Annotated in this window: 103 protein-coding genes (1 of these 103 only partly in view); 46 read left to right on the top strand and 57 right to left on the bottom strand. The window is 61.4% G+C overall.

Features of this window, described 5'->3' with window-relative positions; translation table 11 throughout:
- Nucleotides 1-615: the 3' portion of a CHAD domain-containing protein gene (locus AC3WMV_RS13210; RefSeq protein ID WP_103368335.1), read on the top strand. Its footprint begins 153 nt before the window's first position; only the last 615 of its 768 coding nucleotides appear in the window; the start codon falls outside the window, past its left edge; it ends in the stop codon at nucleotides 613-615.
- Nucleotides 616-841: 226 nt separating this feature from the next.
- Nucleotides 842-1,636 (top strand): acyl-CoA thioesterase, encoded by a 795-nt coding sequence (locus AC3WMV_RS13205; protein ID WP_103368370.1) that lies wholly within the window; start codon nucleotides 842-844, stop codon nucleotides 1,634-1,636.
- A gap of 5 nt (nucleotides 1,637-1,641) precedes the next feature.
- Here the strand turns inward: AC3WMV_RS13205 and AC3WMV_RS13200 are convergent, their stop codons facing one another.
- From AC3WMV_RS13200 to AC3WMV_RS13190, 3 genes are all read right to left on the bottom strand, one after another.
- The gene (locus tag AC3WMV_RS13200) at nucleotides 1,642-2,007 is read right to left on the bottom strand and encodes an Mpo1-like protein (RefSeq protein ID WP_027612458.1); all 366 of its coding nucleotides are present in this window, start codon (nucleotides 2,005-2,007) and stop codon (nucleotides 1,642-1,644) included.
- 213 nt (nucleotides 2,008-2,220) lie between these two features.
- Complete coding sequence (locus AC3WMV_RS13195; protein ID WP_103368334.1) at nucleotides 2,221-3,702, bottom strand: methyl-accepting chemotaxis protein; 1,482 nt, start codon at nucleotides 3,700-3,702, stop codon at nucleotides 2,221-2,223.
- 214 nt (nucleotides 3,703-3,916) lie between these two features.
- The gene (locus AC3WMV_RS13190) at nucleotides 3,917-4,723 is read right to left on the bottom strand and encodes a TatD family hydrolase (protein ID WP_097088317.1); all 807 of its coding nucleotides are present in this window, start codon (nucleotides 4,721-4,723) and stop codon (nucleotides 3,917-3,919) included.
- A gap of 235 nt (nucleotides 4,724-4,958) precedes the next feature.
- On the opposite strand from AC3WMV_RS13190, the gene AC3WMV_RS13185 reads away from it, so the two are divergent.
- The 3 genes from AC3WMV_RS13185 to AC3WMV_RS13175 all read left to right on the top strand — a co-directional run bounded on the left by AC3WMV_RS13185 (nucleotide 4,959) and on the right by AC3WMV_RS13175 (nucleotide 7,480).
- Nucleotides 4,959-6,380: an MltF family protein gene (locus AC3WMV_RS13185; RefSeq protein ID WP_103368333.1), complete on the top strand. Its 1,422-nt coding sequence runs from the start codon at nucleotides 4,959-4,961 to the stop codon at nucleotides 6,378-6,380.
- 108 nt (nucleotides 6,381-6,488) lie between these two features.
- Nucleotides 6,489-6,923: a DoxX family protein gene (locus AC3WMV_RS13180; RefSeq protein WP_007964771.1), complete on the top strand. Its 435-nt coding sequence runs from the start codon at nucleotides 6,489-6,491 to the stop codon at nucleotides 6,921-6,923.
- A gap of 248 nt (nucleotides 6,924-7,171) precedes the next feature.
- Nucleotides 7,172-7,480: a hypothetical protein gene (locus AC3WMV_RS13175; RefSeq protein WP_003226820.1), complete on the top strand. Its 309-nt coding sequence runs from the start codon at nucleotides 7,172-7,174 to the stop codon at nucleotides 7,478-7,480.
- Nucleotides 7,481-7,485: 5 nt separating this feature from the next.
- Here the strand turns inward: AC3WMV_RS13175 and greB are convergent, their stop codons facing one another.
- From greB to AC3WMV_RS13160, 3 genes are read right to left on the bottom strand one after another with little or no spacing between them, the layout of a single operon-like run.
- Entirely contained in the window at nucleotides 7,486-7,983 is a 498-nt protein-coding gene (gene greB, locus AC3WMV_RS13170; RefSeq protein ID WP_016770885.1) for a transcription elongation factor GreB, read from the bottom strand.
- A 34-nt stretch (nucleotides 7,984-8,017) separates the two neighbouring features.
- Nucleotides 8,018-10,522, bottom strand: a complete 2,505-nt coding sequence (locus AC3WMV_RS13165) for an ABC transporter permease (protein ID WP_103368332.1) — start codon at nucleotides 10,520-10,522, stop codon at nucleotides 8,018-8,020.
- Nucleotides 10,522-11,205 carry an ABC transporter ATP-binding protein gene (locus AC3WMV_RS13160; protein ID WP_007964778.1) on the bottom strand — a complete coding sequence of 228 codons (684 nt, stop codon included), beginning with the start codon at nucleotides 11,203-11,205 and terminating at the stop codon, nucleotides 10,522-10,524. The genes AC3WMV_RS13165 and AC3WMV_RS13160 overlap by 1 nt, the downstream gene beginning before the upstream one ends.
- Before the next feature lie 10 nt (nucleotides 11,206-11,215).
- Here AC3WMV_RS13160 and AC3WMV_RS13155 point away from each other — a divergent pair, with 10 nt between their 5' ends.
- From AC3WMV_RS13155 to AC3WMV_RS13145, 3 genes are all read left to right on the top strand, one after another.
- Nucleotides 11,216-11,821: an arylesterase gene (locus AC3WMV_RS13155; protein ID WP_007964780.1), complete on the top strand. Its 606-nt coding sequence runs from the start codon at nucleotides 11,216-11,218 to the stop codon at nucleotides 11,819-11,821.
- 57 nt (nucleotides 11,822-11,878) lie between these two features.
- On the top strand, nucleotides 11,879-12,172 hold the full coding sequence (locus tag AC3WMV_RS13150; protein ID WP_003226812.1) for a hypothetical protein: 294 nt from the start codon (nucleotides 11,879-11,881) through the stop codon (nucleotides 12,170-12,172).
- A gap of 136 nt (nucleotides 12,173-12,308) precedes the next feature.
- On the top strand, nucleotides 12,309-13,280 hold the full coding sequence (locus AC3WMV_RS13145; protein ID WP_027613458.1) for a L,D-transpeptidase family protein: 972 nt from the start codon (nucleotides 12,309-12,311) through the stop codon (nucleotides 13,278-13,280).
- 122 nt (nucleotides 13,281-13,402) lie between these two features.
- On the opposite strand, the gene oprI is transcribed toward AC3WMV_RS13145, so the two are convergent.
- On the bottom strand, nucleotides 13,403-13,654 hold the full coding sequence (gene oprI, locus AC3WMV_RS13140; RefSeq protein ID WP_025113130.1) for an outer membrane lipoprotei OprI: 252 nt from the start codon (nucleotides 13,652-13,654) through the stop codon (nucleotides 13,403-13,405).
- Nucleotides 13,655-14,289: 635 nt separating this feature from the next.
- Between oprI and AC3WMV_RS13135 the strand changes: the two genes are divergently transcribed.
- Nucleotides 14,290-14,571, top strand: coding sequence for a GNAT family N-acetyltransferase (locus AC3WMV_RS13135; protein ID WP_003226804.1), 282 nt, complete (start codon nucleotides 14,290-14,292; stop codon nucleotides 14,569-14,571).
- A gap of 60 nt (nucleotides 14,572-14,631) precedes the next feature.
- Here the strand turns inward: AC3WMV_RS13135 and AC3WMV_RS13130 are convergent, their stop codons facing one another.
- Together AC3WMV_RS13130 and AC3WMV_RS13125 are read right to left on the bottom strand one after the other, a co-directional pair.
- A complete protein-coding gene (locus tag AC3WMV_RS13130; protein ID WP_027613457.1) occupies nucleotides 14,632-15,708 on the bottom strand; it encodes a 3-deoxy-7-phosphoheptulonate synthase in 1,077 nt (358 codons plus the stop codon).
- Nucleotides 15,709-15,837: 129 nt separating this feature from the next.
- Nucleotides 15,838-16,281, bottom strand: a complete 444-nt coding sequence (locus AC3WMV_RS13125; protein WP_003226800.1) for a PilZ domain-containing protein — start codon at nucleotides 16,279-16,281, stop codon at nucleotides 15,838-15,840.
- Here AC3WMV_RS13125 and AC3WMV_RS13120 point away from each other — a divergent pair.
- The 5 genes from AC3WMV_RS13120 to cysB all read left to right on the top strand — a co-directional run bounded on the left by AC3WMV_RS13120 (nucleotide 16,280) and on the right by cysB (nucleotide 20,247).
- On the top strand, nucleotides 16,280-16,666 hold the full coding sequence (locus AC3WMV_RS13120; protein ID WP_027613456.1) for a thioredoxin family protein: 387 nt from the start codon (nucleotides 16,280-16,282) through the stop codon (nucleotides 16,664-16,666). The genes AC3WMV_RS13125 and AC3WMV_RS13120 overlap by 2 nt on opposite strands.
- Nucleotides 16,667-17,623 carry a putative 2-dehydropantoate 2-reductase gene (locus tag AC3WMV_RS13115; RefSeq protein ID WP_103368331.1) on the top strand — a complete coding sequence of 319 codons (957 nt, stop codon included), beginning with the start codon at nucleotides 16,667-16,669 and terminating at the stop codon, nucleotides 17,621-17,623.
- A gap of 28 nt (nucleotides 17,624-17,651) precedes the next feature.
- Nucleotides 17,652-18,557: a 5'-nucleotidase gene (locus AC3WMV_RS13110; protein WP_027613454.1), complete on the top strand. Its 906-nt coding sequence runs from the start codon at nucleotides 17,652-17,654 to the stop codon at nucleotides 18,555-18,557.
- A gap of 98 nt (nucleotides 18,558-18,655) precedes the next feature.
- Nucleotides 18,656-19,159, top strand: coding sequence for a universal stress protein (locus tag AC3WMV_RS13105; RefSeq protein WP_027613453.1), 504 nt, complete (start codon nucleotides 18,656-18,658; stop codon nucleotides 19,157-19,159).
- A gap of 113 nt (nucleotides 19,160-19,272) precedes the next feature.
- The gene (gene cysB / locus AC3WMV_RS13100; protein ID WP_007908591.1) at nucleotides 19,273-20,247 is read left to right on the top strand and encodes an HTH-type transcriptional regulator CysB; all 975 of its coding nucleotides are present in this window, start codon (nucleotides 19,273-19,275) and stop codon (nucleotides 20,245-20,247) included.
- Between the two features lie 9 nt (nucleotides 20,248-20,256).
- On the opposite strand, the gene AC3WMV_RS13095 is transcribed toward cysB, so the two are convergent.
- Together AC3WMV_RS13095 and AC3WMV_RS13090 are read right to left on the bottom strand one after the other, a co-directional pair.
- Entirely contained in the window at nucleotides 20,257-20,739 is a 483-nt protein-coding gene (locus tag AC3WMV_RS13095) for a GreA/GreB family elongation factor (RefSeq protein WP_003226791.1), read from the bottom strand.
- Nucleotides 20,740-20,741: 2 nt separating this feature from the next.
- On the bottom strand, nucleotides 20,742-21,152 hold the full coding sequence (locus tag AC3WMV_RS13090) for a hypothetical protein (protein ID WP_103368330.1): 411 nt from the start codon (nucleotides 21,150-21,152) through the stop codon (nucleotides 20,742-20,744).
- A gap of 124 nt (nucleotides 21,153-21,276) precedes the next feature.
- Between AC3WMV_RS13090 and earP the strand changes: the two genes are divergently transcribed.
- Nucleotides 21,277-22,419 carry an elongation factor P maturation arginine rhamnosyltransferase EarP gene (gene earP / locus AC3WMV_RS13085; RefSeq protein WP_103368329.1) on the top strand — a complete coding sequence of 381 codons (1,143 nt, stop codon included), beginning with the start codon at nucleotides 21,277-21,279 and terminating at the stop codon, nucleotides 22,417-22,419.
- 48 nt (nucleotides 22,420-22,467) lie between these two features.
- Entirely contained in the window at nucleotides 22,468-23,037 is a 570-nt protein-coding gene (locus tag AC3WMV_RS13080) for an elongation factor P (RefSeq protein ID WP_003226785.1), read from the top strand.
- 184 nt (nucleotides 23,038-23,221) lie between these two features.
- Here AC3WMV_RS13080 and AC3WMV_RS13075 read toward each other — a convergent pair whose 3' ends face one another.
- The 4 genes from AC3WMV_RS13075 to AC3WMV_RS13060 form a co-directional block, all read right to left on the bottom strand.
- Nucleotides 23,222-24,232 (bottom strand): alpha/beta hydrolase, encoded by a 1,011-nt coding sequence (locus AC3WMV_RS13075; protein WP_095137300.1) that lies wholly within the window; start codon nucleotides 24,230-24,232, stop codon nucleotides 23,222-23,224.
- Between the two features lie 34 nt (nucleotides 24,233-24,266).
- Entirely contained in the window at nucleotides 24,267-24,686 is a 420-nt protein-coding gene (locus AC3WMV_RS13070) for an organic hydroperoxide resistance protein (protein ID WP_052964019.1), read from the bottom strand.
- Nucleotides 24,687-25,006: 320 nt separating this feature from the next.
- Nucleotides 25,007-25,462: a MarR family winged helix-turn-helix transcriptional regulator gene (locus tag AC3WMV_RS13065; protein WP_103368328.1), complete on the bottom strand. Its 456-nt coding sequence runs from the start codon at nucleotides 25,460-25,462 to the stop codon at nucleotides 25,007-25,009.
- A 73-nt stretch (nucleotides 25,463-25,535) separates the two neighbouring features.
- On the bottom strand, nucleotides 25,536-26,492 hold the full coding sequence (locus tag AC3WMV_RS13060) for a LysR family transcriptional regulator (RefSeq protein WP_096794959.1): 957 nt from the start codon (nucleotides 26,490-26,492) through the stop codon (nucleotides 25,536-25,538).
- A gap of 110 nt (nucleotides 26,493-26,602) precedes the next feature.
- On the opposite strand from AC3WMV_RS13060, the gene AC3WMV_RS13055 reads away from it, so the two are divergent.
- On the top strand, nucleotides 26,603-27,352 hold the full coding sequence (locus tag AC3WMV_RS13055) for a sulfite exporter TauE/SafE family protein (RefSeq protein WP_178085247.1): 750 nt from the start codon (nucleotides 26,603-26,605) through the stop codon (nucleotides 27,350-27,352).
- On the opposite strand, the gene AC3WMV_RS13050 is transcribed toward AC3WMV_RS13055, so the two are convergent.
- Nucleotides 27,342-28,196 carry a LysR substrate-binding domain-containing protein gene (locus tag AC3WMV_RS13050; protein WP_025113145.1) on the bottom strand — a complete coding sequence of 285 codons (855 nt, stop codon included), beginning with the start codon at nucleotides 28,194-28,196 and terminating at the stop codon, nucleotides 27,342-27,344. The genes AC3WMV_RS13055 and AC3WMV_RS13050 overlap by 11 nt on opposite strands.
- A gap of 96 nt (nucleotides 28,197-28,292) precedes the next feature.
- On the opposite strand from AC3WMV_RS13050, the gene AC3WMV_RS13045 reads away from it, so the two are divergent.
- Both AC3WMV_RS13045 and AC3WMV_RS13040 read left to right on the top strand, forming a co-directional pair.
- Nucleotides 28,293-28,514: a DUF1127 domain-containing protein gene (locus AC3WMV_RS13045; RefSeq protein WP_097088306.1), complete on the top strand. Its 222-nt coding sequence runs from the start codon at nucleotides 28,293-28,295 to the stop codon at nucleotides 28,512-28,514.
- A gap of 64 nt (nucleotides 28,515-28,578) precedes the next feature.
- Nucleotides 28,579-29,805, top strand: coding sequence for a winged helix-turn-helix domain-containing protein (locus tag AC3WMV_RS13040; protein ID WP_096794960.1), 1,227 nt, complete (start codon nucleotides 28,579-28,581; stop codon nucleotides 29,803-29,805).
- A gap of 117 nt (nucleotides 29,806-29,922) precedes the next feature.
- Here the strand turns inward: AC3WMV_RS13040 and AC3WMV_RS13035 are convergent, their stop codons facing one another.
- Nucleotides 29,923-31,269, bottom strand: coding sequence for a class II 3-deoxy-7-phosphoheptulonate synthase (locus AC3WMV_RS13035; RefSeq protein ID WP_007964815.1), 1,347 nt, complete (start codon nucleotides 31,267-31,269; stop codon nucleotides 29,923-29,925).
- Nucleotides 31,270-31,422: 153 nt separating this feature from the next.
- Here AC3WMV_RS13035 and AC3WMV_RS13030 point away from each other — a divergent pair, with 153 nt between their 5' ends.
- The gene (locus AC3WMV_RS13030) at nucleotides 31,423-32,178 is read left to right on the top strand and encodes a spermidine synthase (RefSeq protein WP_027613441.1); all 756 of its coding nucleotides are present in this window, start codon (nucleotides 31,423-31,425) and stop codon (nucleotides 32,176-32,178) included.
- Nucleotides 32,179-32,286: 108 nt separating this feature from the next.
- Here the strand turns inward: AC3WMV_RS13030 and AC3WMV_RS13025 are convergent, their stop codons facing one another.
- Nucleotides 32,287-33,078, bottom strand: a complete 792-nt coding sequence (locus AC3WMV_RS13025; protein WP_103368369.1) for a crotonase/enoyl-CoA hydratase family protein — start codon at nucleotides 33,076-33,078, stop codon at nucleotides 32,287-32,289.
- Nucleotides 33,079-33,499: 421 nt separating this feature from the next.
- On the opposite strand from AC3WMV_RS13025, the gene AC3WMV_RS13020 reads away from it, so the two are divergent.
- Nucleotides 33,500-35,173: a DEAD/DEAH box helicase gene (locus AC3WMV_RS13020; RefSeq protein ID WP_027613439.1), complete on the top strand. Its 1,674-nt coding sequence runs from the start codon at nucleotides 33,500-33,502 to the stop codon at nucleotides 35,171-35,173.
- Nucleotides 35,174-35,289: 116 nt separating this feature from the next.
- On the opposite strand, the gene AC3WMV_RS13015 is transcribed toward AC3WMV_RS13020, so the two are convergent.
- On the bottom strand, nucleotides 35,290-36,057 hold the full coding sequence (locus AC3WMV_RS13015; RefSeq protein ID WP_103368460.1) for a DODA-type extradiol aromatic ring-opening family dioxygenase: 768 nt from the start codon (nucleotides 36,055-36,057) through the stop codon (nucleotides 35,290-35,292).
- Between the two features lie 104 nt (nucleotides 36,058-36,161).
- On the opposite strand from AC3WMV_RS13015, the gene AC3WMV_RS13010 reads away from it, so the two are divergent.
- Complete coding sequence (locus tag AC3WMV_RS13010; protein ID WP_103368461.1) at nucleotides 36,162-36,818, top strand: thiopurine S-methyltransferase; 657 nt, start codon at nucleotides 36,162-36,164, stop codon at nucleotides 36,816-36,818.
- 199 nt (nucleotides 36,819-37,017) lie between these two features.
- Here AC3WMV_RS13010 and htpX read toward each other — a convergent pair whose 3' ends face one another.
- Both htpX and AC3WMV_RS13000 read right to left on the bottom strand, forming a co-directional pair.
- A complete protein-coding gene (gene htpX, locus AC3WMV_RS13005; protein ID WP_007964827.1) occupies nucleotides 37,018-37,905 on the bottom strand; it encodes a protease HtpX in 888 nt (295 codons plus the stop codon).
- A gap of 304 nt (nucleotides 37,906-38,209) precedes the next feature.
- Nucleotides 38,210-39,421, bottom strand: a complete 1,212-nt coding sequence (locus tag AC3WMV_RS13000; RefSeq protein WP_003226761.1) for a pyridoxal phosphate-dependent aminotransferase — start codon at nucleotides 39,419-39,421, stop codon at nucleotides 38,210-38,212.
- Nucleotides 39,422-39,644: 223 nt separating this feature from the next.
- Between AC3WMV_RS13000 and msrB the strand changes: the two genes are divergently transcribed.
- The 3 genes from msrB (at nucleotide 39,645) to AC3WMV_RS12985 (ending at nucleotide 41,085) form a co-directional block, all read left to right on the top strand.
- Nucleotides 39,645-40,040, top strand: a complete 396-nt coding sequence (gene msrB, locus AC3WMV_RS12995) for a peptide-methionine (R)-S-oxide reductase MsrB (protein ID WP_103368503.1) — start codon at nucleotides 39,645-39,647, stop codon at nucleotides 40,038-40,040.
- Nucleotides 40,041-40,141: 101 nt separating this feature from the next.
- Complete coding sequence (locus tag AC3WMV_RS12990; protein WP_027613435.1) at nucleotides 40,142-40,627, top strand: glutathione peroxidase; 486 nt, start codon at nucleotides 40,142-40,144, stop codon at nucleotides 40,625-40,627.
- On the top strand, nucleotides 40,624-41,085 hold the full coding sequence (locus AC3WMV_RS12985) for a MarR family winged helix-turn-helix transcriptional regulator (protein WP_027613434.1): 462 nt from the start codon (nucleotides 40,624-40,626) through the stop codon (nucleotides 41,083-41,085). The genes AC3WMV_RS12990 and AC3WMV_RS12985 overlap by 4 nt, the downstream gene beginning before the upstream one ends.
- Here the strand turns inward: AC3WMV_RS12985 and AC3WMV_RS12980 are convergent.
- Complete coding sequence (locus AC3WMV_RS12980; RefSeq protein WP_097088295.1) at nucleotides 41,069-43,390, bottom strand: hybrid sensor histidine kinase/response regulator; 2,322 nt, start codon at nucleotides 43,388-43,390, stop codon at nucleotides 41,069-41,071. The two genes, AC3WMV_RS12985 and AC3WMV_RS12980, sit on opposite strands and share 17 nt — an antisense overlap.
- 165 nt (nucleotides 43,391-43,555) lie before the next feature.
- On the opposite strand from AC3WMV_RS12980, the gene AC3WMV_RS12975 reads away from it, so the two are divergent.
- Together AC3WMV_RS12975 and AC3WMV_RS12970 are read left to right on the top strand one after the other, a co-directional pair.
- Entirely contained in the window at nucleotides 43,556-44,446 is an 891-nt protein-coding gene (locus AC3WMV_RS12975; RefSeq protein ID WP_096794965.1) for an ATP-binding protein, read from the top strand.
- Nucleotides 44,443-44,925, top strand: a complete 483-nt coding sequence (locus AC3WMV_RS12970) for a GAF domain-containing protein (protein ID WP_027613431.1) — start codon at nucleotides 44,443-44,445, stop codon at nucleotides 44,923-44,925. Before AC3WMV_RS12975 ends, AC3WMV_RS12970 begins: the two co-directional genes overlap by 4 nt.
- Here the strand turns inward: AC3WMV_RS12970 and AC3WMV_RS12965 are convergent, their stop codons facing one another.
- The 8 genes from AC3WMV_RS12965 to AC3WMV_RS12930 form a co-directional block, all read right to left on the bottom strand.
- A complete protein-coding gene (locus AC3WMV_RS12965; RefSeq protein WP_103368462.1) occupies nucleotides 44,926-47,871 on the bottom strand; it encodes an HD domain-containing phosphohydrolase in 2,946 nt (981 codons plus the stop codon). It abuts the gene before it with no gap.
- Between the two features lie 48 nt (nucleotides 47,872-47,919).
- Nucleotides 47,920-51,561: a transporter substrate-binding domain-containing protein gene (locus tag AC3WMV_RS12960; RefSeq protein WP_103368463.1), complete on the bottom strand. Its 3,642-nt coding sequence runs from the start codon at nucleotides 51,559-51,561 to the stop codon at nucleotides 47,920-47,922.
- An 8-nt stretch (nucleotides 51,562-51,569) separates the two neighbouring features.
- A complete protein-coding gene (locus AC3WMV_RS12955; protein ID WP_027613428.1) occupies nucleotides 51,570-52,196 on the bottom strand; it encodes a response regulator transcription factor in 627 nt (208 codons plus the stop codon).
- A 349-nt stretch (nucleotides 52,197-52,545) separates the two neighbouring features.
- Nucleotides 52,546-53,874 carry a deoxyguanosinetriphosphate triphosphohydrolase gene (locus tag AC3WMV_RS12950; protein WP_003226741.1) on the bottom strand — a complete coding sequence of 443 codons (1,329 nt, stop codon included), beginning with the start codon at nucleotides 53,872-53,874 and terminating at the stop codon, nucleotides 52,546-52,548.
- A 76-nt stretch (nucleotides 53,875-53,950) separates the two neighbouring features.
- A complete protein-coding gene (locus AC3WMV_RS12945) occupies nucleotides 53,951-55,114 on the bottom strand; it encodes an EAL domain-containing protein (RefSeq protein WP_096794968.1) in 1,164 nt (387 codons plus the stop codon).
- 124 nt (nucleotides 55,115-55,238) lie between these two features.
- Nucleotides 55,239-55,577, bottom strand: coding sequence for a hypothetical protein (locus tag AC3WMV_RS12940; protein WP_027613426.1), 339 nt, complete (start codon nucleotides 55,575-55,577; stop codon nucleotides 55,239-55,241).
- Nucleotides 55,574-55,960, bottom strand: coding sequence for a phage holin family protein (locus tag AC3WMV_RS12935; RefSeq protein ID WP_103368464.1), 387 nt, complete (start codon nucleotides 55,958-55,960; stop codon nucleotides 55,574-55,576). The genes AC3WMV_RS12940 and AC3WMV_RS12935 overlap by 4 nt, the downstream gene beginning before the upstream one ends.
- A 2-nt stretch (nucleotides 55,961-55,962) precedes the next feature.
- On the bottom strand, nucleotides 55,963-56,277 hold the full coding sequence (locus AC3WMV_RS12930; RefSeq protein ID WP_003226733.1) for an ElaB/YgaM/YqjD family protein: 315 nt from the start codon (nucleotides 56,275-56,277) through the stop codon (nucleotides 55,963-55,965).
- A 305-nt stretch (nucleotides 56,278-56,582) separates the two neighbouring features.
- Between AC3WMV_RS12930 and AC3WMV_RS12925 the strand changes: the two genes are divergently transcribed.
- On the top strand, nucleotides 56,583-57,791 hold the full coding sequence (locus AC3WMV_RS12925) for an ammonium transporter (protein ID WP_103368465.1): 1,209 nt from the start codon (nucleotides 56,583-56,585) through the stop codon (nucleotides 57,789-57,791).
- Here AC3WMV_RS12925 and AC3WMV_RS12920 read toward each other — a convergent pair.
- Nucleotides 57,788-59,500, bottom strand: coding sequence for a cation:proton antiporter (locus tag AC3WMV_RS12920; protein WP_103368466.1), 1,713 nt, complete (start codon nucleotides 59,498-59,500; stop codon nucleotides 57,788-57,790). The two genes, AC3WMV_RS12925 and AC3WMV_RS12920, sit on opposite strands and share 4 nt — an antisense overlap.
- A 201-nt stretch (nucleotides 59,501-59,701) precedes the next feature.
- Between AC3WMV_RS12920 and AC3WMV_RS12915 the strand changes: the two genes are divergently transcribed.
- The 3 genes from AC3WMV_RS12915 (at nucleotide 59,702) to AC3WMV_RS12905 (ending at nucleotide 61,395) form a co-directional block, all read left to right on the top strand.
- Entirely contained in the window at nucleotides 59,702-59,938 is a 237-nt protein-coding gene (locus AC3WMV_RS12915) for a glutaredoxin family protein (RefSeq protein ID WP_103368467.1), read from the top strand.
- Nucleotides 59,939-60,105: 167 nt separating this feature from the next.
- A complete protein-coding gene (locus tag AC3WMV_RS12910; RefSeq protein WP_003226726.1) occupies nucleotides 60,106-60,423 on the top strand; it encodes a transcriptional regulator in 318 nt (105 codons plus the stop codon).
- Between the two features lie 81 nt (nucleotides 60,424-60,504).
- Nucleotides 60,505-61,395, top strand: coding sequence for a pseudouridine synthase (locus AC3WMV_RS12905; protein ID WP_103368468.1), 891 nt, complete (start codon nucleotides 60,505-60,507; stop codon nucleotides 61,393-61,395).
- Nucleotides 61,396-61,471: 76 nt separating this feature from the next.
- Here AC3WMV_RS12905 and AC3WMV_RS12900 read toward each other — a convergent pair whose 3' ends face one another.
- Entirely contained in the window at nucleotides 61,472-61,693 is a 222-nt protein-coding gene (locus AC3WMV_RS12900) for a YgdI/YgdR family lipoprotein (protein ID WP_003226722.1), read from the bottom strand.
- Between the two features lie 78 nt (nucleotides 61,694-61,771).
- Complete coding sequence (mobA, locus tag AC3WMV_RS12895; RefSeq protein ID WP_097088285.1) at nucleotides 61,772-62,374, bottom strand: molybdenum cofactor guanylyltransferase MobA; 603 nt, start codon at nucleotides 62,372-62,374, stop codon at nucleotides 61,772-61,774.
- A gap of 82 nt (nucleotides 62,375-62,456) precedes the next feature.
- Here mobA and moaB point away from each other — a divergent pair, with 82 nt between their 5' ends.
- Nucleotides 62,457-62,996, top strand: a complete 540-nt coding sequence (gene moaB / locus AC3WMV_RS12890; RefSeq protein WP_003226719.1) for a molybdenum cofactor biosynthesis protein B — start codon at nucleotides 62,457-62,459, stop codon at nucleotides 62,994-62,996.
- A complete protein-coding gene (locus AC3WMV_RS12885) occupies nucleotides 62,980-64,206 on the top strand; it encodes a molybdopterin molybdotransferase MoeA (protein WP_103368469.1) in 1,227 nt (408 codons plus the stop codon). Before moaB ends, AC3WMV_RS12885 begins: the two co-directional genes overlap by 17 nt.
- Nucleotides 64,207-64,263: 57 nt before the next feature.
- Here the strand turns inward: AC3WMV_RS12885 and AC3WMV_RS12880 are convergent, their stop codons facing one another.
- Nucleotides 64,264-64,572, bottom strand: a complete 309-nt coding sequence (locus AC3WMV_RS12880; protein WP_171061883.1) for a hypothetical protein — start codon at nucleotides 64,570-64,572, stop codon at nucleotides 64,264-64,266.
- Between the two features lie 318 nt (nucleotides 64,573-64,890).
- On the opposite strand from AC3WMV_RS12880, the gene yegS reads away from it, so the two are divergent.
- Complete coding sequence (gene yegS, locus AC3WMV_RS12875; protein WP_103368470.1) at nucleotides 64,891-65,808, top strand: lipid kinase YegS; 918 nt, start codon at nucleotides 64,891-64,893, stop codon at nucleotides 65,806-65,808.
- Here the strand turns inward: yegS and AC3WMV_RS12870 are convergent.
- The 3 genes from AC3WMV_RS12870 to AC3WMV_RS12860 form a co-directional block, all read right to left on the bottom strand.
- Nucleotides 65,792-66,451 (bottom strand): response regulator, encoded by a 660-nt coding sequence (locus tag AC3WMV_RS12870; protein ID WP_007969079.1) that lies wholly within the window; start codon nucleotides 66,449-66,451, stop codon nucleotides 65,792-65,794. The genes yegS and AC3WMV_RS12870 overlap by 17 nt on opposite strands.
- On the bottom strand, nucleotides 66,448-67,341 hold the full coding sequence (locus tag AC3WMV_RS12865; RefSeq protein WP_027613415.1) for a sensor histidine kinase: 894 nt from the start codon (nucleotides 67,339-67,341) through the stop codon (nucleotides 66,448-66,450). The genes AC3WMV_RS12870 and AC3WMV_RS12865 overlap by 4 nt, the downstream gene beginning before the upstream one ends.
- A gap of 491 nt (nucleotides 67,342-67,832) precedes the next feature.
- Entirely contained in the window at nucleotides 67,833-68,303 is a 471-nt protein-coding gene (locus tag AC3WMV_RS12860; protein ID WP_027613414.1) for a hypothetical protein, read from the bottom strand.
- Nucleotides 68,304-68,758: 455 nt separating this feature from the next.
- Between AC3WMV_RS12860 and AC3WMV_RS12855 the strand changes: the two genes are divergently transcribed.
- Nucleotides 68,759-69,694 (top strand): chemotaxis protein CheV, encoded by a 936-nt coding sequence (locus tag AC3WMV_RS12855; RefSeq protein WP_003226705.1) that lies wholly within the window; start codon nucleotides 68,759-68,761, stop codon nucleotides 69,692-69,694.
- A gap of 198 nt (nucleotides 69,695-69,892) precedes the next feature.
- A complete protein-coding gene (locus AC3WMV_RS12850; protein ID WP_103368471.1) occupies nucleotides 69,893-70,699 on the top strand; it encodes an MOSC domain-containing protein in 807 nt (268 codons plus the stop codon).
- Nucleotides 70,700-70,770: 71 nt separating this feature from the next.
- On the opposite strand, the gene ppnP is transcribed toward AC3WMV_RS12850, so the two are convergent.
- The 8 genes from ppnP to AC3WMV_RS12810 all read right to left on the bottom strand — a co-directional run bounded on the left by ppnP (nucleotide 70,771) and on the right by AC3WMV_RS12810 (nucleotide 80,129).
- The gene (ppnP, locus tag AC3WMV_RS12845) at nucleotides 70,771-71,055 is read right to left on the bottom strand and encodes a pyrimidine/purine nucleoside phosphorylase (RefSeq protein ID WP_097088279.1); all 285 of its coding nucleotides are present in this window, start codon (nucleotides 71,053-71,055) and stop codon (nucleotides 70,771-70,773) included.
- Between the two features lie 114 nt (nucleotides 71,056-71,169).
- Nucleotides 71,170-71,712 (bottom strand): 3'-5' exonuclease, encoded by a 543-nt coding sequence (locus AC3WMV_RS12840; RefSeq protein WP_103368472.1) that lies wholly within the window; start codon nucleotides 71,710-71,712, stop codon nucleotides 71,170-71,172.
- A gap of 70 nt (nucleotides 71,713-71,782) precedes the next feature.
- Nucleotides 71,783-73,744 carry an acetyl/propionyl/methylcrotonyl-CoA carboxylase subunit alpha gene (locus AC3WMV_RS12835; protein ID WP_103368473.1) on the bottom strand — a complete coding sequence of 654 codons (1,962 nt, stop codon included), beginning with the start codon at nucleotides 73,742-73,744 and terminating at the stop codon, nucleotides 71,783-71,785.
- A gap of 110 nt (nucleotides 73,745-73,854) precedes the next feature.
- Nucleotides 73,855-74,652, bottom strand: coding sequence for an enoyl-CoA hydratase/isomerase family protein (locus AC3WMV_RS12830; RefSeq protein ID WP_103368474.1), 798 nt, complete (start codon nucleotides 74,650-74,652; stop codon nucleotides 73,855-73,857).
- Nucleotides 74,649-75,806 carry a citronellyl-CoA dehydrogenase gene (gene atuD / locus AC3WMV_RS12825; protein WP_103368475.1) on the bottom strand — a complete coding sequence of 386 codons (1,158 nt, stop codon included), beginning with the start codon at nucleotides 75,804-75,806 and terminating at the stop codon, nucleotides 74,649-74,651. The genes AC3WMV_RS12830 and atuD overlap by 4 nt, the downstream gene beginning before the upstream one ends.
- A 30-nt stretch (nucleotides 75,807-75,836) precedes the next feature.
- Nucleotides 75,837-77,453: a geranyl-CoA carboxylase subunit beta gene (gene atuC, locus AC3WMV_RS12820; protein WP_103368476.1), complete on the bottom strand. Its 1,617-nt coding sequence runs from the start codon at nucleotides 77,451-77,453 to the stop codon at nucleotides 75,837-75,839.
- 3 nt (nucleotides 77,454-77,456) lie between these two features.
- Entirely contained in the window at nucleotides 77,457-78,326 is an 870-nt protein-coding gene (locus tag AC3WMV_RS12815; protein WP_103368477.1) for an SDR family oxidoreductase, read from the bottom strand.
- Nucleotides 78,327-78,338: 12 nt separating this feature from the next.
- Entirely contained in the window at nucleotides 78,339-80,129 is a 1,791-nt protein-coding gene (locus AC3WMV_RS12810) for an acyclic terpene utilization AtuA family protein (RefSeq protein WP_103368478.1), read from the bottom strand.
- A 183-nt stretch (nucleotides 80,130-80,312) separates the two neighbouring features.
- On the opposite strand from AC3WMV_RS12810, the gene AC3WMV_RS12805 reads away from it, so the two are divergent.
- The 3 genes from AC3WMV_RS12805 (at nucleotide 80,313) to AC3WMV_RS12795 (ending at nucleotide 82,919) form a co-directional block, all read left to right on the top strand.
- The gene (locus tag AC3WMV_RS12805) at nucleotides 80,313-80,936 is read left to right on the top strand and encodes a TetR/AcrR family transcriptional regulator (RefSeq protein ID WP_027613405.1); all 624 of its coding nucleotides are present in this window, start codon (nucleotides 80,313-80,315) and stop codon (nucleotides 80,934-80,936) included.
- Nucleotides 80,937-81,028: 92 nt separating this feature from the next.
- Nucleotides 81,029-81,826, top strand: a complete 798-nt coding sequence (locus AC3WMV_RS12800) for a substrate-binding periplasmic protein (RefSeq protein WP_027613404.1) — start codon at nucleotides 81,029-81,031, stop codon at nucleotides 81,824-81,826.
- Nucleotides 81,827-81,905: 79 nt separating this feature from the next.
- Nucleotides 81,906-82,919: a GNAT family N-acetyltransferase gene (locus AC3WMV_RS12795; RefSeq protein WP_103368479.1), complete on the top strand. Its 1,014-nt coding sequence runs from the start codon at nucleotides 81,906-81,908 to the stop codon at nucleotides 82,917-82,919.
- A gap of 134 nt (nucleotides 82,920-83,053) precedes the next feature.
- On the opposite strand, the gene AC3WMV_RS12790 is transcribed toward AC3WMV_RS12795, so the two are convergent.
- Nucleotides 83,054-83,608: an RNA polymerase factor sigma-70 gene (locus AC3WMV_RS12790; protein ID WP_027613402.1), complete on the bottom strand. Its 555-nt coding sequence runs from the start codon at nucleotides 83,606-83,608 to the stop codon at nucleotides 83,054-83,056.
- Nucleotides 83,609-83,978: 370 nt separating this feature from the next.
- Here AC3WMV_RS12790 and AC3WMV_RS12785 point away from each other — a divergent pair, with 370 nt between their 5' ends.
- Nucleotides 83,979-96,977 (top strand): non-ribosomal peptide synthetase, encoded by a 12,999-nt coding sequence (locus AC3WMV_RS12785; protein ID WP_103368481.1) that lies wholly within the window; start codon nucleotides 83,979-83,981, stop codon nucleotides 96,975-96,977.
- A gap of 192 nt (nucleotides 96,978-97,169) precedes the next feature.
- Nucleotides 97,170-97,985, top strand: a complete 816-nt coding sequence (locus tag AC3WMV_RS12780) for an alpha/beta fold hydrolase (protein ID WP_103368482.1) — start codon at nucleotides 97,170-97,172, stop codon at nucleotides 97,983-97,985.
- 113 nt (nucleotides 97,986-98,098) lie between these two features.
- Here AC3WMV_RS12780 and dsbG read toward each other — a convergent pair whose 3' ends face one another.
- Genes dsbG through dsbD form a run of 3 tightly spaced genes read right to left on the bottom strand, consistent with a single transcriptional unit; the run spans nucleotide 98,099 to nucleotide 101,448 of the window.
- Complete coding sequence (gene dsbG, locus AC3WMV_RS12775; RefSeq protein WP_027613399.1) at nucleotides 98,099-98,869, bottom strand: thiol:disulfide interchange protein DsbG; 771 nt, start codon at nucleotides 98,867-98,869, stop codon at nucleotides 98,099-98,101.
- The gene (locus tag AC3WMV_RS12770) at nucleotides 98,845-99,714 is read right to left on the bottom strand and encodes a TlpA disulfide reductase family protein (RefSeq protein ID WP_003226672.1); all 870 of its coding nucleotides are present in this window, start codon (nucleotides 99,712-99,714) and stop codon (nucleotides 98,845-98,847) included. The genes dsbG and AC3WMV_RS12770 overlap by 25 nt, the downstream gene beginning before the upstream one ends.
- Nucleotides 99,715-101,448, bottom strand: coding sequence for a protein-disulfide reductase DsbD (gene dsbD, locus AC3WMV_RS12765; protein WP_103368483.1), 1,734 nt, complete (start codon nucleotides 101,446-101,448; stop codon nucleotides 99,715-99,717). It abuts the gene before it with no gap.
- Between the two features lie 153 nt (nucleotides 101,449-101,601).
- Between dsbD and AC3WMV_RS12760 the strand changes: the two genes are divergently transcribed.
- The 5 genes from AC3WMV_RS12760 (at nucleotide 101,602) to AC3WMV_RS12740 (ending at nucleotide 106,171) form a co-directional block, all read left to right on the top strand.
- Entirely contained in the window at nucleotides 101,602-102,282 is a 681-nt protein-coding gene (locus tag AC3WMV_RS12760) for a response regulator (RefSeq protein ID WP_103368484.1), read from the top strand.
- Nucleotides 102,282-103,604 (top strand): ATP-binding protein, encoded by a 1,323-nt coding sequence (locus AC3WMV_RS12755; RefSeq protein WP_049827920.1) that lies wholly within the window; start codon nucleotides 102,282-102,284, stop codon nucleotides 103,602-103,604. Before AC3WMV_RS12760 ends, AC3WMV_RS12755 begins: the two co-directional genes overlap by 1 nt.
- Before the next feature lie 217 nt (nucleotides 103,605-103,821).
- The gene (locus AC3WMV_RS12750) at nucleotides 103,822-104,307 is read left to right on the top strand and encodes a GNAT family N-acetyltransferase (protein ID WP_097088262.1); all 486 of its coding nucleotides are present in this window, start codon (nucleotides 103,822-103,824) and stop codon (nucleotides 104,305-104,307) included.
- A 143-nt stretch (nucleotides 104,308-104,450) separates the two neighbouring features.
- Nucleotides 104,451-105,863, top strand: coding sequence for an aspartate aminotransferase family protein (locus tag AC3WMV_RS12745; protein ID WP_103368485.1), 1,413 nt, complete (start codon nucleotides 104,451-104,453; stop codon nucleotides 105,861-105,863).
- Between the two features lie 83 nt (nucleotides 105,864-105,946).
- On the top strand, nucleotides 105,947-106,171 hold the full coding sequence (locus AC3WMV_RS12740; RefSeq protein WP_003226665.1) for an MbtH family protein: 225 nt from the start codon (nucleotides 105,947-105,949) through the stop codon (nucleotides 106,169-106,171).
- Nucleotides 106,172-106,357: 186 nt separating this feature from the next.
- Here AC3WMV_RS12740 and AC3WMV_RS12735 read toward each other — a convergent pair whose 3' ends face one another.
- From AC3WMV_RS12735 to AC3WMV_RS12700, 8 genes are read right to left on the bottom strand one after another with little or no spacing between them, the layout of a single operon-like run.
- Nucleotides 106,358-107,263 (bottom strand): metal ABC transporter substrate-binding protein, encoded by a 906-nt coding sequence (locus AC3WMV_RS12735; RefSeq protein WP_103368486.1) that lies wholly within the window; start codon nucleotides 107,261-107,263, stop codon nucleotides 106,358-106,360.
- The gene (locus AC3WMV_RS12730; RefSeq protein WP_003226663.1) at nucleotides 107,264-108,163 is read right to left on the bottom strand and encodes a metal ABC transporter permease; all 900 of its coding nucleotides are present in this window, start codon (nucleotides 108,161-108,163) and stop codon (nucleotides 107,264-107,266) included.
- On the bottom strand, nucleotides 108,163-109,011 hold the full coding sequence (locus AC3WMV_RS12725) for a metal ABC transporter ATP-binding protein (protein WP_027613392.1): 849 nt from the start codon (nucleotides 109,009-109,011) through the stop codon (nucleotides 108,163-108,165). Before AC3WMV_RS12725 ends, AC3WMV_RS12730 begins: the two co-directional genes overlap by 1 nt.
- The gene (locus AC3WMV_RS12720; RefSeq protein WP_103368487.1) at nucleotides 109,008-109,937 is read right to left on the bottom strand and encodes a metal ABC transporter substrate-binding protein; all 930 of its coding nucleotides are present in this window, start codon (nucleotides 109,935-109,937) and stop codon (nucleotides 109,008-109,010) included. Before AC3WMV_RS12720 ends, AC3WMV_RS12725 begins: the two co-directional genes overlap by 4 nt.
- A 35-nt stretch (nucleotides 109,938-109,972) precedes the next feature.
- The gene (locus AC3WMV_RS12715; protein ID WP_027613390.1) at nucleotides 109,973-110,548 is read right to left on the bottom strand and encodes a DUF6162 family protein; all 576 of its coding nucleotides are present in this window, start codon (nucleotides 110,546-110,548) and stop codon (nucleotides 109,973-109,975) included.
- Nucleotides 110,545-110,886 (bottom strand): hypothetical protein, encoded by a 342-nt coding sequence (locus AC3WMV_RS12710; RefSeq protein ID WP_103368488.1) that lies wholly within the window; start codon nucleotides 110,884-110,886, stop codon nucleotides 110,545-110,547. Before AC3WMV_RS12710 ends, AC3WMV_RS12715 begins: the two co-directional genes overlap by 4 nt.
- Nucleotides 110,883-111,425: a PA2404 family protein gene (locus AC3WMV_RS12705; RefSeq protein ID WP_027613388.1), complete on the bottom strand. Its 543-nt coding sequence runs from the start codon at nucleotides 111,423-111,425 to the stop codon at nucleotides 110,883-110,885. Before AC3WMV_RS12705 ends, AC3WMV_RS12710 begins: the two co-directional genes overlap by 4 nt.
- On the bottom strand, nucleotides 111,422-112,612 hold the full coding sequence (locus AC3WMV_RS12700; protein ID WP_103368489.1) for a PepSY-associated TM helix domain-containing protein: 1,191 nt from the start codon (nucleotides 112,610-112,612) through the stop codon (nucleotides 111,422-111,424). The genes AC3WMV_RS12705 and AC3WMV_RS12700 overlap by 4 nt, the downstream gene beginning before the upstream one ends.
- Nucleotides 112,613-112,871: the final 259 nt, after the last annotated feature.

Genomic DNA, 112,871 nt, shown 5'->3' with positions numbered 1-112,871 from the left:
TTGCGTGGTTTGCCCGGAGTCGAGCAACTGGAGGGCGCGGCGTCGGCAGTTGGTCAATTGACCACACCGTGGCGTGATCGCGAGGTGTTGGCGGCGTATCTGCTCAAGCATGATCAACCGCAAGCGGCGCAGCGGCGCATGGCGCAAATGGACGAAGCCTATCCAACATTGGCGGCGAGCGCCGAAGTGGCTTCGCTGCTGATTATCCTCGATGCCTTCCCGCGATTCCTGCGTGCTTCCGAGCGCCAGGGCCTGCTCAAGGGCCTGGGCAAACGCATCGAAAAACGCCTGCACAAACAATGGAAGAAACTCGACGAGGCGCTGCACGATCCGGCCCACGACCGCCATCGTCTGCGCTTGCTGATCAAGCGCGTGCGTTATGGCATCGAAGCCTATCCGGAACTCGATCGCCTGCCTGAGCCGGCGCTGCCGCGGTTGAAGTCGGCGCAGGGCGCGTTGGGTGACTGGCACGATTGCTGGCAGTGGCTGGCGCGGGCCGAACTGGAAAGCGATCTGCAACCCTGCGTCGCGACGTGGCAGGCAGGCCTGATCAAGGCTGAAGCCAAGGCGGATCGGGTGCTGGATAAACTCAGTTCAAGCTGCTTCAAATCCTGAATCCACTCAGATCCCCTGTGGGAGCGGGCTTGCTCGCGAAAGCGGTGTGTCAGTCACAGATGTGTCTACTGATACACCGCTTTCGCGAGCAAGCCCGCTCCCACATTCGAATATCTTCCTGACCTTAAGGCCTTTCTGTCAGTCCATTTGACCGGAATAGACGCTGCGGCGCTCTGCCATGCTGGTTAAGATCGCTGCATCCCTTTTTTCGCTTGCCGAGGTTGTCATGCGCTTTTCCGATCTGATCGAGGCGGTCCGTCGCCAGCCAGAAGTGACCATTCCCGCCGAGTGGGGTCAGGGGCGAGCCAGTTTTGGTGGCCTGGTGGCGGCGCTGCAATACGAGACCATGCGCGCGAATGTGCCGGCGGATCGCCCGGTGCGTTCGTTGGCGATCACTTTTGTCGGCCCGGTCGAGCCGGAAATTCCGGTGCGTTTCGAAGTTGACGTGTTGCGCGAAGGTAAAGCGGTCAGCCAGGTGCTGGGCCGGGCTGTGCAGAACGGTCAGGTGGTGACAATTGTGCAGGGCAGCTTCGGCGCTTCGCGACCTTCGGAAGTGGCCGTTGCCGCCTATCCGGCAGCCGAAATGAAACACTGGGACGAATGCCAGGAGTTGCCGTACATCAAGGGCGTGACCCCGGAATTCATGCGGCATCTGGCGATGCGCTGGAGTGTCGGCGGCATGCCGTTCACCGGCAACACATCGCGGCAGATGGGCGGCTGGGTACGTTTGCGTGGGGACGTCAAGGAAGAACCGGTCAATGAGGCGCATCTGCTGGCGCTGGTGGATGCGTGGCCACCGGCCTTGTTGCCGTACCTGAAGAAACCGGCACCGGGCAGTACGCTGACCTGGACCATCGAATTCGTTCAGCCGTTACGCGAGTTGAGCACCTTGGACTGGTGCAAATATCTGGCAGACATCGAATACGCCGCCGACGGCTACGGCCATGTCGCCGCCAAGCTGTGGAGCGCGGAGGGAGAGTTGATTGCCATGAGTCGGCAGACCGTGACGATTTTTGCCTGAGTCACTCAGTGCCGACGGTGGCGCTCACGCCAGGCGCGCCACCAGCCGCCACTGAGGAAGAACCGCGGAAAGGTCAGAAACTGCTCGACCAGCAAGCGCGACACGGCATCTTTACGATCACTGAACGGCTCGGAGGCTTGCGCCTCCAGGCTGTGGCCGTGGCGCTGCAGACCCAGCGCCGCGACGATACCGATCACACCGATGGCGATACTGGCCAGACTCAAGCTGAACACGCCGGACACGATCAACAGAAATGCAACGATGAACAGCGGCACGGCAATCAGGTGCAACACCAGATTGGTCGGATGCTGGTGATTGTTCGGGTACGCGCGCCATTGCCACGCTGGAAGATTGGGGTGACGTTTGCCCATGTTGACTACTCCTCGATCCATGTTGAACACATGCTTGAAGAATAGGCCGGGGCGGGTGGGGCGGCGAATCAAGGTTGGCTATGGCGGTGATAGGTGCAATGGCTGGATTCGATGGTGTTGCAATTGACGCCATCGCGAGCAGGCTCACTCCTACAAAGGATCTGCTGCGCACACAAATCCCCTGTAGGAGTGAGCCTGCTCGCGATGAGTCCCTTAAAGTTTGAGTTGACCGATGGCCTTGCTCAATTCCCCGGCCAACGTCGCCAACTCATTGCTGGTGGTCGCCGAATCCACGGTCTGCTGCACGGTGTTTTCGGTCACATCACGAATGCTCACCACCGCCCGATTCATCTCTTCCGCCACTTGGCTTTGTTGCTCCGCCGCCACCGCAATCTGCGTGTTGCTCTCGCGCATCTGCGCCACGGCGCCAGTGATTTCCGCCAGTGCTTCGCCGGCCTCCTGCGCCTGCTGCACGCAGTCGTCGGCCTTGTACGAACTCTCCTGCATGAAGTCCACCGCATCGCGCGTGCCGGCCTGCAGTGCCGAGACCATGGTGGTGATTTCATCGGTGGAGGTCTGCACACGCTTGGCGAGGTTGCGCACCTCATCAGCGACCACCGCAAAACCGCGGCCCATCTCGCCGGCACGCGCTGCTTCGATGGCGGCGTTGAGCGCCAGCAGGTTGGTCTGCTCGGCGATGCTGTGAATCACACTGACCACGCCGTTGATCTTCTGACTGTCCTCGGCCAGACGCTGGATCATCTCGGCGGTCTGCTGCACACCGCTGGAGAGTCCGGCAATCGATTGCTGCACGCGGCTGACCACTTGCTGGCCACTGCCGGCCAGACCATCGGCGGTCTGCGACAGGTCGCGGGTGGCGCCGGCGTGCTGGGCGATGTGGTAAACCGTGGCGGTCATTTCATTGATCGCGGTGGCGGCCTGATCGGTCTCGCTCTGTTGACCGAGCATGCCGTGGCGCACTTCGTTCATGCTCGCCGCCAGACGTGCGGCGCCGACGTCGAGTTGCCGCGCGGTGTTGGCAACGGTGGTGACCACCCGCTGATAACCGGCCTGCATCGCGTTGAACGCATTAGCCATTTGTCCGACTTCGTCCTTGCAGGCCAGCGGCACGCGGGCCGAGAGGTCACCACTCTTCTCTACATGCAGCATCACGTCTTTCAAGGTGTTGAGCTGACTGAGCAGGAAGCGGATCAGCAGTTGCGAGGCGCCGAGCATGGCCAGCATCAGGATGAACACCGCCACGGCGTAGTTGGCAAAACGTTCACTGAACACTTGCGCCAGACTTGGGCCATAGGCGATGACCGCGACTTGCTCGCCGTCGCCACGACTGAACACTTCAGCGCCCAGCAGCGGGTTGTTGCCGAACAGCGGCAGATGATTGATCTCGTTCCAGCCGTTGCTATCGCTGATCTCCAGCAGCGGTTGATCATTAAGGCGCGGCGCTTCCCCGCGTTTGAAGGTCAGTACCTGATCGGCCTTGGGCAGCGCCTGCCCAGCCGGCCAGGCCTTGAGCAATTGTGCCTGGGCTTGCGCGGAGGTTTTCGACGCGTGACTGCGGGCCTGCTGCTCAAGTTGCACGGCGTACAGCACCAGCAGCAGGGTGGTGACGAAGGCGACCGCATTGACCGCCCAGAATTTGTATTTCAGCGAGATATTGCTAAGCCAGGCACCCATGGAGGTCTTCTCTGATAGCGGAAACAGTTTTGGCAAGGTGCCATCATTGTGCCGCTATGAAGATCTGCGGATCTTGATATGGGTCAACAGGTTCTACGCTGAGCCCCTTTGTCGGAGCGGGCTTGCTCGCGAAGGCGGTGGTTCAGTTAATTAACAATGACTGACACACCGCCTTCGCGAGCAAGCCCGCTCCCACAATGGGATTTGAGGTGTATCAGGGCAGGGCGGGGAGGTTGAAGAACGCGCGGGCACACGCCGTTGTGTGCGCAGCCAGATCTTCCTCGGTCTCGCCCCGATGCAGCGCCACTTCGCGCAGCACCTCGGTCAGATACGCCGGTTCATTGCGGCCGTTCTTCGGCTTTGGGCGCAAGGTGCGAGGTAGCAGGTACGGCGCGTCGCTTTCGAGCATCAGTCGTCCGCGCTTGATCTCCTTGACCAGCGGGTGCAGGTGTGTGCCCCGGCGCTCGTCGCAGATCCAGCCGGTGATGCCGATGTGCAGGTCCAGATCGAGGTAACTGAACAGGGCTTTTTGCTCGCCGGTAAAGCAGTGCACCACGGCGGCGGGCAGTTGATCGCGGAAGTCCCTGAGGATTTCCAGCAGACGCTGACTGGCATCCCGCTCATGCAGGAACACCGGCAATTGCAGTTCTACCGCCAGCGCCAGATGTTCTTCGAGGACTTTTTCCTGTTGCGGGCGCGGCGAGAAATCACGGTTGAAATCCAGTCCGCATTCACCCACGGCGACCACGTTTGGCTCTTGCAGCAGACTGCGCAAACGGCGCGCGCTGTCAGCGTTCCAGTCACTGGCCGAATGCGGGTGAATGCCAGCGGTGGCAAACAGCCGCTGGCCGCTTTGATCCAGTTGCCGGCAGAGCTCCAGCGCCTGTTCGCTACCCTCGACGCTGGTGCCGGTCAGCACCAGTTGGCAGACCCCTGCAGCGTAGGCGCGGTCGAGCACGGCCTGATGTTTTTCGGCGAAACTGGGGTTGGTCAGGTTGACGCCGATATCGATGAGTTGCATGGTTCTACCTCGGGCCGAAGGCCGGAAAGCATACCAGAGCTGTAGATTTATAAGAAAAGCCAAGAACTACAACGAGTTATAGCTGTCTTTTGATGCCGTGACGTAGCCCGGGTTGGCAGAAAAGCCATCACTGTGCCAGTCTCTCGCACTTTGCCAGCGCTCCAGGCGCTCTGTTTTCGTCGGTGATTTCGACCGTTTAGCGGTGAAATCGCCCCGTATTTTTTCCGGAGAGTGGATGCATCGTCCCTCGGTTTTGCTCCTGTTGTGCGCGTCACTGCTGCTGCCGATAACGGCGGTTGCGCGCTTGCCCGGGCCACAGCAAGCCGTACCGGCCGCCAAGGTTCGTGACCTGGCGGAAATTCGCAGCAGTCGCGTGTTGCGCGTGCTGGTCAACCAGAGCCGCAACAGTTCCGGTGAAGTCCAGGGCCAGGCCATCGGCGTCGAATACCATCGCCTGCGCGCCTTCGAGCAATACCTCAATGGCCACGCCCGCGATGGTCAGGAAATTACCCTCAAGATCATTCCCAAAGCCAAGGATCAGCTGCTCGGCGCGTTGCAGCGTGGTGAAGGAGATCTGGTCGCGCCCGGCGAGCTGCTTGATCTGCAACCCGGCCACGCGGTGGCCAGCAGCGAGCCGATCGCCAGCAACGTGCCGCTGGTGCTCGTCGGCATCAAGGGCGAGCGCCGTTACACCAAGGTCGAGCAGCTTTCCGGCAAAACCCTGGCCTTGCCCACCGGCAGCGCGGCGGGGGAGGCGGTCAGCCAGCTCAATCAGAAACTGGCGTTGCACAAACTGGCGCCGATCAAGATCGAATGGGTCGATCCGACGCTGGCCGTTGAAGACGTGCTGGAGATGGTGCAGGGCGGGATTTTCCACCTGACCGTCGTCGAGCAACCGATCGCCGAGCGTTGGGGCAAGATCCTGCCCAAGCTGCGTTTCGACCGGCAATTGATGATCAGCGAACCGGGTGAGGAATACTGGTTCGTGCGCCGTGATGCCTCGATGCTGCGGGCGAGCATCGATCGTTTCCTGGTCGGCTACAGGAAGCCGGCGAACGAGGATGCAGAGTTTCTGCGGATTTATCGACGGCTCTATCAAGTGCATTATCCGTTGGCCAAGGCTGACCGCCAGCGTCTGGAGAAACTGCGCCCGACCCTGCAAAAACACGCTGACGCGCAAAGCATGGACTGGCTGAACCTGGCGGCGCTGGCCTTCAAGGAGTCAGCCCTGCAACCCAGCGCCCGCAGTGGCAGTGGTCCGACCGGGTTGATGCAGATCACCCCGTCCGCAGCGCAGCGAGTCGGTGTGAACAACATCCAGAATCTCGATGCGAATGTGCAGGCCGGGGCCAAGTACCTGGCGATGATTCGCCGCAAGTTTTTCAACAGTCCGAAACTCAATGAGCGCGAGCGCATGGCCTTCACCCTGGCGGCCTACAACATCGGCCCGGAGCGGGTGCAGGGCATGCGTGCCGAGGCACGGCGGCGCGGGCTGAATCCGAACCAGTGGTTCTTTCAGGTCGAGCGCATCGCCATGGAGCAGGTGGGCATGGGCCCCGTCAGCTATGTTAATAGCGTGAACAAGTATTACTTGGCGTTCGACCGGGAGCGGGAGTCGCTGGAGCCCCGGGGACAGAAAGTCGCTTCACGGAAATGATCTAATAATTTGATTGTTATGGCGGAATAATTGCGCTTTTAACATGAATTTAACTGATTAATATAGCGGCCAATCCCAACACACTTATCGCAAAACAAGGAATGCCCCATGAGCTCTCTGATCAACAAGGTTCTGTTCACTCGCGCCGGTTACGGCCTGACCATTCTGCGTATCGCGGTCGGCGTGATCTTCGCCGCCCACGGTTCGCAAAAACTGTTTGGTCTGTTCGGTGGTTACGGTCTGGCGGGCACCGCGCAATACATGGACAGCATCGGTCTGCACCCGGGTTACCTGATGGCCACGCTGGCCGGCGGTACCGAGTTCTTCGCCGGTCTGGCGCTGATCATCGGCCTGCTGGTGCGCCCGGCGGCGCTGGGTCTGACCTTCCTGTCGCTGGTGGCGATCTTTACCGTACACATCAGCAACGGTCTGTTCATGGCCAACAACGGTTACGAGTTCGCCCTGGCGCTGCTCGGTGGCAGCCTCGCGGTGATGATCGAAGGCGCCGGCAAGCTGTCGGTGGATCGCGCCATCGCCGGTTGAGCGCTCTGGCTCAAGCAAAAGGCCCGCATTGTGCGGGCCTTTTTTGTTGCGGCCGATTCTTGACACTCATCGGTCACGTTATCTAGGATGTTGCTCATGCGCCGATTTAAACAGCTACTTGCGGGGCGCCAGGTGACTCAGACAGTTGCCGTCAGAAGCCGGAACAGGGCTTCGAAATACCGCTAAAGCGCTGGTTCGGTGTTGCCTCTCACCTGCCATGCAGACTTTTGAGGCAGAGACACGACACGATGAATGCACTACGCCCTCCAGCACGTCCCGCGCCGATCACGGCACATATCACCCAGCGCAACCCGAAAATCCTGCTTGGCGGCAAACATCAGCCAACGCTGTTGCGTTATCTCGATGGCTGGCCACGTCGCAGCGGCGGTCCTGCCGCGTTCCTGATCCAGTTCGTTGAAGATGGCGAGTCGCTGGCGCGGTTTGCCAGTGACAGTTTTGACCTGGCGGTGATTCAGGCACCGAGCGCTGAAGACGCGCCGGAAATGATCAAGCAACTGACCCGCGTTGCGCGGCAGGGTTTGATCACCCGCCGCTGAAACGCTCAGGGATATTCGATCGCCACGATATAGACAAACTGCTCACCGGTTGGCGTCTGTACCCGGACTTCGGCGTCCAGCGCCTTGCCGATCAAGGCGCGGGCCAGTGGTGAGTCGATGCTGATCAGACCCAGTTTCAGATCCAGTTCATCCGGGCCGACGATGCGGTAGCGTGATTGCTTGCCGTCTTCGTCCTCGATGGTGACCCAGGCGCCGAAGTAGACCTTGTTCGGATCGCTGGGTTTTTCGCTGACGACCTTCAGTGCTTCGAGACGCTTGGTGAGAAATCGCACGCGGCTGTCGATCTCGCGCAGCATTTTCTTGCCGTAGGTGTACTCGGCGTTTTCCGAACGATCACCCTGCGCCGCTGCTTCGCTGACCGCTTGCGTCACCTGCGGGCGGCGCACATGCCACAGCTCATGGAATTCGGCGCGCATCCGCGCTTCACCTTCAGGGGTGATCAGCGCGGTGCCGGCGGTGCGGGGAGGGCGATAACGGCTCATGGCAACTTCTTGTGGTGACGAAGGCTGGAGTCTATCAACCCTCGCGCAAGACTGTCAGCGGACTCGCATTCAATGCCCGACGCGTGCCGAACACCCCGGCACCGCCAATCAGCGCGGCGCCAATCAACGGCAGCATCAGCAACCATGGATGCGGATGCCATGGCAGATCGAAGGCAAAGCGATACAACACCAGACTCACCACTTCCGAACCGATGGCCGCGAGCAGGCCGCTGACCGCCCCGAGCAAGCCGAACTCGATGCGCCGCGCCTTGATCAGCAACTGCCGTTGCGCGCCCAGCGCACGCAGCAGCGCACCTTGGCGAATGCGTTCATCCAGGGTTGCCTGCAAGCCGGAGAACAGCACCGCCATCCCCGCCGCCAACACAAACAACAACACGTATTCCACCGCCAGGGTGACCTGGGCGAGGATGCTGCGCAGCTGTTCGAGCAGGGCTTCGACCTGAAGGATGGTCACCGCCGGGAATGCCCGTGACAGCTCGACGATCTGCTGATCGTGACCGGGTGCCAGATAGAAACTGGTCAGGTAAGTCGCCGGCAGATCCTTCAGGGTGCCGGGCTGGAAGATCATGAAGAAGTTCGGCTGGAAGTTATCCCAGTTGATCTCGCGCAGGCTGGTGACTTTCGCTTCACGATTGACCCCGCCGACGCTGAACACCATGTGATCGCCGAGTTTGAGCTTGAGGCTTTCGGCGACTTTACCTTCAACCGACACGCCCGGTACGTCGTCCGAGGGTTGCCCGGTCCACCACGTACCGGCGGTGAGCTTGTTACCGGCCGGCAGGTCGGCGGCCCAGGTCAGGCTCAAGTCACGTTGCACGGCACGGTCGCCGGCCGAATCCTTGCTGACGATCTGCTGCACCGGTTCGCCGTTGATGCTGATCAGCCGTCCCGGCACCACCGGGTACAGCGGCGCCGCCTGCGCGGACACCTTGATCAAGTGATCGGTGAAGGCCTGTTTGTCCGCCGGCAGGATGTTCAGGGCGAAGTAGTTGGGGGCGTTTTTCGGCAACTGGTTTTGCCAGGTGTCGAGCAGCTCGCCACGCAGCAGGGCGATCAGCGCCATCGACAGCAGGATCAAACCGAACGCCAGCGCTTGCCCGGCCGCCGCCAGCGGATGACGCAGCAGCTGCCCCAGGCCGAGACGCCACGGCAGCGGCGCGCGGGCGAGCATTCGGCGCAGGCTGTTGAGCAACAACAGCAGCAAGCCACCCAGCACCAGCGCAGCGACCACGCCACCGCCAAGCAGGGCGAAGGTCAGCAGCAGATCCAGACTCAGGCGCCACATGATCAGGCCCAGTGCACCCAGCGCCGCGCCATAGACCATCCAGGTGCTCGACGGAATCGGCAGCATGTCGCGGCGCAGTACCCGCAGCGGTGGCACCCGACCCAGCGCGGCAAGTGGCGGCAGGGCAAACCCGGCGAGCGCTACCAGCCCGGTGCCGATCCCGGCGAGCGCCGGAAACAGGCCGCCCGGTGGCACATCGGCAGGCAGTAGATCATGTAATAGAGCGAACAGGCCCAGTTGCGCCAGCCAGCCGAGCACTGCGCCGCTGAGGGCAGCGAACAGGCCGAGTACGGTCAGTTGAATGCTGAACAGCAACATGGTTTCCCGACGCGACAAACCAAGGCAGCGCAGCAAGGCACTGGCATCGAAGCGGCGACTGGCGAAGCGGTTGGCCGACAGCGCCACGGCCACGCCGGCCAACAGCACCGCGACCAGACTGGCCATGTTCAGGTAGCGCTCGGCCTTGCCCAGCGCGCCGCCGATCTGCCGGTTACCGTCGCGCGCATCCTGAATGCGCTGATTGGCGGCCAGACCGGGTTTGAGCAGTTGTCGGTAGGTTTCCAGCGCCTGCGGTTCGCCGCGCCACAACTCGCGATAACTCACGCGGCTGCCGGGCTGGACCACACCAGTGGCGGCGAGGTCCTCGAGGTTGATCATCACCCGAGGCGTGAGGCTGTAGAAGTTGCCGGCGCGATCCGGCTCGTAAGTCAGCACGCGGGTCAGCTTCAGGGTTTTCATGCCGACGTCGATGCTGTCGCCGATCTTCAGATCCAGCGCAGTCAGCAGACGAGCTTCAACCCACGCTTCACCGGGTTGCGGCTCGCCGCCCGAGGTTTCAGCGGCAAACGGGGCCGGGGCACTTTTCAGCTCGCCGCGCAGCGGGTAGGCGCGGTCGACGGCTTTGATGCTCGATAACTGAATGCCATTGTCGGTGGCAATGACGCTGGAAAACTCCACCACCTGCGCATGATTCAAGCGCAGCTCAGTGCCGCTGCGAATCTGTTCGTCGCGGGCCGGCGAGCTGCCCTCAAGCACCAGGTCGGCGCCAAGGAACTCGGTGGCGCGCAGCATCATCGCACCGTTGAGGCGGGCGCCGAAGTAGCCGATGGCGGTGCTCGCCGCCACTGCGACGACCAGGGCAAAGAACAGCACGCGCAATTCCCCGGCGCGGGCATCGCGCATGAGTTGACGTAGGGCGAGACTGAACAGACGCAACAGCGGCAGACGTGCCATCAAGGCTCCAGAGGGGCAACCAGCAGCCCGGCTTCAAGTCGGATCAGGCGCCGGCAGCGATGGGCCAGGCGTTCGTCGTGGGTCACCAGCACGAGGGTGGTGCCGCGTTCCTTGTTCAGTTCGAACAGCAAGTCGCTGATGCGCTCGCCGGTGTGGCTGTCGAGGTTGCCGGTGGGTTCGTCGGCGAACAGCACGTCCGGCTCGGCAGCGAAAGCCCGGGCAATCGCCACGCGCTGTTGTTCGCCGCCGGAGAGCTGGCGCGGCGAGTGTGTCAGGCGCTGGCCGAGACCGACTCGTTGCAGCAGTTCGGTGGCGCGTTCGCGGGCGTCTTTGCGGCCATCGAGTTCCAGCGGCAGCATGACGTTTTCCAGGGCGTTGAGGCTGTCGAGCAACTGGAAGGATTGAAAGACGAAACCCACGTGTTCAGCACGGATGCGCGCGCGCTGGTCTTCGTCGAGATTGCTCAGGCCTTGCCCCGCGAGGATGACTTCGCCGCTGCTTGGCAGGTCGAGGCCGGCGAGCAGGCCGAGCAGGGTGGATTTGCCGGAACCGGACGCGCCGACGATGGCCAGGCTGTCGCCCTGGTTCAGTTCCAGGCTGAGTTCGTGCAGGATAGTCAGTTCACCTTCCGCGCTGGGAACCACTTTGCTGAGGTTCTTCGCGGTGAGAATGCTTGCGCCCATGGAGAATCCGATGCGTGTTTGGTTTTTGAGTGCTGGCCTGGCCTTGATGTGCATGGCCCAGAACGCAGCGGCGGGTACTGTCCTGATCGTTGGCGATAGTATCAGCGCCGGTTTCGGACTGGATACCCGCCTGGGGTGGGTATCGCTGCTCGAGCAACGGCTCAAGCAGGAGGGTTTTGACGACAAAGTGGTCAATGCCTCGATCAGCGGCGACACCAGTGCCGGAGGCCAGGCGCGCCTGCCGGCGCTGCTTGCAGAGCACAAGCCGGAACTGGTGATCCTCGAGCTTGGGGGCAATGATGGCCTGCGCGGAATGCCGCCAACGCAATTGCAACAAAACCTTGCGGCGATGATCGACAGCTCGCGCCAGAGTGGCGCCAAGGTGTTGCTGCTGGGCATGCAATTGCCGCCCAACTACGGCAAGCGTTACACCGATGCCTTTGCCGAGGTCTACGGCAAACTTGCGGACGATAAAAAAATCCCGCTGGTGCCGTTTTTCCTCGACGGCGTGGGTGGGCATCCCGAGCTGATGCAGGCCGATGGTCTGCACCCGGCCGCCGGGGCTCAGGGCAAGTTGCTGGAAAATGTCTGGCCGACGCTAAAACCGCTGTTATGAGGCTTTTCTAGTGGCAGGCTTTCGGCTAATGTGGCGCCCCCTTATTTGGAGCCCCCGATGCCGCGTCCTGCCTGGTCCCTGTTTGCCTACCAACTGATCGAGCCTGACGAACAGCTGGATCTGTTCGCCTGCCAGGAAGTGCGGGTGCATCTGGTGACCCGTCAGCTCGAACTCGGTGGCTCGGCAGACCGCACGTTGTGTGGCAGTCTGCTTCCAGCCCAACCGCGTTGGTCGAGTGTGGATCGTCGGGTGTTTCAGGATCAGCGTCTGTGTTCGTTGTGCCGGGCGATTCTCGAGTCGCAGAAGCGCGGCACCTCGCCGATCTGGCCTGAGTTGCGTTTCGAACTCTAGGATCAACAGATCGCAGCCTGCGACAGCTCCTACATGAAGACTTCTGGCTGGCCATCGGCGCATCTCCCCGAATTCCCGAGGTGCGGTGTACAATCGCGCTCTTATACCCTTGTTGATCATGCGAAGGATTTTCCGGATGTTGCCGCGCTTTCCTGCCGTCACCCGCTGCCTGTCACTTGCCGCCCTGTGTGTGGCCGGTCCCGTTGCTGCATTGGAGTTTCCCCTGCCACCACCCGGTGAGGACATCATCGGCCAGGTGCAGGTGATCAAGGCCAAATACGAAGACACCTTCGCTGACCTGGGCACCAAGTACGACCTGGGTTATTCGGAAATGGTCGCGGCCAACCCGGGCGTCGATGCCTGGCTGCCGGGCGCCGGTACCGAAATCGTCCTGCCGACCCGGTTCATTCTGCCGCCGGGTCCACGCGAAGGCATCGTGATCAACCTCGCCGAGTACCGCCTCTACTACTACCCGAAAGGCCGGAACGTGGTGTACACCTTCCCGCTGGGGATTGGGCGTGAAGGTTGGGGCTCGCCAATCGCACACACCTCGATCACTGCCAAGACGCCGAACCCGACCTGGACCCCTCCGGCGTCGATCAAGGCCGAGCACGCCGCCGACGGTGATCCGCTGCCGAACGTGGTACCGGCCGGCCCGGACAACCCGCTGGGGCCGTTCAAGTTCACCCTGGGCACTCCGGGCTACCTGATCCACGGTTCGAACAAGAAGTTCGGCATCGGCATGCGCACCAGCCACGGCTGCTTCCGCATGTTCAACAACAACGTGCTGGAAATGGCGGCCATGGTGCCGGTCGGCACTTCGGTGCGCATTCTCAACGATGCGTACAAGTTCGGCAGCAGTGGCGGCAAGGTCTATCTGGAAGCGCACACACCCATCGATGACAAGGGCAACCCGTCGGTGGTCGACAAGCACACTGCAGTGATCAATGCGATGCTCAAGCGCGAAGATGTCACCAACAACCTGCGCGTGAACTGGGATGTCGTGCGTGATGTGGTAGCGGCCGAAGATGGCCTGCCAACTGAAATCGGCACACCGAATACCTCGGCGCCGATGGTCTCGAACACCCCGATCGACCTGCAGCAGTAAGTCGATCAAAACCCGCAGGCGCGTGCAGCGTCGGCGGGTTTTTTATTGCCCGGGGGAAAGTACCGGCAATAAAAAAGCCGACCCAAAAAATGGGTCGGCTTGATAACAATCCCGAGGGATTATTACTTGCGGCTAGCTTTGTCCAGCATACGCAGAGCACGCTCGTTAGCTTCGTCAGCAGTCTGTTGTGCTTTTTGAGCAGCAGCCAGAGCTTCATCAGCTTTACGGTATGCTTCGTCTGCACGAGCTTGAGCGCGAGCAGCTGCGTCTTCAGTAGCGGTCAGACGTGCTTCGGTTTCTTTCGATGCGCTGCTGCAACCGGTAGCCAGAACTGCGGCCAGAGCCAGAGCAGAGAATTTCAGAACGTTGTTCATCGTGTTCCCCTTCAAGGACTTTCAATTAAGTGGCTTTCTCCTCCGATTGAGGAAATAGCCGGCGTACATACTACCCATTACTTGTAGTAAGTAAACTGACGGAGCGCAAGAAGCAAAAAAAATTGTAGGCGTTGATTCTTTTTCGAGCAACTTTTAACCGGGCTGTATAAAAAATATCCAGCTGCAGGCCCCGGCCTGAGCGTGTTAATGAGAAAAAGTTCCCGTTGTCCGGTGCTGTTTCTGCGTCTTGCACCAAGTCTGCCTAGATGAATTCGTCTACACTTTTGTTCCGATTTTGCATGACACCTCACATATCTTTGTCGCTCTTGAGGTGACTTTAAAGAAGAGGCTGCGTCTTAAGTCTCGACATCCGGCAATGTTCAGGCGAGTGCCTGGGGAAGATCGTCCCCGCGCCTGCCACTACGCCCATCGGAGTCACCCGTTCAACGAGCATGATGACGAGCGCACCTTGAGCATTTTCGCCAATGGTGCCTACTATTTATGACGTGCTCGATTGCGCGAGACCGGTGTGGTTTTTCTCGGTGTCCATCAGGCACGGGGTGGCGTAGATGTTCCTTCGCCGGAAAAACATCGGTAAGGTAGGGGTCAGAATTCGAGACCCGCGAGGAGTAGTGATGAGCGAGGCGTTGTCCATCCACCATGACCAGGCTGGTCATCAGTTCGAGACCAATGTGGACGGTCATCGTGCCTACCTGACCTATATGGATCTGGGGAAACAGACCCTGGATATCTATCGCACCTTCGTGCCCAACGCCTTGCGCGGCCGTGGCATTGCCGCCGCGCTGACCGAAAGCGCGCTGCAGTACGCCGAAGAAATGGGCTACACGGTGATCCCGTCGTGCTCCTACGTCGAGCGCTACATGGAACGTCATCAGCGCCGCGCCGCCAAGATCTGAATCGCACACACGAAAACGCCGGGCAATGCCCGGCGTTTTTTTATGCCCGTGAAACGCTGATCAGCTGCGCTGACGTTTCGGCAGAACATCCTTGAGCTTGGCGTGCATGCCGCGCAGGGTGTTCTCGGTGGCGGACCAGTCGATGCAGGCATCGGTGATCGACACGCCGTATTGCAGGTCGGCGAGGTCTTTCGGGATGGCCTGGCAGCCCCAGTTCAGATGACTCTCGACCATCAGGCCGATGATCGACTGGTTGCCTTCGAGGATCTGGTTGGCGACGTTCTCCATCACCAGTGGTTGCAGGGCCGGGTCCTTGTTGGAGTTGGCGTGGCTGCAATCAACCATGATGTTCGGTTTGATCTTCGCCTTGTTCAGCGCCTGTTCGCACAGGGCGACGCTGACCGAATCGTAGTTCGGCTTGCCGTTGCCGCCCCGCAGCACCACGTGACCGTAGGCGTTGCCCTTGGTGGTGACGATCGACACGCCACCTTCCTGGTTGATCCCCAGGAAACGGTGCGGGCTGGACACCGACTGCAGGGCGTTGATCGCCACGGTCAGGCCGCCGTCAGTGCCGTTCTTGAAGCCGACAGCCGAGGACAGGCCGGAAGCCATTTCACGGTGGGTCTGGGATTCGGTAGTGCGTGCGCCGATGGCCGACCAGCTGATCAGGTCCTGCAGATACTGCGGGGAGATCGGGTCGAGGGCTTCGGTGGCGGTCGGCAGGCCTTTCTCGGCCAGGTCCAGCAGCAACTGGCGACCGATGTGCAGACCGTCTTGAATCTTGAACGAGTCATCCAGGTACGGATCGTTGATCAGGCCTTTCCAGCCAACGGTGGTTCGTGGCTTCTCGAAATACACGCGCATGACCAGATACAGGGTGTCGGAGACTTCCTCCGCCAGCACCTTGAGGCGATCGGCGTATTCGTGGGCAGCCTTGATATCGTGGATCGAGCACGGGCCGATCACTACGAACAGACGGTGGTCGGTGCCATCAAGAATGTTGCGAATGACTTCGCGGCCCTTGGTGACGGTGCGCAGCGCAGCATCGCTTAGAGGGATATCACGCTTGAGCTGATCGGGAGTGATCAGGGTCTCGTTAGAGGCGACGTTTAGGTCGTTGATCGGTAAATCAGCCATCGTTTACTCGTCAGGTCACGGGTGCCGGCCGCCAGCGATCCCCGCGCGGCGGAGCACAGCAGATTTAAGCGCGTCGGGGAGCCGAACCTTAGCGCGTCAGACGCGGCTCGACAATGGGCAAACGCCGCTTTAATCCAGCACTGGCTGGGCAAAAGCCTTGCGCACGCTGTCGTGGGAGAACTCGTCGGCGTGTTGTTCGACCCATTGCAGGGCCAGCGCCTGAATATCCTGCAGATCGTCGTGGGCCTCGTTCATGCGGCAATAACGTTCGATCTGGCACACCTGTTCGCCCATCCGGGCACTGAACAGCGTCTGCTCATCGGTGAACGCGATCCCCACCAGATAGCCCTTTTTGCGCCGCAGACACCACGCGACATAGCCCGGATAACAGATCTCGGCGTTGAGTGTCGGCATGCGCACCTGCAGCGCCGTGCCGTGGCGCCAGGCGCGGTGATAATTGCAAGCGATCCCGCCGAGGCTGATAGTGTGCAGCTGTTGCCTGGAAATACACTCGGGCTTGAGCAAGGTTAATTCAACCGGCACTTCGTCCGGATGAGGAATGAAACGTCCCATGAGCACAGACTCCCTGTGTCGGCCATTTGACATTGTTTCCCCCAGTATAGTGGTCGAATCCGAGCTGACCGATTTCGACGCCGACCAGCGGCTGCTGGCGATGAGCGGCGTTTCGCTGGTGATTTTCACCAGCGTCGGCTGTTCCAGCTGCCGCTATGCCAGAGAGGTGTTGCCCGGGTTCGAGCTGGCGGTGGATCGCCTGTGCTGGATCGATGCCGGCAACAACGGCGGGTTGGTGGAGCGCTATCAGGTCTTTCATTTGCCGGCGCTGTTTGTGGTACGCGACGGCGAGTTCTTTGGGGCATTGCACACGCGTCTGACCGCCGTTGCGCTGAACGCGGCAGTGGCGCAGGCGCTGGGTCGAATTGCAGAGGAGTTGCCATAGATGGTGGGAGCAGCCAGCAAACCGGTGATCGGGATTATCGGCACCGGGGCCATTGGCGGGTTTTACGGTCTGATGCTGGCGCGGGCCGGTTTCGATGTGCACTTTTTACTGCGCAGTGAATTCTCGGCGGTGGCCGAACGTGGTTTGCAGGTGGACAGTGCCGTGCATGGCACCCTGACGCTGAACCTGGTGCAGGCGTATGCGAAGGCTGAGGATATGCCGGATTGCGACTGGTTGCTGGTCGGCGCCAAGACCACCAGCAGCGCGGGTCTGGCCCCGGCGATCATTGCTGCGGCCAGGCCCGGCGCGAAAGTGCTGGTGCTGCAGAACGGTCTGGACGTCGAAGACAGCTTGCGCGAGTTGCTGCCCGATTCCCTGCATCTGCTCGGTGGTCTGTGCCTGATCTGCGTGCATCGCGAAGGGCCGGGACACATCACCCATCAGGCCTTGGGTGCGGTGAATGTCGGCTATCACAGTGGCCCGGCGGCGGATGAAGCGGCGCGCATGGCGCTGGTCGAGGAGGGTGCCGGTCTGTTCCGCGCCGCTGGCATCGATTCGCAGGCGATGCCCAATCTGCAACAGGCGCGCTGGCAGAAACTGGTGTGGAATATTCCCTACAACGGTCTCTCGGTGTTGCTCGGCGCCGGCACCACGCCGCTGATGGCCGACGCGGATAGTCGCGCGCTGATCCAGGCGTTGATGGCCGAAGTGGTGCAGGGCGCCAGGGCCTGCGGTCACGACGTTCCGCCCGGTTACGCCGAGTACCTGTTCATGATGACCGAGAAAATGCCCGACTATTGGCCGAGCATGTACCACGATTTCCTGCATAAACGGCCGCTTGAACTGGAGGCGATTTATGCCCGGCCACTGGCCGCAGCCAAAGCGGCAGGCTGTGAGTTGCCACGGATCGAAGCGCTGTATCGCACATTGAGTTTTATCGACCGACGCAACACTTGAGTCGGTTTTCGGGGGAGTGGGGGAAGGCATGGCCAAGAACATCGATGACAAACTGGTGCTGGCGATTTCGTCTCGCGCCTTGTTCGACCTGAGCGAGAGTCACAAGGTCTACCTGGCGAGCGGCGTCGAAGCCTATCGGCAATATCAGATTGAACACGAAGACGAAATTCTCGCGCCCGGCGATGCGTTCCCGCTGGTGGAAAAACTCCTGAGCCTCAACAGTCGCCTCGATCGCGCCCGGGTCGAGGTGATTCTGGTTTCGCGCAACAGTGCCGACACCGGCCTGCGCGCGTTCAACTCGATCGATCATTATGGGCTGGACATCTCGCGGGCGGCCTTCGTCGGCGGGCGCAGTCCGTATCCCTATCTCAAAGCGTTTGGCTGTGACTTGTTTCTGTCCACCCACGCCGAGGATGTGCGCGCCGCGCTGGACGCCGGGTTTGCCGCGGCGACGATTCTTTCCGGCGGCGCCAGTCGCGCGGCCAGTGATGAGTTGCGCATCGCCTTCGACGGCGACGCGGTGTTGTTCTCCGACGAATCCGAGCGCGTTTATCAGGCCGGCGGGCTGCTGGCGTTTCAGGCCAAAGAACGCGAGTCGGCGCGCGAGCCATTGCGCGGTGGGCCTTTCAAGGGCTTTCTGGCGGCACTTAATGCGCTGCAACGCGAGTTCCCCGAAGACGACTGCCCGATCCGCACGGCGCTGGTCACCGCGCGTTCGGCACCGGCCCATGAGCGGGTGATCCGCACCTTGCGCGAGTGGGACATCCGCCTCGACGAGTCGCTGTTTCTCGGCGGGCTGACCAAATCGGCGTTTCTCGAAGCCTTCGCTGCCGATGTGTTCTTCGACGATCAGACCGGCCACTGCGAGGCGGCCCGCGAAGTGGTCGCCACCGGACACGTACCGCATGGCATCAGTAACGAACCGTCGATCTAAAGCCCCAGTGCTTCAAGACGTTGCGTCGCACGTCGTACTCGCCAAGGCACTGCTAAGCTGAATCAAATCTCCGCCATGTTGGCACGCGAGGAGGTCATATGATTCGTTCGATGCTGTATGCCACTGACCTCGGTCTGTACGCACCTTTAGTGATGCAGCATGCCCTGGCGCTGGCGCGGACATTCAATGCCGACTTGTATGTGGTGCATGCAGTGGAACCCATGGGGCTGTTTGCCGAGTCGGTGTTGCAGAGTTATCTCGACGAACAGGCATTGAACGAATTTCACAGTCAGGGTCTGAAAACTGTCATCGCCAATATCGAGCAACGGGTGCTGGACAGTTTTCGCGAAGAGCTGGGCGACGAGGGCGAGCAGGATCTGCAGCGGATTTGCGCGGTTCGGGTAGTGCAGGGCGATCCGGCGCAGGTGATTCTCGACCAGGTGCAGAAACTCTCTGTGGATTTGCTGATCGTAGGCACTCACAGCCACGGCGTAGGGGCGGAAACGCCTTTGGGGCGCACGGCGACTCGGGTCCTGCAATTGGCCAAGGTGCCGGTTTATCTGGTGCCATTGGTGGAGCGCCGGCGCCGGGGGGATCGCTGAAGCGGGAATAATGGCCTTTTGATAAAAAAGTTCTAGATTTATTCATAAAACCATTAATATAGTTATATACCGTCGCTGATGCCCGTGGCGTCTACCTGCTTTGAGGGATACATATGAAGCTTCAACAATTGCGCTACATCTGGGAAGTGGCGCACCACGACCTCAACGTTTCCGCTACCGCCCAAAGCCTTTACACCTCGCAACCGGGTATCAGTAAACAGATCCGCCTGCTGGAAGACGAACTTGGCGTTGAAGTGTTTGCCCGCAGTGGCAAGCACCTGACCCGCGTCACCCCGGCCGGCGAGCGCATCATCACCACCGCAGGCGAAATCCTGCGCAAGGTCGAAAGCATCAAGCAGATTGCCCAGGAATTCTCCAACGAGAAAAAAGGCACCCTGTCGATCGCTACCACCCACACCCAGGCGCGTTATGCATTGCCGCCGGTGATCAGCAATTTCATCAAACAATACCCGGACGTGGCGCTGCACATGCACCAGGGTTCGCCAATGCAGATCGCCGAGATGGCCGCTGACGGCACCGTCGATTTCGCCATCGCCACCGAAGCGCTGGAGCTGTTCGGTGATCTGGTGATGATGCCGTGCTATCGCTGGAACCGCTGCGTGGTCGTGCCCCAGGGCCACCCGCTGACCAAGCTGCCGAAGCTGACCCTCGAAGCGCTGGCCGAATACCCGATCGTGACTTACGTGTTCGGTTTCACCGGCCGTTCGAAACTCGACGAAGCCTTCAGTCATCGTGGCCTGACGCCGAAAGTGGTGTTCACCGCGGCTGACGCCGACGTGATCAAAACCTACGTGCGTCTGGGCCTGGGTGTGGGCATCGTTGCCAAAATGGCGGTCGACACCAAGCTCGATAACGACCTGGTGGTGCTGGATGCCAGCGAGCTGTTCGAGTCGAGCATCACCAAGATCGGTTTCCGTCGCGGTACTTTCCTGCGAGGTTTCATGTGCGACTTCATCGAGAAGTTCGCCCCGCACCTGACCCGCGAAGTGATGGCCAAAGCCATCCAGTGCCACAACAAGCAGGAACTGGAAGAGCTGTTCGACGGCGTCGAACTGCCGGTGCACTAAGACCCTGCCTCAAAGCACCTCGGTGACAGCAAACTGTTGCCGGGTGCCCGCCACCAGGATCTCCACTTCATCGCCCTCGAACTTGCCCAGCAGGCTTTTGCCCAGCGGCGAGCGCGGGGTGATGACGGTAATCGGCTGACCCACCACATCGACTTTCAGGCCCGCCGCATCCGGGGCCAGAAACAGCCATTGCTCGCGCCCCTTTTCGTCCTCCAGACCGAGCAGGGCGCCGATCTCGATGCCGCGATTTTCGTCATAGGCACGCAGTGTCAGGTTCTGGCACAGCGCCAGTGACTGGCGGATTTCCTCGACCCGTTTCGCCTGACCCGCCGCCAGATAGGAAGCCTCAAGCCCTAGCGTGTCGTATTTGTTCTCGGCGATGTTCTCTTCGTGGGTCGCGGTTTCGTAAGCGGTCTGCGCGGCGCGTTCGGCGATGTCGAGGTCGACGCGCAGTTTGTCGAGGATCAGTTGGTGGACGGTGTGTTTGTTCATGATCAATCGCAGAATTGCAAAACGTTGGCGCGGCTCTTTTCGCTCGGCGCGGTCTGGTCCTGTTGCAGCCAGAACTGGCATTTCGGATTTGACTGGTTGCGACTGCTGCCGCGAGCCTGATCCAGGCGCGCCTGCTGCTCGTTCTTGCGCAGGTTTTCTTCGTACTGTTCGAACAGCGGACTCTGTGGCGGAATGTCCGGTTGTACCTGAACGGCCGTTGGCGGCTTGGCCAGTTGCTGCACCGCCTGAGCAACCGGTGCCAGTTGCTCGGTCAACACAAAACGCGAAATCAGCCAGCAAGTCAGGGCAATGGCCAGAAAACCCAGCCACATGCCCAGGGCAATGCTGCCGGTCAGTTGCAGCGCGCTAAGCTGAACGGGCAACGGGCGACGCGGATTGGGACGATAGGGCATGGCTGCCTCCTGGCGGATGATTGCGGGCAAGTGTCGATTGTCGCACGAAGATTAATCGCCGTCGGCTCTTCTGCGCGAGGTCATTTATGCGGACAATCAGCGCTTTTGCCAACGGGAGTCTTGCATGCCGATACCGAAAACCCGCTGGGATATTTTTTGCACCGTGGTCGACAACTATGGCGACATCGGCGTGACCTGGCGTCTGGCCCGGCAACTGGTAGCCGAGCATGGGCTGGCGGTGCGCCTGTGGGTCGATGACCTGCGCGCCTTTGAACGTATCTGCCCCGAGATCGACATCCACCTGGCGCAGCAATCGCAGCAGGGCGTCGAGGTGCGGCATTGGCCGAGCGACTGGCCGCAGACAGAAGCGGCGGACGTGGTGATCGCCGCATTTGCCTGCCAACTGCCATCGGCGTACATGGACGCCATGGCCGAGCGGCAACAGCCACCGCTGTGGATGAACCTCGATTACCTCAGCGCCGAAGACTGGGTCACCGGTTGTCACGGTTTGCCGTCGGTGAAGTACAAGTCGGTGCAGAAATTCTTTTTCTTTCCCGGATTTCAACCGGGGACGGGCGGCTTGCTGCGTGAAAACGGTCTGCTTGAGCGGCGTCGGCGATTTCAGCAGGACGCGGCTGCGCAGCGACAATTCCTGCACGGCCTGGGCGTAGATCGCGCAGCTGACGCACAGCTGATCTCGTTGTTTGCCTACGAAAATGCCGGGCTGGCCAGTTGGCTGGATGCGTTGGCGGCCGATAGCACGCCGACCCATCTGCTGGTGCCGGAAGGGCGGATTCTCGGTGACGTTGCGCGCTGGCTCGGGGTCGACGCGTTGGCTGTCGGCGATCTGGACGTGCGTCAGGCGCTGACGGTGCAGGTGCTGCCGTTCGTCCGTCAGGATCAATACGATCAGTTGCTGTGGTGCTGCGACTTCAACGCGGTGCGCGGTGAAGACTCGTTCGTCCGTGCACAGTGGGCCGGGCGACCGATGCTCTGGCACATCTATCAGCAGGACGAAGACATTCACCTCGACAAGCTCGATGCCTTTCTCGCGCTCTACACCAAAGGGCTTTCCCCGGCCGCTGCCGAGGCGATGAGCGGTCTGTGGCGGGCCTGGAGTGCCGGGAAACCGATCGGCGAGCACTGGCTCCAGGTCCGTAAACACTGGCCAGAACTGCAGGAAAACGCCGAGCAATGGTGTCTGGAACAAGGCTTGCAGGCGGATCTTGCCACGGCGCTGGTACAGTTTTACCTAAATTGGATATGATACGCGGCCTAGATTTTTGTAAATCCCATCCAAATTCGGATATTCGCAATGAAAACTGGTAAAGAACTCAAACCCGGTACCGTGATCCGTATCGACAACGATCCTTGGCTGGTTCAGAAAGCTGAATTCACCAAGTCGGGCCGTAACAGCGCGATCATGAAGACCAAGCTGAAGAACCTGCTGACCGGTTACAAGACCGAAACCGTTTACGGTGCGGACGACAAGCTGGACGACGTGATCCTCGACCGCAAAGAAGCGACCCTGTCCTTCATCAGCGGCGACACCTACACGTTCATGGACACCACTGACTACACCATGTACGAACTGAACGCCGAAGACATCGAAAGCGTTCTGCCTTTCGTTGAAGAAGGCATGACCGACGTTTGCGAAGCCGTGTTCTTCGAAGAGCGTCTGGTTTCCGTAGAACTGCCGACCACCATCGTGCGTCAGGTTGACTACACCGAAGGTTCCGCTCGCGGTGACACTTCCGGCAAGGTGATGAAGCCTGCCAAACTGAAGAACGGTACCGAGCTGTCGGTTGCTGACTTCATCGAAATCGGCGACATGATCGAGATCGATACCCGCGAAGGCGGTTCCTACAAAGGCCGTGCCAAATAAGCACTGCTTTTTACGGAAAGAAAAAGCCCGACCATTGAGTCGGGCTTTTTTGTGCCTGCGTTTTGCGCTTCACGCCTGTCCCCTGTGGGAGCGAGCCTGCTCGCGAATGCGTTCTGTCAGTCAGCACACAACCGGATGACACACCGCTTTCGCGAGCAGGCTCGCTCCCACAATGGGATGGTGGTTACTTCAAGTGTTGCTTGAGTTCCTCAGACGCCTGCAACATCGCCGAACGCACCGCCGGCACCTGGCTGACCACGTTGAGCAAGCCGTAATCGTGAATCATGCCGTTGTACCGTACCGACGTTACCGCTACACCCGCCTCGTCGAGTTTGCGTGCGTACGCTTCACCTTCATCACGCAATACATCGGCGCTGGCGGTCTGCACCAGTGCTGGCGGCAGGCCCTTCAATTGCGCGGTGGTTGCTCGCAACGGCGAGGCATAGATCTCGTTACGCTGTTTGGCATCGGTGGTGTAGTTGTCCCAGAACCACTTCATCATGTTGCGTGTGAGGAAGTGCCCTTCGGCGTACTGGTTATACGAGCCCGTGTCGAAACTGGCGTCCGTCACAGGCCACAGCAGTACCTGGAATCTGATCGCCGGGGTGCCTTGGTCTTTGGCCATCAGCGCCACCACGGCCGCCATGTTACCGCCGACACTGTTGCCCGCCACGGCCAGACGCTGGCCGTCGACATTGATCTCTTTACCGTGCTCGGCGACCCACTTTGTCGCGGCGTAGGCCTGGTTGATCGCCACCGGGTAATGCGCTTCCGGAGACGGCGTGTAATTGACGAAGACTGCCGCCGCGCCCGAACCGACCACCAGATCGCGCACCAGCCGTTCGTGGGTCGGGAAATCGCCCAGTACCCAGCCGCCACCATGGAAGAACATGAACACCGGCAGCTCGCCCTTGACCCCGGCCGGCCGGACGATGGTCAGCTGCAACGGTTGGCCATTGACCTGAATGGTCTTCTCGCTGACGTCTGCTTTGGGCAGCGTCAGCTTGACCCCCGACTGCGCGCCGACCAGCACGGCGCGGGCGTCTTTGGGTGTCAGCTGTTCTATCGGCTTGCCGGTGCCGGCATTCAACACATCGAGAAAGGCCTGAGTGTTGTGTTCGACATCACCGGCGAACGCACTGTGGATGGACAGGGCGAGAAGGGTACCGGTCAAGACTTTGCTGAAAGTGTTCATGTTCATTTCCTGTTCGGGCCTGGGGCGTCAGTGCTTAAACGGTGACGTGCAGACGCACGTCGACGTTGCCACGGGTGGCGTTGGAGTACGGGCAGACCTGATGCGCCGCTTCAACCAGGCTCTGTGCATCCGCCTGTTCCAGGCCCGGCAGGCTGATGTGCAGGTCGATGTCCAGACCGAAACCACCAGGAATCTGGCCGATACCGACATGAGCAGTGATCGAGGCATCGTCGGGGATTTTGCGTTTGGTCTGGCTGGCGACGAATTTCAGTGCGCCGATGAAGCAGGCCGAGTAACCGGCAGCGAACAGTTGCTCAGGGTTGGTCGCTGCGCCGCCGGCACCGCCGAGTTCTTTCGGGGTAGCGAGTTTGACGTCGAGGATGTTGTCGCTGGAGATCGCACGACCATCACGGCCGCCAGTGGAGGTTGCGATTGCAGTGTAGAGAGTTTGCATGGTGTGGGCCTCGTTGGGTGTCTGTTTTTGCGCTAATTGTTTGCGCGCTAAGTAAGTGCGAGGTGAATGTAGCTCGCTAATGTTTAGTGCGCAAGATAATTTTCTGGAAAATATGCGCTTCGACGAAGGACTGGTTCGTTTGGTTAGCCTGGAAGGCGCGGTTTAGAGAGGATGGCGGGAAGGTCAGGCGTGGAAAAATATTTTTCAGACAACGAGATTACCTGTAGGAGTGAGCCTGCTCGCGATAGCGGTGCAGCAGTCAACACGATGGCGGCGCGTTCACCGCTATCGCGAGCAGGCTCACTCCTACAGTGGCGGGCTCAGGCCAAACTGTTTTGCAGATGGTTGCGTAGGGCTTGCAACTCAGATTGAAGCTTCTGCAGGCGTTCGAGGGTGAAACCACTGGCGCCGAGGATGCATTGTGGAATGGTTTGCGCCTTGTCGCGCAGTGCTCGACCTTGCTCGGTCAACTCGACAATCACCACACGCTCATCTTCACGACTGCGCGTGCGGCTGAGCAAGCCTTCACCTTCCAGCCGTTTGAGCAACGGTGTCAGCGAGCCTGGATCGGTCAGCAACCGCGTGCTGATTTCGCCCACGGTCAAACCATCCTTTTCCCACAGCACCATCATCGCCAGATACTGCGGATAGGTCAGGCCCAGCGCTTGCAACAGCGGCTTGTAGACCTTGGTCATCATCAGTGAAGTGGAATGCAGGGCGAAGCACGCCTGATTGTCGAGCAGCAGGTCGTCGCAGGTGTCGCGTTCGGTGGTCATGGCAAAGCCTTGTTCGGTGATGGGCTTGAATCTAGCGCCCGAATGTTTAATGCGCCAGATAATTATCCAGAATCTAGTGCCGGCCCAGCTCGCGCTGTAGCGCCAGATCCCACGGCGGCACCGGGCTGAAGCGGGTCTTGAGGTATTCCAAAAGCAGACGGCTGCGCGAGTGGGTCTGCTGTTCCATGCGCAGCGCATAGATGCCGGTGCTTTCCGGTTGCGGCAGGCCGTTCTCGCAGAACAGCGGCAGCAGTTCGCCGCGCAGCAGGTACTCACTGGCCAGCCAGGTCGGCAAATGCGCGATGCCCAGCCCGGCCAGAGCACCGCACACCAGCGCTTCGGCATTGTTGGCGCTCATGCGGATGCGCGCGGGGCGATGCAGTTGCATTTGCCCGTCCAGTTCGAAGCGCCAGGCGAAGGGCGGGGCGAGACCTTCCCAATCCAGCCCGTCATGTTCACTCAACTGCGCGGGATGGCGCGGTGCGCCACGGCGTTTCAGGTAGTCGGGGCTGGCGCAGGCAATGCGCACCATGCTCGCCAGCGGCGTGGCGACCAGCCGCGTATCGGCCATTTGCCCGGCGCGCAGCACCAGATCGACTTTGCCCAGATTCGAGCCGTGCATGTCGATGAAGCTGTCGATCAGGTGCAACTGCACGTCGAGGCCCGGGTACAGCACCAGAAAGTCAGCGATGACCGGCGCGAGATGGCGGCGACCAAAAGCGGCCGGGGCATCGATGCGAATCAAGCCTTCCGGCGCACTGCTCAACGACACCGCCTCGGCGCGGGCCAGTTGCAGTTCGCTGACGATGCGTCGTGCTCGCTCGGCAAACGCTAGACCTGCCGGGGTCGCCCGCACGGCGTGGGTGCTGCGAATGAACAACTGGCTGCCAACAGCGCTTTCCAGGCTGTCGATGCGCCGCGCCACGGCGGAAGGCGTCAGCGGATGACGACGGGAAGCTGCAGAAAAACTGCCGCTTTCCAGCACATCGAGAAACAGCCCGAGCTGTTCGGTCAACTGATTGGGATTCATGAGTGTTTCGGTGCTTGTGCGAAATTGGCATAGCCATTGTGCGTTGCTGTGCGTTTCCCCGCCAGCCTCTACTGCGTAGGATGAATCGCCTGACGGATGAGGACATCGCTGTGATCGAGTTTTTGTTGTACCTGCTGTTTGGCGCCGCCCTGGGGACACTGGGCGGGATCTTCGGCATCGGCGGTGGTTTGATCGCCATCCCGCTGCTGGGCGTGTGGTTTGGCCTCGATCAGCAGATCGCCCAAGGCACGGCGCTGGTGATGGTGGTGCCCAACGTGATGCTGGCGCTGTGGCGCTATCATCAGCGCAATCGCATCGAATTGCGTCATGCGCTGCCGCTGGCGGTCATGGGTTTTTGCTTTGCGTGGATCGGTTCGATCTGGGCGGTCGGCATCGATGCGCAAACCATGCGTATCGGCTTTGTCGCGTTCCTTGTGGTGCTCTCGGCGTACAACCTGCTGAAGATGTTCGGCAAAAAAACCGTCGTGACCTCCGAGATGCGTTACTCATGGCCATGGCTCGGTGTTCTCGGCGCAGCGTCCGGGACCATGGGTGGTTTGTTCGGTGTCGGTGGAGCCGTAGTGGCAACGCCAGTGCTGACCAGTCTGTTCGGCACCAGCCAAGTGGTTGCCCAGGGCCTGTCGCTGGCGTTGGCACTGCCGAGCACCGGCGTGACCCTGGTGACCTACGCGGTGCATCACGAAGTGGACTGGATGATCGGCCTGCCGCTGGCCATCGGCGGTCTGGCCAGCATCAGTTGGGGCGTCAAAGTCGCCCACGCCATGCCGGAACGGCTCCTGCGCGGGCTGTTCTGCGGTTTTCTGGTGCTGTGCGCGGTGATGCTCGCGTTTAAAGTTTGAAGCCTTCGACGATGTGTTCGGCCAGGCATTCGGTGATCGGCGACGGATTGTTCAGGTTGCGGATCAGCATGATGCTGGCCTCAGGCAACAGCGGCAGATCCTCGGCGGCGCCGAGAATGCGCATGTCCGGGGTGATCAGGCTTTCCAGTTGCGCGGTGATCGCCAGACCCGCGCTCACCACCGCCATCAGCGCCGACAGGCTGGTGCTGTTGTAGGCGATGCGGTAGTCGCGGCCCATCGCGTCCAGCGCATTGCACGCCCACAAACGGCAGAAGCAATCACTGTTGAACATCGCCAGCGGCAACGGCGTCTGCTCGTGGGCGCTGAAATTCTGCGCCTCGGCCCAGACGAAACGTTCCTTGCGCAGCAACTGACCGATCTCGTTGCCCGGCTCGCGGGTGACAATCGACAAGTCCAGATCGGTGCGCTGCAACAGCTGTTTGCTGGACTCGCAATGCACTTCGATCTGGATCAGCGGGTAGAACTGAGCGAACCGCGAGAGGATCCCCGGCAGAAACCGCATCACGTAATCGTCCGGCGTGCCAATTCGCACGGTGCCGACCATGTGCGGCTCGCGCAGCGTGTTGAACACTTCGCTGTGCAATTTCAGGATGCGCCGCGCGTAACCCAACAGCACCTGGCCTTCGGCGGTCAGACGTACCTGGCGGCCGTCGCGCTCGAATAGCTGGCGTTGCAGCACATCTTCTTCGAGGCGCTTCATCTGCATGCTCACCGCCGATTGCGTGCGGTTGACCATCTCGCCGGCGCGGGTAAAACCGCCCTGATCGGCAATCGCAACGAAAGTGCGCAGGACATCGGTATCGATACTGGGGTAGGCCGACAATTGATGAATCTCCGTGATGAATGCCATCAGAAACATTCGTTGGATTGATCTTAGCGCCAGCGCGAGACTTGAGCCATCCACAAGGAGGGCAACACGATGAAAGGTCAAAGAGAGTATGTAGACGACGCAAAATTTTCCGGCCACGGCCATATCGTTTCCGACCTGCTGCACAAGTTTAGCCGCTGGTACGAACTGCACCGTGAGCGTGAGTTGCTTGCCAGCCTGAGCGACGAAGCGCTGAAGGACATCGGGGTCAGCCGTGCCGACGTCGAACACGAGGCCATCCGGCCGTTCTGGGATGATCCGATGCATAAATGATCAGGGCCTTACTACACAAACCACTTTCAGGTGAGGTAGGTTGCGAGCAGACAAGGAGATGCTCATGCCCGCGACTCTGGCCTTTTCCCTCAAACAGGCGCGACGTCTGGCGCTGGCTGCCCAAGGGTTCAACGGGCGCCAGCCGCCGACCGTCAAGGCGCCGCAACTCAACCGGCTGATCGAACGGCTGGGGCTGTTGCAGATCGACTCCGTCAATGCCGTGGTGCGCTCGCACTATCTGCCGCTGTTTTCCCGTCTGGGTTCCTATTCTTCCGATCTGCTCGACCAGGCTGCCTGGAGTTCGGGCCGTCGGCGCACGCTGTTCGAATACTGGGGCCACGAAGCGTCGTTGCTGCCGCTGGCGATGTATCCGTTGATGGGGTGGCGGATGCAGCGGGCCAGAACTGGCAGAGACATCTATCAGCAACTGGCGAAGTTTGGTCTTGAGCAGCAGGACGTCGTGCGCCGGGTTTTAAGCGCGGTTGAGGCGCGCGGTGCATTGGGCGCCGGCAGTCTGTCGACCCGCGAGGACAAGGCCGGGCAATGGTGGGACTGGAGCGCGGAAAAGCATGCGCTGGAATGGTTGTTCGCCGCCGGTGAAGTGACCGTCGCCGGCCGCCGCGGTTTTGAGCGTTTGTATGATTTGCCGGAGCGGGTGATCCCGACATCGATTCTGCAGCAGCCGTTGCCGGATGAAGCCGAAGCACAACGTGGTCTGCTGCTGCACGCGGCCCAGGCATTGGGCGTCGGCACGGAAAAGGATCTGCGCGATTATTTCCGCTTGAACCCTGGCGATGCGCGCCCGCGTCTGGCGGAGCTGGTCGAGGACGGGCAGTTGCAGACCTGCGAAGTCGCTGGCTGGCGACAGATCGCCTACTGCCTGCCGCAGCCGAAAGTCCCGCGCAAAGTCGTCGCCAGTGCGCTGTTGTCACCGTTCGACTCGCTGATCTGGGAGCGCAGTCGCACCGAGCGCTTGTTCGATTTTCGCTATCGGCTGGAGATCTATACGCCGCAGGACAAGCGGGTCTACGGCTATTACGTGTTGCCGTTTCTGCACAACGAGCGGATTGCCGCGCGGGTCGATCTGCGCGCCGAGCGGGCGTCGGGACGATTGGCGGTGCATGCAGTGCACGAGGAAGAGCCGGGGCTGGACGAAGAGGGGATGCTGGCGCTGGCGTTGAATTTGCGGCAGATGGCCGATTGGCTGGGGCTTGCGCGAGTGCAGCTTAATTGTCAGCGCGAGAGTGCGGGGCGGTTGCGGGTGGCATTGGCTGAAGTCTGTAGTGACTGAGCTGGCCTCTTCGCGAGCAGGCTCGCTCCCACATGGGTTTTGTGTACGACACAGATCCAGTGTGGGAGCGGGCTTGCTCGCGAAGGCGGCCTGCCAGACGCTAAAAATCTGACTGATTCAGCGGCGGACTTGTTTCAGGGTTTCCGCGATCAAAAACGCCAGTTCCAGCGACTGATCGGCATTCATCCGCGGGTCACAGTGGGTGTGATAACGATCCGACAACCCGTCTTCAGTGATCGGCCGCGCACCACCGATGCACTCGGTGACATTCTGCCCGGTCATCTCGATATGAATCCCGCCGGCATAAGTGCCCTCGGCTTCGTGCACCTGGAAGAATTGCTTCACCTCACCCAGGATCTGCGCGAAGTCGCGGGTCTTGTAGCCGCTGCTGGCCTTGATGGTGTTGCCATGCATCGGGTCGGAGCTCCACAGCACTTGCTTGCCCTCACGCTGCACCGCGCGGATCAGCGCCGGCAGGTGATCGCCGACCTTGTTCGCACCCATCCGCGCAATCAGGTTCAGGCGCCCCGGATCGTTGTCCGGGTTGAGCACGTCGATCAGGCGAATCAGATCATCCGGGTTCATGCTCGGGCCGACTTTCACCCCGATCGGGTTGTTCACCCCGCGCAGGAATTCGACGTGAGCACCGTCGAGCTGACGGGTACGGTCACCGATCCACAGCATGTGCGCCGAGCAATCGTAGTAATCGTTGGTCAGGCTGTCGCGACGCACGAAGGCTTCTTCGTAGTTCAGCAGCAGCGCCTCGTGGGCGGTGAAGAAACTGGTTTCGCGCAGTTGCGGTGAACTGTCCATGCCACAGGCGCGCATGAACGCCAGGGTTTCATCGATGCGGTCGGCGAGGTGGCTGTACTTCTCGGCCAGTGCCGAGTTGGCGATGAAGTCCAGGTTCCACTTGTGCACCTGATGCAGGTCGGCAAAACCGCCCTGGGCGAAGGCGCGCAACAGGTTCAGGGTGGCGGTGGACTGGTGATAGGACTGCAGCAGGCGCTCCGGATCCGGCACGCGGCTCTTTTCGTCGAAACCGATGCCGTTGACGATGTCGCCCCGGTAGGCCGGCAGGGTCACGCCGTCGATGGTTTCATCGTTGGCCGAGCGCGGTTTGGCGAACTGGCCGGCCATGCGCCCGACCTTGACCACCGGGCAACCGGCGGCGAAGGTCATGACGATCGCCATTTGCAGCAGCACTTTAAAAGTGTCGCGAATCTTTGCGGCGGAGAATTCGGCGAAGCTTTCGGCGCAATCGCCGCCCTGCAGCAGGAACGCCCGGCCCTGAGTCACTTCGGCAAACTGCCGGCGCAGCTCGCGTGCTTCGCCGGCAAACACCAGCGGCGGATAGCTGGCCAAGGTCTGCTCGACTTGGCGCAGATGCGCCGCGTCAGGGTATTGGGGTTGTTGCTGGATCGGCAAGGCGCGCCAGCTGTCAGGGCTCCACGGTTGGCTCATCACGGTCTCTAATTGGTTCTACGCACGGGAAGCCCATGGTAGCAGCAATTAGTGCGTGACCTGCTCCCGCCCCATCACCGACAATCGCCGCTTTGCCACGGCGCCGGAGCGGTGCCATCGCGTCACCGCGCCCGGTGACCATCAGGAGACGAAATGACTGAGGAGCGCGTCGAGCTGTTGCTCGCCGAGGTACAGGATGAGTTCGGCGTGATTCGCGTGCTGGAAGTGGCCGATTACCGCTTTCTGGAATTCGGCGATGCCATCGAGCAGAGCTGCGTGTTCACCGCCGATCCGAGCTGGCTGGAATACGACTACACCCGGGCGATGCTGATTGGCGCGTTGTGCCATGAGCAACCGGAGAGCGCGCTGTTTCTCGGTCTCGGTGCCGGCACGTTGACCCAGGCTTGCCTCAAGTTCCTGCCGCTGGAAGACGTCGAAGCTATCGAACTGCGCCCGGACGTGCCGCGTCTGGCGATCGAATACCTGGGGCTGGATGATGATCCACGTTTGTATATTCGGGTCGGCGATGCGCTGGAGTTGCTGCCGACGGCCGAGCCTGCGGATCTGATCTTCGTCGACCTGTACACCGACGTCGGCCCGGGTGTCGGGCATCTGGCCTGGAGTTTCCTCGGCGACTGTCAGAAGCGTCTGAATCCAGGCGGCTGGCTGGTGATCAATCAGTGGGCCACCGATGATGGCAAACCGTTGGGCGCGGCGTTGTTGCGCGGGCTGTATCACCGGCATTACTGGGAGTTGCCGGTGAAAGAGGGCAATGTGATTCTGATTGTGCCTGCGGATCTCGATCAGGAGCTGGACATGCAGGCGCTGACCGCCCGCGCCGAAGTGCTGGCGCCACGCTTGGGGTATTCGTTGCAGTCGTTGATCAAGGCGATTCGCCCGGCGACATGAGTGGTCAGTAATGGCCCTTCGCGAGCAAGCCCGCTCCCACATTTGAAATGCATTCCAAATGTGGGAGCGGGCTTGCTCGCGAAGAGGGCCTGAAGAGCACCCGTTTTCTCAGATCCCTTTGAAGATGCCCGGGCGCCGCTCCACCAACGACCGCACCCCCTCCTTGGCATCCTCACTCCCCAGTAACTTTTTCACCAGCGCCGGCAACCCCTGCGCCGCCGCCGTCTCACCTTCATAGCGCGCCTGGCGCGCCGACATCAGTGTCGCCTGCACCCCCAACGGTGCCTGCCGGGCGATCCGTTCGGCCAACTCAATAGCCCGCGGCAGCAGGTCCTCACTGGCCATCACTTCCTGGACCAAACCCAGATGCAACGCATCGTGGGCATCAAACTCATCGCCGGTCAGCAACCAGCGCATCGCGTTACCCCAGCCGGCCACCTGATGAAAACGTAACGTCGCGCCACCAAACGGAAAGATCCCCCGCTGCACTTCCATTTGCGCGAAGCGGGTATTGCTCGCACACAGGTTGATGTCGGCGGCCAGCATCAACTCGATACCGATGGTCAGGCAGTAGCCCTGCGCGGCAACAATCACCGGTTTGCTCACTCGCGGCCCGACAAAAACACCCCATGGGTCGCAACCGCCGGTCGGAACCTGCCAGCCTTCGGCGAGGGCGGCGCTGGCGTTGAGCAGATCCAGACCGGCGGTAAAGTGCTCGCCATGCCCGAACACCACCGCCACCCGCGCCTCGCTGTCGGTCTCGAACTCGCCGTAGGCCAGGCTCAAATCGTTGAGCAGATCGAGGTCGAAGGCGTTGCGTTTGGCGGCCCGGTCGAGGCCGATCAAGTGGATATGACCTCGACGTTCACGGCTGACGCGGCCGGGGCAGGACTGATTCATGAATAAATCCTCGGGCGGGAAGGGCGGGTGCAGCGACGGTATGCCGCACATCGATGAATCGTTTAAGCGTCATCACCCGCAGGGCCGGGCCTTTGCAAAATAGACCTTTGCACGATTATCCGCAAAACCCCGTTACACAGCGGTGACACACCGATTCAGGCGATAAAAAAAGCTCCCTTTTTGGGCAAATTCCGGTATAGTGCGCGCCGGCCTTTAACCGGGCCGCGTTTAGGTAGCGCAATTCCCCGAAGTCAGCTTCGGCTGCACGTCCGCACTGCGGGCTCTTCCTTGACGATTCTTTTTCATTCATACGTTTTCGCAAATCCCCGCCGACAAAGCTGCCAGGGCGACTCTTGAGTCTCAACACGGCATGTGCAGCTTTGGAGCATGGGTCTTTGCGGATGCACTTAGAGGCAGACCCATGACCCAGGAAATCGGCGGCTTCGCCGCTCTTGAACTTCATCCCAATATTGTCGCTGCAGTAGTCGCTACCGGCTATGAAGAGCCTTCGGCCATTCAGCAGCAGTCGATCCCGATCATCCTCGCCGGTCACGATATGATTGGTCAGGCGCAAACCGGTACCGGTAAAACCGCTGCCTTTGCCCTGCCTATCCTGCACCGCATTGATCCGTCCAAGCGCGAGCCGCAAGCTCTGATCCTGGCCCCAACTCGTGAGTTGGCGCTACAAGTTGCAACCGCTTTCGAAACCTACGCCAAGCAAATGCCGGGCGTAACTGTTGTGGCTGTCTACGGCGGCGCGCCGATGGGCCCACAATTGAAAGCAATCCGTAATGGCGCACAGATCGTTGTCGCCACTCCGGGCCGTCTGTGCGACCACCTGCGTCGCGACGAAAAAGTCCTCGCTACCGTGAACCACCTGGTTCTGGACGAAGCAGACGAAATGCTCAAACTCGGTTTCATGGATGACCTGGAAGTGATCTTCAAGGCCATGCCGGAAACCCGTCAGACCGTATTGTTCTCGGCAACCCTGCCGCAGTCGATCCGTGCCATCGCCGAGCGTCACCTGCGCGATCCGAAGCACGTGAAGATCCAGAGCAAGACCCAGACCGTTACCGCGATCGAACAGGCTCACCTGTTGGTTCACGCTGACCAGAAGACCTCTGCCGTTCTCAGCTTGCTGGAAGTGGAAGACTTCGACGCGCTGATCATGTTCGTGCGCACCAAGCAAGCGACCCTGGATCTGGCCAGTGCCCTCGACGCCAAAGGCTACAAGGCCGCTGCGCTGAACGGTGACATCGCCCAGAACCAGCGTGAGCGCGTGATCGACTCGCTGAAAGATGGCCGCCTGGACATCGTTGTCGCAACCGACGTGGCTGCCCGTGGTCTGGACGTTCCGCGCATCACCCACGTATTCAACGTGGACATGCCGTACGACCCGGAATCCTACGTGCACCGTATCGGCCGTACTGGCCGTGCCGGTCGCGAAGGTCGTGCGCTGCTGCTGGTGACTCCACGTGAGCGCCGCATGCTGCAAGTGATCGAGCGTGTCACCGGTCAGAAGGTTGCCGAAGTGCGTCTGCCGGACGCTCAGGCTGTTCTCGATGCACGCATCAAGAAACTGACCAACAGCCTGTCGCCGCTGGTTGCTGATGCCGAGTCGACTCACGGCGAACTGCTGGATCGCCTGACCGCTGACATCGGTTGCACCCCGCGTGCCCTGGCTGCAGCTCTGCTGCGCAAGGCTACCAACGGTCAAGCGCTGAACCTGGCGGCGATCGAGAAGGAACGCCCACTGGTGCCGAACAATGCACCGCGTGGCGACCGTCCTGAGCGTTCCGGTGATCGTCCTGAGCGTGGTGACCGCGAGCGTCGCGCGCCAATGCCTCTGGGCGAAGGTCGTGCCCGTTGCCGTACCGCGCTGGGTGCGCGTGACGGTATCGCCGCCAAGAACCTGCTGGGCGCCATCCTCAACGAAGGTGGTCTGGCCCGCGAAGCGATCGGTCGCATCCAGGTGCGTGACAGCTTCAGCCTCGTCGAGCTGCCGGAAGATGGTCTGGACAAACTCCTGACCAAGCTGAAGGACACTCGCGTCGCTGGCAAGCAGCTGAAACTGCGTCGCTACCGCGAAGATTGATCCGCCCTTGGGCTGATTGATCGAACATGAAAAATCCCCGACTGGTTCGGGGATTTTTTTGCCTGCTTTTTGCCTCGCCCCACAACCCTGTGGGAGCTGGCTTGCCAGCGATGACGTCAGCCGAAGCGATAGATATCCATACCCAGTGCACCCATCGTGAAGCCTTTATGCGCTACGCGGAACTCACCTCCCGTACCACGGGCAAAATACAGCGGCAGCAAATGCTCGTCACTCGGATGGCTGCGCACCGCATTGGGCGCCTGCTGACGATAATCGTGCAGTGCCGCCTCATCGTCGGCCGCCAGCTTGTCGATCATCCAGTCACGGAAGTCCCGTGCCCACGGCTCGACGCTTTCCGGGCCGGCGTGCCAGTCCAGTTCGCGCAGGTTGTGGGTGATGCTGCCGGAGCCGATCAGCAGAATGCCCTGCTCGCGCAGACTCGCCAGCGCTTGTCCGACACGGGTTTGCAACACCGGGCCGCCGCGACTCGGCAGCGACACCTGCACCACCGGAATATCCGCCTGCGGATACATCAGCGACAGCGGCACCCAGACGCCGTGATCGAACGGGCGTTGCGGGTCGAGGCGTGCCGGCAGATGCGCGGCGTCAAGCAGTTCAGCCACTTCGGCTGCCAGTTGCGGATCGCCCGGTGCCGGGTACTGCACTTCGAAAAGGGCACGCGGGAAGCCGCCGAAGTCATGCCAGGTTTCCGGACGAGGATTGCTGCTGACCAGCAGTTCCTGGCTTTCCCAGTGGGCGGAGACGATCACGATGGCTTTAGGCCGCGGCAGTTCGGCCGCCAGACGCGCCAGCGCCGGGCCACTGGCACCGGGTTCCAGTGCCAGCATCGGTGAGCCGTGGGAGATAAACAGGCTGGGAAACATGGAAAGGTTCCTGAGCGGTAAGATGGCCTCATCTTCAGTCAGATCATTGATCTAAATCTAATATAAGTTTTAACGCCTTTTGATCGAATTTTTTGGGGTGATGCATGCAGCCTGAGTTTTGGCACAAGAAGTGGGAATCCAATCAGATCGGCTTTCATTTGCCTGAGGTGAACCCGTATCTGCAGCGGCACTGGCCGCAACTGGCGATCCCGGCCCAGACCCGGGTGCTGGTGCCGCTGTGCGGGAAAAGCCTGGATCTGCTGTGGCTGGCCGGGCGCGGGCATCAGGTGCTCGGAGTCGAGCTGTCGCTGAAGGCCGTCGAGGATTTTTTCAGTGAGCATCAGGTAACGCCGCAGGTCAGTGCCAAGGGGCCGTTCAAGGTCTATCGCGCCGATTCCATCGAGTTGTGGTGCGGTGATTTCTTTGCGCTGACAGCCGACGATGTAGCGGATTGCGCGGCGTTGTACGACCGGGCAGCGCTGATTGCCTTGCCGGCTCAGATGCGTGAGCGCTATGCGGCGCATTTGCAGCAGATCCTGCCGCACAGTGTGCAAGGGTTGTTGATTACCCTGGATTACGATCAGGCGCAGATGTCCGGGCCACCGTTTGCGGTGGGGGATGATGAGGTGCAGCGCTTGCTGAGCGAAGTCTGGCAGGTGCAGGTGCTTGAGGAGCAGGATGTGCTGGCGGAGAGTGTCAGGTTCCTGCAGGCGGGGGTGACGCGGTTAGAGGAGCGGGCTTATCGGGTTTCTGGCCGATAGGTTTTTATTGGTAGGGCCGGCCTCATCGCTGGCAAGCCAGCTCCCACAGGGTTTTGTGGTGTTCTCTGGATTTCTGATTCAACACGGATCACTGTGGGAGCTGGCTTGCCAGCGATGAGGCCAGAACAGGCAACCCATAATCCCGCGCACAAAAAAGGCCCGCATCACTGCGGGCCTTTTCGTTACTGCGCCAAACCGATCAACCGCGACGACGCAGCGCGTCGATACGCTCTTCCAGCGGCGGGTGGCTCATGAACATGCGGGCAAAGCCTTGTTTGATGCCACCGTTGATGCCGAATGCGTTGAGGGTGTCCGGCATGTGCACCGGCAGGCCCTGTTCGGCGCGCAGGCGTTGCAATGCACCGATCATCGCATTGGTACCGGCCAGACGTGCGCCGGCTTCATCGGCACGGAATTCGCGTTTGCGCGAGAACCACATGACGATGGCGCTGGCGAGAATGCCCAGAACCAGCTCGGCGAAGATCGTCGCCACGTAGTAGGCGATGCCCTGGCCTTCTTCGTTCTTGAAAATCACCTTGTCGACGAAGTTGCCGATGATCCGCGCGAAGAACATCACGAAGGTGTTCACCACGCCCTGGATCAGTGCCAGGGTGACCATGTCACCGTTGGCCACGTGACCGATTTCGTGGGCCAGAACGGCTTTCACTTCATCTGGCGAAAAACGTTCGAGCAGGCCCTGACTGACCGCGACCAGCGCGTCGTTCTTGTTCCAGCCGGTGGCGAAGGCGTTTGCTTCGTAGGCCGGGAAAATACCGACTTCGGGCATCTTGATCCCGGCTTCGCGGGACAGTTGCTCGACGGTTTGCAGCAGCCATTGCTCATGCCGGGTACGTGGCTGGCTGATGATCTGGGTGCTGGTGCTCATCTTCGCCATCCACTTGGAGATGAACAGCGAGAACAGCGAACCGGCGAAACCAAAGACCGCACAGAAAACCAGCAGCTGACTGAGGTTGAGATCAACCCCGTTGGCCGCCATGAACCCGTTGAAGCCGAACAGGCTCAGGGTGATGCTGGCTATCAGCACGACCGCCAGGTTAGTGGCCAAAAACAGCAGGATGCGCATCATGGTTGTAGAAATCTCCTCAAGCTAAAGATGTAGCGTACTGCGGGGTATATAAGGTGCGGCACCGGGTGATTCAACCGAGTGACTATTTCAAACTGTGTCCTACAGCGGATTCCCGAGTCTGCAGGTCATTGCCCACGGCCAAAACCGAAAGGGATTACAGCCGGCCGCTACCCGCCGCCACTGCGCCAGAGGCGGGTGGGCCATATGAATCGCAAGTGTAGAAGGCGCAGCGAGGCGGGGAGAGCAGAAGTGTTGCTGAATCAGACAGTGCGCAACGTTCGGGCCGTTGCGCACCGTTGACCGGTTACTGGCGGTAGGACTTGAGGAAGTTGCCGATGCGGCCGATGGCCATTTCCAGATCGTCGACGCGGGGCAGGGTCACCACGCGGAAGTGATCCGGCCACGGCCAGTTGAAGGCCGTGCCTTGCACCACCAGCAGCTTCTCGGAGAGCAGCAGGTCGAGGACGAATTTTTCGTCGTTGTGGATCGGGCAGACTTTCGGGTCGATCCGCGGGAACGCATACAGCGCGCCCATCGGCTTGACGCAGCTGACGCCCGGAATGTCGTTGAGCAATTCCCAGGTGCGGTTGCGCTGCTCCAGCAGGCGGCCCTGCGGCAGTACCAGGTCATTGATGCTCTGATAGCCGCCGAGGGCGGTCTGAATCGCATGCTGACTCGGGACGTTGGCACACAGGCGCATGTTGGCCAGCATGTCGATGCCTTCGATGTAGCTCTGGGCATTGTGTTTCGGCCCGGAGATGGCGATCCAGCCGGAGCGGAAACCCGCCACGCGGTAGGATTTTGACAGACCGTTGAAGGTCAGGCACAGCAGGTCAGGCGCCAGCGAAGCGGTGCAGATGTGCACGGCGTCGTCGTAAAGGATCTTGTCGTAGATCTCGTCGGAAAACACCACCAGGTTGTGCGCGCGGGCGATTTCCAGCATGCCCAGCAGCACTTCCTTCGAATACACCGCGCCGGTCGGGTTGTTCGGGTTGATGATCACCATGGCCTTGGTGTTCGGGGTGATCTTGGCCTTGATGTCGGCCAGGTCAGGGAACCAGTCGGCGCCCTCGTCGCACAGATAGTGCACGGCGTTACCGCCGGCCAGGCTCACGGCGGCGGTCCACAGCGGGTAGTCCGGTGCCGGCACCAGCACTTCGTCACCGTTGTTGAGCAGCGCCTGCAACGACATCACGATCAGCTCGGACACGCCGTTGCCCAGGTAGATGTCTTCGATGCCGACACCTTCGACATTTTTTTGCTGGTAGTACTGCATCACCGCTTTACGGGCACTGAACAGGCCTTTGGAGTCGCTGTAGCCTTGGGCGGTCGGCAGGTTGCGGATCACATCCTGAAGAATTTCGTCCGGCGCTTCGAAACCAAACGGCGCCGGGTTGCCGATGTTCAGCTTGAGGATGCGCTGGCCTTCCTCCTCCAGACGTTTGGCGTGCTTGAGCACCGGGCCGCGAATGTCGTAGCAGACGTTGGCGAGCTTGTTCGATTTGCTGAACTGCATGGCGATGTGATCCCGAAAATGAACGATCCAGACGGCGGATGGCCAACCGTACTGGGATTCCTGCGTCTTCGCACAGGCGGAGTCTTGCGCCATGGCGCCGAGAATCCGTTTGAATGCGCCCGGTCTGGCTGCCAGACTGGCGTGTGACGAGGCGCAATCATACGTGCCACCCGATCCGTGGAAAAGGTACAGATCGGGCTTTTTCAGCCGCTGAGGTGTGATGATGGAAAAGTTGGAAAAAACCCTGGAAGAATGGCGGGCGATGCTCGACCCCGAGCAGTACAACGTGTGCCGTCTCAGTGCGACCGAACGGCCGTTTTCCGGCAAATACAACGACACCAAAACCGACGGTGTCTATCACTGCGTCTGCTGCAATGAGCCGCTGTTTGACTCCAAGACCAAATTCGATTCCGGCTGCGGCTGGCCAAGCTTTTACGCGCCGATCGGCAAAAGCGCCATGACCGAGATTCGCGATACCAGCCACGGCATGATCCGCACCGAGGTCAAATGCGCCCGCTGCGACGCGCATCTGGGCCACGTGTTCCCCGATGGCCCGCCACCGACCGGCTTGCGTTATTGCATCAACTCGGTGTGCCTGAATCTCGAGCCGCGCGAGTAAGCGGACAGGCGACCTGCGGGTCGCCTTTCGGATAATTAAATTGCGCACAATTTAATTGCTCGCTATGTTTGGCCTTTCCCGATAACCCGCGGAGCTGACCCATGAGCGATAACCTGCTGAATATCCCTGTCACTACCATCAAGGGTGAGCAAAAGACCTTGGCCGATTTCGCCGGCAAAGCCGTTCTGGTGGTCAACACCGCCAGCAAATGCGGCTTCACCCCGCAATACAAAGGCCTGGAAGAGCTGTGGCAGACCTACAAGGATCAGGGCCTGGTGGTATTGGGATTCCCGTGCAATCAGTTCGGCAAGCAGGAGCCGGGTAACGAAGGTGCGATCAGCGAGTTCTGTGAGCTGAATTACGGCGTGAGCTTCCCGCTGTTCAAGAAGATCGACGTCAACGGGTCTGATGCGCATCCGCTGTTCGTGCAGTTGAAAAAGCGCGCTCCGGGTTTGCTCGGCTCCGAGGGCATCAAGTGGAACTTCACCAAGTTCCTGATCGGCAAGGATGGGCAACTGGTCAAGCGTTTCGCCCCGACCACCAAGCCGCAGGACATCAGCGGCGAGATCGAAGCCCTGCTCAAATGAACAGCCTGCCCGACGATTCGCTGAAGCTCGACAGTCAGTTGTGCTTCAAGTTGTACGCCGCGTCCCGGGCGGTGATTCGCGCTTACAAGCCGATGCTCGATCAGCTCGGCCTGACCTACCCGCAGTACCTGGCGATGCTGGTGCTGTGGGAATGGCAGGACAGCGCACCGGAGCAACCGACGGTCAAGGCGTTGGGCGAGCGCCTGGCGCTGGACTCCGGCACCCTGACGCCGTTGCTCAAGCGTCTTGAACAATTGCAGTGGGTGCAACGCCAGCGTTCGGCGCGCGACGAGCGTGAAGTGCATCTGAGCCTGACCGCGCAAGGCCAGGCGCTGCGCGAGCAGGTCGGGCCGCTCAAGGCCCGGTTGTTGTGTGACAGCGGGGTGGATCTTGATCGGCTCAACGATTTGCGCAACGGCCTCGATCATCTGCTGGGGCAGATCAAAGCGCTGACGTAGCCGGCATCCACTGGTCGAGCAGGGCCGCCAGCTCTTCGCGGCGGAACGGCTTGGCCAGGTAATCACTCATGCCGGCGGCGCGGCAGCGCTCGCGTTCCTCGGACATGGCGTTGGCGGTCAGCGCGACGATCGGCAAATGCGGCCAGCGCCCGCTCTGGCGGATCTGCCGGCTCGCTTCGTAGCCGTCCATCACCGGCATGTTGCAGTCCATCAGCACCAGATCGAACTCATCGTGCTCCAGTTGATCCAGCGCCTCGGCACCGTGGGCGGCGACCACCACGTCGCAACCGAGCTTGCCGAGCATGCCTTTGGCCACCAGTTGATTGACCGGATTGTCCTCCACCAGCAGCACCTTTCCGCGCCGCCGGACCGGCTGGCTCTCGAGGCGCGCATCGTTGCTCGTGGTGACATCGGCCAGCAGAATGCGCCGCAGGATCTGGTACAGCGCGTTGCGTGCCAGCGGTCGGGCTTGTTGCTGCAATGGCGCCAGCGCGGCGGCTTCTTCGCCGGGCATGAAACTGCCATAAGCGGTTACGACGAGGATCGGTGCGCTGATGGTCGGGCGCAGACTGAACAGGCATTCCGGGCAATCGGTGATCAGCAGATCGGGTGACAGGCCCAGCAACGGGTCATCCATGGTGCGCTGCTCATAGCTCACGCCCCACACCGGCAACAATGTCTTGAGCAGTTCCGCCAGCCCGCTGCTGGCGGCCGTGATCGCCAGTACCTTGCCGTGCAGTGGCGGCGGCATGACCGCCCGGGTGTGACACAGCAGTGGCAGGTCGGCACAGAACTGACTGCCGAAACCGGCCTCGGAACTGATGGTCAATCGGCCTTGCATGGCCTCGCACAGGTTGTAGGTCAACGCCAGACCGAGACCGGTGCCGCCGTACTGCCGGGTGATGCCGGCACCGGCCTGGGTGAACGGCTGGAAGATTTTCACCTGGGCATCCTGAGCGATGCCGATGCCGGTGTCGCAGACTTCGATGCGCACCCCGTCCTTGTGGGCGGACAGGCGCACATCGACCCGGCCGAAGCGGGTGAACTTCAGGGCATTGGACAGCAGGTTGCTGACGATTTGCCGTACCCGGGTCGGATCCCCCAGCACCAGCGCGGGGAAGTGCGGGTCGATCAGGCAGGTCAGCTCGACGCTCGGCGCAGCGTTCTGCGACAGCAGGTTGGCGGTGTCTTCGATCAGTGAGCCGAGGTCGAACGGGATGTGTTCGAGCTCCAGTTGCCCCGCATCGAACTTGGACAGGTCGAGAATATCGTTGAGCAGCTCGACCAGCACCTTGCCCGAGTCATGGGCAATCGACAGTTGCTGTTGCTGCTCGGCATTCAGCGGCCCATCGAGGGACAAGGCGATCATCCCCAGCAGGCCATTGAGCGGGGTGCGAATCTCGTGGCTCATGTTGGCGAGAAATGCCGAGCGCGCTTCGGCCATGTCCAGTGCAGTGCTGCGAGCGACTTCCAGTTCTTCGTTGGACTGGCTGAGCCGGGTGTTGATGGCCTTGAGCTCGGCAGTGCGGGCCGAGACGATGTGCTCCAGTTGCCCGAGGTAATCGGTGAGGCGGTTTTCCGCGTTGCGCCGTTGCTGGATTTCCGTGGCGATATTGTCGAACTGCTGGTTGGCGACTTTGACCAGTACGCCGATCTCGTCATTGGCGTGGCCGGCCGGACATTCCAGGGTCGTCGGTTCTGCGCTGCGTGCGTCACGCGCGCTGAGTTCCCGGATCAGGCGCACCAGTGGCTTGGTCAGCATCACGTAGAACAGCGCCAACAGGATCCCGGTGAGAATCAGGCTGCGGGCAAAGCCGTTGAGCAGGGTGACTTCGGCGCGGCGCAGAAACCGGCTGCCGAACGCGTAGGTATCGACCTCCAGGCTCAGCGTGCCCAGTGATTCCTCGGGCAGGTGATCGAGGTACAGGCGGTCTTCGAACTGGCGCTTGGCACCGAACAGAAAGTCGCTGATCACCCGGTAACCGCTTTGCAGCTCCGGGCGCTTGACGTTGGCCAGGACGTTGCCGTTGTTGTCGGTCAGTTGCGCCGAGATGATCGCCGGCGAACGCAACAGGCCCAGGGTCAGTTCCTGCGCCAGTTCCGCATCGATGTTGTAGGCGATTCGCGACGCCGGATTGTGGCTGATTTCCAGCAAAGACAGGATTTCACGGTTGATGGAGGCGTCTTCGCTGGCATAATCGATGCCGATTTGCAGCAGGCTGAGCAGCGTGCCCAGAACGAACCCGACCAGCACCGTGAATCTGGCTTGCTTGTATGACAGCCGGTGGGTGAATTTGATATCCATGGGGTGTTGAACCACTTCCGTTTCCCTTCGCTGCTCAAGCATAGTCGATCATGTATGGATACCGAGGTTCCCGAAGCGCCTTGTAACAAGGCTTGAACGGGGATTGAGATCTGTCTGTCGTCGCTGGATCGACATCATCACTGTGAACGTGCCCGAGGAGAAGACGTGGATTCCCGATTGAATGCTTTTCTTGAACGCGCCGAGTCGGTTCTGGCGCGGATCGAACCCTTGCTGCCGGCGCCGCGTCCGCTGATCGACTGGGAAACCTGCCTGGCCGCGCGCTGGCAGCGTGACGGGCGCAGCGGCTATTTGCTGCCGCTGGAAGTCAGCCTCGACATGCGCCTGTCCGACCTGATCGGTGTCAATCGTCAGTTGGAACAACTGGGCCGCAACACTCAGCAGTTTCTCGACGGCATGCCGGCCAACCATGCGCTGCTCTGGGGCTCGCGCGGCACCGGTAAATCGTCGCTGGTGCGCGCGCTGCTGGCCGAACACGCCAAGGCCGGCCTGCGTTTGATCGAAATCGAGCGCGACCATCTGGCCGACCTGCCGCGAGTGGTCGAGCAGATCGGCAAACTGCCGCAACGCTTCGTGCTGTTCTGCGATGACCTGTCGTTCGAATCCGGCGAAGGCGATTATCGCGTGCTGAAAAGCGTGCTCGACGGCTCGCTCGAACAGGCCCCGGACAACGTTCTGCTGTACGCCACTTCCAACCGCCGCCATCTGGTGCCGGAAAAGGAAAGCGACAACGAAAACTGGAAACGCGTCGACGGCGAGCTGCATCCGAGTGAGGCGGTGGAAGACAAGATCGCCTTGTCCGACCGTTTCGGCCTGTGGTTGTCGTTTTATCCGTTTACCCAGGAACACTTCCTCAACGTCGTCGAGCACTGGATCGGCCAGTTGGCCGCCAAGGCCGGCTTGAGCTGGCAGCGCGACGAAGAGCTCGACATCCTCGCCGTGCGCTGGGCAACCGGGCGCGGCAATCGCAACGGACGTTGCGCGTACCAATTCGCCCGTTACTGGGTGGGACTGAAATTGCTGGAGCACAAGGCATGATTGATTTGCAACAAAGCGGCCAGGGCCTCGAAGGCTATGGCATGTTGGCCGCACAACTGGAATCGCTGCTGGCGGACGAGCGCGATTTCATCGCTAACGCCGCGCAGTTTTCGGCGTTCCTGTTCAACCAGCTCGACGATTTGAACTGGGCCGGTTTCTACCTCAATCGCAACGAAGAACTGGTGCTCGGCCCGTTTCAGGGGCAGATCGCCTGCGTGCGCATTCCCTTCGGTCGCGGTGTATGTGGCGCGGCAGCGGCCAGTCGACAGACCCAGCGCGTTGAAGACGTGCATGCGTTCCCCGGTCATATCGCTTGCGACAGCGCCTCCAACAGCGAGCTGGTAGTGCCGCTGGTCAAGGACGGTCGGCTGATCGGCGTACTTGATCTCGACAGCCCGAAACTTGCACGTTTCGGCACCGCCGATCAGTCCGGAATCGAGCAACTGGCGGCGATCTTCCTGCGTCTGACCGACTGCTGATCAGGCACTCAGGCCAGCCTTGCGCAACAGGCTGGCCGGGTCCACCGCATCGATCTGGCGCGGATCGAGAAACCGCGCGGCGTACTGCATATACACCCCGTCGTTGATGAACAGCGCAAACAGCTCGGGGTCGATGTGCGCCTCGCGGGACATGGTGGCCATGATCCCCAGCGCCTCGTTCAAGGATTTGGCCTTCTTGTACGGTCGATCCGCCGCTGTCAGTGCCTCGAAAATATCGGCAATCGCCATCATCCGTGCCGGCAGGCTCATGTCCTCGCGCTTCAGGCGTTTGGGATAACCGCTGCCGTCCATCTTTTCGTGATGCCCACCGGCAATTTCCGCAACGCTGTCCAGGTGCCCGGGGAAGGGCAGGTGGCTGAGCATCAGGATCGTCTGCACCATGTGGTGATTGATGATGTAGCGCTCTTCGCGGGTCAGCGTGCCCCGGGCAATGCTCAGGTTGTACAGTTCGCCGCGATTGTATTTGTAACGCGGCACATCCAGTTTGAACCCCCACGGATTGTCTTCCGGTATCAGTTCGCTGTCGGCGCGTTCTATCAGGTGTTCGGGCTTGTCCGCCAGCAGTGGCTCGCTGACCGGCAGATTCGCCGCCGGCGTTTGCGCCTGACGGCGGTTTTCCTCCCATGACACCCCCAGGCGATCATCGAGGGTGCGCGTCCAGCGCCGCTCGGCAATGCGTTCAAGACGTTGCAGATCGGCGGGCGCCATGGCCTCACCGCCCAGATTGCAGCGGGCAACAAAGGCAAAGTCGTCATCCAGTTGCGTCAGCGTGGCGTCACGCAGTTCGCTCAGTTGCGCCGCGTTGCCGCCCAGCGCCAGTGCCTGCCAGTAGCCGATCCAGGCATCGCGCTTGAGCACCTCGAAACGGGTGCGGATTTCGTGGATGCGATCGTTGAGGGTTTCCAGTTTGGTTGCCTTGTCGACGACATATTCTGGTGTCGTGACTTTGCCGCAATCGTGCAGCCAGGCCGCAATGTGCAGGGCTTCCCATTCGTCTTCACTGGGCTGATAGCTCTGGAACGCCGGCGCCTGGCTGGCGGCCGCGGCCTGCGCGAGCATCAGGGTCAGTTCCGGCACGCGCTGGCAGTGGCCGCCGGTGTAGGGGCTCTTGGCGTCGATGGCGCCGGCCAGCAACTGAATGAACGCGTCGAGCAACTGCTTCTGCTTCGCTTGCAGGCGCTGACTTTCGATACTCACCGCCGCCGCACCAGACACGGCTTGCAGGAAGGCGATGCGGTCCGGGCGCAGTTTTTCCAGGTCCTGAGCGCTGCCGCTGTCGTTGATCAGCAGAAGCAACAGGCCGATGGTTTCGTTGTGCCGATTACGCAGGCGGATGCCGATCAGGTGGATGCGCGGCGACTGCATGGCCAACAGGACTTTCTGCAAGTCCCCGGCCTGCTCGAAGCCAAGGCTGCTGACCACGTTGTCAGCGTTGATCAGTTGCTGGAACCACGCCGGCCCTTGATCGGCCAGGAGATCCCGGCCCAGCACAGCGAACTCGCCCGGCTCGTGCGAAGCGCCGTCAATAACCAGTCCGTAAGGCTCCATCCGGTTGCCATCGCTTTCGCGCAGATAGATCAAGCCTGCCTGGGCCTGGGCGATCTGCACCGTTTCGAACAGCACCCGTTGCAGCAGCGGGGCGAAGCGGGTTTCGGCGCAGAGGCTGTCGGTGATGCGGAAAAAACTGGCGAGCGTGTCCTTCATGCGCGCCATCGACAGGCTTAATTGGTCAACCTCCAGCACCGGCGAGCGGCGGGTGACCGGAAAGTTGAAATCGAAACTGCGGATCGCGTCGGCTTCCTTGACCAGCGCGTGCAACGGTTTGACCAGAATCCGCGAGATCAGCCAGCCCAGCGGCAGGCACAGCAGCAAAATCGCCAAGGTGATCAGCGCGCCTTGCCAGCGCATGCGGTAGGCGTCGGCAAGAAGTTCGTCCTCGGGCACCAGCAGGGCCATCTGCAAACCTTTCGGCCCGCCTTCCTGCAGGGTGCGGCGGGCGACGATCCAGTGGCGGCCATTGACGTCGAGCCGTTTGCCCGGATGGGCGGTGGACAGCAACGCGTGCAGATTCGGACTGAGGTCGGCCGCTTTGGCCAGGCGTGCGCTGCTGCCGTCGACGATCAGCCGGCTGCTGTCCGGATAGGCCACCGCATTGCCATCGGCATCGAACAGCACGATTTCGGTCGAGGGGGTGACCACATGCTTGGTCAAGGTGGCCGAGAGTGCCTCCAAAGTCAGATCGGCACCGATCACACTGGTTGCGCTGCTGCGTCGAGCCAGGGTGGTGCCCACATTGTGCGTGGAAAAAAATACATAGGGTTCGGTGGTGATCTGATCGCCCTGTTGCAGGGCGTTGTTGTACCAGTTGCGGGTACGCGGGTCGTAGCGGTCGTCGGGATTGGTGTCGCGTCCGACAGGCGTCAGCGTCTGGTCGAAGAACAGTGACTGCGACAATACGGTGCCGCTGGCGTCGTGCTCGATGCTCCAGACCTGATAGGCCGCTGTTGGTGGTGCCTTGAGCAGGGTTTTCAGCGCGCTGGTGCGCAAGGGCCGGACCATGAAGAAATCGCCGTTGCCGTACCCCAGATACAGCGAGGCGAGATCGGTGTTGTCCTTGAGCGACTGACTGAACGGCTTGAGCAGCGCCAGACGCTGTTGCAGGTTCGGCGCCTCGGCCGCCTGATTGTCGGCCAGCAGGCTCAGCAGGTGCCGGATCGGTTCGTAGGTTGAATGCAGGTCCAGGCGCACATCCTGTTCGATGCGATTGAACAGGTTTTCACTGCTCGACAGGATGATTCGGGTGGTCTGGCGATAATTGAACAGCCCCAGCACCACGCCTGTGAGCAACAGCAGAAAGGTGAACATGACGCTGATGTGCACGTGCAACGGGAACCGGCGTTGATCCGGGCGCAGTGGGCTGGGCATTGCTGACTCTCCATTGAAGTAAACACACTGCTCAGCGTCCAAGCATAGTTAAGGCTCGGTCATTGTGCTTTCTTCGAACGGTTCCAGTTGTTGCCGCAACGCCTGCTCCAGTTCGAGCATGGCTGCGTCGGTGGCCTCGACGCAGCGCACGATGGTCGGTGCGGGCGTTGTCTGCATGCAGGCCTGTTCCAGCGCATCGCAACAGGCGATCAGACGCGAGGCCTGGGCGATCCGGGCGGCGCCTTTGATCTTGTGGGCGACCAGCGCCACTGCCTGACGATCATTGCAGGGGGCCAGGGCTAATAATTCCTCGCGATCGAGACGGCTGCTCTTGAGCAATTGCGTGAGCAGACGCCGGACTTGCAGCGGGTTGCCGCCAGTCAACTGACTCAACCCGTCAAGATTGAACGCCGGTTCAAGCGTCGCGGGCTGCAGACCATTGATCCAGTGGCTCAGTGCGCTGAGGCTCAACGGTTTGAACAGACAGTCATTCATGCCGGCCTGTTTGCAGCGCTGTACTTCTTCAGGCTGCGCGTTGGCCGTGAAACCCAGCACGGTACACGGAGGGCGGCCAGTGCGTTGTTCCTGTTGGCGGATCGCCTCGGTCAGTTCGTAGCCGTTCATCAACGGCATGTTGCAGTCAGCGATAACCAGGTCGAATGCACCGGTCTGCCATTTCTCGAATCCACTCCGACCCTCTTCGGCGAGGGTGAATCGGTGCCCGAGGAACTCCAGTTGCTGGCACATCAGCAGGCGATTGGCCGGATGATCGTCGACCACCAGAATGTTCAGTGGTGCAGAGGTTTGCAGCACAGGCTCGGTTTTTGCCGTGGTCACCTGGCACGGCAGCGTCTGCAGCGGCAGCGACAGGCAGACCTGGGTGCCGATCCCCGGCTGGCTGCTCAACTGCAGCTGCCCACCCATCATTTCACACAGGTTGCGACAGATCACCAGCCCCAGGCCTGCGCCGCTGCGAGCTTGCTGCCGGCCACTCTCGGTCTGGGCGAACGGCTCGAACAGGCGTTGTTGATCTTCGATGCTGATGCCGACCCCGGTGTCCTGGATCGTCAACTGAACGAGCGAGCATTGGCCCGGCCCGTTGGGCAGCACATCCAGATTGATCCGCACCTGCCCGGACTCAGTGAACTTGATGGCATTGCTGATCAGGTTCGACAGGATCTGCTTGAAGCGCAACGGATCCAGTTCCACGTCAACCTGCAGCCCGGGCGGATTGATGATCAGCGGCAGGAGGAGGTTTTTCTGGCGGGCGAGGCCGTCGAAGATCCTGACCACCGACGCCACTGTTTCGACCAGATTGACCCGTTCCGGGCTCAGGCTCAGGTGCCCGGACTCGATCCGCGCGATATCGAGAATGTCGCCGATCAGGCCCAGCAGATCCTTGGCCGAGCAGTAGGCGGTTTCAATGGAGGAGCGATCCGGAGCCTGATCATTCATGCGTTTGAGCGTCAGTTCGAGCATGCCGATAATGGCATTCATCGGCGTGCGGATTTCGTGGCTCATGGTGGCCAGAAAGGTACTTTTGGCGCGGTTGGCGTTGTCCGCCTGTTCCTTGGCCCGGCGCAGTTCATCGAACAACTGGCGACGTTCACTGATGTCGATCCAGCCGCCGATGATCCCTTGCACATCGCCACTGGAGTCGCGGTACGGCAGGATCCAGTGGTAGATCGTCAAACGCCGGCCACCGATGTGCAGCGGTCGATCGAGCAGCAGAGGCGTGCCTTCGGCCACCACCCGCTGGTAATCCGCCTGGTATGCCTGGGCTTCGAAGGCGTTGCTCAGGGTGCCCTGCATGACACTTTTGCCGATCACGTCTTCGCGTTTGGCGTTGAAGGCTTCGAGGTAGCTGTCGTTGCAGCTTTGCAGCAGACCCTGGCGGTCGCGCACGTAGATCGGGTGAGGGGTGCCGTTGACCAGTGAACGCATGAATTCGAACTGATCGTTGAGTGCCCGTTCGGCGGCCTGGCGTTGCTTGATCTGGCGACGCATGTAGGCGTTCCACAACAGCGACAGCAACAGCAGCAGGCAGGCCGCGCCGATCAATTGGTAAAACAGGCGCTTGTAGTGATGCCAGTTGCTTTGAGCCGCATTGGAGAAACCGCGCCAGCGACTGTTGATGACCCCCAGTTCCTCCGGTGTGATGCTCAGCAGCGCCTTGTCGAGGATCGAGCCCAGTTCGGCATTGTCACGGGCGCTGGCCAGCGAGAAGGCCGCCTGACGTGTGCCCAGGGTGGTGGTGATCTGCAATTGATGTTCGAAGATCCGCGACGAAATCAGATAATTGGCAATCACCAGCGAGGCGACGGCGCCATCGGCCTTGCCTTCGGCGAGCAAGGTTGCGGCACCGAAAGTGTCGGAGGTTTCGATCAGGTGGATGTTGGGGAATTCGCGGCGCAGGTAATCAGCCATGGGACTGCCTTGGGCAATCGCCAGGTATCGGTTCTTGAGCTGGGTGGGATGTGTCGGGCTGTCAGCGGATTTGCGCGTCAGCAGGACGAAGGAGTTTTCCAGATAGGGACGGCTGAATTGCAGGGTCTTTTCCCGTTGGGGGCTGGGTAGCAACGCGGCGATCAGATCCGCCCGATGCTGATTGATCTGCTCGATCATTTCACCATCACTGCGGCTGCGGACCAGCTCGAAGCGCAGGCCGGTGCGCAGGCGCAGCAGTTCGAGCAGGTCAGCGGTGATGCCTCGCAGGTTGCCGTCACTGTCGAAGAATGTCAGCGGCGCGAACGCCTCATTGACGACGACGCGCAGCACCGGGTGCTGTTTGAGCCACTGTTCTTCGTGGTGGGTCAATTGCAGCTTCTGGTCGGTCAGCAGAATGTCGCTGCCGGCGCTCCAGCGCTTGGCGATGTTGTCCCGTTCGCTGGCCGGTATGGCTTGCAGCACGGTGTTGATGATCGCCAGCAGTTGCGGGTTGTCGGCGTGAACGGCGAAGCTGAAACCATGGGCTTCCTGTTTGCCGAAATTGGCCATGCGAATGTTGTTCAGATAACCCTTGTTGATCATGTAGTGGGTGGAAATGGTGTCACCCAGAAACACGTCAGCCTGATCGAAAGCCACCGCGTTGATTGCGTTTTGATAGGAGGGATAGGACGTCAGGATGGCTTTGGGATACTGCGCCTTGACCTCATCCTGGGGCAGATAGTGATAGACCATGCTCAGCCGCAGACCGGCCAGACCTTCGGTCAGCGGGCGGGTCTCGCCTTCGCGGGTAACCAGAACCGGCTGATCGATGGCGTAGGGCGTTGAAAGCAGGATATTTACGTTACTGGCCTCGAAACCGTTGGCCGTACCGAGCATGTCGACCTGACCTGCAATCAACGCCTGCAAGGCGGCTTCCCGTGAGGCAAAGCGCTGGACCCGGATTGGCAACCCGACAGCCTGTTCGAGCAGACCGGCGTAGTCGGCGGTAAAACCTTCGTAATCACGACCGCTGGCGGTCATGTCGAACGGCGGATAGTCCGGCGCGGAAGTGCCCAGTACCAGTTCGCGGCGACTCTCCAGCCATTGCCGTTGCGCGGGTTCAAGGGACACGGATGGCGCTTCGTGGCCCGAGCGGCTGCGCAGCACATAATCTTGCGCGGTGACGAAGCTGGCATGCACCTGAGTCGTCAGGCACAGGCTGACGCAACATAGGGCGAGACAGATCTTTAAACGACTGGGCATTCAGGCTCTCACACTAGCGCGTTGCGTTTGGCCATCTCGATCAGTTCCACCAGAGATCTGGCCTTGAGTTTTTGCATCAGGCGTTTTTTGTAGGTACTGACTGTCTTGTTACTGAGAAACATGCCCTTGGCTATTTCCTTGTTGGTGCGTCCCTGGGCAAATAATTGCAGGACCATCAGCTCGCGGTCGTTGACGGATTTGAATAACTCCAGTTCGGCATAACGCACGTCGTCGAGGCGTACCGGATTCAATGCCTGGCTGGGGAAATAGTTGTAACCGGAAAGTACCGCCTTGATCGCACTGACCAGTTCACTCAAGTCTTCCTCTTTGCAGACATAACCGGATGCACCGGACTGCATGCAGCGAATGCCGAACAGCGTCGGGCATTGCGCCGTCAGTACCAGGGTTTTGAGCGGGGTGCCCATGGCGTTGAAACGGGCGAGAACTTCCAGGCCGTCGAGTTTGGGTATGCTGATATCAAGGATGATCAGGTCGGGCATGCATTCGCGGACCATTTGCATGGCATCGACCCCGTTATCGGTTTCGCCGACGACCTTGTAACCTTCATGCTCGAGCAGCATTCGAACGGCAAGTCGGATGACGGGGTGATCATCGACAATAAAAACGGAGTTCATAATCAAATCCCATACGTGCGCGAATAAAGGGCGCACCTTAGCTCAGATAAATGAGCTGCCGCATGAACTCCCGTGGCCGTTGCGGCAATATAGGATAAGTCCTACGCACTAAAAGGAAACCGACTACGACCAAACTCTGTGTCGCGTAAGGAAGTGTTGTGCTGATTTGTTTATCTGAATGTTTTAAGTTGCTTGTCGAACCTTGAATAAACAAGGTTTTGTTTGCGTAGTTGGCTGTTAAACGGATTTACCTTTCAGTCGATCCGTTTGCCTGAGACCACAGAACCGGTTCAATCGAGGCATCGCTCATCCGGGCAGTTGCCTGACCCGGTTGAGCATTTTTTTTCTGTCAGTGGCTGGAACGCCCGGTCATTTCCAGCGCCATGTCACTGGCGTAGCTGTCGGTCATCCCGGCGATGAAGTCGATCATGCGCAGGAACGAGGTGTGCAGCGGGCCATGGGGATCCGGCGCATTGTTGCCCAGCAGATCGAGGATCCGGCGGCTCTTGAACGACGGCGTGCGGCCGCCATGTTGCTCCAGGGCCGCGCCGCAGAACGCGTTGAGGAGGATTTCCAGGGTGGTGTAGGCGCCGATTTCATGCAGCGTCTTGCGCTTGTCCTGGAAGATTTTCTTGCGGGCGATGTCCTTGGCGTTGAGTACGCAGCGTTTGGCCGGGCCGTGCATGTGTTCCACCAGGTCGCCGTGCAGGGTGCCGGCCAGCAGCGCATCCTGTTGCTCGACGAATGCCCGGGCAGCGGCGTTGGTCAGGTGCTCGATGGCCTTGCCGCGCAGGATCGCCAGTTTGCGTCGACGCGAATCCTGCGGGCCGAGCTGGCGATAGGTTTCCGGCAGATCGTCTCCCACCAGACCGAGCAGCAGCGATTCGACTTCCGCGTACTCCAGCAGCTCCATTTCCAGGCCGTCTTCGAGGTCGATCAGCGCGTAGCAGATGTCGTCGGCAGCCTCCATCAGGTACACCAATGGGTGGCGCGCCCAGCGCTGGTCTTCCAGTTGCGGCAGACCGAGCTTGTGGGCGATCTGCTCGAGCAGCGGCAGTTCGCTCTGATAGCAGCCGAATTTGTGTTTCTTGTAGCCCAGCGAGTCGGCGTGACGTGCGGTCCACGGATACTTCAGATAGGTGCCGAGGGTGGCGTAGGTGAGGCGGGTACCGCCGTCGAACTGGTGATACTCCAGCTGAGTCAGCACCCGGAAGCCTTGCGCGTTGCCTTCGAAATTGAGGAAGTCACCGCGCTCGGCTTCGCTCATGCCGTCGAGCCAGCCGCGCCCGGCTGCCTGCTGGAACCAGTGACGAATCGCGTCTTCACCGGAGTGGCCGAACGGCGGATTGCCGATGTCATGGGCCAGGCAGGCCGATTGCACGACCATGCCCAGGTCGCTCGGGTCGCACCAGTCGGGCAGGGCGCTGCGCAAGGTTTCACCGACGCGCATGCCCAGCGAGCGCCCGACGCAGCTGACTTCCAGCGAGTGGGTCAGCCGGGTGTGGATGTGGTCGTTACTCGACACCGGATGCACCTGGGTCTTGCGGCCCAGACGGCGGAAGGCACCGGAGAAGATGATGCGGTCGTGGTCTTTGTGGAACGGGCTGCGGCCAAGCTCTTGCGGGCTGTGCAGCGGTTTTCCAAGGCGTTCGCGGTTGAGCAGGGTCTGCCAATCCAAGGCTGGTTCTCTCCGTCGGTGACTGGGATGACTGTTGCCCTAGCTTCCCGGTTCAGCCACACACCTGCAAGCGGAACTACAAGCCCGCGGCATCAATATCGATCAGCAGCAGGCGCTCGCCGTTATCGAAGAACTGCCCGGCGGTCAGGCAATACTGGTTGCTGGTGGCATCGCGGTAGGTGCTGGACAGGGTCAGGCGCCGCTCTTCCCAGCCTTCGGCGAGCAAATGATAGAAGTACGGACGCCATGACCAGTTGTGGCCCAGATAGCGGTTATCGGCGACCCAGCCGTTGTTGCGCCATTCGAGGTTGGGCGTGAGTTGGGTGCCGTGACGGTCGCATTGGTAGAACCGCAGCAACCACGGGAAGGCTTCCAGTTGCGGCAGCGCACTCAGCGGCGCGTGGGCCTGAGCCCAGCTCTGGAGGATCGCCATCAGTTCGCCGAGTTGCTGGCGCATCTGCATCAGGCGCCCGCGTTCGGCCAGTTTCTGCCGCACGTAACGCTGGCGCAGTTCGGCGAAGCGCTGCACGAAGGCGTCGGTCGGATAAAACGCCTCCTGCGCCCGGGCGAACAGGAAACCCTGAACGTAGCGCGAGCCGCATTCCAGGGCGAAATTGAGCTGGGCCTCGGTTTCCACGCCTTCGGCGATGATCCAGCAGCCAGTCTTCTCGGCCATTTGCGCCAGTGCCTTGACCACATCGCTGCTCGGCCCGCCCAGTGCGGCAGCCTGAAACAGGCGCATGTCGAGTTTGAGAATGTCCGGCTGCAACGCCAGCACCCGATCGAGCTGCGAGTAACCGGCGCCGAAGTCATCGATAGCGATCCGCGCTCCGGCCTCGCGATAGCGCGCGACCACTTCGGCCAGGCGCTGACCATTGCCGCCCAGTTCAGTGATCTCGAACACGATGCGTTGCGGATCGACGCCGTGGCGCAGCATCTGCTTGAGGCTGGGCAGCGGTTGATCGGCGCGCAGGCGACTGATCCAGCGCGGCGACATGTTCAGGCTGAGAAACCACTCGGCGGGGGCTTCATGCAGTCGGCTCAGGGCGTTGTCGCGGATCTGCCGGTCGAGCCGGCGCAGGGCGATCGCGGGTGTGCGTGGGTCGGCAAACAACGGCCCGACCGAGGCCAGTTGGCCGTCAGGCTGGCGCAGGCGACCCAATGCTTCGACGCCTGCAATACGTCCGGTGGCGGTATCGATGAAAGGTTGAAAGCAGGCGAGCGGTTGCCCGTCGATCACGGGGCCTCCTTAGTCGTTCTTGTTCTGGATGAACCCCGCCGACCGGGTAGGCGCGCGGGATTGAACCTCCGGGTAAAGAGGTTCATCCCGCGGATATTGCAAGAATGTAGCCAGATGCATCGGCTTAGCGTTTGCCCGAACTCTGCATGACCAGTTTGATCAATGGCCCGAGGCTGGTGCCCAGCCGTATCAGCCGGGTCAGCCCGCCAACACCGCCGCTTTTTGCGCCTTTGCCGGTGATGAAGCCCAGCAGGGTGACGGCGGCCACGCCCCAAAGCGGCGCGTGCTTGATGCCGAAGCCGCCTTGCAGGTTTTGCGTCATGCCGCGCATGCGCTGCAAGGGCTGCAGCACTTGCCCGGCTTCGTGGCGGATTTCCTGACGATGCATTTCCATGCGCAGGCGGATCAGCGCCTTGCGCATTTCCCGGCGCGAGCTGTTGTGTGGCAGTTCAGGCAGGCTCATGGCAGCAGGCGCTCCCGATCATTGGCCAATTCTTCCAGCGTGCCGTGGAAGGGCGAGGATTCATCGAAGACTGCTGCCTTGAGACGCAGCCCGCAGAAAGCGGCCGCCAGGGTGTAGAACACGCACAGGCCGATGATCGCTGCCAGGCGATAGGTATCCCAGAACACGATCAGCACCAGCGTCGACAGACCCACCAGCAACAGCAAGGCAAACACCAGCGCCAGGCCTGCGAACAGCAACAGGCTAACGGTACGTGCTTTCTGCTCCTGCAATTCGATGCCGAACAATTCGACATGGCTGTGCAGCAAGCCGAGAACAGCGGCGCCCAGACGCCGCGAGGAGGAAGTAGTGCCCGACCCCAGGCCGGATTCGCCGATCGACATGATCAGCGCCGAGTGGCCAGCAGGCCAATCAGAAAGCCCACCCCGGCGGCGATACCCACTGATTGCCAAGGGTTGGCCGACACATAATCTTCGGTGGCGGTGACCGCTGCCTGGCCGCGATCACGCAGGGTGTCTTCGGTCAGCTTCAAGGTTTCCCGGGCGCGCAGCAGGCTGTCGTGGATCTGATCACGCAGCTCATCGGCCTGATCGCCCGCCAGGGACGCGGTGTGTTCGAGCAGCCGCTCGGTGTCGGCGACCAGAGTCTGGAAGTCGTTCATCAGGATTTCTTGAGCAGTCTTTGCCTTGATGCTGGCCATGGGTGGATCTCCGTAAGTGACGTCTGAAGCGTTCGAGTATGAGCCTTGCGCGAAGGTTCAGTACAAATGACTGGTACAGCTTTTGCTATGTCGTGGTGCGTCCTGCTGCCGCCGTGCGCTGTTGGCGGGCGTACATGCAGCAAAACCTTAACTCAAATAATCCTGGTTCGTGTCAGGACATCGACCTTGTGCGCCAAATCGGTTCATCGCAGCTTCATTGCGCAGACCGACCGGTCGCAACTTGGTGCATGAATTGTCCGCGCGAACCGCTTTGGTGCCTTTTTAGCCTTCAGGTCTGCCTCTTTATGGAAAATCTGCAAAGCGCTGTGGACACGCTGGTTCACAGCTCCAACACGTTGTTCATTCTGATCGGTGCGGTGATGGTGCTGGCGATGCACGCCGGTTTCGCCTTCCTTGAAGTCGGCACGGTGCGCCAGAAAAACCAGGTCAACGCACTGTCGAAGATCCTCAGCGACTTTGCCGTTTCGACCCTGGCCTATTTCTTTATAGGCTATTGGATCTCTTACGGTGTGACCTTCATGCAACCGGCGGCGGTGCTGAGTGCCGATCACGGATATGGGCTGGTGAAGTTTTTCTTCCTGCTGACGTTTGCTGCGGCGATTCCGGCGATCATCTCCGGCGGGATTGCCGAGCGCGCGCGCTTCGTTCCGCAGTTGTGCGCAACGGCGCTGATCGTGGCGTTCATCTACCCGTTTTTCGAAGGCATGATCTGGAACGGCAACTTCGGTCTGCAGGCTTGGCTGACGGCACGTTTTGGCGTGGCGTTCCATGATTTCGCCGGATCGGTGGTGGTGCACGCCATGGGCGGCTGGCTGGCACTGGCGGCGGTTTTGCTGCTCGGCCCGCGCAACGGCCGTTATCGCGAAGGGCGACTGGTGGCGTTCGCGCCGTCGAGCATTCCGTTTCTGGCGCTGGGCTCGTGGATTCTGATTGTCGGCTGGTTCGGCTTCAACGTGATGAGCGCGCAGACCTTGCAGGGCGTCAGCGGTCTGGTGGCGGTCAACTCGCTGATGGCCATGGTCGGCGGCACGGTGGCGGCGTTGATCGTCGGGCGCAATGACCCGGGCTTCCTGCACAACGGTCCGTTGGCCGGGCTGGTGGCGATCTGCGCCGGTTCCGACCTGATGCACCCGGTGGGTGCGCTGGTGACCGGCGCGATTGCCGGTGCACTGTTTGTCTGGTGCTTTACCGCCGCGCAAGTCAAATGGCGTATCGACGATGTACTCGGCGTCTGGCCGTTGCACGGTTTGTGCGGGGTGTGGGGCGGGATCGCCTGCGGCATCTTCGGCCAGACTGCGCTGGGTGGCCTCGGTGGCGTCAGCCTGATCAGTCAGTTGATCGGCACTGCGCTGGGTGTGGTGGTCGCGCTGATCGGCGGATTCGCTGTCTACGGCGTGATCAAAGCCTTGCACGGTCTGCGCCTGAGTCAGGAGCAAGAGTATTACGGCGCCGACCTGTCGCTGCACAAGATCGGCGCGGTCAGTCAGGACTAAGTTTCCTTGTCGTCGGTGCCGGGGTAAAAGCCATGCAACAGGCGATAGCGATTGATGCGCACCTGGTCGACTTTCTCCTGTACCTGATGAGCTGGCAGACCGAGCATGATCAAGGCGTGGGAGGCGAGCATCAGGCTCGACTCCAATAGCTCCGGCACCACTTCGGTGGCGCCGGCAGCTTTGAGTTCAGCCCATTGGCTGTCGTCGCGGGTGCGCACCAGAATCGGTATCCGCGCATTGAGCCGGCGCGCTTCCTTGAGAATCCGCAGGCTGACATCGCTCTGATCCACGGCGATCACCAGCAGTTTCGCGCGCAACAATCCGATGGCCGTCAACAAGTCACCGCGCGATGAGTCGCCATAATGCACATCACTTTCCTCGGACGCGGCTTCCTGCACGCGCACCGGATCGTTGTCCAACGCGATGTAAGGTTGATTGGCATTGCGCATGAAGCGGCCGATGGACTGGCCAACCCGCCCGTAGCCGCAAATCACCACATGCTGATCGAGGTCGGCGTTGAGCGCACTGATCTCCTCGATTTGCGCCTCCTGATTCGGCTTGCGATGCAGGCGCAGGGCAATTTTCGGTGCCCCGCGCAACAATAGCGGGGTCAGCAACATCGAGCAGAACGTCGCCGCCAGCAGCAGGCCGCCCAGCTCGTCAGGCAGCATGCGGTTTTGCTGCATCTGCGCCATCAATGCGAAGCAGAATTCCCCGCCCTGCGCCAACGCCAGGCCGCTGCGCCAGGCCGTTTCGTGATCGCTGCCGCGCCACTTCACCAAAAGCGCGACGACCGTGCTTTTGATCAGCATCAGGCCGAGGGTCAGGCCGATAATCAACAGGCTGTGACTGATGAACAGTTGCAGGTCGATCAGCATGCCGATGCTGACGAAAAACACCCCGAGCAGGATGTCGCGAAACGGCCGGATGTCGGCCTCGATCTGATGGCGATAGTGGCTCTCGCCCAGCAGCATGCCGGCCAGAAATGCGCCGAGGGCAGGGGACAGGCCCAGCAGGTGCGTCAGCCAGGCGGTCAGCAGCACAATCACCAGCGCCAGCAGGACGAACAATTCCGCCGAGCGCGAGGCCGCCACTTCGTGGAACAGTCGTGGCAGCAACCAGCGGCTGGCCAGCAGCAGACCGAAAAACAGCACCACGGTCTTTACCAGCGTCAGCGGCAAGGCCCAGTACCAGGCTTGCGCGCTGCTCCCGGCGAATACCGGCACCAGGGTCAGCAATAACACCGCCACCACGTCCTGAAACAGCAGAACCCCGACCGCGTTTTGCCCGTGACTGCTGAACACTTCGCCCAGGCTGCTCAACTCCTTGGTGACAATTGCCGTCGATGACAGCGACAGCCCGGCGCCAAGCAACAGGGCCGGGGTCACCGGCATGCCCAGCAGGATCAGCACCAATCCCAGTAACGCCGTGCTGAGCAACACCTGCTGACTGCCCAGGCGAAACACCACCTGGCGCAGCGCGATCATTTTCGACAGGGAAAACTCCAGGCCCAGCGAAAACAGCAGAAACACTACGCCCAACTCGGCCACGTCCGGCAGGTGCTCGCTCTCGTTGACCCAGTTGAACGCGGTCGGCCCCACCATCAGGCCCACGCACAGATAGCCCAGCACCGGCGGCAAGCGCAGGCGGCGAAACAGGGCAATCATCACCAGGGATGAGGCGAGGATGATCAGCAGGTTGGCAAACACAAGGCACTCCGATGTCAGGCTCAGGCTTCTCAAGCGTAGAGGCAAAAAGCCCGGGAGCATGGCCTGATTGGCTTTTCTCTGGACTGATTTGCGTCAGGGTTTTGCGTACTGGTTGCCGTGCTCGGGCCTTTGGGCGGCAGCGGCTCGACGGGTTTTCGAGGCAGGCCTAGAATGAACGCTCATTTTTCCGGTTGAGCGATCATGCCTCCTGAATGTCAGTTGTTCGGCACCTTGGGATGCCATTTGTGTGAGGTGGCAGAGGCCGAGTTGATGCCTTTTGTCGAGCATGGTCTGCTGGTCGAACTGGTGGATATTGCTGAGGATGAATCCTGGTTCGAGGCTTACAGCCTGCGAATTCCGGTACTGCGCCGAATTGACACCGGCGCGGAGCTGAGCTGGCCTTTCAGTGCCGATCAGGTGGTGGCCTTCCTGCGCTGAGCCTGTTTCTTCGTTGACGCGGCATGGCTTTCCGCCGGTCGCGACCGCGCATCCTTCCCTTGGCGTTTTGCGGATTATTCGGTTACTGTATGTGCATACAGTAATTGGATGGGCCTGCTGCTTTTGATGACTTGAGCAGGTGAATCCGGCAGTCAGAGGGACGAACCGTGGTCAATGTCGAACAGTTGAAGAACAGCGTGAACCGGATGTCGGTTGACGTGGTGCGCGAGGCCGTCCTCGAGTTGCGCCTGGACGGGCTGGTCACGGAGGGCAAGACGCCTTTCAACAAATTGCATTTCAACACCTGTTTTGCCGAGATCGAGGCGCTGTTCCAGCGTGCCGGTTATCACAAGCAACTGGATGTGGTCGGTTATCAGGGCCTGCTCTATGCCTTGTATGACCCGGGGCGCTGGGAGGCCGTCGATGTGCTGCGCTGGCTCAAGGAATTCACCGAAGCCGCCGCGCTCAAGTCGATCCCGGCCTGAAGCGGGCGGTGGAATCGGCGCTAGGTTCGTATCGCTCAGTGTTGGATAATGCCGACCTGCATTGAGGGTTCGAATTTCCGTATGTCCACACCAACGTTTTCCGCTGCGCAGAATCAGGCCAGCACCCTTTACCTTCCTCCGGGGAGTTGGCCTACGGTCCTTGATTGCCTGTGTGAGCATTTCAGTGCGATCAGTCGCGAGCAATGGCTGGACCGGATCGCCCGGGGCCGGGTACTGGATGGGCAGGGACAGCCGATTGCGCTGGATCTGCCGTACAAGGAAGGCCTGCGCATTCACTACTTCCGTGAAGTGCCGGATGAAAAACCGATCCCGGTGGTTGAGTCGATCCTGTATGCGGACGAACATCTGGTGGTGGCGGACAAGCCGCACTTCCTGCCGGTGACGCCGGCCGGCGAGTACGTCGAACAGACGTTGCTGCGTCGTCTGATCCGTCGCCTCGATAATCCGCATCTGGTGCCACTGCACCGCATTGACCGGCACACGGCAGGCTTGGTGATCTTTTCGGCTAACCCACAAACCCGCTCCGCATATCAGTCGCTGTTCCCTACGCGGCAGATCGATAAACGCTATGAGGCGATTGCCCGTGCGCTTCCGGCGCTCGAATTTCCCCTGGTACACAAAAGCCGTCTGATCGATGGCGAACCATTCTTCCGCATGCAGGAAGGGCCAGGCGTTGCCAATACGGAAACAGCGGTGGAAGTCCGGGAAAAGAACGGTGATCTGTGGCGCTACGGCCTGTACCCGGTGACCGGCAAGAAGCATCAGTTGCGGGTACACATGACCGCGCTGGGAGCGAGTATCTGCAATGATCCGTTTTACCCGGAGGTGCAGAAAGACGTTGAGGACGATTACGCCAATCCGCTCAAGCTGCTGGCGCAGGGGCTGCGGTTTGTCGATCCGGTGACGGGCGAGGATCGTGAATTCGAGAGCCGGATCACCCTGCAGTGGTGATGCCAGGCACTTTTCCGCGCCCATGAAAAAGCCCGCATTGATGCGGGCTTTTCTGTATCCGGTATCGACGTAAAGCTTACAGCTCTTTAACGGTACGAACCTGATCCTTGTTGATGCGGGTCTCTTTGCCGTCCAGTTGCTTGAACTCGTAGAAGCCCGAATCTTCATCGTATTTCGGGGTGTCGACGGCCTGGATTTCGCGACCGTCATTCAAGGTGATCACTGTTGGCGACGAGCAACCAGCGAGGGTAGCCAGGCCCAGTGCGAGCATGAAAGTGGCGAGGGTCCGTTGAGTCATGGGTGTGTCTCCGAATGGGAATACTTTTGGTTACTGAGCTTGAGACGTGTACAAGGCGTGAGAGTTCCTTGAATGCTGTCAGTCTGACACAGTGTTATGCGTATTTAACAGTTCGGGGGTGTTCAGGTTGGCCAGGCGCGGGTCATTGTCCGGGCATTGCAGGGCAGTCGCGCCGAGATTGCGCATGACCCGGCCGGGGCTGCGTTCACCGGCGTTCCACGCGGTTTCGAAGGCGGGCAACAGGGCGACGGGAATTACACACAGCAGGGGTTCCCAGTGGTCGTCGTGACGCAACATTAAAGGTTTTTCAGGAAACCGGTCGGCGGTTTCACGCATGTCCTGCAACAGCGCGGCGTCGATTCGCGGCACATCGCAGGGCAAGACCAGCAGGTGTGGCTGGCGGGCTGCCTTGAGTCCGGCGAGGATACCGGCCAGGGGACCGGGAAAATCGCCTTGCTCATCGCTGACCAATTGATCGGCGTAGGCGGCGTAACGCTCGTGATTGCGATTGCAGGAGATGATCAGATCGTCAGTCAGCGGTCGGACCTTGCGCTGCAAATGCGCAATCAGCGGCTCACCCTGCCATTCGACCAGCCCTTTGTCCTGGCCGCCCATGCGCTGGCCGCGTCCGCCTGCCAGGAGCAGAATGGAGCAGGGGGGCAATGGCGTATTCGAGGTCATGGCAGCTCTCCAGCGGGGCGGCGAAAAATTCAGGCGCTGTGATATAACACCGGGCTGTTTCTCCTACAACTGGACGAGCCTAATGAAAGCCAAGGCCGATGTACCTTTTGCGCCGCTGAACATTGCGGTGCTGACTGTCAGCGATACCCGAACCCTGGAAACCGACACCTCAGGCCAGGTCTTCGTCGACCGCCTGACTGCTGCCGGTCACCGCTTGGCCGAACGGGTCCTGCTCAAAGATGACCTGTACAAGATCCGCGCGCAAGTTGCCCACTGGATTGCCGAGGACGTCGTGCAGGTCGTGTTGATTACCGGCGGCACTGGTTTCACCGGGCGTGACAGCACGCCTGAAGCCGTGGCTTGTCTGCTCGACAAGCAGGTTGACGGCTTCGGTGAACTGTTCCGCCAGATCTCGGTGGCCGATATCGGTACTTCGACCGTGCAGTCGCGGGCACTGGCCGGTCTGGCCAATGGCACACTGGTGTGCTGCCTGCCAGGTTCGACCAATGCGGTGCGCACCGGTTGGGACGGCATTCTCGCCGAACAGCTGGATTCGCGGCACCGTCCGTGCAACTTCGTCCCTCACCTGAAACAGGCGGCGCCCTGTGAATCCCGTGGGTAAGCCGGGCAAGACCGGCAGCCTGATGCCTGTCGAGCAAGCGTTGGCCCGCCTGCTGGAGATGGCTGAAGCCTCGCCGATTGTCGAACGCGAGTTTCTGCCCTTGGCCGAAGTCGAGGGGCGGGTGCTCGCCGAGGACCTGGTTTCGACCCTGGACCTGCCACCCTGGCCAAATAGCGCCATGGATGGTTATGCCCTGAATCTGGCCGACTGGACCGGCGCACCGCTGCCGGTCAGCCAGAAAGTCTTTGCCGGGCAGGCGCCTGAGCCGTTGAGGCCCGGTACCTGCGCGCGGATCTTCACCGGTGCGCCAGTGCCTGCCGGGGCCGATTGCGTGGAAATGCAGGAGAATGCCGAGGTTCAGGACGACGGCAGCGTGCGTTTCATCGAAACCATGAGCGTCGGCCAGAACATTCGTCCGAAGGGGCAAGAAACCACCGTGGGTGAGTTGATTCTGGCTGCAGGTACCCGCCTGGGACCGATCGAACAAGGTCTGGCGGCGTCGCTGGGATGTGCCGGGCTGAATGTGGTACGCAAGGTCCGAGTGGCGGTGCTGTCCACCGGCGATGAACTCGTCGAGCCGGGCCGGCCGCTGGGGCCGGGGCAGATCTACAACAGTAATCGGGTGGTGTTGTGCAGTTGGCTGCAGCGCCTGGGTTGTGAAGTGATTGATGCCGGTATTCTTCCGGACGATCTGGCGACCACGCGGGCGCGCCTTGGCGACTTGCAGGGTGTCGACCTGATTCTCTCGACCGGAGGCGTGTCGGTCGGTGAAGCGGATTTTCTTGGCATCGCATTGCGGGAAGAGGGCGAGCTGGCGCTGTGGAAACTGGCCATCAAACCGGGCAAGCCGCTGACATTCGGTCATTTTCGCAAGGTGCCGGTCATCGGCCTGCCGGGCAACCCCGCTTCGACGCTAGTGACCTTTGCTCTGCTCACGCGGCCCTACTTGTTGCGGCGTCAGGGCGTACAGGATGTCGAACCCCTGAAGTTTACGATTCCGGCAGGTTTTGTCTGGCCTGTGGCCGGCAATCGGCGCGAATACCTGCGCGGTCGTCTCGAGCAGGGGCGGGCGATCATCTACCGCAATCAAAGCTCCGGTGTGCTGCGCAGCGCGGCCTGGGCGGATGGTCTGGTAGAGGTGCTGGAAGGCCGCACGCTGGTAGAAGGCGATGAGGTCGGGTTCATTCCCCTGAGCGACCTGCTCGGCTGATCCGCTTCCGGTAATTGCAGGCTCGACCGATACCGCGTCGATGCCTGCATTCCTCTGTCAATGGCTCATCAGTGTGACCAACTGATCGAACCGGCTGTTGGCAACCCATCCCAGCAGTCCCAGGACCACCGCCGTCGCACCCGCCGAATAGGCGAGACGGTGCTTGATGGTCTTTACATCCCCGCGAACTTCGTCCATGTCCCGACGAATGTATTTGAGGTGGGTTTCCAGTTCGGTCACGCGCGGTTCCATATCAACTTCTCCAGCGGTTCTGGCGTTCTTTCTGAAATCGGATTTGTGACTGGCGCGACTTTCGTCCAGAGGGGCAACCGGACTATTTGCAATTCTGGCTTCATGGCTTGGCATGGAAATGTCCATCGGCTGTTTCAAGTGTAAGCGCACCGGCCTTCCCGTCATCCAGACTGCCACCAGCTCCGAGGGTGTATCCAATCATTACCTGCACATCCTTGTGTTGTTGAATCGAAAATTGATACCACCTGCACAAGGTGAATCAAGGATCGTGTCCGGTCAATTGAGCCGATTCCTCACATGTTGTAAGAAAAAATACCGTCGCGTAGGACGCAACGGGTCAGTCGCTTGAATTAAATGGTGTTCCCATGGCTTTTTTGCCTGCACCAGTGGTCAAGATGTTTCATACCGATTCAATCTTGGGGAGTGACCGTAATGAGTGAACGCAGGGCGCTGTTGATTCTGCATGGCAAGCAGGCACTCAATGAGGCGGTTCGCGCCGCCGTCGAAGGCAAACGCAAGCAGGGCTGGGAATTGGCCGTACGGCTGACCTGGGAGGCCGGTGACGCTCAGCGTCTGGTGGAAGAAGCACTGGCGAGTGGCTTTCGGAAGATCATCGCCGGAGGCGGAGATGGCACGTTGCGCGATATCGCTGAAGCGCTTGCCGCGCATCCGGACGAGGCCAGTCTGGTGCTGTTGCCGCTAGGAACGGCTAACGATTTTTCCCGCGCGGCGGGGATCCCGCTGGATCCGGCCGAAGCACTGGAAATGCTGGACGTGCCACCGCGCAAGATTGACCTGGGCGAAGTCGGGGGGCAGATTTTCCTGAACATGGCGACGGGTGGTTTCGGCAGTCAGGTCACGGCCAATACCTCTGAAGATCTGAAAAAAGTGCTCGGCGGGGCCGCTTATCTGTTCACTGGTTTGTCGCGCTTCAGTGAGCTGCACGCGGCTTACGGTGAACTGCAAGGGCCGGACTTTCACTGGAGCGGCGAGTTGCTCGCATTGGGCATCGGCAACGGTCGTCAGGCAGGCGGCGGACACGTCTTGTGCCCGCAGGCACTGGCGGACGATGGTCTATTGGACATCAGTATTCTGCCGGCGCCACAGGAGTTGGTGGGCACGCTGAAGAACCTGCTCAGCGACGGCTTCGGCCTCGACAATATGTTTGTCCGGGCCCGTTTGCCCTGGGTCGAAATCAAGGTCGCCGAGGGGCTGAGCATCAACCTTGACGGCGAGCCGCTGGAGGGCGACAGCCTGCGTTTCGAGGCACGCCCCGCCGCCTTGCAGGTGCATTTGCCGGAGCATTCGCCGCTGTTGGGCGGCGCGGGTTCGATCAGTCGTCCAGACTGATGATCTGTTCGCGCACCGCGAACAGCACCAGACCCGCCACGTCGTAGATCTGCAGGCGTTTCATGATCTGCGAGCGGTGGGTCTCGACGGTCTTGATGCTCAGGCCCAGGCCGTTGGCGATCTCCCGGGTGGATTTGCCGCGTACGATCAACCGCAGGATTTCCAGCTGGCGTGCCGTCAGATTGTGCGAGTCGGCCACTTCCGGCTGGTTTTTCTGCGTGCGGGTCAGCGCCTGGTTGATCACGGTGTGGGCGATGGCCGGGCTCAGGTAGCGCTCGTTATTACGCAAGGCTTCGAGGGCGTGTTCAAGCTCGGTGGCCGTGGTGTCCTTGAGCAGGTAACCGTGCGCGCCGGACTCCAGCGCCTGCATGATCAGCGCCGGATCGGTGTGCATCGAGAGAATCAGCACCTTGCTTTGCGGGCGCACCCGCTTGAGCCGTTGCAAGGCTTCCAGGCCACCGGTTTCCTTCATCGAGATATCCAGCAACACGATGTCGGGCGCCAGTTGCTCGACCATTTCGAGCAACTGCGAGCCGTCGCTGGCTTCGCCAACGACCGCGTAACCGGGAATATCGAGCACCAGAGCGCGCACGCCGGCCCTGATCAGCGAGTGGTCATCCACCAGAAGTAAGTTACAAGTCAACGCATAACCTTATTCGTACTGGCCCGCTCGAGTGCACGGGGCGCCCAGGGGAATAGTGCTTCGATTTGAGTGCCTTTGCCCGGCTCGCTGATGACGTTCAGCGTGCCGCCCAACTGTTCGATCCTTTCGGCCATCCCGGCCATTCCGCGCTGTCCTTCCCGGCCCGGGTCCGCGGCAGGCGCAAAGCCTTGGCCGTCGTCGCTGATCAACAGCGTCAGGCCTTTTGGCAAGCGTTGCACGCGGATCAGCAGATTGCTGGCCTGCGCGTGACGCAGAATGTTGGTGACCGCTTCCTGGGCAATGCGAAAGGCAGCGACCGCCATTTCTTCCGGAATGCCATTGAGCCGTTGCTGGCAATCGAGGCTCCAGTGCACCGAGGTGTTCGCCAGGGTCTTGAGCAGGTGCGCGCGCAGACTGGCCTCCAGCCCGAGGCTGGTCAGTTGGCGGGGATTGAGAATGGCGGAAACGTCGCGCACCTTGTTGAGGGTTTCATCAAGGGTGTCGCAGAGTGTCGAGCATTGCGCTTGCAAGTCGGCTGGCAGGCGTTTTTTCAGCCATTCACTTTGCAGCTTGGCCGCTGTCAGTAACTGGCCGATATCGTCGTGCAGTTCACGGCTGAGACGGTGGCGTTCGTTTTCCTGGACTTCCAGCAAACGGTCGGCGAGTTCCTGAGGCTGAAACTTGATCGATTTGCGCGACAGTCGATATTGCACCCAGACACAAGCAGTGGCGGCAATATTCAACAGCAGCAGACCCAGTGAGAGCGGAGCAGACAATCCGTAGGTCAGCAGGCTGCCAGCGGCGGCGATGACACTCAATATGAGAGTGAACCGGCGTGCATTTTCCCGGGACGGTGGCCATTTGATGATTGACTTGAGGCTGGCGTACATAACGGATGGAGCCAATGGATGTTCGCTACGGGCAGACCGGCCGGTGGCTGGCGGATCTCTGTCTGAAAATGCTGTCAATTATGTTATTGATTTTAACGAAGTACAGTGAACGATATTCGACCATCAAGTTCGTTGGATGACAGTCGCTGAATCACTGTGCCATTAGTTGAAAGCAACTAACGGTCGGCATAATACCACTTAAGATACCGTTGGTCGCGTTTGCCATATATGTCCAATGAGTCAGGAAATACGCCATGTTGGACGTGAGTTCCATTATGGAAAATGTCGTTTTATTGTGCTTGGTAGAGATCCGTGCGGTTCGAAGTTGATCGTTACACAGACACAGGCAAACCCTGAGGCCGCGGCAGAATATCCGCTGGTGTCAGGTGTGATTATTTAATTCGAATTGTCGCTGGCAGGTATGAACTATTCAATTGCGACATTCAGCGATTCCCGTCTTCAGCCTGGATTTACGCTTTGAATGCGGCGGATCACGCCTGACGCTCGGAATAAGACAACAGCGAAAGCGGCTGAGGCCGGAGCGGTGGCTTGAACTGGCTCTGACCGACCTGAAACGCGAACGCTTCGATCAGTGAGGTTTGTTCGCTTCCATCCAGGCTCAATTGGCCGGTATTGTGATCGACCAGTTCAATCTGCCAGGCCATCAGGGTGAAACAGTCCTGCAGCGCATTCAGCGCCTGTGCGTGCAGATCGATATGATCCGGCGCGTGGTCGAGCAGGCTGTGAATATGCAGGGAAAACTCGGAGATCGCCTCCAGTGCCAACGCTTCAGCCCGGCTCGCCAGTTTAAGCAGGGTGTTGCGCATGCAGTCGATGGCATCTTTGTCGTTGCTGATCAATTGCAGGTGGCTCAGGCACTCTTCGGACTTGGCCAGGAGTGTTTCAGCTTCGACGAGGAATTCGGGAAAGCGTTGCGCCCAGTCTTTACGGTCGATTGGCATGCTTATCTCCACAGCGTCATGTCTGATGAGGGAATGCCGTGTGTGTCGACGTTCGTGGATCGTCGGGAGATCGCGCCCCACCGTGCAATTGCACTGGCTGAGGTTTTCCAGAGGGTGGGGTTCCACTGACCTGCGATCGCACACAATAGCCTGACTCCGTTCATGCAATGAGAATGGCGTCACATTAATGGCTATTGGATATTGCGAACATCAGGTTGGGCCTGATTGTTCCTAGGGGATTCCCTTACGCGCGGGAACCTGTGGCGCAAACTGTGGTCGCGCCAGAAGAGAATGTAGCAGATGAAAACACCGGGTCAGTAAACCATGATGTTAATGTGACATCAATGCCCGTGTGTGGCATTTTGATGGTGAATTTTGTGGGATCAAGAATCGCCATAAACAGCCGATAACCCCACTTAGTAGTGAATTCATCAGAACAAGCCCAGGAGTCATTGATGGCCGGCATTCTCGACACGGTAGACCAACGCACGCAACTGGTGGGTGAGAATCGCCTGGAAATTCTCATGTTTCGACTGGCCGGACGCCAATTGTTCGCGATCAACGTGTTCAAGGTTCAGGAAGTTCTGCAACTGCCGAAGTTGACCCTGATGCCGCAGCGCCACCCGTTTGTCTGCGGCGTGGTCAACCTGCGTGGGCAGACGCTGCCGGTGATCGATCTGTCTCAGGCGATCGGCATGCGCCCGCTGGTGCCGGGCCCGAACAGCACCATCATCGTCACCGAGTACAACCGTTCGGTGCAGGCTTTCCTCGTCGGTGGCGTGGATCGCATCGTCAACATGAACTGGGAAGCCATCCTGCCGCCACCGACCAGTGCTGGCCGCCAGCATTACCTGACTGCGATCAGCAAGGTTGACGATCAACTGGTGGAAATCATCGACGTCGAGAAAGTCCTCGCCGAAATCGTCCCGTACAACGCCAAGGTCTCGCGTGACAAGCTCGATGATCCGGTGCTGGAGCGTGCCCGTGGCCGCGAAGTGCTGCTGGTGGACGACTCCAACGTGGCGCTTTCGCAACTGCGCGACACCCTCGGCCAGCTCGGGGTGAAAATGCACATTGCCAGCGACGGTCTGAAGGCGCTGAACATGCTCAAGGCCTGGGCCGATACCGGCGTGAACATGACCGACAAACTGCTGATGGTGTTCACCGACGCGGAAATGCCGGAAATGGATGGCTATCGTCTGACCACCGAGATCCGCAACGATCCGCGTCTGCGTGGCCTGTACGTGGTGTTGCACACTTCACTGTCCGGCAGTTTCAACGACTCGATGGTGAAGAAGGTCGGTTGCGACAACTTCCTCTCCAAGTTCCAGCCGGACAAACTGGTCGATGTGGTGCGTCAGCGTCTGATGCTCGATGAAGTGCCGGCCTGACGAAAACCTGTAGCGAGGGGATTTATCCCCGATGGACTGCGCAGCGGTCCCGCTTCTTGATTCATGTGGGGCCGCTTCGCGCCCCATCGGGGATAAATCCCCTCGCCACAAAGTTATCTTCCAGGTGGCGTGCATCTGCCTTTGATTCGCCGATAAAGCTCGTATAGGGTGGCTTTTTTGCCCACCAGGGAGCTGGCCATGCTGCGTCTGAGCGCGCTTTATCGTTATCCGTTGAAATCCGGCAAACCCGAGATTCTGCAATCGATTGGCCTGGACAAACTGGGCCTTGCAGGGGACCGACGCTGGATGCTCGTGGACGAGGCCAGCGGGCGCTTTCTGACCCAGCGGGCCGAGGCGAAACTGAGCCAGTTGTCGGCGCTGTGGAATGCGCAGGGCGGTCTGACCCTGAGTGCCCCCGGGCTTGCCGCGCTGGACGTGCCACTGCCCGAGGCCGATTCCGACCTGCGCGGTGTGACCATCTGGCGTGACACACTGCGGGTTCCGGATGCCGGTGATGAAGCCGCCCGTTGGGTCAGCGATTTCATCGGCAAGCCGACGCGTCTGGTGCAGGTGCCGCTTGATCGCGCGCGCATGACGCAGGCCGGTTATGGCCGTGAGGACGATCAGGTCGCGTTCGCTGACGGTTTCCCGCTGTTGCTGATTGGCGAAGCGTCACTTGAGGATCTGGTGCAAAAGGTCGGACGACCGCTGGAGATGCTGCGCTTTCGGCCGAATCTGGTGATCGAAGGCAGCGCGGCGTTCGCCGAGGACGGCTGGAAGCGCATTCGTATTGGTGACGTCGAGTTCCGCGTGGTGAAGCCTTGCTCGCGCTGCATTCTGACCACCATCGATCCGCAAACCGGCGAACGCAGTGCTGATCGCGAACCGCTGGCAACCCTGCAGAAATACCGTGCGCAGGCCGATGGGGCGATGTTCGGGCAGAACCTGGTCAATGACAGCAATGGTCAACTGGAAGTCGGAATGCCGGTGGAAATCCTCGAGTAACCGAGGCCAGAAATGAAAATGCCCGTGTCCATGGACACGGGCATTTTTTTGCACCGGGAAAAACCGTGGGCTTAGCCGCGGTATTCGCACAGGTAAGCAGTCTCAACGGCGACTTTCAACTGGAACTTGCTGTTGGCCGGAACGTTGAACTGGCTGCCGGCGGCGAAGGTTTCCCAGTCGCTGCTGTCCGGCAGTTTGACGGTCAGCGCACCGGAGACCACGTGCATGATCTCGCGCTGAGCGGTGCCGAATTCGTATTCGCCCGGGGCCATGACGCCGATGGTCGCCGGACCTTCAGCGGTGCCAAAAGCGATCGACTTGACGGTGCCGTCGAAGTACTCGTTGACTTTGAACATGGGCGATTCCTCTCGAAAAGGGCAAAAAAGGGCTAAAAAGGGCTGGCCAGTATGCACAAGGCTCCCGGCGCCGTCACCTGCCCGGGGCGTGTCCGGCGAGTTCTCGCCCTGACTTCAGAGTGGCAAGACCAACGGCAGCAACCGCGCGGTATTGCGCGCATCTTCCAGGGCTCGGTGCTGTTGACCGCTGAACTGCATGCCGGCCAGTTGCAGCGCACCGTTCAAGCCCAGCGGTCGTTCCAGGCGCCGGGCCTTGGCGAAGCGCTGCTTGAGGTTCATGTGCGGCACCCGGCTCAACAGGCTGTCGAGTTGCAGGCGCTGCCATTCCTGGAGCAACTGCTTGCGGTCGTAATCGCCCCAACTGGCCCAGCCTTCGAGGCGCGCCTGGTGTTGCCCGAGCCAGCGTTCGAAGGCCGGCCAGACCTCGTTCAACGGCTGCGCGGCGTCGATGTTGGCCTGGGTGATGTGCGTGAGCTCACGGCAGAACGGCGTCAGCAACGGCCGCCGGGTCGGTTTGACGAACCGCTGAAAGTGATCCTGCTCGCGACCGGCACGGTCGACCAGCGTCGCGCCGATTTCGATGATTTCCATTTCCGTAACCGGCCAGCCACCTTCATCTGTGGTGGCTTCCAGATCAATGACCAGCCAATGGGGCATCGCAGGTTTCCTGATTTACGCGTCCTGATAGATCAGAGCGTAGTCAAACCTTGCGTTTGCGCCTGGCGACTCACTCGACCTGCAACAGAACCTGACGATTTTTTACCTGATCGCCGACCTTGACCTGCACCCGCTTGAGCACGCCGTCGATGCCGGCCTTGAGCGGGTGCTCCATTTTCATTGCCTCCAGCACCACCAGCAACTGACCCTTGCTGACCGGGCTGCCTTCGCTGACCAGCACGTCGACGATGGCACCGTCCATCGGCGCTTTCAGTGTGCCGGAGCTGACGCTGCTCTGACTGCTGATCAGCGCATGAGTTCGATCCTCCAGGCGCAGGTTGCCGGGGTGGGTGAACAGCCAGAGTTCTTCGCCATCGATCCGGTAGGCGTGACGCTGGCGCAGGCCGTCGACTTCCAGTGTCACCGCGCGCTCGTCGCAATTGATGACGGTCAGTACCAGTGCGCGCTGCATCACGTTCACGGTGAAGCGGCCAGCGCCGTGCGCAAGCAGTTGCACGGTCCAGTCCTGCTGTTCAAGCCCGAGGCGGTAATCGAGCGGCGCGCCGACATTGTTGCGCCAACCCTTGAGCGGCGCACGATGCACCTGCGCGCCAGCCTGATAAAACAGCACGGCGGCGATGGCCAGCTCCTCGGCAGTGGGGGCGTAAGTGTGCAGGCATGGGTGGTCAGTGAAATGCTGAGCAATGAACGCGGTACTGAACTCGCCGCTGATGAACTGCGGATGCTGCAGCAGGCTGACCAGCAAACGCTGGTTGTTCTGAACGCCGAGCAGCACGCTGTCCTGCACCGCGCGCAGCAGCTTGCGCCGTGCCTCTTCGCGGGTGGCGCCGTGGGCGATCAGTTTGCCGAGCATCGGATCATAAAACGGGCTGATCGACTGACCTTCGAGCACGCCATGATCGATCCGCGCCCCCGGACCCAACGCCGGTTCCCAGGCCTGTACACGACCGGTCTGCGGCAGGAAATTCTGCGTCGGATCTTCGGCATACAGACGCACTTCCATGGCGTGGCCGTTCAGCGCGACCTGATCCTGAGTCAACGGCAGCGGCTGCCCCTCGGCGACGGCCAATTGCCAGGCGACCAGATCCTGCCCAGTGATCAGTTCGGTCACCGGATGCTCGACCTGCAGACGGGTGTTCATTTCCAGAAAGTAGAACTGCCCACGGGCATCGAGCAGAAACTCGACGGTGCCGGCACCGACGTAATTCACCGCTCGTCCAGCCTTCAATGCCGCTTCGCCCATGGCCTGGCGCAACTCGCGGGTCATCACCGGGCAGGGTGCTTCCTCGACGACTTTCTGATGGCGGCGCTGCACCGAGCAATCGCGCTCGCCGAGGTAGATCAGGTTGCCATGGCTATCGCCGAACAGTTGTACCTCGACGTGCCGTGGTTCGATCAGCGCCTGTTCGAGGATCAGTTCATCACTGCCGAAACCGTTCAGCGCTTCGGAGCGGGCGGTGCGCAATTGCGCCGGCAATTCCTCGCTGCTGTGCACCAGACGCATGCCGCGTCCACCGCCGCCAGCACTGGCCTTGATCATCAGCGGGTAGCCGATGCGCTCGGCTTCACGCAACAGAGTGGCGTCGTCCTGCGCGGCGCCTTGATAGCCGGCAATACACGGTACGCCTGCTTCGAGCATGGCGATTTTCGACAGGCGCTTGCTGCCCATCAGCTCGATGGCCTCGGCGCTGGGGCCGATAAAGGTCAAGCCGACCTCAGCGCAGGCGCGGGCGAATTCGGCGTTTTCCGAGAGAAAGCCGTAGCCTGGGTGGATCGCGTCGGCACCGCTGCGGCGTGCGGCGTCAAGGATCGCCGGGATGTTCAGATAGGACTGTTGCACCGGTGCGGCGCCGATGTTCACCGCTTGATCGGCCATCTGCACGTGCAGGGCATCGGCGTCGGCATCGCTGAATACGGCGACGGTGCGATAGCCGAGGGCCTGGGCGGTGCGCTGGATGCGGCAGGCGATTTCACCGCGGTTGGCGATCAGGATTTTGTGGATGGCGGGCATGGCTGTTCCCTCGGAATTTGCGGTGTCGGTGCTGGCCTCTTCGCGAGCAAGCCCGCTCCCACATTTTGGAATGCGTTCCGTCTGTGGGAGCGAGCCTGCTCGCGAAGCTTTTAAGGGGCCCATCGCGGTTTGCGCTTTTGCACGAAAGCCATGGTGCCCTCGATCCCTTCGGCCCCGGTCACCGCTTCGCTGAACCACCGCGCCGCTTCATCCAGCAATTCACTCGAAGGCTGCCCGGCACTGGCGAGCAGCAGCTTTTTGGTCGTCGCATTCGCTTCGGGCGCGCAGCACAAAACATGGTCGAGCACTTCGTCGAGGCGTTCTGCCAGTGCCTGCGGATCCTGCTCGACGAAATGCACCAGCCCCAACCGCCGCGCCTGATGACCATCGAAACGCGCAGCGGTCAGTGCCAGTCGGCGGGTCTCGGTCAGGCCGATGCGCTGCACCACGAACGGAGCGATCTGCGCTGGCAGCAAACCGAGGCTGGTTTCCGGCAGACCGAACTGCGCCTGATGATCGGCCATAGCAATATCGCTGACACATGCCAGCCCGAAACCACCACCGAGCACTGCGCCCTGTAAAACGGTGATCAGCACTTGTGGTGCATCCTGAGCTTCTTGCAGCAGAGCTCCAAAGGCGCGGTTCAACTCGCGGTAAGCGTCGGCCCCTTGGGCACGGGCATTGGCCATGTCCTTGATGTCGCCCCCCGCACAGAAATGCCCACCGGCACCGCTGAGGACCAGAGCGCGAACCCCGCGGTCATCGCGCACCGCCGCCAATACCGCGCGCAGTTCGGCGACCATTTGCAGGCTCATCGCATTGCGGCTGTCCGGGCGATTGAGGGTGATGTGCAGCACGCCGCCGTGCATTTCCAGCAGCAGAGTCTGACAGTCGGGCAGGGGGCTCATTTCTTTTTCCCCGGCAGGATGCCCATCAGTTTGCAGATGATCCCCAGCATGATTTCGTCGGCGCCGCCGCCGATCGAAACCAGCCGCACGTCGCGATAGGCGCGGGCCACCGGGTTGTCCCACATGAAGCCCATGCCGCCCCAATATTGCAGGCAGCTGTCGCTGACTTCACGACCGAGACGGCCGGCCTTAAGCTTGGCCATCGACGCCAGACGCGTGACGTCCTGACCTTTCACATATTGCTCGGTGGCCTGATAGACCAGCGCTCGCAGGCATTCGATTTCGGTCTGCAGTTCGGCGAAGCGGAAGTGGATCACCTGATTGTCGATCAGCGCGTTGCCGAAGGTCTTGCGCTCCTTGCAGTACTCGATGGTGCTGTCGACGCAATATTCCAGACCCTTGATCATGTTCGCCGCGCCGAACAGGCGTTCTTCCTGGAACTGCAGCATCTGCATCATGAACCCGGCGCCTTCGTGGCCGATGCGGTTGCGCTGCGGCACACGCACGTTATCGAAAAACACCTGGGCGGTTTCCGAGCTGCGCATGCCGAGCTTGTCCAGGTGCGAGCTGAGGCTGATGCCCGGGGTGTTCATCGGCACCATGATCAGCGACTTGTTGATGTGCGGCTTGTCGTCCGAGGTGTTGGCCAGCAGGCAGATGAAGTCGGCACTCGGTGAATTGGTGATCCACATCTTGCTGCCGTTGATCACGTAGTCGTCACCGTCCTTGCGCGCGCTGGTCTTGAGTCCGGCGACGTCGGAGCCGGCACCGACTTCCGAGACGCCGATGCAACCGACCTGCTCACCGGTGATCGCGGGGCGGAGGAATTCGTCGCGCAATTCATCGGAGCCAAAGCGGGCCAGCGCCGGGGTGCACATGTCGGTCTGCACGCCGATCGACATCGGAATACCGCCGCAATGAATGGTGCCGAACTCTTCGGCGGCGACAATCGAATAGCTGTAGTCGAGGCCCATGCCGCCGAATTTTTCCGGCTTGGATATCCCCAGCAGTCCGAGGTCGCCGGCCTTGCGGAAAATCTCGTGGATTGGAAAGCGTCCGGCCTTTTCCCATTCATCGACGTGCGGGTTGATCTCGTGCTCGACGAACTGGCGGACGGTGCGGCGCAGTGCTTCGTGTTCCGGGGTGAAGATCATTTTTATTGTTCTCCTTGGGATCCGTGGCAGTCAGAAGCGGCTGACGCCGAAGCTGTTGGGTTGCAGCGTGCGGATGTCGGCTTCGTGGCAGATATCCAGCAGGTAACCGAGCAGGGTGCGCGTATCGCGCGGGTCGATCAGGCCGTCATCCCACAGGTTGGCGCTGCCGTAGAGCGCGGTGGACTGGCTGTCGAGTTTCTGCGCGGTGACCTGTTCGAGCATGTCGAGCATTTTCGGATCCGGCACCAGGCCTTCCTTGAGCTGTTTGGCCTCGGTGACGATGCGCAATACCTTGCCGGCCTGCGCGCCGCCCATCACCGCGGTGCGGCTGTTGGGCCAGGCGAAGATGAAACGTGGATCGAGACCGCGTCCGCACATCGCATAGTTGCCGGCACCGTAGGAGCCACCGACGACAATCGTCAGTTTAGGCACTCGCGCATTGGCCACCGCTTGAATCAGTTTCGAGCCGTGTTTGATCACGCCTTGCTGCTCGGACTCGGTGCCGACCATGAAACCGGTGGTGTTGTGGAAAAACAGCAGCGGCGTCTGGCTCTGGTCGCACAGATGAATGAACTGCGCGGCCTTGCTCGCCCCGGCCGGCGTTATCGGGCCGTTGTTGCCGATCAGGCCGCAGGCGCGACCGTGGATTTTCAACTGGCCGCAGATGGTTTGCTGATCGAACTCGCCCTTGAATTCGAGAAACTCCGATTCATCGGCAATCCGTGCAACGATTTCGCGCACGTCGTAGGGCTTCTTAGGGTCGTCGGGAATCAGCCCGAGCAGCTCGTCGATCGGGTACAGCGGCGCCTTGTATTGCGGCTCCGGCAGCCACGGCAGTTGCTCGTTCCACGGCAGCATGCGCAAGATCTCGCGGACCAGGCGCACGCCGTCGGCATCGTTCTCGGCCAGATACTCGGCGGTGCCGGCGACCTGCGCGTGCATCTCGGCGCCGCCCAGCTCTTCATCGGTGGCGACTTCGCCGGTTGCGGCTTTGAGTAGCGGCGGCCCGGCAAGAAACAGCTTGGCCTTGCCGCGCACCACCACCACGTAATCCGACAGCCCCGGTTGATAGGCGCCACCGGCCGTCGCCGAGCCGTGCACCACGGTAATTTGCGGCAAACCCATGGCCGACATCCGCGCCTGATTGGCAAAACTGCGTGCGCCTTCGACGAATATCTCCGCCGCATAATTGAGGTTGGCGCCGCCGCTCTCTGCCAGAGTGATCACCGGCAGTTTGTTTTCCAGGGCGATCTGTTGCAGCCGCAGGGATTTTTTCAGGCCGGTGGGGGAGATCGTGCCACCCTTGATCGCGCTGTTGTTGGCCACCACCATCGCCCGGATGCCGGACACGTAACCGATGCCGGCGATCAGGCCGCCACCGGCAGCGCTGCCGTCCTTGTCGTCGTGCAGCTTGTAGCCGGCCAGACTCGCCAGTTCGAGGAACGGCGCACCGGGGTCGAGCAGCAGGTTCAGGCGTTCGCGGGGCAGCAGTTGCCCGCGCTTGTCGAATTTGCCCTTGGCTTCGGCAGCCTTGTTCAGCAGGTTCTGTTCCAGTTGCTGGACTTGCTCGATGGCCGTGAGCATCGCCGCGCAGTTGCGCGCGAAAGCTTCACTGTGCGGATCGAGTTGGGACTGGATCTGCGGCATGGCTTACTCCTTGTCCTTGAGCACGTCGGGCAGGTACGCCCGATGGAAACCGTTGAACGACTCGCTGTGGCTTGCCTTGTGCAACGGCCATGCGCGGCTGCCGAGACTGGCCGCACCATCGATTTTCAAGGTGCTGCCGCTGATGAACGCCGCCGCCGGGCTGAGCAGAAAAACGATCGCCGCACTGACCTCCGATTCGGTACCGATGCGCTTGAGTGGCACCTGTTCGCGCAGGGTCGGGATCACGGCTTTGAAAGCGCCTTCATAAGTGTCCATGCCGCTGGACGCGATCCAGCCCGGCGCCACCGCATTGACCCGCACCCCGGCGTACCCCCACTCGAACGCGGCGGTTTTGGTGAAGTTGTCCATCCCCGAACGTGCCGCGCCCGAGTGGCCCATGCCGGGCATGCCGCCCCACATGTCGGCAAGCATGTTGACGATGTTGCCGCCGTGTTTGCTCATCGACTGGTTGAACACTTCCCGGGCCATCAGGAAGCCGCCGACCAGATTGGTGCGCAACACGGTTTCGAAGCCTTTCTGATTGATCGCGGCCAGTGGTGATGGGTACTGGCCGCCGGCATTGTTGACCAGACCGTGGATCGGCCCGTGTTCGTTGATCAACTCAGTGACCAGTTGTTTCACCGCGTCCTCATCACGGATGTCGCAGGCCTGCCAATGGGCGCGGCCGCCGTCTTCGCTGATTTCGGCGGTGACCTTTTGCAGCTTCTCCGGTTTGCGCCCGACCAGCAGCACAGTGGCGCCGAGCGCCGCCAGTTCATGCGCGGTGCAACGGCCGATGCCACTGCCGCCACCGGTGACGATGATGGTCTGGCCGCTGAACAGATCGGCTTTGAAAATCGATGCGTAAGCCATGAAGCCCAACCTCTAGTCGAGTTGTTCGGCGATGCTCTGCGGCACCGGGATCTGGATTTCCAGCAGTTGCTGAGCGAAGGCCTTGCCCTGGGGATCGATGCGCAGACTCGCCACGCCTCCGCCGCCAAGCGCGTTCTCCAGCAGAAAATTCAGGCTGTGGGTGCCGGGCAGGTACCAGCGTTCTACCCGGCCGTGAATCGGGTCGAGCACATGGCGCATCCAGTCGACGATCACCGCTGGCGTCAGCGCTTCGGCGATCCATGGCAGGTATTCCGGTCGACGCGGCAGGACACCGATGTTGCTGTGGTTGCCCTTGTCACCGGAGCGCGCCACCGCCAGTTTCACCAACGGCACACTGGCGTCGGCGCGGCCTTGGGGTTTGGGTGGCTGGTCGGGGGTTGGCAGGTCATGGCTGTCGAGCGGCATTTGCGCGGGGAGGGCGCAGGGAAGCTGTTCACCGGCCATGTCGATGTGCAGGGTGCAGGCGGTTTTATCGATCAGGAACGAGAATAGCCGGATCAGCGGGTATACCGTCGGCCGTCCGCCGACGATTCCCGTCAGTCCCGGTGCCATGCCGGTGGCAGCCTGGGCGATTTCCCGGGAGAACAGGATCAGCGCCGGTTTCAGTGGATGGCGCACCGCAAGTTTGATCACCACCTCGCGGCTGTCACGACGCTGGCCGTGAGGGCCGTAGGTGGCTTCGCTGCCGAGCAGTTCAATGTTGACTTCGCTGTAGGGTGGCCAGCCGCGCTGGCTGAACATTTCTGCAGTCTTGTCGATGATTGCCTGACTGACGCGGCGCGCCTTGTCCACCGCATCGATGCCGGCGATCAGGCAACTGGCGGTGCAGCGGAAACCGTCCGGGTAAGTTGCGCTGACCTTGTATTTATCGCTGGGCGGCAGGCCTTTGGCTCCGTGGACGTGCACGGCGTTTTTGCCCTGTTGCTGCAGTTTCACTTGAGTGAAATCGCAGACTACATCCGGCAACAGATAGGCCTGTGGATCACCGATTTCATAGAGCATCTGCTCGCCAACGGTCAGCGGCGTCACCAATCCGCCGGAGCCTTCGGGTTTACCGACGATGAACTGGCCGTCGGCACTGACTTCAACGATGGGAAAACCGATGTGTTCGTAGTCCGGCACGTCGCGCCAGTCGGTGAAGTTGCCCCCGGTGCATTGCGCGCCGCATTCGATGATGTGCCCGGCCAGCGCGGCCTGGGCCATTTTGTCGTAGTCGTGCCACGCCCAGCCGAATTCATGCACCAGCGCCGCACTGACCACCGCGCTGTCGACCACGCGCCCGGTGATGACGATGTCGGCGCCCAGGCGCAGGGCTTCGACGATGCCCGGCGCGCCGAGGTAGGCGTTGGTTGATACGCACATCGGCGGCAGCGGCGCGCCGTTGAACATTTCGTGGATGCCTTGGGCGGCGAGTTGCTTGAATTGCGGTTGCAGATCGTCGCCGAGCAGCACGGCGATTTTCAGACTGACCCCGGCCTTGTCGCAGGCAGCCTGCAGGGCGGCGGCACAGGCTTTCGGATTGATCCCGCCGGCGTTGCTGATCACGCGGATCTTCTGTTCGGCCAGTTGCGGCAGCAGCGGCGCGAGCACCTCGACGAAGTCCCCGGCGAACCCGGCCTGAGGGTCCTTCATGCGCGCGCCGGCCATGATCGACAGGGTGATTTCGGCCAGGTAATCGAACACCAGATAATCCAGCTGCCCGCCGGCCACAAGTTGTGCGGCGGCGGTACTGGTGTCACCCCAGAATGCGCTGGCGCATCCGATCCGAACGGTGGTGGGCATTTTTATCTCCGACTCAGGAGCCTGCGACAGAAGTGTCTGGAGGCTACCAAGCAAGCGCTTGGTTTGTAAACCACTGAAATATCTTCTGCCCAAGCGCTTGCTTGGTTGCGGCCCGCGGCTTAAATTGCGCGCAACCCTGCGTGCACAGGGGGCAACAGACTGATCGACTGTAGGAGAGAACGGGTGGACGAGCAAAAAGCCCTGAGGGTCATGCGCGAACTGGTCGACCAAGGCCAGTTGACCGACCCTGACAGCGCCCGCGGCAAACTGCTGCAAGTGGCGGCTCACCTGTTCCGCAACAAGGGTTATGAACGCACCACCGTGCGCGATCTGGCCGGGGCGGTAGGGATCCAGTCCGGGAGCATTTTTCATCACTTCAAAAGCAAGGATGAAATCCTTCGGGCGGTGATGGAAGAAACCATCCGTTACAACACCGCGTTGATGCGCGCTGCGCTGGCCGAAGCCAGCAACGTGCGCGAGCGGGTGCTGGCGCTGATTCGCTGCGAGTTGCAGTCGATCATGGGCGGCAGCGGCGAAGCCATGGCGGTGCTGGTCTATGAATGGCGTTCGCTGTCCGAAGAAGGTCAGGCCCGGGTGCTGGCCCTGCGCGATGTCTATGAAGACCTCTGGTTGCAGGTGCTGGGCGAAGCCAAGGAGGCGGGGTTTATCCGTGGCGATGTATTCATTACCCGACGTTTTCTCACTGGCGCGCTGTCCTGGACCACCACCTGGTTTCGTGCCGGCGGCAGCCTGAGCCTCGATCAGTTGGCCGATGAAGCGCTGATTCTGGTGCTCGAAGAGCGTTAACCCACGTTCCAACAGGTCAGGAAACTGGCTAACTGGGCGAAACCGCCTAGCTTGAATGCATTGATCGGTATTTTTTCGGGGAGTGGGGTGTTTTGAAGTCTTCGCCAATTCGGACGGCCACGGGGCTGGTACTCGTCGCGCTGACGGCATTTTCAGGGTTGCCTGCGCAGGCGGCGCAACTGGTTCGAGTGGGCGCCGCGCACTTTCCGCCTTACACCATCCGCCCGGAAAACGGAGCCGACACCGGTCTGCTGCCGGAATTGGTCGAAGCGCTGAATGCGTTGCAGACGGAGTATCAGTTTGTCCTGGTACCGACCTCGATTCCCCGGCGTTTCGGTGACTTGAAGGAAGGGCGCACCGACATGGCGATTTTCGAAAACCCGGAGTGGGGCTGGAAGGACATTCCACACACCACGGTCGATATGGGTCTGGAAGATGCCGAGATTTTCGTCGCGCAACGCGAAGAGGGTCGGCAGCAGGATTACTTCTCGGACCTCAAGGGCAAGCGGCTGGCGCTGTACAGCGGTTATCACTACGAGTTCGCCAATTTCAACGCCGATCCCAAATTTCTCGCGGATACGTTCAAGGCCACGTTGACCTATTCCCATGACAGCAACCTGTTGATGGTGCTGCGCGGGCGCGCCGACATCGCCTTGGTCACGCGCTCTTACCTGTTCGACTACCTGAAACGCAACGAAAAGGTGGCCGACAAGTTGCTGGTGTCGCAGCGCATCGATCAGGTTTATCACCACTACTCCATTTTGCGCCCGGCCGCGCCGATCACCGGTGAGGCGTTTGGCAAATTGTTGCAGGAGCTGCGGGACAACGGACAAATGCTGAAGATTTTCGAGCCATACAAGATCGCTCTGGTACCGGTACCGCAACACTGATTTCACCCCGCCGGCTAAATTTTCCCGTGCGGCTCACGTCCCATCGTTGAACTGTCGACGATTATCGTGAGCCCGACCCATGTCCAATCTGAATGACCTGACTGCCCTGGCCTTGCCTTCGGGCAGTGAACTGGTAGCCGATGCTACTGAAAGCCGTCTGAGCCTGAGCCTGGACGGGCAACCGCTGGTTCGCTTGCGTCTGAATCGTGACGGCACCGGCCCGATTCAGCTCGATGAGTGTTTTGCCCTGCCCCCCGGCCTGGCGTTGTGGGCTGCCTGTTACTGGTTGTTCGCCCGTGAGCCGGAGCGTCAGCAATTGCTCTGGCAACTGGACCAGCCGCCCACCGAAGCCTTGCTCAGCGGCTTGCTGGTCAGCACCGAAGTGGCCGGCGAATACCGTTGCGAGCGCACCCTTTTCTGGCAATTGCCGCAGCCATGGCTCGGTACATCGCTGAGCGGCAGCTACCCACAACAAATGGTGATCAGCCAGGGCAAGCGCCATCCGCTGCGTCCGGTCAAGCCGCGCGGCGAAGTCTATCGACGTTTCGATGCACGCCTCGGGGCGTGGATTTCCCTGCGCACGGTGGAGATCGAGCAGGATCTGGCGCGGTTCAATCGCTGGCAGAACAGTCCGCGTGTCGCCAGTTTCTGGCAGGAGGAGGGCAGTCTTGAGCAGCATCGCGAATACCTGAGCAAGCTAGACGCCGATCCGCACACGCTGACGTTGATCGGCTGCTTCGACGATCAACCGTTTGCCTATTTCGAGGCCTACTGGGCCAAGGAAGACCGTATCGCGCCGTTCTATGATGTCGACAATTACGACCGTGGCATTCACATGCTGGTGGGGGAAGAGAATCACCGTGGCCCGCACAAGGTCGCGAGCTGGTTGTCGGCGCTGGTGCACTATCTGTTTCTGGATGATCCGCGTACCCAGCGCGTGGTCGCCGAACCGCGTGCCGACAACGCGAAGATGATCGGCCACATGCAGAATCAGTGCTTCCACTGCGAGAAGGAATTCGACTTTCCGCACAAGCGTGCGGCGTTGATGATTCTGGGGCGTGAGCGGTTTTTTGATCGGTGCAAGCTGGCCTGAGGTTCAGGCCTCAAAGATCTACGTGATCTTGAGGCCGCATTCGCGAGCAGGCTCGCTCCCACACAGGTTCTGCATACACAGGACAAATGTGGGAGCGAGCCTGCTCGCGAATGGGGTTACCACGATTTCGCTGATTAACGACGACCCATCGAAGCCGCATCCCCGCGACTGCCCGACACCTTGCGGCAGTGCACCAGCGCATCGCGAATCATGAAATTGACCAGGGTTGGCGAGACGCCGAGTTCCTTGGCGATGTCCTTTTGCGGCACGCCGTGCAGACGGTACATCTCGAAGGCGTAGCGGGTGCGGCTGGGCAGTTCGGTCAGCGCGTCGGCGATGTGTTCCAGCGTCGAGAAGTTGATATGCGAGGTTTCCGGCGAAGCGCCCTGAATGACCACATTCAACCCTTCCTCTTCCGGGCCTGAGTACTTCTGTTCCAGCGCCTGTTTGCGGTAGTGATCGATGGCGAGGTTGCGCACGATCTGGAACAGATAACTCAATTGCGCCTTGATCGACGACGTGATCGGCGGGGCCGACTGCAAGCGGAAGAACGCATCCTGCACCACATCTTCGGCGCGTGAACGGCAGCCGGTAATGCGCGCTGCAATCTTCACCAGAATCAGTCGATTGTCGACGAAGGCCTGAAGTAGCGGTGAATCGCACCTGCTTGTGGATACTTGTTCCGTCATGGAAATCACCTTGCTGCCAATAGGTTAGTGGGACGCCTGGGGGACGGGGCCGTCCTACACATCGAGCGACAAATTATGTTGAATGATAATGATTGTCAATTGAGAAAGAGAACTAATGCTCCGTAAAGGTGCGAATCGAGAACTGCGACACACCGCCACACCCCAGCCCCCGTTGGCGATCCAGCCTGCCGACTAATTATTTCAAGACGTCATCCGTTCTCATTGGTGAATGGTTCCGGGTACCGAGCCCCGGCCAGACAGCATTCCGATGCCTTGCGCGGTCGGCACAGACCGCGCCCTGCACGCCCTCGATCGGCGTGACGCAGCAACCCGATTCCACTTAGCAAGCCGAATTCAGGCAGGAAACCTCATGACCGACGCGTTCGAACTCCCCAGCACTCTGGTCCAAGCCCTCCAGCGCCGTGCGGCACAGACGCCGGATCGCCTGGCCCTGCGCTTTCTCGCCGAAACCGAGGAGCAGGGCGTGGTGCTCAGTTACCGCGAACTGGATCAACGCGCGCGCACCATTGCTGCCGCGCTGCAGGCCCAGGCTGAGTTCGGCGATCGTGCGGTGCTGCTGTTTCCCAGCGGTGCGGATTACGTCGCGGCGTTTTTCGGTTGTCTGTACGCCGGGGTTATCGCCGTGCCGGCCTATCCACCGGAGTCCGCCCGTCGCCATCATCAGGAACGCCTGCTGTCGATCATTGCCGACGCCGAACCGCGTCTGTTGCTGACCAGTGCCGACGTGCGCGATGCCTTGCAGCAAATCGACGGCGCGCCGCCGTTGCTGTGCGTCGATACCCTCGACAACGCCCTGGCCGAGCGCTGGGTCGAACCGGCTCTGCCGCAAGACCACATCGCCTTCCTGCAATACACCTCCGGCTCCACCGCGCTGCCCAAAGGCGTGCAGGTCGGCCACGGTAATCTGGTGGCCAACGAGCTGCTGATTCGCCACGGTTTCGGCATCGACGTGAACCCCGACGACGTGATCGTCAGCTGGCTGCCGCTGTACCACGACATGGGCCTGATCGGCGGATTGCTGCAGCCGATTTTCAGCGGCGTGCCGTGCATCCTGATGTCGCCGGCGTACTTCCTCGGTCGCCCGTTGCGCTGGCTTGAAGCGATCAGCCAATACGGCGGCACCATCAGCGGCGGGCCGGATTTCGCCTATCGTTTGTGCAGCGAGCGGGTCAGCGAATCGGCGCTGGAGCGCCTCGACCTGAGCCGCTGGCGCGTGGCCTATTCCGGCTCCGAACCGATCCGTCTCGACACCGTTGAGCGCTTCGCCGAGAAGTTCACCCCGTGCGGCTTCAGCGAAGACAGCTTCATGGCCTCCTATGGTCTGGCCGAGGCGACCTTGTTCGTCGCCGGCACACCACGGGGCACCGGCATTCCTGCACTGCGCGTCGATGATCAGGCACTGGCGCAAAACCGCGCCGAGCCGGGCGACGGCAGCCCGATCATGAGTTGCGGCATCAGCCAGCCTGAACATGCGGTGCTAATCGTCGATCCGGTAACGCTAAACGAACTGGCTGACAACCTCGTCGGTGAAGTCTGGGCCGCCGGCCCGAGCATCGCTCACGGCTACTGGCGCAATCCCGAGGCCAGCGCCAAGACCTTCGTTCAGCACGCCGGCCGCACCTGGCTGCGCACTGGCGATCTGGGCTTCATCCGCGACGGTGAACTGTTCATCACCGGGCGCCTGAAAGACATGCTGATCGTGCGTGGCCACAACCTCTATCCGCAGGACATCGAGAAGACCGTCGAGAACGAAGTGGAGGTGGTGCGCAAAGGTCGCGTCGCGGCATTCGCGGTCACTCAAGACGGTGAAGAAGGCATTGGTATCGCCGCAGAAATCAGCCGCAGCGTGCAGAAAATCCTGCCGCCCGAAGCGCTGATCAAAGCTATTCGCCAAGCGGTGGCCGAGGCCTATCAAGAGGCACCGAGCGTGGTGGTGCTGCTCAACCCGGGCGCGCTGCCGAAGACGTCCAGCGGCAAGTTGCAACGCTCGGCGTGCCGCAATCGTCTGGCCGACGGCAGCCTCGACAGCTACGCGGTGTTCCCCTCCGCCGAGCTGCAAAGTACCGAGTCGACCCTGGCAGCTTCCGAGCTGGAAGCCCTGATCGGCAAGATCTGGGCCGAGCAACTCAACCTCAAACAGGTCAACGCCGACGATCACTTCTTCCTGCTCGGCGGCAACTCGATTGCCGCCACGCAAGTGATCGCCCGGGTCCGCGAAGAACTGGCGCTGGAGCTGAACCTGCGCCTGCTGTTTGAAGCGCCGACCCTGTCCGCATTCGCCGCTGCGGTCGCGCAACAGCAACAGGACGGCGGCAGCGCCCAAGGCGCAATCACTGCGTTGTCGCGCACGCAAGCACTGCCGCAATCGCTGGCACAAAACCGTTTGTGGATCACCTGGCAACTCGACCCGCACAGCAGCGCCTACAACATCCCCGGCGCCCTGCGTCTGCGTGGCGAGCTGGACGAAGACGCGTTGCGCGCCAGCTTCCAGCAACTCATCGAGCGTCACGAATCGCTGCGCACGCGCTTCTTCGAGCGCGACGGCGTAGCGCTGCAACAAGTCGCCGCCGCACCTGAATTCAACCTGCAACTGATCGACATCAGCGACCTGCCGGCGCACGAGCGTGAAGCCCGCGCGCAACAGATCCGCGAGGACGAGGCGCGCACCCAGTTCGATCTGGAAAAAGGCCCGCTGCTGTGGGTGACACTCGTACGCCTCGACGATGAAGATCATCAGCTTCTGGTGACGCTGCATCACATCATCGCCGACGGCTGGTCGCTGAACGTGCTGATCGACGAATTCTCGCGCCTGTACGCTGCGGCATCCCAAGGCCAGCGCGCCGAACTCGCGCCGCTGCCCACCCAATACGCCGACTACGGCAGTTGGCAGCGCCAATGGCTGACGCAAGGCGAGGGCGAGCGGCAACTGGCCTACTGGAAAGCGCAACTGGGCGACGAACATCCGGTGCTGGAACTGGCCACCGACCATCCGCGTTCGGCCAGACAATTGCACAGCGCCGCGCGCCACAGCGTGCGCCTCGGTGTCAGCCTCAGCGACGCGATCAAGCAGACTGCGCAGGCGCATCAATCGACGCCGTTCATGCTGTTGCTCTCGGCGTTCCAGAGCCTGCTGCACCGCTACAGCGGTCAACGCGATATCCGCGTCGGCATCCCCAACGCCAACCGTCCGCGCCTCGAAACCCAGGGTCTGATCGGGTTCTTCATCAACACCCAGGTGCTGCGGGCCGAGGTTGATTCACGACTGTCATTTGTCGAGTTGCTGGCGCAGACCCGCGAGGCTGCACTGGGTGCGCAGGTCCATCAGGATCTGCCGTTCGAACAACTGCTCGAAGCGTTCCCGCAGGCTCGCGAACAAGGTCTGTTCCAGGTCATGTTCAACCACCAGCAACGCGACTTGAGTGCGCTCAAGCGCCTGCCGGGCCTGCTCGCCGAAGAGCTGCCGTGGCACAGCCGCGAGGCCAAGTTCGACCTGCAACTGCACAGCGAAGAAGATCGCAACGGACGCCTGACCTTGTCCTTCGACTACGCCGATGAACTGTTTGACGCGGCGACCATCGAGCGTCTGGCCGAACATTTCAGCAACCTGCTGCGCGCCGTCTGCGAACAACCGCAACAGGCGATCGGCGACCTGCCATTGCTGACTCCGTGCGAGCACGAACAGCAGCAGGCATGGAGCATCGCCCCGTGTACGCCGACGCAACAATGGCTGCCGGAACTGCTCAACGAACAGGCGCGGCAAACTCCGGAACGCACCGCGCTGGTGTGGGACGGAGGTAGCCTCGACTTCGCCGAATTGCACGCCCAGGCCAACCGTCTCGCGCATTATCTGCGCGACAAAGGTGTCGGCCCGGATGTGTGCGTGGCGATTGCCGCCGAGCGTTCGTCGCAACTGCTGATCGGCCTGCTGGCGATCATCAAGGCCGGTGGCGCCTATGTGCCGCTGGATCCGGATTATCCGGCCGAGCGCTTGGCTTACATGCTCAGCGACAGCGGCGTCGAACTGCTACTGACCCAAACCGCATTGCTCGATCGCTTGCCAGCCAGTGACGGCGTCAGCGTGATCGCCATGGACGCGCTGCACCTGGAAAACTGGCCGAGCCAGGCACCGGGTCTGCACCTGCACGGCGACAATCTCGCCTACGTGATTTACACCTCCGGCTCCACTGGTCAACCGAAGGGCGTCGGCAACACCCACGTCGCGTTGGCCGAACGGCTGCAGTGGATGCAGAACAGCTATCGCCTGAATGACAGCGACGTGCTGATGCAAAAGGCGCCGATCAGTTTCGACGTATCGGTGTGGGAATGCTTCTGGCCGCTGATCACTGGCGCGCGTCTGCTGATCGCCGGCCCCGGCGAACACCGTGATCCGCATCGCATCGCGCAACTGGTGCAGGAATACGGTGTGACCACGCTGCACTTTGTGCCGCCACTGCTTTCGCTGTTCATCGACGAGCCGCTGAGCGCCGAATGCACCAGCCTGCGCCGGGTGTTCTCCGGCGGTGAAGCGCTGCCGGCGGAACTGCGCAACCGCGTGCTGGCGCAGCTGCCGGCGGTGCAACTGCACAACCGTTACGGCCCGACCGAAACCGCGATCAACGTCACCCACTGGCACTGCACCACGGACGACGGTGAGCGTTCGCCAATTGGCCGGCCGCTGGGCAACGTGATCTGCCGCGTGCTCGACGCCGATCTCAATCCCGTGCCGGCCGGTGTGCCGGGTGAACTGTGCATCAGCGGCATCGGTCTGGCCCGGGGTTACCTCGGTCGTCCGGCGCTGACGGCCGAGCGCTTTGTGGTCGACCCGTTGGGCGAGCAGGGCGCACGTTTGTACCGCACCGGCGACCGTGCACGTTGGACCTCGGACGGCGTGATCGAATACCTCGGGCGCCTCGATCAGCAGGTCAAACTGCGTGGTTTCCGCGTTGAACCGGAAGAAATCGAAGCACGGCTGCTGGCGCAAAACGGCGTCGCCCAGGCCGTGGTGCTGGTACGGGAAACCGCAGCCGGCGCGCAACTGATCGGCTATTTCACTGCCGCCGACGCCAGCGAAGATCAGGACGCACAGATCGCCCGCCTGAAAAACGCGCTGGCCTCCGAGCTGCCGGAATACATGGTCCCGGCGCAACTGATGCGCCTGGACGCAATGCCCCTCAGCCCAAGCGGCAAACTCGACCGTCGCGCCTTGCCTGAGCCGCAGTGGCAGGTGCGTGAACACGTCGAACCGGTCACTGAGCTGGAGCAACAGATCGCCGCGATCTGGCGTGAAGTGCTGGGTCTGCCACGGATCGGTCTGCGCGACGACTTCTTCGCCCTCGGCGGACACTCGTTGCTGGCCACACAAATCATCTCGCGCAGCCGTCAGGCCTGTGACGTCGAGCTACCGTTGCGTGCCTTGTTCGAGCACAGCGAACTCGGCGATTTCGCCGAACAGATCCGCCTGATCCAGGCCAGCGGCCAGACCAACCAACAGCCGCCGATTGCCAAAGTCGATCGCAGCAAACCGGTGCCGTTGTCGTACTCGCAACAGCGCATGTGGTTCCTCTGGCAGATGGAGCCGGACAGCCCGGCGTACAACGTCGGCGGCATGGCGCGCCTGCGCGGCGTGTTGCACGTCGAGCATTTCGAGGCAGCCTTGCAGGCGCTGATCCTGCGCCACGAAACCCTGCGTACCACGTTCCCGAGCGTCGATGGCGTGGCCCGTCAACAGGTGCATGCCGAAACCGGCGTGCGCATGGGTTGGAAAGATTTCTCGAAACTGCCGGCTGACCAGCGTGAACAGAACGTCCAGCAACTGGCCGATGACGAAGCGCATCTGCCGTTCGACCTGGAAAGCGGCCCGCTGCTGCGCGCCTGTCTGGTGAAGACCGCCGAGCACGAGCATTACTTCGTGCTGACCCTGCATCACATCGTCACCGAAGGCTGGGCGATGGATATTTTTGCCCGCGAGCTCAGCGCGCTGTACGAAGCCTTTGTCGATGAGCGCGATTCGCCGCTTGAAGCGTTGCCGGTGCAGTACCTCGATTACAGCGTCTGGCAACGGCAGTGGCTGGAGTCAGGTGAACGTCAGCGCCAGCTCGACTACTGGACCGCGCAACTCGGTCGCGAACATCCGTTGCTGGAACTGCCCGGCGACCGTCCGCGTCCGCCGGTGCAAAGCCATCAGGGTGAATTGTTCCGTTTTGATCTCAGTGATGATCTCGCCGCGCGCGTCCGTGCATTCAATGCGCAAAACGGTCTGACCCTGTTTATGACCATGACCGCTGCGCTCGCCACCTTGCTCTACCGCTACAGCGGCCAGACCGACCTGCGCATCGGCGCGCCGGTGGCCAACCGGATTCGTCCGGAAAGCGAAGGGCTGATCGGCGCATTCCTCAACACTCAGGTGCTGCGTTGCCAGCTCGACGGGCAGATGTCGGTGGGCGAATTGTTCGAGCAAGTGCGCCACACGGTGATCGAGGGCCAGTCGCATCAGGACCTGCCATTCGATCATCTGGTCGAAGCGCTGCAACCGCCGCGCAGCGCGGCGTACAACCCGCTGTTTCAGGTGATGTGCAACGTGCAGCGCTGGGAGTTCCAGCAGAGCCGCATGCTCGCCGGGATGACCGTCGAGTACCTGGCCAACGATGCGCGGGCGACCAAGTTCGACCTCAACCTGGAAGTCACCGACCTCGACCATCGCCTCGGTTGCTGCCTGACCTACAGCACCGATCTGTTCGATGAACCGACCATTGCGCGCATGGCAAAACATTGGCGCAACCTGCTGGAAGCGTTGATCGCCGATCCGCAACAGCGTCTGAGCCAATTGCCGCTGCTCGACCCGACTGAGCAACAGCAGTTGCTCGACAGCCTCGGCGTTGAGCCGGGCGAGCGTCGTCTCGATCAGTGCATCCATCATCTGTTCGCCGAGCAGGCGCTGGCGCGCAAAGATGCCCCGGCCTTGACTTTCGCCGGACAGACGCTGAGCTACGCCGAACTCGATGCCCGCGCCAATCGCCTGGCCTGGGCCCTGCGTGAGCGTGGGGTCGGCCCGCAAGTGCGGGTCGGTCTGGCGCTGGAGCGTTCGCTGGAAATGGTCGTCGGCCTGCTGGCGATTCTCAAGGCCGGCGGCGCTTATGTGCCGCTGGACCCGGAATACCCGCTCGATCGCCTGCACTACATGATCGAAGACAGCCGCATCGGTCTGCTGCTCAGTGACCGCGCGATGTTCAACGCCCTCGGCGATTTGCCGTCGAGCGTGGCGCGCTGGTGCCTGGAAGATGACAGCGCGGCGCTGGTGGATTACCCGGCCACTGAGCTGCCCTTTATCAGCCTGCCGCAGCATCAGGCCTATCTGATTTACACCTCGGGTTCGACCGGCAAGCCGAAAGGCGTGGTGGTGTCCCACGGTGAAATCGCCATGCATTGCCAGGCCGTGATCGAACGTTTCGGCATGCGCCCGGACGACTGCGAGCTGCACTTCTATTCGATCAACTTCGACGCCGCCACCGAGCGTCTGCTGGTGCCGTTGCTCAGCGGCGCGCAAGTGGTGCTGCGAGCGCAAGGGCAGTGGGATGCGGAAGAAATCTGCGGGTTGATCCGCACCCATCGGATCAATGTGCTCGGCTTCACCCCGAGCTACGGCAGCCAGCTGGCGCAGTTCCTCGCCACGCAAAGCCAGGTTCTGCCGGTGCGGATGATCATCACCGGCGGCGAGGCGCTGACCGGCGAACATCTGCAACGGATTCGCGCGGCGTTCAAGCCGAGTCTGTTCTTCAATGCCTATGGCCCGACTGAAACGGTCGTCATGCCGCTCGCCAGTCTCGCCCCGGAAGTGCTGGAAGAACGCGCCGGCAGCGTGCCGATCGGCAGCGTGATCGGTGACCGCGTGGCGTACATTCTCGATGCCGATCTGGCGTTGGTGCCGCAAGGCGCGACCGGTGAATTGTTCGTCGGCGGTGCCGGTCTGGCGCAGGGCTATCACGACCGTCCGGGCATCAGCGCCGAGCGTTTCGTGGCAGACCCGTTTGCCGCCGATGGCGGGCGCATGTACCGCACCGGCGATCTGGTACGCCAGCGTGCCGATGGTATGGTGGAATACCTGGGACGGATCGACCATCAGGTGAAAATCCGTGGCTTCCGCATCGAGCTGGGTGAGATCGAAACCCGACTGCTCGATCACCACTCGATCCGCGAAGCGGTGGTGCTGGCGCTGGATGCGCCGAGCGGTAAGCAATTGGTCGGCTATCTGGTCAGCGACGTCGCCGAACAAGGCGAAGCGCAACAAGCCGAATTGCGCGAAGCACTGAAGTCACACCTCAAGGCGCAACTGCCGGATTACATGGTGCCGACGCACCTGATCCTGTTGGCGAGCATGCCGCTGACCGCCAATGGCAAACTCGACCGCCGCGCCTTGCCGGCACCGGATCCCGAGCTGAATCGTCAGGACTACGTCGCCCCGAGCAATGAGCTGGAGCAGACCCTGGCGCAGATCTGGTGCGAGGTGCTCAACGTCGAGCAGGTCGGGCTCAACGATAACTTCTTCGAACTCGGCGGCGACTCGATCCTGTCGATTCAAGTGGTCAGCCGTGCGCGGCAGCAGGGCATTCATTTCAGTCCACGGGATCTGTTCCAGCATCAAACGGTGCAGACCCTGGCCGCTGTCGCCAGCCGCAGCGAGCAAGTCACTGCCGAGCAAGGATTCGTGGTCGGTGAGTCGGCAATGACGCCGATCCAGCACTGGTTCTTCGACACTGAAATCCCTGAGCGTCAGCACTGGAACCAGGCGCTGCTGCTGGAGCCGAGCGTGGCGCTGGAACCGCATCGTCTGGAGCAGGCGCTGCTGGCAGTGATCGAACAGCACGACGCCCTGCGTCTGCGCTTCACTCAGGCCAACGATCAATGGCAGGCAACGCATCAACCGGTGTCCGACGCCGAGGTGTTGTGGCAAGTGCGGGTGGCGGCGATGGACCAGTGCGCAGCGCTGTTCGCCGATGCCCAGCGCAGTCTCGATCTGCAGAACGGCCCGCTGCTGCGCGCCTTGCTGGTCGATGGTCCCGAAGGGCAGCAACGCCTGTTTATTGCGATCCATCACCTGGTGGTCGACGGTGTGTCGTGGCGCGTATTGCTCGACGACCTGCAAACCGTGTATCGCCAGCTCGACGCCGAACAGTCGGTAAAACTGCCGGCAAAAACCAGTGCCTTCAAAGACTGGGCTGCACGTTTGCAGGCCTATGCCGGCAGCGAATCACTGCGTGAAGAACTGAACTGGTGGCAAACCCAACTGGCCGGATCGAACGCCGATCTGCCGTGCGAAAACCCGCAGGGCGGACAACAGAATCGTCACGCGCAAACCGTCAGCGTGCGCCTGGATGCCGAGCGTACCCAACAACTGCTGCAACAGGCACCGCGCGCCTACCGCACGCAGGTCAACGACCTGCTGCTGACCGCGCTGGCCCGTGTGCTGTGCCGTTGGAGCGGGCAGCCGTCGGCATTGATTCAACTGGAAGGCCACGGCCGCGAAACCCTGTTCGACGAGATCGACCTGACTCGCACCGTCGGCTGGTTCACCAGCGCCTATCCATTACGCCTGACCCCGCACAACATCGAAGAGGCCGCCGGGCAGGGCGCTTCGATCAAGGCGATCAAGGAGCAACTGCGCGCGGTACCTCACAAAGGCCTCGGTTATGGCGTGCTGCGTTATCTGGCCGATGACCTCAGCCAGCGCAGCATGGCGGCGTTGCCGAATGCTCCGGTGACCTTCAACTACCTCGGCCAGTTCGACCAGAGCTTCGCCAGTGATGCGCTGTTCCGTCCGCTGGACGAGCCGGTCGGTGCGGCCCACGATCCGCAGGCGCCGTTGCCCAACGAGTTGAGCATCGACAGTCAGGTGTACGGCGGCGAACTGCTGCTGCGCTGGACTTTCAGTGGCGAGCGCTACGAGGCGCAAACCATCAACGATCTGGCCGACGCCTACCTCGGCGAGCTGCAAAGCCTGATCGCACATTGTTTGCAGGACGACGCTGGCGGACTGACGCCTTCGGACTTCCCGCTGGCGAAACTGACCCAGGCGCAACTCGATGCACTGCCGGTGCCAGCGGCGCACATCGAAGACGTCTACCCGCTGACGCCGATGCAGGAAGGCATGCTGCTGCACACCTTGCTCGAACCGGGCACCGGTCTGTACTACATGCAGGATCGCTACCGGATCAACAGCGAGCTCGATCCCGAGCGTTTCGCCCAGGCCTGGCAAGCGGTGGTCGCCCGTCATGAAGCGCTGCGTGCATCGTTCTGCTGGAACGTCGGCGAAGACATGCTGCAAGTGATCCACACTCCGGGGCGCACGCCGATCGAGTATCTGGATTGGAGCGCCATCGCCGAGGACGAGCAAGAACCGAAGCTGCAAGCGCTGCTGAAAAGCGAGCGCGAGGCCGGGTTCGATCTGCTCAATCAGGCACCGTTCCACCTGCGCCTGATCAAGGTCGGCGCGGCGCGTTACTGGTTCATGATGAGCAACCACCACATCCTGATTGATGCCTGGTGTCGTTCGCTGCTGATGAACGATTTCTTCGAGATCTACACCGCCCTCGGTGAAGGTCGCGAAGCACAGTTGTCGGTGCCGCCGCGTTACCGCGACTACATCGGCTGGCTGCAACGCCAGAGCCTGGCCGAGGCACGTCAGTGGTGGCAGCAGAACCTGCAAGGTTTCGAGCGCACCACACCGATCCCGAGCGACCGACCGTTCCTGCGCGAACACGCGGGCGAAAGCGGCGGCATGATCGTTGGCGACCGCTACACGCGACTGAATGTCGAGGACGGCGCCCGTCTGCGCGAGCTGGCCCAGGCCCATCAACTGACCATCAACACCTTCGCCCAAGCGGCGTGGGCACTGGTGCTGCGCCGTCTGAGCGGTGATCGCGACGTGCTGTTCGGCGTCACCGTGGCCGGGCGCCCGGTGGAAATGCCGGAGATGCAACGCACCGTCGGTCTGTTCATCAACAGCATTGCGCTGCGGGTGAAAATGCCTGAGGACGATCAGCGCAGCAGTGTGCGGCAGTGGCTGAGCGCTTTGCTCGACAGCAACATGCAACTGCGCGAGTACGAATACCTGCCGCTGGTGAACATCCAGGAGCAGAGCGAATTGCCGAAAGGCCAACCGCTGTTCGACAGTCTGTTCGTGTTCGAGAACGCGCCGGTGGAAGTCTCGGTGCTGGACCGTGCACAGAGCCTCAACGCTACGTCGGACTCTGGTCGTACCCACACCAACTTCCCGCTGACGGCGGTGTGCTACCCGGGCGATGACCTCGGCCTGCATCTGTCCTATGACCAGCGCTACTTCGACGAATCGACCATCGAGCGCATGCTCGGTGAGTTCAAGCGCCTGCTGCTGGCATTGGTCGATGGCTTCCACGGTGACATGGCTGATTTGCCGCTGCTGGGGGCCGAGGAGCAGGACTTCCTGCTGCACGGCTGCAACCAGAGCGCGCACGATTATCCGCTGGAGCAGAGCTACGTGGCGCTGTTCGAAGCGCAGGTCGCGGCGCATCCACAGCGCATCGCCGCCACTTGCCTTGATCAGCAACTGAGCTATGCCGAGCTCAACCTCAACGCCAACCGCCTCGGCCAAGCACTGGTCGCCGCCGGGGTGCAGTTGGATCAACCGGTAGCGTTGCTGGCCGAACGTAATCTGGATCTTTTGGGGATGATCATCGGCAGCTTCAAGGCCGGTGCCGGTTACCTGCCGCTGGATCCGGGCCTGCCGAGCCAGCGTCTGCAGCGGATCATCGAGCTGAGCCGCACGCCAGTGCTGGTGTGCAGCGAAGCCTGCCGCCAACAGGCGCAGACTTTGCTCGATGAATTCAGCTGCGCCAACCGTCCACGGCTGTTGGTCTGGGAAGAAGTGCAGGCGCTGGCGACATCGCTTCACAACCCGGGAATCTACAGTGGCCCAGACAACCTGGCCTACGTGATCTACACCTCGGGTTCGACCGGGTTGCCGAAAGGCGTGATGGTCGAGCAGCGCGGCATGCTCAACAACCAGTTGAGCAAGGTGCCGTACCTGCAACTGACGGACGCCGACGTGATCGCGCAGACCGCTTCGCAAAGCTTCGATATTTCGGTCTGGCAGTTCCTCGCCGCGCCGCTGTTCGGGGCGCGGGTGGACATTGTGCCGAACACTATCGCTCACGATCCGCAGGGCTTGCTGGTGCATGTGCAAGCGCAGGGCATCACCGTGCTGGAGAGCGTTCCTTCGCTGATTCAGGGCATGCTCGCCTCGGAACGCCTGAGTCTCGACGGTCTGCGCTGGATGCTGCCGACCGGTGAAGCAATGCCGCCGGAACTCGCGCACCAATGGCTGCTGCGTTATCCGCAGATCGGTCTGGTCAACGCTTACGGCCCGGCGGAATGCTCCGATGACGTGGCGTTCTTCCGTGTGGACATGGCTTCGACTCGCGGCAGCTATCTGCCGATCGGTACGCCGACCGACAACAACTTGCTGTACCTGGTCGATGGCGCGCTGGAACTGGTGCCGTTGGGCGCGGTGGGTGAGTTGTGCGTGGCCGGGACCGGTGTCGGTCGCGGTTACGTCAGCGATCCGCTGCGCACCGCGCCGGTATTTGTGCCCAACCCGTTCGGCGCGCCGGGCGAGCGTCTGTATCGCACCGGTGACCTCGCGCGGCGGCGCAGTGACGGGGTGCTGGAGTACGTCGGCCGGGTCGACCATCAGGTGAAGATTCGCGGTTACCGGATCGAACTGGGTGAAATCGAGGCGCGTCTGCATGAACAGCCGGAAGTCCGCGATGCGGCGGTCGGCGTGCAGGAAGGCGTGAATGGCAAACATCTGGTCGGCTATCTGGTCGCGGCGGATTCGGCGCTCAACCCGAGCGAACGTCTGGAGCGGATCAAGCAACGCCTGCGCAGCGAACTGCCGGAATACATGGTGCCGCTGCACTGGTTGTGGCTGGATCAACTGCCGCACAACACCAACGGCAAACTCGACCGCAAGGCCCTGCCGGCGCTGGAGATCGGTCAGTTGCAGAGCCAGGACTACCTGGCCCCGCGCAACGAACTGGAGCAGACCCTGGCCGACATCTGGGCCGAAGTGCTCAAGGTCGACAAGGTCGGTGTGCGCGACAACTTCTTCGAGTTGGGCGGGCATTCGTTGCTGGCTACGCAGATCGCCTCGCGGGTGCAGAAAACCCTGCAACGCGATGTGCCGCTGCGGGCGATGTTCGAGTGCAGCACGGTGCAGGAACTGGCCGAGTACATCGAAGGCCTGGCGGCGAGTGACATGACCGAGGATAAAGTGGATCGCTTGAATGATCTGATGGCGGAGCTGGAGGGCTTGTAATCTTCGGCGTCTGTACCGGCCCCTTCGCGAGCAGGCTCGCTCCCACATGGGTTTTGTGTCGATCACAGATCCCCTGTGGGAGCGAGCCTGCTCGCGATTGGGGCGGCACATTTTCAGACATTTACACGGTTGACGATCAACAACCGGCAGCTCAGTCTGCCGGTTCTCTTTTTTTTGTCGCGGGGGTGGTCGATGCCTTTCTTCACGGTTGACGGACAAGCGCTGCACTACATTGATCAAGGCACCGGCCCGGCCGTGTTGCTGGCGGGCAGTTATCTGTGGGACACGGCCATGTGGGCGCCGCAGATCGCTGCGCTGTCGCCGCACTACCGGGTGATTGCGCTGGACCTGTGGGGCCACGGCGAATCCGGGCGCTTGCCGCCAGGCACCACCTCGCTGGATGACATCGCGCGGCAGGTCGAGGCCTTGCTCGACCACCTGCAGATCGAGCAGATAACGCTGGCGGGGCTGTCAGTCGGCGGCATGTGGGGCGTGCGTCTGGCGTTGTCGGCACCGCAGCGGATCAACGGTCTGGTACTGCTCGACACCTACGTCGGCGTCGAGCCTGAGCCAACCCGTCAGTACTATTTCTCGCTGTTCAAGCAGATCGAGGAAAGCGGCGAGATTGCGCCTCAGTTGCTCGACATCGTGGTGCCGATCTTCTTCCGCCCGGGCATCGATCCGCAGTCGGCGCTGTATCAGGACTTCCGCGCCAAACTGGCGGCCTACACCGCGGATCGCCTGCGCGAAAGCATCGTGCCGATGGGGCGTATCACCTTCAGTCGGGATGATCTGTTGCCGCGCCTGGGCGAACTGAATGCCGCGACCACCCTGGTGCTGTGCGGCGATCAGGACAAACCGCGACCGCCGTCGGAGGCACAGGAAATGGCTGAATTGATCGGTTGCCCGTGGGTGCTGGTGCCGGAGGCGGGGCATATTTCCAGCCTGGAGAATCCGCAGTTTGTGAGCGAGGTGTTGTTTACTTTTTTGGCTGAGCGCAACCGCTAAACCGTGTCATCGTTCTTTTCGCGAGCAAGCCCGCTCCCACAGTGACCGCGGTGATCCCTGTGGGAGCGGGCTTGCTCGCGAAGAGGCCCGATCAGGCAATAAAGAAGCCGGACTCACTTTGGCCCGAGAATTTTCGCCAGTTTCTCCGGCGAAGGCGCGCCTTGCTGCTGTTGCAGCTCACCCTTGTCATCCATGTAGAAAATCGCCGGCGTCGCCTGCAGTTCCAGGTCTTCCATCAACTGCATGTTGGCGGCCAGTTTGGTCTGCACCGCTTTTGGAATGTCTTTCAACGGCTTCAGGGTGCTGGCCTTGCCGGCCTTTTCGTGATCTTCCAGGGCCTTGGCCGGATCTTTCGCCGCCAGCAGCGCGGCGGATTTCGCCGGGCTGTCTTCGCGGATGATCCCGACCATGATGTGCCGCAGCTGCACCTTGCCGGCCTTGACCCATGGTCGCGCCTGTTCCCAGAACATGTTGCAGTACGGACAGTTGGGATCGCTGAACAGGTACACGGTGCGCGGCGCGTCCTTGTTGCCGTCCTGAATCCAGTTGCTGGCTTCGAACTTGCCCCAGATTTCCTTGGCCATCGGCGCATAGACCAGTTTCTGCAACGGCTCGCTGCTCAGATCCTTGCCGTCGGCGTCGTACAGATTGCCGAGCAGCACGTGTTTCCCGTCCGGCGTCAGGTACAACGCCATGCCACGGTTCTGGTACTGCGCCGCATAACCACGCAAGCCGTCCGGGGCGTCGAACTGGCCGACGATTTTTGCGCCCTTGGCTTCGATCTGCTTGATCGCGGCGGGCAATTCTTCGGCGGCCTGCACCGACGGCAGGTGCAGCAGGGCAGTGCCCAGAGTCAGCGTCAGCAGGTGGCGGAGGCGGGGCATGGCAGTTTCCTTGCAGAGGTGGCCGGTGCGGCGGTTGGATTCGGGATGTCGAAATTTTCCAGGGCGCGGGCCAGGCTGGCGTTCGACAGTTCGCCCAGATGACTGCTCAGCAAGCGACCGTCAGGGCTATAGAACAGCGTAGTCGGCAACGCCATGGAGCCCACGGCCTGACCCAGTCGACCGCTGCGGTCGAACAGCACGTTGTTCAGGCTCAGGCCCTGGGTTTCCAGGAAGGTGGCAACGCTTTGCATGCTTTCGGCCTGATTGACGAACAGAAAGGTCAGGTCCGGGCGTTGTTGTTGAGCGTTTTCCAGCACCGGCATCTCGCGCCGGCACGGTGGGCACCAGGTTGCCCAGAGGTTGATCACCAATGGTCCGCCCTGATAGTCGCTGAGCTGGATGGTCTCCCCGGCGGCGTTGCGCAGGGTGATTTCCGGCAGGCGCGTGCCTTGTTCGTAGATGTTCAGTGACAGGGTCGCCAACAACCAGAACAGCACGCCGCTGGCCACGCCAAACCCCAATGGCCGACGCAGGCCCGGGCGACGCCAGCCGCGATAGAGAGCGGCGAGCAGCAGCACGATCACCCCCGGCCAGGCGAGGAATCCACCATCGCGCAGGTCGATGATCTGCCACGGATCGTTGCGATAGTGGCCCCAGTACAGGGCGACAAACGCCACGCGCGCCGCGAGCATGCCCAGCAGAAACAGGCTGAACAGCGCCGACTCGGGGTTATCGCCGCCACGCTTGGCCACCCGCCAGCCGACAAAGGTCGCCAGCGCCAGGGCACTGATCAGCAGCAGGTGGTTAAGCGCGATGGCAAAGGTGCCGAGGGTGAACGTCAGCATTTAATTGGCGTCTCGGGTGGTGGTCCAGCGTTGCAGGAACGTCTCGGCATCCACCTCACCGGTGATGCGCTGGCTGCGTCGTTCTTCGCCGTCGGTGCCGATCCAGACAAAACTTGGTGGCCCCGGGACTTTGTAGCGGCCGAGCAGCTCGCGGCTGGCGGCATTATCGGCAGTGACGTCGAGGCGCAGCAGGCGCACATCGCTGAGTGCCTGCATGACCTTGTCCTTGCCGAACACCTGTTTTTCCATGACTTTGCACGACACGCACCAGTCGGCGTAGTAATCGAGCAGCACCCACTGGCCCTGGGCTTTGGCGCTATCCAGTTCTCGCTGTAGGGCGGCCGGATCCTTGATCGTGGTGAACGCGTCATGCCCGCTCGGCGTGGTGCTGACGGTCCGCCCGGCGCTGTACACCTGCAACGGTTGATACGGGTCGTCACTGCCACCAGCAGCGCCGATCAGCAACAGGCTGCCCCACAGACCGAGCAGCAACGAACTGGCGCCGAACACTTGGGCAACCCGGCCGAAGCCGTCCGATTGCTTCCAGGCACAGAACGCCGCGATCAGCAGCAGCGCGCCGCACAGGCCCAGCCACAGCGACGAGTCCAGCACCGGGCGCAACATCAGCAGCGCGGTCGCGAGGAACAGGAAACCGAAGATGCCCTTGAGCAGGTTCATCCACGCTCCGGGTTTCGGCAGAAAGCGATTGCCGACGGTTACCAGCAGCAACAGCGGCACCCCGATACCGATGCCCAACGCGAACAGAATCAAGCCACCGTGCAGCGCATTGCCGCTCTGCGCGATGTACAGCAAAGCGCCGGCCAGTGGTGCGGTCATGCACGGGCCGACCAGCAGACCGGACAATGCGCCGAGCACCCCGGCACCGATCAGGCTGCCGCCATTGCGGCTGCGCGAAGCGTGTTCGAGGCGGTCACGCAGGGCCACCGGCAATTGCAATTCGAAGAAGCCAAACATCGGTAGCGCCAGCACCACAAACACTGCTGCAAATGCACCGAGCAGCCACGGATTCTGTAGCCATGCCTGCAGGTTGGCGCCGAGCAGCGCAGCGATCACCCCCATCGCTGCATACACCAGCGCCATGCAGATCACGTAGCTGCTGGCCAGGGCGAACCCACGGCGCGGGGTGGCACCGCTGCCGACAATCATGCCCGCCAGAATCGGCAGCATCGGCAACGAACACGGGGTAAACGCCAACAACAGGCCGAGGCCGAAAAACACCAGCAGGCTCCAGCCCAGCGCCCGTTGTTGCAGGCTGCTGGCCAGGGCCTGATCCGGTGCTTCAGCGCTGGTCGTTGGCGTGGCTTTGCCGCCCAGATCAATGACCCGGGTCTGCGGCGGGTAACACAGGCCGGCATCGGCGCAGCCTTGGTAACTGACCTTGATCTGACCGCTGGCCGCGGCCGGAATTTTTACCTCCAGCCCTTGGCGATACACCGGTTGTTCACCGAAGAACTCGTCACTGTGCGACTCGCCCTCGGGCAGCGCAGGCTGCTGCTCGGCCGTCAAACCGTCGAATTTCAGGCGTTTCTGGTACAGGTAATAGCCGTCGGTGATTTGCCAGAACAACTGGGTTTCCCCGGACTCAAGGCGTTCGGAGGTGAGCACGAAGGCTTTGTCGACCGGGAGAAATTCCGGTTTGGTCTCGAATGGATTGTTTCCCGCCTGGGCCAGGCCGGAGATCAGCAGTGCAAACAAAAGAAAAAAATGACGCATGGAGGAGCCTTGTCCCTGTGCAAGTGTGGGCACAATGGTGGATGGCGATTAACCGATGATTAACCGTCACGCCCTTGTCGCTGTGGCGTTGGGCGCCATAATGTCAGCTTAATCGGCCAACGGCCTAATCGGCTTTTTTCTACGGGACGGATCATGCACGTACTGGTTTGCGAAGACGATGAACTGATCGCCAGCGGTATCGTTGCCGGTCTCACGGCGCAGGGCTTGACGGTCGAGCACGTCAACACCGCCTCGAAAGCGCGGGCGATGCTCAAGGTCGCCGAATTCGACGTGATGGTGCTCGATCTCGGCCTGCCCGACGAAGATGGCCTCAAGTTGCTGCAACAGCTGCGTCAGCAAGGCCTGGAAATTCCGGTGCTGATCCTGACCGCACGCGACTCGGTCACCGACCGCGTGGATGGCTTGCAGGCCGGGGCTGACGATTACCTGCTCAAACCCTTCGATCTGCGTGAATTGTTCGCGCGTCTGCAAACCCTGCTGCGCCGGGTCGCCGGGCGCAGCGTCAACCTGATCGAACACGGCGCACTGACCTACGATCCAAGCAGCCGCGAAACCATGTTGGCCGGGCAACCAGTGGACTTGTCGCGCCGCGAGCAATCGCTGTTGCAGGCGCTGCTGCACAACCGTGGCCGAGTGCTGTCCACCGAGCAGTTGAAGGACAGCGTCTACGGCTTCAATGACGAATTGGAGAGCAACGCGCTGAACGTGCATATCCATCACCTGCGCAGCAAACTCGGCAAGGGCATCGTCGAAACCGTGCGCGGTCTGGGCTATCGCCTTGGGCCGGCCGATGGTGGAGAGCGGCAGAAGTGATGAGTCTGCGTCTGCGCCTGAGTCTGACCCTCGGCGCCGCGTTCGCCCTGATCTGGGCACTGGCTGCGGCCTGGATGCTCAGCGACTTGCGCAATCAGATGATGTTTTCCCTCGACCAGCGGCTGGTAGCCTCGGCGCGCATGGTCGCCGGGCTGCTGGAGCAACTGCCGGCGCTGCCGAGCAAGGGCGAGGGCACCCATTTCAGTGCCGAACAATTGAACATTCCCGGCGGCATGGCCTGTCAGGTCAGCTCTTTGCGCGGGGAAATCCTGGCCCGCAGCCACAGCAGCCCCGAGCAAACCCTGGAAGCGGAAAAAATGGGCTTCCACGATCAGATGATCGATGGCGCGCCGTGGCGCAGTTTCACTCTCGCCCGGGGTGACGTACGGATCACCACCGCCGATCGGCAAATCGAACGCGAAGCCTTGAACATGTCGATCCTGCTGGCGGCTTCGGTGCCGGTCGGCGTGGCGTTGCTCGGTTGCCTGTGCCTGTTGTGGCTGGGCATCGGCCAGGGGCTGGCGCCGCTCAACCGGCTGCGCGAAGCACTGATGCGACGTAATGCCGACTCGCTTGAGCCGCTGCAATTGCAATCGTTTCCCAGCGAACTGAAACCGTTGCTCGATACGCAGAACCAGCTGTTCCAGCGCATCGGCAAGACCATCGAGCGTGAACGCCGCCTGACCGGTGATGCCGCCCACGAACTGCGCAGCCCGTTGACGGCGATCAAGACCCACCTGCAAGTGGCACGCATGACCGAAGGCAGTGCCCGCGATCAGTCGCTGGCAAGGGCCGAAGAGGGTGCCGACCGCATGCACCGCACCCTTGAGCAACTGCTGTTGCTGGCGCGGGTCGAGGGCAGTCTGTCGTTCGATGACGGCGTACAGTGCAGCGCCGAACAGGTGGCGAAACTGGCGATGCAGGATGCGGCTGGTGGCGAGCGTCAGCGCATCAAGCTGCAATTGCCCAAGCAGCTCTCCAGTGCGCCGGTGCAAATGCCGGCGGTGCTGTCGATTGCCGCGTTGCGCAATCTGCTCGACAACGCCCTGCGCCATACCCCGGCGGATGCTGAGGTGGAGCTGAGCCTGGAAACGGTCGGCCAGCGCGCCCGTTTTGTGGTGCGCGACCACGGCCCGGGGATTGCGGCGCAAGATCTGCAGCATCTGACCCAACGCTTCTGGCGCAACGGCCAGAGCACCGGCTGCGGTCTCGGCCTGGCCATCGTGCAAGCCATCGTCCAGCGCTGCGCCTGCACCCTGCATTTCGACAGCCGGCCGGATGGCTTGCGCGTCGAGTTGACCATGCCGCTGCAACCTGTCTGAACCAGCAAAAATCCCCTGTGGGAGCGGGCTTGCTCGCGAAGGCGTCCGGTCAGTCGACAGGTTGCTGACTGGCACGCCGCCTTCGCGAGCAAGCCCGCTCCCACATTAGGGGATTTGTGGTGTGGCACATCAAATGTAACGTCTCTGCGTTGGTGATTCGCCAGCCTCGGCGTTAAGGTCGGGGCTGCTCTGACTCAATGGATTGAGGGAACGCGCCATGGAAGCATCGATCTGCATCTGCCCGGCGAAACCTGCCGACGCCGGCATCATCAGTCGCATCATCGAGCGATCGATTCGCGTCGGTTGTGCGCTCGAACACCGCAACGATCCGCAACTGGTCAGCCGCTGGATCGGCCGACAATCTGCCGACGTCATCAGCGCGCACCTTGCCGACCCGCATTGCTACCTGAATATCGCTTTGTTGCAGGACAAACCGGTGGGTGTCGGCATGGCCACGGCCAGCGGTGAGATAGGCTTTTGTCATGTGCAGCCGGAATGGTTTCGCCGTGGCGCAGGGCGCGCCCTGATGGCCGACCTTGAAGGCTGGCTGCGGATTCGGGGTGTGCCGCAGGCGCGCATCGCCAGCACCCGTAGCGGCGCGGCTTTTTATCGGCATCTGGGCTACTGCGATGCAGTGCCACGCGCCAGCGATCAGGGCTTGCACCGCGTTACGCTGCACAAGCTGTTGCCATTGTCCGACTGACATCTCGATCAAGGGTCTAAATCCTCGCCCCGCTTAAGCGTTTCCAGAACAGGAAAACCTGCATGTGCGCCCCGCGACCGGAACGCGCACCTGTGCGGTGTGCTGTTTTGGTCACTATCCATAGCGTATTGAGGGGTCGAGAGATGTCAGTCGCCACCAGCCTTATCGAAGAGTCGTCGGCCCGGATCAGCTCCGCGCCGGTGGAAACCCTGTATCAGTTCAACGAATCACCACTGCTGGCCCGGCAGAGCCAGCAGGAATCCAATGCCCGCAGTTATCCGCGACGCATTCCGCTGGCCCTCAAGCGCGCCAAGGGCCTGTACGTCGAAGATGTCGAAGGTCGCACCTTCATCGATTGCCTGGCCGGTGCCGGGACTCTGGCGTTGGGGCACAACCATCCGGTGGTGATCGAGGCGATCCAGCAAGTGCTGGCCGATGAGCTGCCGCTGCACACCCTCGACCTGACCACGCCGGTCAAGGATCAGTTCGTCCAGGACCTGTTCGGTTTACTCCCGCCAGCACTGGCGGCCGAAGCGAAAATCCAGTTCTGCGGCCCGACCGGTACCGATGCGGTGGAAGCCGCGTTGAAACTGGTGCGCACCGCCACCGGGCGCAGCACCGTGCTGTCGTTCTCCGGCGGTTATCACGGCATGAGCCAGGGCGCCTTGAGTCTGATGGGCAGCCTGGGGCCGAAAAAGCCGCTGGGCGCCTTGCTCAGCAACGGTGTGCAATTCATGCCGTTCCCTTACGACTACCGTTGCCCATTCGGTCTCGGCGGCGCGGCCGGGGTCAAAGCCAACCTGAGTTACCTGGAAAACCTGCTTAATGATCCTGAGGCCGGCGTGCAGTTGCCGGCAGCGGTGATTGTCGAAGCGGTGCAGGGCGAGGGCGGGGTGATCCCGGCCGATATCGAGTGGCTGCGCGGCTTGCGTCGGATCACCGAAAAGGCCGGGGTGGCGCTGATCGTCGACGAGATCCAGAGCGGTTTCGCGCGTACCGGCAAGATGTTTGCCTTCGAACACGCCGATATCGTCCCGGACGTGGTGGTGTTGTCCAAGGCTATCGGCGGCAGCCTGCCGCTGGCGGTGGTGGTCTATCGCGACTGGCTCGACACCTGGCAACCGGGTGCCCACGCCGGCACCTTCCGTGGCAATCAGATGGCGATGGCTGCCGGTTCCGCGGTGATGCGTTATCTGCTTGAGCACAAGGTCTGCGAACACGCTGCGGCGATGGGCGAACGCCTGAGCGAACACCTGCGCATCCTGCAACGCGACTTCCCGCAACTGGGCGACATTCGTGGTCGTGGCTTGATGCTCGGCGTCGAACTGGTTGACCCCAACGGCGCGCCGGATGCGCTCGGTCACCCACCAGCGTTCGCGCGTCTGGCACCGCTGGTGCAGCGTGAATGCCTCAAGCGCGGACTGATTCTCGAACTGGGCGGCCGGCATGGTGCGGTGGTGCGCTTCCTGCCGCCGCTGGTGATCACCGCTGCCGAAATCGACCGCGTCGCCGAGATCTTCGGCCGGGCCCTGGCCGCTGCCACCGCCGCTGTGTAAATTTTTCGCAGCGCCGAACGTTCTTTCTACATACCCGGCTGCACCCCAGGTGCAGCCCACCCTTACAACGATGGAGAACCAGCATGACGTCAGTATTCGACCGCGAGGACATCCTCTTTCAGGTCGTGGTCAACCACGAAGAGCAATACTCGATCTGGCCGGATTACAAAGCCGTGCCGGAAGGCTGGCGCACCGTAGGCAAGAGCGGCCTGAAGAAGGAATGCCTGGCCTACATCGAAGAAGTCTGGACCGACATGCGTCCGCTGAGCCTGCGGCAGAAGATGGAAGGGCAGGCGGCTGCTCAGTAATCTGCCAGGCAAAAACAAACCCGCTGGACTGGTCACAGTCAGCGGGTTTTTTCATTGCTCGCAATGGTGTTGTTCTGGCGGGCCTCTTCGCGAGCAAGCCCGCTCCCACATTGGATCTGCGCTGCACACAACCCCCCTGTGGGAGCGGGCTTGCTCGCGAAGAACGATAACGCGCTGTAACTGAAACTACGCCCCGCTCAACCCCTTGAGCAACAAATCCACATTCCCCTCCAGCTCCGCCACCGGGTCCGCTGCATCGGTACTCAACACCAACAAATGACTCCCCGAGGCGGCAATTGCTGCTTTCACTGCCTCCGACGGCTGACGATGATGCAGCACCAGCGCCACGTCGTTGTCCTTCAGCGTCGCCGTGAGCTTCTTCAGATCTTCGGCTGTCCACTCGGCATCTGCTCGCGCGTCCTGACCGATCAGCTCCAGATTCAGGCTGCCGATCAGATAACCGAAGTGATCGCTGAGGCTCAGCACACTGAGGTTGTCAGCCTCGGCCAGACGCGCTTCGCTGTCGGCGCTGAGCTTGAGCAGGCGCTGTTTCAGCGCCGCCAGATTGGCCTCGATCTTCGGTTTGGCCGACGGCGCCAGGCGCACCAGATCCGCGGCGATCACATCAGCCATGCGCCCCATGTTGTTGCTCGCCAGCCATGGCTGACTGTTCAAGCCATCGACCTTCAGCCCCGGTTGTACGGCGATCCCTGGCAGGGCGCCGTCCACCGGGCGCGCCGCGTCGACCTCGACAATGCGAATGTTGCTGCGCCGTGCGATCGGGTACAGCGGATCATCCGCCCACAGCGAACGTATGCCGATCACCGCGTCGGCATCGGTTGCCAGTTTGCCCAGCGCCGGCGCACCGCGACCGGTGAAATATGCGGTCTGACGGCTGCCCGGCAAATTCGCCGGGGCCGCGCGCTCCAGGCTGACGTCGGTGCCTTTGAGCAGCACTTCGCCCAAGCCATAGGTGATGGGCAACGAGGCCAATACGCGCAGCGGTTGAGGGTTTTCAGCCGCCAGCAACGGGCTGCCGACCACGCCGCACAGGGCCATGGCCAGGGTCAGTTTTCGCAGTGAGAAGATCATTTATCCAAGGTTCCCTTTCAGACTCGGGACAACCCCGCGCGCAATGGCGGCGAGGGCGAAGGCGATGCCGGCGACCAGGATGATCGCGGCGCCGGACGGGATTGGCAGATCGAAGACGATCGGCGCGAGAATCCCGCACAGCGTGCTGACGGTAGCAATCAGCACCGAGCACCAGAAGAAGCCCTTGAGCGACTGGCTGAGCAAACGCGCGGCCGCCGCCGGAATCACCAGCAACGCGCCGACCAGAATCGCGCCGATGACCTTCACCGCCGCGACGGTGATCAGCGTCACCAGAATCACGAACAGGTAATCCAGAGTCTTCACCGCGACGCCGCGCACCGCCGCCAGTTGCGGGTTGAAACTGGCGAGCATGATCCGGTTGTACAAAGGCAGTGCCAGGGCCATGACCAGCGAACCGACGATGGCCAGCACCAGCAGGTCGTTGCCATTGACGGTGAGCACCGAACCGAACAGCACGTTCTCCAGAATGTGCACGTTGATCTTGCCCGCCAGAATCAACAGCAGGCTCGCGCCAAGCGCCAGCGACACCGAGAGAAACACGCCGATCAGGGTGTCGGGCGCCAGGCCGGTGCGGTTGCGCAGGTAGTTGAGCAGGATGCCGAACAACAGGCAGTAACCGAACAGGCTGCCGTACGGCCCGGTGTAGGGTTCGCCGAGCAGAATGCCGATGGCCACGCCGGTCAGCGCCGCGTGCCCGACCGCTTCGGAGAAAAACGCAAAGCGCTTGACCACCACCAGCGTGCCGAGGCCACCGAGCACCGGACCGATCAACAGGCCGGCGAGCAATGCGTTGACCACAAAGCCGTAGGCCAGCGCTTCCGGCAGGTACCCGGACGACGCCCAGCCCTGAACCATCAAACGAAAGGCTTCGTAACTCATCAGACCGCGCTCCGTGGATGGGTGGAAAACAGACTCAGCAGACGTTCCGGGGTCAGTGCCTGTTGCGGCGTGGCGTCGAATAGCACGCGGCGGTTGAGACCGGTGACCCGGTCGGCCAGACGCTTGACCGCTTCCAGATCGTGCTCGATCCACAGCACGGTGATGCCAGCGGCGCGCCAGTCGCCGAGCAGGCGTTCGAACACCTGGATCCCGGCTTCGTCGAGGGCCGACATCGGCTCATCCAGCACCAGCAATTGCGGAGCCGGGATCAAGCCTTGAGCGAGCAACACGCGCTGCCGTTCGCCACCGGACAACGCGCCCATGCGCCGCTTGCGTTTGTCCTGCATACCGACCCGTTCCAGCGCCTCGCCGATGGCCTTGGCGTAGTGCTTGCTCAGGCCGAGAAACGCCGGCCGACGCTGGCACATCGCGGCCATGAAATCGTCGACGGTCATCGGCAGGCCACGATCGAACTCCAACGCCTGCGGCACGTAGCCGATGGTGCCGGGTTGGCCGGGCCAGTGCAGGCTCAGTTGACCCTGATGCGGCATTTGCCCGAGCAAGGTCTTGATCAGCGAACTCTTGCCACCGCCGTTGGGGCCGACCAGGGCGTGGACGTGACCGGGCTGAACCTGGAAGGTCACGTTGTCGAGGATCGTGGTGCGCCCGAGGGTCAGAGAGACTCCCGCAAAATCCAGAGTCGGCCCACTTACCCCTTGTGGGAGCGGGCTTGCTCGCGAATGCGGTGGTTCATTCAATAATGATGCTGACTGACCGGACGCCTTCGCGAGCAGGCTCGCTCCCACAGGGGATTGATGGGTGTCAGAGAGGGTTTCTTTTGCTGTCATGCCCCGGACTCCTGAATCGCCCGCACCACGGTGTCGAGGTTGCCGGTCATTTCCTTCTCATATTTGTCGGCGCTGTATTCGCCATAGGAAATGTGCGACAGCGGGTACAGCTTCACCCCGGACTCACGCTGGATGGTCTCGACGTAAGTCGAGGGGAAATCCATCTCCGAGAAGATCACCTTCACGTCGAGTTCGCGCAGTTGGTCGATGGTCTTTTTCAACTGGCTCGGGCTCGGTTCGATGCCGTGGGCCGGCTCGACCACGGCCGTCACTTCCAGGCCGAATTCGCGCAGCAGATAGTCATAAGCCGCATGCACAGTGGCCACGCGCAGTTCGGCGTTCGGTGCCTGAGTCAGTTTGGCCAGCGCATCGGCGCGCATCTGCCGCAGGCGTTTGCTGTAGGCGCGGGCGTTCTGGGTATAGGCCTTGGCGTTGTCCGGGTCGAGTTTGCCCAGCTCGCGGGCGATGTTGTTGACCTGGGCAATCGAAGCGCTGATCGACAGGAAGGTGTGCGGGTTGACCACTTTGCCGGCGCCGCGCGCGGCGGTGCCGGTGGCGGCCAGCAGCGGCACGTTTTCGTTGGCTTCGATGGTCTTGATGTTCGGCGTTTCGCTGGCGGCGATCATGCGGTCGGCGAAGTCGTCATGCCCGACCCCGTTGAGCACGATCACATCCAGACCGCTGATGCGTTTGATGTCTTCAGCGCGTGGCTCGTAGGCGTGCGGGTTGAAGCCGGCGGGAATCAGCGGCACCACCTCGGCCTTGTCGCCGACGATATTCGCCACATAGCTGTAATACGGGTGCAGGGTGATGCCGATGCGCAGGCGTTTGCCCGGATCGGCGCTGGCCAGCGGGCTCAGCAGGCACGCGCACAGGCCTAACAGCAGGGTGCGCAGGAGGGGACGGCGAGTCAGGGAAATAAGCATGGGCAAGCGGTCTTCTCTCGGGTGAAGGCGAAGGTTCAGTGGCGATGCTCGCGGGTCACGCCGGCATCGAACTGCGCGACGATCTGTTTCCAGCCTGCGGCGGACAGCGCGGCGTCAGTCAGTTCGGTGGGCGTCTGCAGCTCGGCGGCGCGGTTGAGCCAGATGTCCGGCGCGGCAGTGGCGTCGGCGCTCAGTAGCATCACGAACGAACCGGCGACGGCGGGCGACTGGCTGTGGCCGAAATAGGCGCGGTCCGCCAGTAACTGCCAGGCATGGCCACCACGGCTGACCGAGCTGGCGTCCTGAGCGAACGGGGCGAAACCTTCTTCAGCCAGGGTCTGTGGTGTCGGCAGGCTTTGCTGTTCTGCACGCAGCAGGCGGATTTCATCGAGGGTCACCCGCAGGTCGGCGTAGATGCCTTGCTCGGCAGCGCTGAGGTCGCGCCGCGCATCGAGCTGATGGCTGGCGACCGGTTCCGGTTCATGGGACACCCCGCGCCACGCGACCACCGAGCCGGCGACGGCAAGGATCAGTAAACACAACAGCAGAACATTGAGGGTTTCATGCCCGGCACCGGCCGGGCGGACGACTTGGGTGGTGGGCGTGCTCATGGGGCCTCGATGTCGGCTTGGTCGATTTCCACGACGTGGCCGGGGCCGGCGTCGAACAGCACATAAAACTCGGCCGCCGGTTTCTTGAAGGTCAGGCTTGAGTCGGCGCCGAGCTTGCCCGGCAGCAGGATGGTTTCGTCGTAACCGATCACATCGAGGGTCACCCCCGGCGCGCCGCTGCCGTCGGAGAAGCCGCCGGTGCATTTGATCTGCTCGGCATCGACGGCCTTGCATTCGCACATCGGGTTATGGGCCAGGGCGCCGGTGCTGAAACCTGCGCACAGCATCAGCAACGCGGCGCGCAACCGCAGGCGGGAAGGGCGTGGAACGCGGTTCATGGTTTGGCTCCTTGTTGGTTCAGCCAGGCGAGGGTGGCGGGGGAGGCCTGGCTCAGGGGAATCGAGGCCTGATGCATGCTGCCGTCCCAGCCTTCCATGGTGATCCACAGTTCGGCATCGGCTTTGGTTTTTTCCGCCACCGGCAATTGCGCGCCCATGCGATACGGCGTGCCAAAGAAAATCACCCCGGCGGCGCGCAGGCTGCGCGGTTTGCCGATGCGCAGGTAGGTGGCCTTGACCTGTTCGACACAGGCATCGCAGAGGGCGGCATTGAAGTCCTTCATGTAACCGGCGGGGCCGCTCAGGCGCGGTGCTTCGTTACGCAGTTCGGCCAGGCGCAGGCTCCACGGGCCGACCTGGATTTCGCCGACCTCATGCTCACCGAGGCCGACGTCACCGCGAAACAGCGCGGCATCGGCGAAATACTTGGGCATGAAGCCCAACGGAATCAGCAGCAACAGGGCGTTCAGATGAAAACGCCATTTGTGCCAGAAGCGGCGCAGGGCGGACGGTTGGGCAGTGCGATTGGACGGGCTCACAGGCTGACCTCCGCCGGTTCACGGCTGACGCGGGGGCTGCGGGCCTTTTTATTTTCGCGCTTGAGGGCGTTGGCGGTGGCCAGCGCGGTGCGCTTGGTCCAGATCAACAGGCCGCTGAGGACCATCATGCTCAGCAGCAGGCCGAAGAAGAACCAGATCAGTTTGATCCACAGACCGCCGAAATCACCGGTGTGCAGCGGGCGCATCGACTCGGTGACGAACTCCAGCGAGGAACGGTCGGTCAGCAGTCGCGTGGCGGCCATCTCACCGTTGTACGGGTTGAGCGTGGCGGTCTGGAACATCAGTGGATACCAGCCGCGCCCGCCAACGCTCAAGTGGCTGTAGGCATTGCCCGGCAGGCTGACGAAGCTGACCTCCAGCCCGGGGATGTGCTGTTCGGCGATCTGCACCGCGCGATCAAGGCTGATCCGTGGGGGAGGACTGGCGTCGCTCGACATCGGTACGCTTTCCCGAGACATGGCGGGAATGATCGGTTCGCTGCTGATGGACACCTGGTTGTCGGCCAGAATGGCCTGGATCAAAAACCAGGTGCCGGTGATCGAGATCACCGCGATGAACCAGATCGACCAGATGCCGCTCAGTCGATGGAAGTCGCCCCAGAAGATCCGCGCACCGTGACGAAAACGCAGGGTGGGTTTGAAGAAACCTTTCCAGAAACGCTTGTACACCACCAGCCCGGTGACCAGCGAAGCGAGCATCGGCAGGCCGAGGAACGACACCAGGTACCAGCCCCAGCTGAAACCATTGGTGAACGGCACCAGCCACCAGCCGTGCAGGGCGCGGGTGAACGCCTTGAAGTTGAAGTCCGGCGCCGGGCCCTGGATCACCCCGGTGTATGGGTTGACGTAGACCGTCTGCGAGCGGCCGTCGGGGTAGCTGACTTCGACGTCGAGGGCGAAGTGCGATTCGTCGGGACGGCTGATGCTTTCCACCAGCGTCTGCGGTTCGGCCTGTTTGATCGCGGCTAGCACCTGATCGTAACTGAGCCGCGGCGCGTCGTCCGACGGCTGACTGGCGCGCATCTGCGGGTTGGCCAGCCAGACGATTTCCTGGCTGACCACCGCCAGCGTGCCGGTGACACACACGATCAGGACAAAAAACCAGATCGGCAGCGCGAGCCAGCTATGCACCAGGAACCACAGTTTGGAACGGGATTTCTTCGACATGATTGCGCGTCTTGATTTCGATGAAAGGGCACGCGGCTACGGGCTTCGCAGCGCGGGTGTCCGCAAAAGGCGCGGTCGTGGCTGTTGCCTGTGCGAGCGGCCTGCATCTATATAGGACGGATAAGCCGGACAAATCCCGAAAGACGATATGAAAGCAAATGTTTCGCACTTCCCCCCCCTGTGGGAGCGGGCTTGCTCGCGAAAGCGGTTGATCATTCAACATTGATGTCGACTGACACGACGCCTTCGCGAGCAAGCC

It is taken from the genome of Pseudomonas sp. FW305-3-2-15-E-TSA4, from assembly GCF_058787295.1.
Note: the sequence above shows the minus strand (reverse complement) of the source record. Positions and strands in the feature narration are given on the sequence as shown.

Coding starts and splice junctions, on each gene's coding strand:
- AC3WMV_RS13125 (WP_003226800.1), bottom strand. CDS start 16,281: ATGGGACGTTTCATTCCTCATCCGGACGAAGTGCCGGTTGAATTAACC.
- ppnP (WP_097088279.1), bottom strand. CDS start 71,055: ATGTTCAAAGTCAACGAGTACTTCGACGGCACCGTCAAGTCGATCGCT.
- htpX (WP_007964827.1), bottom strand. CDS start 37,905: ATGATGCGCATCCTGCTGTTTTTGGCCACTAACCTGGCGGTCGTGCTG.
- oprI (WP_025113130.1), bottom strand. CDS start 13,654: ATGAACAACGTTCTGAAATTCTCTGCTCTGGCTCTGGCCGCAGTTCTG.
- AC3WMV_RS12785 (WP_103368481.1), top strand. CDS start 83,979: ATGACCGACGCGTTCGAACTCCCCAGCACTCTGGTCCAAGCCCTCCAG.
- AC3WMV_RS12815 (WP_103368477.1), bottom strand. CDS start 78,326: ATGGCTTACGCATCGATTTTCAAAGCCGATCTGTTCAGCGGCCAGACC.
- AC3WMV_RS13060 (WP_096794959.1), bottom strand. CDS start 26,492: ATGAATCCCAATCAGTTGACCGAACAGCTCGGGCTGTTTCTCGATGTG.
- cysB (WP_007908591.1), top strand. CDS start 19,273: ATGAAGCTTCAACAATTGCGCTACATCTGGGAAGTGGCGCACCACGAC.
- AC3WMV_RS13065 (WP_103368328.1), bottom strand. CDS start 25,462: ATGACCACCGAACGCGACACCTGCGACGACCTGCTGCTCGACAATCAG.
- AC3WMV_RS12850 (WP_103368471.1), top strand. CDS start 69,893: ATGCTGCGTCTGAGCGCGCTTTATCGTTATCCGTTGAAATCCGGCAAA.
- AC3WMV_RS13095 (WP_003226791.1), bottom strand. CDS start 20,739: ATGAACAAACACACCGTCCACCAACTGATCCTCGACAAACTGCGCGTC.
- AC3WMV_RS12940 (WP_027613426.1), bottom strand. CDS start 55,577: ATGAGCCTGCCTGAACTGCCACACAACAGCTCGCGCCGGGAAATGCGC.
- yegS (WP_103368470.1), top strand. CDS start 64,891: ATGAGTGAACGCAGGGCGCTGTTGATTCTGCATGGCAAGCAGGCACTC.
- dsbG (WP_027613399.1), bottom strand. CDS start 98,869: ATGCCCCGCCTCCGCCACCTGCTGACGCTGACTCTGGGCACTGCCCTG.
- AC3WMV_RS12985 (WP_027613434.1), top strand. CDS start 40,624: ATGAACAGCCTGCCCGACGATTCGCTGAAGCTCGACAGTCAGTTGTGC.
- AC3WMV_RS13200 (WP_027612458.1), bottom strand. CDS start 2,007: ATGGGCAAACGTCACCCCAATCTTCCAGCGTGGCAATGGCGCGCGTAC.
- AC3WMV_RS13135 (WP_003226804.1), top strand. CDS start 14,290: ATGAGCGAGGCGTTGTCCATCCACCATGACCAGGCTGGTCATCAGTTC.
- AC3WMV_RS13195 (WP_103368334.1), bottom strand. CDS start 3,702: ATGGGTGCCTGGCTTAGCAATATCTCGCTGAAATACAAATTCTGGGCG.
- greB (WP_016770885.1), bottom strand. CDS start 7,983: ATGAGCCGTTATCGCCCTCCCCGCACCGCCGGCACCGCGCTGATCACC.
- AC3WMV_RS13070 (WP_052964019.1), bottom strand. CDS start 24,686: ATGCAAACTCTCTACACTGCAATCGCAACCTCCACTGGCGGCCGTGAT.
- AC3WMV_RS12970 (WP_027613431.1), top strand. CDS start 44,443: ATGATTGATTTGCAACAAAGCGGCCAGGGCCTCGAAGGCTATGGCATG.
- AC3WMV_RS13165 (WP_103368332.1), bottom strand. CDS start 10,522: ATGGCACGTCTGCCGCTGTTGCGTCTGTTCAGTCTCGCCCTACGTCAA.
- msrB (WP_103368503.1), top strand. CDS start 39,645: ATGGAAAAGTTGGAAAAAACCCTGGAAGAATGGCGGGCGATGCTCGAC.
- AC3WMV_RS13075 (WP_095137300.1), bottom strand. CDS start 24,232: ATGAACACTTTCAGCAAAGTCTTGACCGGTACCCTTCTCGCCCTGTCC.
- AC3WMV_RS12930 (WP_003226733.1), bottom strand. CDS start 56,277: ATGGCCAGCATCAAGGCAAAGACTGCTCAAGAAATCCTGATGAACGAC.
- AC3WMV_RS12795 (WP_103368479.1), top strand. CDS start 81,906: ATGTCCAATCTGAATGACCTGACTGCCCTGGCCTTGCCTTCGGGCAGT.
- AC3WMV_RS12905 (WP_103368468.1), top strand. CDS start 60,505: ATGTCCACACCAACGTTTTCCGCTGCGCAGAATCAGGCCAGCACCCTT.
- AC3WMV_RS12860 (WP_027613414.1), bottom strand. CDS start 68,303: ATGCCAATCGACCGTAAAGACTGGGCGCAACGCTTTCCCGAATTCCTC.
- AC3WMV_RS12790 (WP_027613402.1), bottom strand. CDS start 83,608: ATGACGGAACAAGTATCCACAAGCAGGTGCGATTCACCGCTACTTCAG.
- AC3WMV_RS13045 (WP_097088306.1), top strand. CDS start 28,293: ATGAAAGGTCAAAGAGAGTATGTAGACGACGCAAAATTTTCCGGCCAC.
- AC3WMV_RS13160 (WP_007964778.1), bottom strand. CDS start 11,205: ATGGGCGCAAGCATTCTCACCGCGAAGAACCTCAGCAAAGTGGTTCCC.
- dsbD (WP_103368483.1), bottom strand. CDS start 101,448: ATGCGTCATTTTTTTCTTTTGTTTGCACTGCTGATCTCCGGCCTGGCC.
- AC3WMV_RS12740 (WP_003226665.1), top strand. CDS start 105,947: ATGACGTCAGTATTCGACCGCGAGGACATCCTCTTTCAGGTCGTGGTC.
- earP (WP_103368329.1), top strand. CDS start 21,277: ATGCCGATACCGAAAACCCGCTGGGATATTTTTTGCACCGTGGTCGAC.
- AC3WMV_RS12730 (WP_003226663.1), bottom strand. CDS start 108,163: ATGAGTTACGAAGCCTTTCGTTTGATGGTTCAGGGCTGGGCGTCGTCC.
- AC3WMV_RS12700 (WP_103368489.1), bottom strand. CDS start 112,612: ATGTCGAAGAAATCCCGTTCCAAACTGTGGTTCCTGGTGCATAGCTGG.
- AC3WMV_RS12725 (WP_027613392.1), bottom strand. CDS start 109,011: ATGACAGCAAAAGAAACCCTCTCTGACACCCATCAATCCCCTGTGGGA.
- AC3WMV_RS12750 (WP_097088262.1), top strand. CDS start 103,822: ATGGAAGCATCGATCTGCATCTGCCCGGCGAAACCTGCCGACGCCGGC.
- AC3WMV_RS12965 (WP_103368462.1), bottom strand. CDS start 47,871: ATGCCCAGCCCACTGCGCCCGGATCAACGCCGGTTCCCGTTGCACGTG.
- AC3WMV_RS12915 (WP_103368467.1), top strand. CDS start 59,702: ATGCCTCCTGAATGTCAGTTGTTCGGCACCTTGGGATGCCATTTGTGT.
- AC3WMV_RS12760 (WP_103368484.1), top strand. CDS start 101,602: ATGCACGTACTGGTTTGCGAAGACGATGAACTGATCGCCAGCGGTATC.
- AC3WMV_RS12755 (WP_049827920.1), top strand. CDS start 102,282: ATGAGTCTGCGTCTGCGCCTGAGTCTGACCCTCGGCGCCGCGTTCGCC.
- AC3WMV_RS12715 (WP_027613390.1), bottom strand. CDS start 110,548: ATGAGCACGCCCACCACCCAAGTCGTCCGCCCGGCCGGTGCCGGGCAT.
- AC3WMV_RS12925 (WP_103368465.1), top strand. CDS start 56,583: ATGGAAAATCTGCAAAGCGCTGTGGACACGCTGGTTCACAGCTCCAAC.
- mobA (WP_097088285.1), bottom strand. CDS start 62,374: ATGACCTCGAATACGCCATTGCCCCCCTGCTCCATTCTGCTCCTGGCA.
- AC3WMV_RS13015 (WP_103368460.1), bottom strand. CDS start 36,057: ATGTTTCCCAGCCTGTTTATCTCCCACGGCTCACCGATGCTGGCACTG.
- AC3WMV_RS13180 (WP_007964771.1), top strand. CDS start 6,489: ATGAGCTCTCTGATCAACAAGGTTCTGTTCACTCGCGCCGGTTACGGC.
- AC3WMV_RS13090 (WP_103368330.1), bottom strand. CDS start 21,152: ATGCCCTATCGTCCCAATCCGCGTCGCCCGTTGCCCGTTCAGCTTAGC.
- AC3WMV_RS12810 (WP_103368478.1), bottom strand. CDS start 80,129: ATGCCCACCACCGTTCGGATCGGATGCGCCAGCGCATTCTGGGGTGAC.
- AC3WMV_RS13190 (WP_097088317.1), bottom strand. CDS start 4,723: ATGCAACTCATCGATATCGGCGTCAACCTGACCAACCCCAGTTTCGCC.
- AC3WMV_RS12830 (WP_103368474.1), bottom strand. CDS start 74,652: ATGAGCCCCCTGCCCGACTGTCAGACTCTGCTGCTGGAAATGCACGGC.
- atuD (WP_103368475.1), bottom strand. CDS start 75,806: ATGATCTTCACCCCGGAACACGAAGCACTGCGCCGCACCGTCCGCCAG.
- AC3WMV_RS13155 (WP_007964780.1), top strand. CDS start 11,216: ATGCGTGTTTGGTTTTTGAGTGCTGGCCTGGCCTTGATGTGCATGGCC.
- AC3WMV_RS13145 (WP_027613458.1), top strand. CDS start 12,309: ATGTTGCCGCGCTTTCCTGCCGTCACCCGCTGCCTGTCACTTGCCGCC.
- AC3WMV_RS12865 (WP_027613415.1), bottom strand. CDS start 67,341: ATGTACGCCAGCCTCAAGTCAATCATCAAATGGCCACCGTCCCGGGAA.
- AC3WMV_RS12960 (WP_103368463.1), bottom strand. CDS start 51,561: ATGCCCAGTCGTTTAAAGATCTGTCTCGCCCTATGTTGCGTCAGCCTG.
- AC3WMV_RS13115 (WP_103368331.1), top strand. CDS start 16,667: ATGGTGGGAGCAGCCAGCAAACCGGTGATCGGGATTATCGGCACCGGG.
- AC3WMV_RS12955 (WP_027613428.1), bottom strand. CDS start 52,196: ATGAACTCCGTTTTTATTGTCGATGATCACCCCGTCATCCGACTTGCC.
- AC3WMV_RS13185 (WP_103368333.1), top strand. CDS start 4,959: ATGCATCGTCCCTCGGTTTTGCTCCTGTTGTGCGCGTCACTGCTGCTG.
- AC3WMV_RS13130 (WP_027613457.1), bottom strand. CDS start 15,708: ATGGCTGATTTACCGATCAACGACCTAAACGTCGCCTCTAACGAGACC.
- AC3WMV_RS13010 (WP_103368461.1), top strand. CDS start 36,162: ATGCAGCCTGAGTTTTGGCACAAGAAGTGGGAATCCAATCAGATCGGC.
- AC3WMV_RS12935 (WP_103368464.1), bottom strand. CDS start 55,960: ATGTCGATCGGCGAATCCGGCCTGGGGTCGGGCACTACTTCCTCCTCG.
- AC3WMV_RS12835 (WP_103368473.1), bottom strand. CDS start 73,744: ATGCCCGCCATCCACAAAATCCTGATCGCCAACCGCGGTGAAATCGCC.
- AC3WMV_RS12770 (WP_003226672.1), bottom strand. CDS start 99,714: ATGCTGACGTTCACCCTCGGCACCTTTGCCATCGCGCTTAACCACCTG.
- AC3WMV_RS12880 (WP_171061883.1), bottom strand. CDS start 64,572: ATGCCAAGCCATGAAGCCAGAATTGCAAATAGTCCGGTTGCCCCTCTG.
- AC3WMV_RS12990 (WP_027613435.1), top strand. CDS start 40,142: ATGAGCGATAACCTGCTGAATATCCCTGTCACTACCATCAAGGGTGAG.
- AC3WMV_RS12980 (WP_097088295.1), bottom strand. CDS start 43,390: ATGGATATCAAATTCACCCACCGGCTGTCATACAAGCAAGCCAGATTC.
- AC3WMV_RS13040 (WP_096794960.1), top strand. CDS start 28,579: ATGCCCGCGACTCTGGCCTTTTCCCTCAAACAGGCGCGACGTCTGGCG.
- AC3WMV_RS12855 (WP_003226705.1), top strand. CDS start 68,759: ATGGCCGGCATTCTCGACACGGTAGACCAACGCACGCAACTGGTGGGT.
- AC3WMV_RS13110 (WP_027613454.1), top strand. CDS start 17,652: ATGGCCAAGAACATCGATGACAAACTGGTGCTGGCGATTTCGTCTCGC.
- AC3WMV_RS13175 (WP_003226820.1), top strand. CDS start 7,172: ATGAATGCACTACGCCCTCCAGCACGTCCCGCGCCGATCACGGCACAT.
- AC3WMV_RS12780 (WP_103368482.1), top strand. CDS start 97,170: ATGCCTTTCTTCACGGTTGACGGACAAGCGCTGCACTACATTGATCAA.
- AC3WMV_RS12735 (WP_103368486.1), bottom strand. CDS start 107,263: ATGATCTTCTCACTGCGAAAACTGACCCTGGCCATGGCCCTGTGCGGC.
- AC3WMV_RS13030 (WP_027613441.1), top strand. CDS start 31,423: ATGACTGAGGAGCGCGTCGAGCTGTTGCTCGCCGAGGTACAGGATGAG.
- AC3WMV_RS12840 (WP_103368472.1), bottom strand. CDS start 71,712: ATGCCCCATTGGCTGGTCATTGATCTGGAAGCCACCACAGATGAAGGT.
- AC3WMV_RS12900 (WP_003226722.1), bottom strand. CDS start 61,693: ATGACTCAACGGACCCTCGCCACTTTCATGCTCGCACTGGGCCTGGCT.
- AC3WMV_RS13000 (WP_003226761.1), bottom strand. CDS start 39,421: ATGCAGTTCAGCAAATCGAACAAGCTCGCCAACGTCTGCTACGACATT.
- AC3WMV_RS13150 (WP_003226812.1), top strand. CDS start 11,879: ATGCCGCGTCCTGCCTGGTCCCTGTTTGCCTACCAACTGATCGAGCCT.
- AC3WMV_RS12745 (WP_103368485.1), top strand. CDS start 104,451: ATGTCAGTCGCCACCAGCCTTATCGAAGAGTCGTCGGCCCGGATCAGC.
- AC3WMV_RS13120 (WP_027613456.1), top strand. CDS start 16,280: ATGAGCACAGACTCCCTGTGTCGGCCATTTGACATTGTTTCCCCCAGT.
- AC3WMV_RS13020 (WP_027613439.1), top strand. CDS start 33,500: ATGACCCAGGAAATCGGCGGCTTCGCCGCTCTTGAACTTCATCCCAAT.
- AC3WMV_RS13205 (WP_103368370.1), top strand. CDS start 842: ATGCGCTTTTCCGATCTGATCGAGGCGGTCCGTCGCCAGCCAGAAGTG.
- atuC (WP_103368476.1), bottom strand. CDS start 77,453: ATGCCGCAGATCCAGTCCCAACTCGATCCGCACAGTGAAGCTTTCGCG.
- moaB (WP_003226719.1), top strand. CDS start 62,457: ATGAAAGCCAAGGCCGATGTACCTTTTGCGCCGCTGAACATTGCGGTG.
- AC3WMV_RS13105 (WP_027613453.1), top strand. CDS start 18,656: ATGATTCGTTCGATGCTGTATGCCACTGACCTCGGTCTGTACGCACCT.
- AC3WMV_RS13035 (WP_007964815.1), bottom strand. CDS start 31,269: ATGAGCCAACCGTGGAGCCCTGACAGCTGGCGCGCCTTGCCGATCCAG.
- AC3WMV_RS13080 (WP_003226785.1), top strand. CDS start 22,468: ATGAAAACTGGTAAAGAACTCAAACCCGGTACCGTGATCCGTATCGAC.
- AC3WMV_RS12710 (WP_103368488.1), bottom strand. CDS start 110,886: ATGAACCGCGTTCCACGCCCTTCCCGCCTGCGGTTGCGCGCCGCGTTG.
- AC3WMV_RS12720 (WP_103368487.1), bottom strand. CDS start 109,937: ATGCTTATTTCCCTGACTCGCCGTCCCCTCCTGCGCACCCTGCTGTTA.
- AC3WMV_RS13025 (WP_103368369.1), bottom strand. CDS start 33,078: ATGAATCAGTCCTGCCCCGGCCGCGTCAGCCGTGAACGTCGAGGTCAT.